Consider the following 99,113-nt stretch of genomic DNA (forward strand, 5'->3'; position numbering starts at 1 on the left):
ACCGATTAAAGAAAAACAGATTACACCGATGATTAGCCAATTTGATAATTTGAAGATGTGATAATTTGAAGATGAAATCATTTTCAAATTTTCAAATTGACTCATTCTCAAATTTGTTTTAGTTTGTTTTTTCATTGGGTTTTTATTATTATGTATTAAAGTTTAAAAAGTTTTTCTATGGATAATAATCTTTCAGATGAAGCAAGAAGCATTCGGGGGCGCTCTATTCTCTTTTGACAAAGAATAAAGAATATGAATGAGCGGTAAAAGGATAGGTACAGGGGTCTATTGTAGTTGCATTTGAATAACTATCATATAACAAGGAATGAGAAACATGCGCGGTTATGCGATGCTGCGAAGAACCGGGCAACCCTTTTCTGAATCGTTTGGCAAGGGAAAGAACTTGCTGATGAATGTTATTATCCTGAGTGTGTAATAAATAGTTATTACAATGAACCGCCTTTTTATATGAAACACCTGAAAGAGAAAGACTCGAAGGGGCAGGCGAATTTGCTGCAGGAACTGCGATACTAACAAATAGAATACCGGTCAATAATAAAAACAATTTCATGAGAGGAAAAGCTTAACATATAACTTTGATGCAATGGTAATAATTTTTTAGTAACCAATGAATGAAATCATATTTTATTTTGCATATTCGCAAGTTTTATTTCAGGCATTACTGAAACAATTAGAAATCAACATTAATAACGTGCGTTTTGTTTAAGCATCAATAGGAATGTTTTAAATTTTCTCTTATTGGTGTATGTTTTTAAAACCTTAGTAGAAAAATAGGATAACCAACACCTCAAACCTTATTATGGGCACCTCTAAAAACTCGGTTCTCATTTGAAGCGGAAGGTTGGAAGGTTGGAAGAATGGATGTTTTCCCAACCTTCCAATCTTCTCCCGAAGGGACTCCTTCGGAGCTTTCTTCCAATCTTCCTGTATTTAGAGATTCCCTTATTTTATCCCTGCTGCCGGACGGCTTGTTTGATAATAAGGTTATTTACATCACAATCATTTTTTTCTACTAAGGTTTAACAGCCCTTAAACGAAACTCACGTTAATAATAAACAACTACTCTTCCTGCACCACCGGCTGCACCAGCATTATTGCCATTTGAACCACCACCTCCACCTCCACCCGGAGTAGTTCCAGCCGTTGAAGCGCCCGCTCCTACTCCTGAACCTGCGCCAAAACCACCGCTACCACCAGCACCACCCGGATTTCCCCCATCAGCGCCTTTTGCATTTGCATTACCTGATCCGCCACCGCCTGCACCACCTGTAATATTAAATGTTGCCGCGCTGGTTCCTCCCGCTCCTCCTGCTCCCCCGTTCACTCCAAAGCCACCACCCGTTGCACTGATAAGCGCACCTAAACTACTTGCAGTTCCAGCAACACCAACAGCCCCACCTGTACCGCAAGTACACAGATAAGTAGCTGCCGGAACTACCGTAAATACCTGAGTTCCGTACCCACCGGCACCACCACCACCGCCACTACTCACAGCGCCATTAGCACCTCCACCGCCACCACCCCAAACTTCAACAGTAATTCTTGTTACACCTGCTGGCACCGTCCATATAGCACCACAAGCAGGAACCACTACTGTAGAAAAAGATCCATTGGCTCCTGTTACGCCCGTTAATCCTGTAGGACCGGTTATGCCGTTTGTTCCGTTAGTTCCATTCGTTCCTGTGGGACCGGTTATGCCATTGGTTCCGTTAGTTCCATTCGTTCCTGTGGGACCGGTTATGCCGTTTGTTCCGTTAGTTCCATTTGTTCCTGTGGGACCGGTTATGCCGTTTGTTCCGTTCGTTCCATTTGTTCCTGTGGGACCGGTTATGCCGTTTGTTCCGTTCGTTCCATTTGTTCCTGTGGGACCGGTTATGCCGTTTGTTCCGTTCGTTCCATTCGTTCCTGTGGGACCGGTTGGTCCTGTTCCTCCTGCTGAAAGCCGCACCCAATTTACACCATCCCAATAATAATATCCCGGTGAAACATCGTTCACTGTGGCGGTATTGTACACTAATAAACTGGTTGTAACACCCGCTCCAATGGGTGCATTTGAAGTGGTAATGGTGAGTGCAACGCGTGGGATGAGCAGCCCTTTGTTGGTGGCATCCACATCGAGCATAGCGGAAGTATTAGGTACTGTGCCTGTGGTGTTGATGGAGACGCCTTGGGCGGAACAAGTCCCAAGTTCCAAGTTCCAAATTCCAAGCGCCAAGAAACAGCCCAAGAAAATGCAATGGCTGTTCTTCTTGTGACTTGATACTTGGGGCTTGGGGCTTGGGGCTTGGGGCTTGATGATTTGTTTTTTCATAGGCAAATGTTTTCTGTTTTATTTTGATGCTTGGGTTGTAATCATAATTTTTATTTTCTCCATATCTGCTTTCAGGTTCTTCACTTCGTTCAGAATGACAGTATTCTCTGCTTTCAAACTGTCATTTTCTGTTTTCAACTCTTTGATGGCTTCAACAAGCACGGGAGTGAGTTTTGCGTAGTCAATGCTTTTATATCCTTTATCATTTGTATTTACAATTTCAGGAAATACTTTTTCCATATCCTGAGCAATGAGACCAATATTTCTTTTGTCATCAAAGTGCGAATCGGGAAATTCATCTTTGCGCCAGTTATATTTTACTCCCACAAGTTTCATCACATCGGGCAATACTTCTTTCATGGGAACAATATCTTTTTTATATCGTATATCAGAACAAACCAACGGGCTCAGCCAAACACCGCACGCTCCGAGATAAATATCAGCAGTAGCCGAAATATTGCCGAACACCTCTAATTTATTGACTGGGTTATTCACTCCCATTCCAAAATTGCCGGCAGGAGTAATCTGAAATTCTTCCTGCCACGATCCTCCATTCCAATAAGCTATTACAAAATTATCGGGCTGGGGATAAGTGTTGCCGCGTTTAACAATATCCCAATACCTGGTTGTGTTTTCGGCTGTCAATCTTATCGCATGAAAATTATTTACCGTTGAGTGTAAATGAAGCGGCATAAGCGGTGCAGGAAATGAGCCGATGGTGCCAATTCCTACATATCCATTGTCAGCAACCACTAAACTATAAATATCCGAACTGTTCCTTACTCCAAAAGCATACGTAGCGTTAGTGCTTCCGCTTCCTTTCACATCTAAACGAGCATAGGCAGTTGGATCCCCCATGCTGACATTGCCTGCAAAATAACTTGGAGCAGTTGCATCAGAAGCATATAAGCTATATTTGTTTGTTGCCTGAATAGCTGAAACAAAAACTCCATATCCGTTAGTAATAGTTCCTGAACTCACATTGGTAACATTTGCCTGCAATCCGATTGCGTTGGTAATAGTTCCTGTTGAAATATTTCTAACATAACTTGTGGAGCCATAGGCATTGGTAATTGTTCCTGTACCGTTATTGTACACATCATTGGTTGATCCATAAGTTCCTGTGATAGTTCCCGTCTGTCCGGAGGTTGTTTCAATTCTGTTTACTGAGCCGTACAAATCACAGTTAAAATTAAATGCTGAACCCGGCTGAATAGTATTCCATGAAGCGTGCAGATTTGCATTTTGGTTGGCTGTAAGCACAGGTGCATACTGATTGTCAGATTCTATCGTCAAAGCAGGATTGGTATTAAATACATGAAGTTTGGATGTAGGAGTTGGAATTCCGATGCCAAGGTTGCCTTCTGAACTAAGCCGCATTTTTTCGGTGCTTCCGGAAGTGCCTGTGTTTATCGTATTGAAGACAAGACTCCAGCCGTGCGCGGCAGGTGTCCATGTTTCTGCCGCAACTGAAGTAATTCCGGGCGAAGCAATAACCACCGAACCGTCATATCCTCCAAAGGCAAGATTGCCTATCATATCTCCAGCAATTAAAGTGGTAGGCGAAGCAATGGTTCCGTTATTTCTATATAAAGTCATGCAGGGATTTGTGCCTGCCTGCCGTATTGCAACACGTCCTCCGAATGTATTCTGGTCGCCTTCAACAATGATACCTGTGCGGTAAGGATGCGGACTGCTTGATGTATTTGGAAAAGTGGAAACAACATGCAAGGTATTTTGAGGCGAGATTGTTCCTATACCAACATTGCCACCTGATGGCTGTATTGAAAGATTGACATTAGTACTTGCGCCTTCAATTACATCAATAACTCCGTAGCGCAATGCTGCGTTAGGATCGGTATATAACCCAAGATGAAGTTTAAGTGCGACAATGTTTCCGTCAAAAGATTTAATTTGAAAAATATTTTGTAACCCGGATGTGGTAAGCGGATTAGTTCCTTTCACATCCAGCATCACGCCTGGTGCAGCAGCAGAGCCATCGGTATTGACACCGATGTTCTGTGAAAATATTTTTTCTCCGAAAAAAAGAAAAGAAAAAATAAATACGGAAGTGTAAAGTTTTTTCATGTGAAAAGAATTAAAATGAATTGGCAATTCAAAGGTAAGATTATAAATTGGTCCCGCACATAGCGGCTATGTGCGGGACTCATAAACACAAAACGAAAATGGAAATTTATTTTTCTCATCGGACTGCCTATCCGTTTGCATAGTAAGTTTCCATCTGTCTGAATTCACTTTCGGGAAAAAAGCATCTCCATCGAAGGCGTGATGGATTTTTGTGTAATATATTTTATCAGCAATATTAATCGTCTGCCTGTAAATATCAGCTCCTCCAATGATAAAAACTTCTGTTTCATTTTTGTTCATTGCTTGTTTCAATGCGTCTTCCAATGAGTTGACAACAATGCATCCATCCGCAATAAAATCGTTCTGAAATGTTACTACAATGTTTGTTCTTCCATCCAGCGGACGGTACTTCAGTGGAATTGAATCATAATTTTTTCTTCCCATGATTACGCAATGCCCCAATGTTGTATCACGGAAGTATTTCATGTCAGCCGGTAAATGCCATGGCAAAGAATTATTTTTCCCAATCACATTATTTTCAGCAACTGCTACAATCAGCGAAATAATCATGAGCGAAGTTAATCGATAATTTATTTCATCGAAGTACGAAAAGGATACGAACTTACGAACTACTAACCAATGTTTTCTTCGTACTTAGTACGTTCGTAAAGTTTTGTTCGTAGTTCGATGAAATGGCTGCTAGACAGCAACCGCGCCCTTAATGTGAGGATGCGGATTATAGTTCTCAATCGTGAAATCCTCGTACTTAAAATCAAAAATACTTTTCACAGCAGGATTTATTTTTAGTTGTGGAAGCGGTCTGAAATCCCTCGAGAGCTGAAGATTCACCTGCTCCATGTGGTTGGAATAAATATGCGCATCGCCAAAGGTGTGTATGAACTCACCCAATTTCAAATCACATACCTGCGCAACCATCATCGTAAGCAAGGCATACGAAGCAATGTTAAAAGGAACACCCAGAAAAATATCTGCACTGCGCTGATAAAGCTGACAAGAAAGTTTTCCATCGAGCACATAAAACTGAAAGAACGCATGACAAGGCGGAAGTTTCATTTTATCAATATCGGCAACATTCCACGCGCTTACAATTAATCTGCGCGAATCTGGATTCTTTTTTATCTGCTCAATCACATTCGTTATCTGGTCAATGTGTTTTCCATCAGGCGTTGGCCAGTTTCTCCACTGCGAACCATACACAGGTCCCAGGTTTCCGTTCGCATCCGCCCATTCATCCCAAATGCCCACACCGTTATCTTTCAGATATTTTATGTTCGTATCACCCTTCAAAAACCAAAGCAGCTCGTGAATGATGGATTTTGTGTGAACCTTTTTTGTAGTGAGAAGCGGAAACCCTTCTGCCAAATCAAACCTCATCTGGTAACCAAAAATGCTGATGGTGCCCGTGCCCGTGCGGTCAGATTTTTTTGTGCCCTGCGCAAGCACCTGCTTTAATAAATCGTGATACTGTTTCACAAAACAAAGTTAAAAATAATTTGGGCGCGCCCTTCGCAAAACCTCAGGTCAGGCTATCCGCTACAATCTTTTTGAATCAAAAAGGATTTCCGCTTCTATCCTTCGCGCAAACAGCCGTGTGTGGTGTGGTGTTTCGTTTTCCCCGCGCTAAAGCACGGGGCTATTAATATATCGCTCCTCTGGAGCGAAGAAAAATCCAACCATGTTGTTCTTTCCCCATAGGGGAAAAATATTAATAGCCCCGACATTCATGTCGGGGTTGAAAACGTACCGCACAATTCCTCCCCTCTCCTTTTTTAAGGAGAGGGGTTGGGGGTGAGGTCTGCGCGAACGATTGAAGTGGAAAGCCCACAGCGCGAAGCGCGAGGACTTGGAACGGAAAGCGTGACAGCGCGTTTCGCGGTGACGCGCCCAAGACATCCCCCGCCACTTCGTGTGCTTCCCCCTTCATCAAGGGGGACTAAAAAATATCTTTACTTTGCAGGTATGAAATTTGTAGCAGAAAGTAATCTATCAATAAATTAATCTATCTATTATGAAAGCTCTCAAAAAAATCCTCAAATGGCTCGGCATTGTGTTGCTGTTGCTCATCATCTTTATTATTGTTGCGCCTTTTATTTTCAAGGATAAGATCATTGCGTTTGTGAAAGAGGAAGCCAACAAACAGCTGAACGCCAAAGTGGATTTCGGGGAGTTTGACCTCACTTTGCTAAGCAGTTTTCCTGCCTTCACGCTGAGCATAAACAATGTGAGCGTTGCCAATGTGGGCGACTTTCAGGGAGACACGCTGATGTCCGTTCAGCATCTTTCTGCTACGGTTGACCTGATGAGCGTTATCAAAGGCGAGCAATATAAAATAAGAGGAATCCTTCTTGAGAATCCGCGCATTCACGCCATCGTTCTCTCCAACGGAAAAGCAAACTGGGATATTACAAAGCCAGATTCTTCCGCGACTGCTTCCACATCTTCTGAGCCCACCAAGTTTAAAATGAATTTGAAAAAGCTGGAGATAAAAGGAGCACACATTATATACGATGACGCTTCGCTCGGAATGTATTCCGCGCTTGAGAATTTTAATTACACCATGAGCGGTGATTTCACGCAGGATAATTTCACAATGGAAAATAACATGAGCATTGACCAACTCACGGTGAAATACGGTGGCATTGCTTATATGAACAAAGTGAAAACAGTTGTGAAAGCCGATATTGATGCCGACATGCCCAACTTCAAATTCACGTTCAAAGAGAATGAAATTTCGTTGAACGAACTTTCGCTCGGCATTGATGGTTCATTCGCCATGCCCCCAGCAGCAACGGGGCAGACCGGTGATGACATGAATATGGACATGAAGTTCAAAGCCAACCAAACTGAATTCAAAAATATTCTCTCACTCGTTCCCGCGGTTTACACAAAAGATTTTTCTACAGTTAAAACTGCAGGAAAATTTGGGCTCGATGGTTTCGTCAAAGGAACCTACAACGAAAAGAAAATGCCTGCCTTTGCCGCGAACATAAAAGTGGATGACGCTATGTTCCAGTATCCATCTTTGCCAAAAGCGGTGAATGATATTTCTATTGATGTGGCAATTAAAAATGCTGACGGAGAACCTGACCACACCATTACCGACATCAAAAAGTTTCACATGGAAATGGCAGGAAATCCTGTTGACATTGCCATGCACATTGAAACTCCCGTAAGTGATCCGAATATCGCTGGAACAATTCTCGGAAAAATAAATCTTGCTTCCATGAAAGATGTGGTATCGATGGAAGGAAGCGATCTGAACGGAACCGTGACGGCTGATGTGAAGATGAAAGGAAGAATGTCGAGCATTGAAAAAGAAAAGTATGATGAGTTTGACGCGGACGGAACCATCATCATCATGGACATGAATTACAAAAGCAAAGATTTTCCGCAGGGCATGACGATAAAATCCATGACAATGAATTTTTCTCCGCAGTATGTTGAACTGAGAGGTTTCGACAGCAAAATCGGCAAGAGCAATATTCAGGCGAACGGAATGATAGAAAACATTATGCAATATGTTTTCAAAGATTCCATGTTGCAGGGAACTTTCTCTGTGAAATCTTCACTGATGGATTTGAACGAATTCATGACTGAAGATGAAAACGCTTCCACCGCAACTGCAGATACTTCTTCCCTATCCATCATTGAAGTTCCGAAGAATATTGATTTCATTTTGAATTCTTCTATCGCGAAACTTATATACGACAAGATTGAGATATCCAACATGGCGGGAAGCATAATTGTACGCGACAGCAAAGTGATGATGAACAATCTCAAGATGAACCTTATGCAGGGAAGCATGCTGATGAGCGGAACTTACAGCACCGTGAATCCGAAAGTGCCTGCTGTGGATTTCAACATGAACATTTCTGATTTTGATATTCCGATGACCTTTAAATATTTCAACACCGTTCAGAAACTTGCGCCAGTTGCAAAATATTCAACCGGAAGATTCTCCACTCAGTTGAAATACACTTCCAACCTTGACGCAACCATGATGCCCGATATGAAAACCATGAACGGTGACGGAAAAATGCAAACAAAAAATGTTGTCGTTGCAGGATTCGAACCGCTCAACAAACTCGCGGAAGCGCTTGGAGGATTAGATAGATTCAAGAAAGCAGAATTCCAGAATCTCGATATAACCTATCATATTAAGGACGGAAAAATCTCCACGGATGAATTCCCTTTCAAGCAAAACAGCGTGAGCGGATTTGCATTCGGCTCCACCGCACTTGACCAGACGATTGATTACACCATGAAAATGGAAATCCCAACTGCCGATATGCCTGCAGGAGCAAAAGCATTCATCACGAAACAATTCTCTGCGCTGAATGCACTCGGAGCAAACGCAAAACTTCCCGAGAAAGTAAAAATCTCTGCGCTCCTTGGCGGAACGGTGATGAAACCAGAAATCAAAACCAGCATGAAAGACATGGCAGGAAGCGTGAAAGACGCTGTGAAAGACCAGGTCACTCAGGTTGTAACTGATAAAGTGAATGAAGTGAAAGAAGATGTAAGCAAGAAAATAGAAGAGCAAAAGAAAAAACTGATTGCTGATGCGGAAGCCAGCGCGCAGAAAGTCCGTGATGAAGCCAAGAAGCAGGCGGATGATATTCGCAAGAACGGAAACGCGCAGGCGGATGCTCTTCAAAACAAAGGAGCCAACATCATTGAAAAGACCGCCAATAAAAAACTTGCTGAGAAAATGAGAAAAGAAACCGAAGACAAAGCAAAAAATATTGAGTCCGAAGGAAATAAAAAAGCGGATGACCTCGTTAAGAATGCGAAAGATCAGGCGGATAAACTCAAATAAGAAGTCCCAAGTATCAAATCCCAAATTCCAAGTCCCAAAAAATATTGTTCTTGGAGTTTGGGACTTTAATAAAAGATGGAATATAAAAGAGATTTAAAAGAACGATTATTTCAATTCGCTGTGGATGTCATTATATATCTGCGAACTGTAAAGAATAATATTGAGACGATGGATATGAAGCGTCAAATAATTAAAGCTTCAACTTCCACAGGAGCAAACTACGAAGAAAGCCAAGGGTCACCTACAAAACCTGATGCTAAAACAAAAATTGGAATTTCTCTAAAGGAAATAAGAGAGGCGAATTACTTTCTTCGTGTATTTCATAAATTGAAACTTGGAGAAAATTCTAAAAGCGAATATCTTGTTAACGAATCATCTGAATTGAAAAAGATACTCGCTTCCATAATAAACAAACTGTGAAATCGAAATTACTTTGGCTGTTGTCTTGGAGCTTGTTACTTGGAACTTGGAACTTGGGACTTTGCCAGAAGGGCAAACCTCCCGCAGACCCTGACCCGGCTGAAGAATGTTCCGGTACTGATGAAGCCAAAAAGCTCTACGAAAAATCCCGCGACAAGAAAAAGTATCAATACGATGAGCGAATAAAATTCATTGAGCAAGCCGTTGAGGAAGACCCGAATTATGCTCCCGCTAATTACGAATTGGGAATGCACTGGCAAAGGCGCGCAGATGAATCAGGAGCGGATTGCGAGAAATGTGAAAAATATTTTCGCGCTGTCATTTTGAATTGCCCGAAGTATCATTCCAATCCGTATTTTTTTCTTGGCTATATGTTTTACCAGCAGGGCAATTTTGATTCTGCCATGAAATACACCAAACTGTTTCTTGACTTCAAAGAAGATAATTTGAAAAAATACGACAAGCTACGCTACGATAGATTTTTAGTGGACGCAAAAGACATTATGAAGTTTTCAAAGTTCAATAAAGAAATATATGGCAATCCGGTTCCGTATGATCCTAAAATCTTACCGGGTATCAGCACTATCAAAGATGAATACCTGCCTTTCATTTCTCCCGATAATGAAATTGCTTTCTTCACCCGAAGAATAAAAGTTCAACCCATGGGAGTTGCCTGGGATATGAGCACGGAAAAAGAATTTTTCTGTTTCAGCGAAAGAAAACCTGACGGAAATTTTCCTGAAGGAGAGCCCATGCCCGCTCCGCCTTTCAACACGCACTTTAATGAAGGAGGCGCTTCCATCACCATTGACAACAAACATCTTTATTACACCGTGGTGGAACAGGATGGCAACTATGATATTTATTACAGTGATTTTATCAGCAACGGTTATGGTGGCGGAGAATGGAAAGAATCAAAAAGCGTGGGCAACATCATCAACAGTGCGGACTATTGGGATTCTCAGCCCTCTATTTCTGCCGATGGAAAAACTTTGTACTTCGCCAGCACGCGACTGGGCGGATATGGCGGAGTTGATCTATGGAAATCTGAAAAAGATGAGAACGGATATTGGACAAAGCCCGTGAATCTCGGACCGAACATCAATACCGAAGGCGATGAAAAATCTCCCTTCCTGCACTGGGACAGCAAAACACTTTACTTTTCTTCAGGCGATAATGAACAGGCAGCCACTTCTCACATGAACATAGGCGGCTTTGATATTTTTTATTCGCGGCAGGACAGCACCGGCAAATGGGGCAAGCCGAAAAACATCGGCTACCCGATTAACACCGCGGGAAACGATGTAGGATTTTTTGTAAGCACGGATGGGAAGTACGGCTACTTTGCTTCAAACGATAATCAGAAAACAAAAGGGAAAAGCGTGGGCGGTTATGATTTATATTATTTCGAACTGCCTAAAAATGTGCGCCCCGATGAAGTAGCCATCATAAAAGGAAAAGTTACTGCGGAGAATGGCAAACAAGTGATAGCCGCAGTGGAGCTGAAAGATGCCGTCACAAAAAAAATTACGAAAGCCGTGGTGGATTCCGCTACAGGAGAATATGCCGTGGCGGCAAATACTCAGAAGAAACACGACCTGCTTCTCGTGGTAAAAAAAGAGGGCAACGCATTCAGCTCGCAATTGATTTCCATGAAGGACAGCCTGTCGGGTAAGGGAGAGGATTCAATTGAAACGAAGCAATCTCCCAAAGAGGAACCATCCTCTCCCTTTGCAAAATCTCCTGTCATGAAAGTTGACATGAAAAGTGATACATTGAAAGAAGGAAGAGCATTTACGCTGAACAATATTTATTTCGGACCTAACCTCGCTGACCTGAAAGAAGAATCAAAATTTGTGCTGGATGAATTTATAAATTACCTGAAAGAGGATTCAACTATTGTAATTGAAATTGACGGGCACACCGATAACATCGGCAACCCGCAGGACAATCAAAATCTTTCTGCCGACCGCGCTTTCACCGTTTTTGAATACCTGAGAAATAATGGCGTGCCGAAAAACCAGATTGTCAATCACAAAGGTTTTGGAGAAATGAAACCTGTTGCTTCAAATGATACCGAAGAAGGGCGTGCGCAAAACCGCAGAACAGAGTTTTTGATTGTTTCGAAATAACTTCAGTTATCTGTAATTACTAATTTGCCGGTAGCAATGATATTTCCTACCCCTGCGCTATCGCGCTGTCCCCCTTCGGATGGGGATAAAGGGGGAGGATCAGTTAAGCGAATGAAATACAGTCCGCTTGCGAGATTGTCTCTTTGCAAAGTAACGGTCTGCCCCGAAATATTATTTATTTGTTTTACTTGTTGCCCGTATGAGTTGTAAACTGTGAGGGTTGCGTTTGTTAAGTAATTGTTTGTCTGCAAAGTTGTTGAGGTGGAAAAGGGATTAGGATAAATAGAAATATTTCCTTGTAATTGGTTTTCAAAAACAGAAATGATTCCTGAACGGTAAATAATTTTCCCATTATTCCCGCAAGCCCAAATATCTGTTAGTCCGATGCCTTGAATTGCGTTTAGGTTTTCTATTGTTCCTGATGTTTCTGATGCCCATGTTAGTCCTCCGTCTGAACTTTTAAGTATTATTCCGTTATCACCGCAAACCCATACGTTTAATGCATCTGCATAATAAACTGCATTTAAGTTTTGTATTGTTCCACTGGTTGGCGAAGTCCAGTTTGTTCCACCATTTATTGTTTTCAAAATTATTCCGCTGTTGCCAACCGCAATTCCTTCGTTTGTATTAATGAACATTATTTTTTTCAAGGTTTGTGTTGTGCCGGATGTTTGCTGTGACCAAAGAGTTCCAAAATTAGTGGTCTTGATTATTAAACCTCCGTCTCCAACTACCCAGCCGATGGTGGTGTTGGCAAAATAAATTCCGTATAAATTTTTATTTGCAGTGAAAGAATACGTTGGATAATTTCCGGTAGCGTAGTCATATAACATTCCATACGTACCTTCAATATCGCCAACCACCCAGCCGGAAGCAGAAGAAACGGTTGGATAAAAAATATCGTTAAGAGTGGTGACTCCACCTGCCAGATTGCTCCAGGTTGTTCCTGAATTTGTGGTTTTGTAATTCTGTTGCCATTGTCCGCAAAACCAACCTGTGGTGGCGGTGAGAAAACGAATCGCATTAATATGATAGGTTGTGCCAGTTGCCATGTTAGCCCAGGTGGTGCCGCCATTAGTTGTTTTGCTGCCTACTCCATTGTCTCCTACGGTGTAAACATTAGTTGTGCTTGTGGTGTAGATTGAATTAAGATTTTGTATTGTTCCAGATGTTTGCGAAACCCATTGCGCAAAACAAGTCATGTAAAATAGTGCAGTGAATAATGCAGAAAGAAAGAAAAGTTTTTTCATTGCATAAAATCTCAATATCTTCCCGTTAAATCACTGCTTTATGAATTTTTTTCTTATGATTTTATTTTCACTCATAAACTCAACGTCATAAATTCCGACAGGAAGAGCGGAGATATCTACCCACTCATAAAGATAACCGTTCGTATCAATTGATTCTTTGTACGCCACCGTGCCTAAAATGCTTCTTATAGTGAAATCAACTTTCCCCTGCAGGTGAGTTTCAATGCTGATGTATATTTCATTATGCGCAGGGTTGGGGAATACGCTGATGTTTTCTTCAGTAGCGATAGTATTTACTCCGGCAACGCAGACCACTGTTCCTGTGCCTGTTGCACTGCCAATAATTGGTATTGTTATAGTTACGGAGTAAGTTCCCGGACATAAACCGGTGGCGGTCATAGTGGTTTGCGCTTGAGGATCGGTCCAAAGATAAGTGCCACCTAAAGCAGACACATCGTTGGTTGTAGCTGAGCCATCGCAGGGTGCTGTACAGTTAGTGGCGTTGGTAACGGTAACTGTTGGGGTTGCCTGAGCAGAAGCTTCACCCATGATGAACAAAGGTGCAATTGAAAAGAGTAAAAGTTTTTTCATGCTGATAGATGTTGGTTGATAGGATGAATTATTTTACTGCAAACTTATAAAAAATAACAGCAAGAACCTTTATTACCTTTACAAACAATGGATTTACTATTAAAAGCCGAGCGGTTTTGCGCTTATCAGGAACGCTGCCGGTTTGAAGTGGAGAAAAAGCTCCGCGAACTCAAAGCAAAGCCCGATGAAATTTCAAAAATCATTGCCTCGCTGGAAGAAGATGAATACCTGAATGACGAACGCTATGCAAAACTTTTCGCTTCAGGAAAATTCAGAATCAAGAGATGGGGGAAAAATAAAATACGCGCGGAACTGCGAATAAAAAAAATGCCTGATGACTTTATACAAAACGCGCTGAATGCGATTGATGATGAAGAATATTTGAAAACCATTCAACATCTTATCAAAAGAAAAGCAAGAGAAGTCAAGACTCAAGACCCCAAAGATAAACTCAGAAAAATCGTAAACAATCTTCTTTCAAAGGGATTCGAGTCAGAGTTAATTTGGAAATGTGTTAATTTGAAAATTTGAAAACGGTTGTATTTGTATTGCATTTTCAAATTGGCTAATCTTCAAATTAGCTCATTTGCTGTTCCGTATCAGCACATCAAACCGATAATGCGCGTGCGGAAGATTTTCCTGCGGCATGATGGAAACGTTCAATCTTTTTCTTTCGCACCATTGCACAATTTCTTTCGGGTCAATCCACCAGCCGAGGTCGCACTCTCCTTCTTTGAACCGGAGCAGGCGTGAAAATTTCTCACGGTAAAACTTTTTAGGCGATTCATAAAAGTTCCACATCCGCGTTTTATCGGGAATATCTCCTATGAAAATCCAGCCCCTGTGCTTTGTTATTTTTGAAAGCTTCTCCAGAATGGCTTCCCGTTTCTTTTTGTTGAAATACTGGAAAGAGAAATAGCAGTACGACTTATCAAAAAAATCTTCAGGGAAAAATTTATCAATGAGCAGGGCATCGGATAAATGCAGGCGTAGGTTGAAAATATTTTCTTTCAGCTCAAATTTCCGGGCGGTATCAATCAGCGCTTCTGAAAAATCAACGCCATGAATCTCTTTGCAGGTGCGCGCAATAAATTTTGTGAGGGCGGCATTGCCGCAGCAGAGGTCAAGCACCATATCGTCTTTTTCAAACTGAACTTTGTCAATGATGTCGTTCGCGATGGCTTCGAATTTGTAATGCTCACCGCGCCTCGCGCTTTGCTCAAGAAGAGAATCATCTATCGGGAATGCCCATTTATTAATCCACTTATCACTCATCTGCGAATACTAATTTGTACGAATGTACGAATCAGGCAAAAGAAAATTAACTGAGAGAATTTCAGATTATACACAGCGAAATCGTGATAACTCCAGTTTGATTGGCTGTTATTCGCAAATTCGGAATGATTCGTATTCGCTGATAGTCATTTTATGACAACCATTTTCCTCCCCTCACTCGCCTGATCAGAAGTTTGCAGCTGGAAAAAATAAGTGCCTGCCGGAATATCGGCCGTAGAAATTAAAAGATGATCAAAAGTTTTATCCACCTTATACCGTTTTATTTCTTTGCCCTGCAGATCATAAAAAATAATTTCACCTTGGCTTACTCCATTGGGAAAAGTATAATCAATGCGGGTGGAGTTGATGGAAGGATTGGGATAAGCATTTGAAATACTGCTTTGAGCTAGCAGTAGGTTATTTCCTTCTTGTATGCCCATACTCAATGTGCCAGGCAAACCATAAACATTAGCATCACCATTATAAGCATTCTGATGACTTAAAATCATTTTTGTTCCTTGAGATGTATTGTAAATCGGATATTGTTGCAATTGGACGTTAACCATTATCCATGCCGCCATACTATCCTCTGTAAAAATACAAGTTCCGTCTTCTTTATAAATTTTTGTAGTGACCGCTCCAGCACAATCATTATACAGATACATAAACTCCAACTGAGAGTCAATATCAAATAATTTTTCTGATAAATAAAGTATGGTAGGTACACCGTTGCAAGTCTGAGGAAAACTTGCGAAAGAAATCGTCTTCACTAATGAATGATTCATGTCATATATATCAATCACTTTTCCCGTTCGGTTTATCTTAACATATTTTTCACCAGATACTTCAAAATTAATAATCATTAATTGAGATGAGCGTGAAGTAGTAGTAGAAGTATTCATAACACCATAAGTCGAAGCACTATCATAAGTATGCTCCAACGTAATCTGCGCCTTTGCATTTATTCCAAATGCAAGGAGAGTGATGAGGATAAATTTTTTCATTTGATTTAGTTTAGTTGGTAAATGTAAGCATTGAGTTTTGTTCGGGCAAGAGTTTTCAACAGAAAGATTTTTCGTGGACAAATCATTTAACTTCGCCATTCCGTATTGTCATTCCGAGTGAAACGAGGAATCTCATCATGAGATTTCTCACTTCGTTCGAAATGACAGCGAGTCCTTATGAGTAATTATTTAAACGAACTCAACGAATCGCAGCGCGAAGCTGTCCTTTGCAAAGACGGACCAGTGATGATTGTGGCAGGTGCTGGCTCGGGCAAAACGCGTGTGCTCACCTACCGCATCGCTCATCTTCTCCATAAAGATATTGACGCGTTCAACATTCTCGCGCTCACATTCACCAACAAAGCCGCGCGTGAAATGAAAGAGCGCATTATGAATCTGGTGGGCGATAATGAAGCGCGCAATTTATGGATGGGAACTTTTCACTCGGTGTTTGCGCGTATTCTGCGCTATGAACACGACAAACTGAATTATCCCGCCAATTTCACTATCTATGATATGGATGACGCAAAAAATCTTATCAAAGATATTGTGAAGCAAAATAATCTGGATGATAAAGTGTACAAAGCATCCATCGTGCTGGGAAGAATTTCCGCTATGAAAACGCAGTTGATTTCTTATGAAGCGTATCAGCATCATTCACAATTCACCGAGCACGATAAAATGTCCGGTCGCCCTGAGTTCGGAGCAATCTTTGAAACATATTGCAAACGCTGTTTCAAAGCTGGCGCCATGGATTTTGACGACATCCTTTACAACACCAGCATTCTCCTGCGCGATTATCCGGATATACTTTATAAATACCAGAACAAGTTCAAATATATTTTAGTAGATGAGTACCAGGACACGAACTTCGTTCAATATGTAATTATCAAACAACTCGCGGCACGTTTTGAAAATATTTGTGTGGTGGGCGATGACGCGCAGAGCATTTACGCTTTCCGCGGTGCGAACATTCAGAACATTCTGAATTTCAAAAGCGATTATCCCGATGTGCGCACATTCAAGCTGGAGCAGAACTACCGCTCCACAAAAAATATTGTGAACGCGGCAAACAGTCTCATTACAAAAAATAAAAACCAGATTCCGAAAATCATCTGGACCGATAATGATGAAGGCGATAAAATAAAAGTAGTGCGCGCGCTCACCGACAACGAAGAAGGAAGAATGGTGACGCAGATGATCTTTGAGAGCATGATGCAACTGCAAATGTATCCGAAAGAGTTCGCGATTTTATACCGCACGAACGCGCAGTCCCGCGCGATGGAGGAAGCGCTTCGCAAAAAAAATATCGCTTACAAAATTTATGGCGGGCTCTCCTTTTACCAGCGAAAAGAAATCAAAGACCTCCTCGCCTACTTCCGCCTCACAATAAACAATCACGATGAGGAAGCGATGAAGCGCGTTATCAATTATCCCACGCGTGGAATCGGAAACACTACCATCGAAAAAATAATCGTCTGCGCGAATGACCACAACATCAGTCTGTTCACAGTAATGGAAAATCTGGGCGACTTCCAATTAGAAATGAATTCAGGAACACGCGAGCGCCTCAGCAATTTTATCACGATGATAAAAAGTTTTTCCGCAATGCTTCCTATCACCAATGCGTACGATCTGGGAAATCATATTGCCGCTTCCACACATATTCTCAAAGAACTTTATAACGATAAATCTCCTGAAGGCGTTTCGCGCTATGAGAATATTGAGGAATTGCTGGGAGCTTTAAAAGAATTTTCTGTTGGAGAGGAGTTCAAAGCGATTGATATGCCGGAATTGACAGCCGAAGAACAGGTAATCGGTGATCAGTCATCGGTGGAAAACCAAAAACCGGCTGTTGGCCGATCTCCGATAACCGATAACCGAACACTAGATGTTTTCATGTCCGACATCGCATTGCTCACCGATTCTGACAAAAAAACAGAACCCGAAAACCGCGACCACGTTTCGCTGATGACGATTCACCAGGCAAAGGGTTTGGAATTTTCTCATGTATTCATTGTCGGCATGGAAGAAAATCTTTTCCCCAACTCATTCAGCATGAATTCACGGGATGATCTGGAAGAAGAGCGAAGATTATTTTATGTTGCACTCACCCGCGCGAAGAAAAAATCCGTTCTCACATTTGCCGCCACGCGCTTTCACCGCGGTTCGCTCAACAACAGCGAGCCCAGCCGTTTCATAGAAGAAATTGACGCGAAGTATATGGAGTTTTCTCATTCATCGCATAGAGAAGATAATTTTGGCGAAGCAAGAGAAAAATGGAATCGCAAAGAAAACGGAGCCGATACAATTTATGAAGAACCTGTTTTCAGGAAAGAAAACAAATCACAAATCACAAATCACAAATCACAAGAGAACAGCCAGAAGCCAGCAGCTAGAAACCAGCCGCCAGCACAAAAGAAATTAATCAACGCAACTATTGCCCGATACAAACCAACTACCGAAAGCCAGCAGCATTTGAAAGATTTGCAGATTGGAATGACGGTTTCTCACGATCGTTTTGGAAATGGAAAAGTGATAAACATTGAAGGGATTTTTCCGAATTCAAAAGCTACCGTTGAATTTGAAAGCGAAGGGCAGAAACAATTGCTACTTAAATTTGCGAAACTGCAGATTGCAGGGTAGAGCACCTCACCCAACCCCTCTCCTTAAGGAGAGGGGGAACAGCACAGTATCCCCTTCCTGCAAAGACTCGGGTGAGGTCTGTTACAATAATTCGCCTACTTTTGCGTATCTGATTAATTCGAAAACCTGAAATCAAAATATGGCAGCCAAACCAAGTTCAAAAGATTCAAAAGATAAATTTGAAACAGCCGAAAAGCACAGCATGCAGTACAATACCCAACTGCCTCACCTGATCATTCCTGAATACGGGCGCAACATTCAGAAACTAATCGAATATGCCTGCACGATAAAAAATAAAGAAGAGCGGAATAATGTTGCCCATTCCATCATTGCCATCATGGGGCGTTTGAACCCGATGCTCCGCGACCTCACGGATTTCCGCCACAAACTCTGGGATCACCTTTTTATTATTTCCGATTTCAAGCTGGATGTTGACTCGCCTTATTCCAAACCTCCAAAAGAAATTCTCACAACAAAACCAGATAAAGTAGCGTATCCAACAAAAAAAATGCGCTTCAAGCATTACGGAAGAGGAGTTGAACGCATGATTGAAAAGGCAACTTCCATGAAAGCAGGAGAAGAAAAAAATGCTTTTGTGGAAGCCATCGCTAACCTGATGAAAAAATCTTATCTCGTGTGGAACAGAGATACCGTGAGCGACAGCGTGATTCTTCAGGAGTTAGAAGACCTTTCAAAAGGGAAATTAAAAGTGTCTGAAAATTTCCGCATGGCCAGCACGAACGATATTCTTGCCCGTACAAAAAATATGAATCCAAAAGTGGATGAATCCAGAGGAGGAGGAAGAGACAGGGACCGCGGACGCGGAGGAAGACACGGACATGGTGGCGGGCATGGAAGAAGCAATAATAGCAGAAACAGAAACAGAGGGCGTTAAATCCTATGAGCAGTTTCGTAGTCACAGGAGGAAAAAAATTAAAAGGGGAAATCATTCCTCAGGGAGCGAAGAACGAAGCATTGCAAATTTTATGTGCTGTTCTTCTGACTCCTGAAAAAATTACCATTTCGAATATTCCGAACATTGTTGATGTAAACAAATTAATTGACCTGCTGAAATCGCTAGGAGTAAAAGTTGAAAAGAAGAGTGAGGACACTTATATTTTTCAAGCCGACAGCGTAAACGTAGATTATCTTCTCACGGACGAATACAAAAAGAAAGCAGCAGCGCTACGTGGTTCCATCATGGTGATGGGTCCTCTCCTCGCCCGCTTCGGAAAAGGATACATACCAAAACCTGGCGGAGATAAAATCGGAAGAAGAAGACTGGACACGCACTTCATCGGATTTCAGAAACTCGGAGCAAGGTTTGATTACGATGAGAAAACAAATTTCTATAAAGTAGATGCATCACAGCTAAAAGGAACGTACATGCTTTTGGATGAAGCATCGGTAACCGGCACTGCAAATATTATTCTCGCTGCCGTTCTCGCAAAAGGAAAGACCACCATTTACCACGCTGCCTGCGAACCCTACATTCAGCAGCTATGCAAGATGATTGTGAGCATGGGCGGAAAGATTTCCGGCATCGGCTCTAATCTTCTCACGATTGAAGGAGTAGATTCTTTAGAAGGATGCATGCACCGAATGCTTCCGGATATGATTGAAGTGGGAAGTTTCATCGGTCTTGCCGCCATGACCCAATCAGAAATCACTATCAAAAATGTCGGCTACGAGCATCTCGGAATTATTCCTGATACATTCAAACGACTTGGAATCCAAATGGAACTAAGAGGAGATGACATTTATATTCCGTCTCAAAAAAATTACGAGATTGACACCTATATTGATGGTTCTATTCTCACTATAGCCGATTCCATCTGGCCCGGACTCACTCCCGATCTGCTCAGCGCAATCCTCGTCACCGCCACTCAGGCAAAAGGAACGGTACTCATCCATCAGAAAATGTTTGAAAGCCGTTTGTTTTTTGTAGATAAACTGATAGATATGGGCGCACAGATTATTTTATGCGACCCCCACCGCGCAACGGTGATTGGCATCAACCGCGAACGTTCGCTGAGGGGAATTGAAATGAGTTCGCCCGATATACGCGCAGGGGTTGCGCTTCTCATAGCGGCAATGTCTGCCGAAGGAAAAAGCACCATTAACAATATTGAACAAATTGACAGAGGATATCAAAACATTGACACGCGCCTGAATAAAATTGGCGCGGAAATTGTAAGAAAGTAAACACAACTAAGAAAACCCCCTATATGAAAAAAATAATCTCTCTCTCTGTTTTGGTTCTTGCATCTGTTTTCCTTTTTTCATTTTTGCAGGACGCAAAAGTGGGACTCAATATCGGAGATAAAGCTCCTGAAATAAAACTGGCAGGCGTTGACGGCAAATTCATCGCGCTATCCTCTCTGAAAGGAAAAGTGGTGCTGATAGATTTCTGGGCATCGTGGTGTGGTCCGTGCAGGATGGAAAACCCGAATGTGGTTGCCGCATACAACAAGTTCAAGGATAAAAAATTCAAGGAAGCGAAAGGGTTTGAAATCTACAGCGTATCGCTCGACAATCAAAAAGAAAAATGGGTGCAGGCAATTCAGAAAGACGGACTCATCTGGACAAATCATGTAAGCGATTTGAAATGGTGGTACAGCGAAGCGGCAAAAACGTATGGCGTAAATTCAATTCCCACCAACGTCCTCATTGATGCAAACGGAATCATTCTCGCAAAAAATCTCAGAGGTCCGGCTCTTGATGAAGAACTTCAGAAGTATGTGAAATAATTGTTAGTGGTCAGTAGCCAGTTGTTATGTTAGTCGTAAACATCAACTGACAACCAACTACTGACAACTGACCTTTCGTCCCAATCTTTTCTTTTCACTTCATCCATTCCGTCACTTTGGCTTTATTATATTTGCCATCCTGAAATGGCAGGATGATTGACACCTGGCTGTGTCATTCCGAACGAAGTGAGGAATCTCCATAATGAGATTCTTCGTTACACCCGGAATGACAAATTCTAAAAATATGAGTAAAAAAAATAACGATAAAAAGAAAGAGGAAAAGCAAACTCCCTCAGAAGAAATAATGAAGGAAGCATCTGTAGATACTGCGGATGAAAAAACTTCTGACCCAGATACTATCGGAGCAGGAGAAAAACTGGCAGAGCTGAATGATAAATACATCCGGCTGTATGCCGATTTTGAGAATTACAGAAAAAGAATGTCGAAGGAGCGAATTGATCTGCTGAGGTACGCAGGCGAAGATATTTTCAAAAAAATTATTCCGGTGCTGGATGATTTTGAAAGAGCATTCAAATCCCTGGCAGAAATCACCGACATCAATATTATCAAACAGGGAGAAGAACTCATTTATAATAAATTCAAAAATATTCTGACGCAAAGCGGTCTGGAAGAAATGAAATCCACAGGAGAAATTTTTGATTCTGAGCTGCACGATGCAGTGACAAACATTCCTGCTCCATCGGAAGATATGAAAGGAAAAGTGGTGGAAGAAATAGAAAAAGGATATTACCTGAATGGAAAAGTGATACGGCATGCGAAAGTAGTGGTAGGTAATTGAAACAAAATTTGAAAATGCGTCAATTTGAAGATTTGAAAATAAATAACCCATTTTCAAATTTTCAAATTAGGAAATCTTCAAATTAAATTTATGGCAAAAAGAGATTTCTACGAAATACTGGGCGTTCCGAAAGGAGCAAACGCGGACGAAATAAAAAAAGCGTACCGCAAGAATGCGTTGGAGTTTCATCCTGACCGAAATCCAAATAACAAACAAGCAGAAGAAAAGTTCAAGGAATCTGCTGAAGCGTATGAAGTATTAGGCGATGCTGAAAAAAGAAAACGCTACGACCAGTTCGGGCACTCGGGAATGGGTAATGCGGGCGGTCACGGAGGCGGTGGATTTCATCACATGGATATGGACGATATCTTCTCCCGCTTCGGTGATATTTTCGGAGGAGAGCATCCCTTTGAAAGTTTTTTCGGAGGCGGAGGTTCGCGCTCACGGGGAGGGAGAAGACTGAACCGCGGCTCCAACCTCCGCATCAAAGTAAAACTTACGCTGGAAGAAATCGCAACGGGCGTTGAGAAAAAAATAAAAGTCCATAAATATATTTCATGCACGCATTGCAGCGGCACGGGTGCGAATAAAGGTTCGGGCTTCAGCACTTGCGGAACCTGCAAAGGTTCAGGGCAGGTAACCCGCACGCAGCAAACCATTCTCGGATACATGCAAACGGCTTCGGTTTGTCCGCAATGCGGAGGTGAGGGGCAAATCATCAAAGACAAATGCCGCTACTGCAACGGTGACGGCATCATGCGAGGAGAAGAAATTATTTCGATAAATATACCGGCAGGCGTGGCGGAAGGAATGCAGTTATCCATGAGCGGAAAAGGAAATGCGGGTCCGCGCAGCGGTGTTGCCGGAGATTTAATTATTGCCATTGAAGAAGCAGAACATCCGCACTTCAAGCGCGAGGGAAATAATATTTTTTACGAACATCATCTCAACTTTGTGGATGCAGCGATAGGAACTTCGGTGGAAGTGCCCACGCTGGAAGGAAAAGCAAAAGTGAAAATTGATGCCGGCACGCAGCCGGGAAAAATTCTCCGCCTGAAAGGAAAAGGAATTCCGGATGTGAACGGCTACGCGAGAGGGGATTTGCTCGTCAGCATCAATGTATGGACTCCGCAGCATTTATCTTCCGAAGAAAAAAAGATGCTGGAAAAACTCCGCGAGTCGGATAACTTCAAACCCCATCCCGACAAAAGAGATAAAAGTTTTTTTGAAAGGATGAAGGAGATGTTTGAGTAAAAGTTACAGATTACAAGTTACAGGTTACAGATTAAATACAGTACAGTGGGAAAAATAAAACGGTTTGAAGATTTAGATATATGGAAATCAGCCATTGAAATTGCTGTTGATATTTATAAATTAAGTGAAGAGGGAAAACTAAAACAGGACTATGGATTAAAAGACCAGATTCGAAGAGCAGCAATGTCAATTTCTGATAATATTGCTGAAGGATTTGAATACGACAACAATAAAGATTTCATTAAGTTTCTGAGATATTCAAAAGGTTCCGCTGGAGAATTAAGAAGCAAGTTGTATGTTCTTCATAAGATTGAATTCATAAATGAAACATTCTATGACGAGATGTATCAGCGATTGATTCTTATATCAAAACAAATTGCAGGATTGATTAAGTATCTAAAAGAATATGAAAAGAAAAACAATAAATAATTCCATCAACCTGTAACCTGTAACTTGCAATCTTCAACATGGATATCATTTCCGCACAAAACATAGTCAAGCGTTTTTCCAACCACACTGCGCTGGATGAGGTGAGCATTTCTGTGCCGGAGAAAAGTATTTTCGGTTTGCTCGGTCCGAACGGAGCGGGAAAGACCACGCTCATCCGCATCATCAATCAAATCACAGCGCCCGATAGCGGAGATGTTTTTTTCGGAGGAGAAAAACTTTCTCCCCGCCATGCGGAACAAATCGGTTATCTGCCCGAAGAGCGCGGGCTGTACAAAAAAATGGAAGTGGGCGAGCAATGCCTTTACCTCGCGCAGTTAAAAGGGCTGAGCAAAAAAGACGCGCAGAAGAAATTAAAAATGTGGTTCGAGAAATTTGAGATGGAGAGCTGGTGGAAAAAGAAAGTGGAAGAACTATCAAAAGGCATGCAGCAGAAAGTTCAGTTTGTGGTTACGGTGCTGCACGAGCCAAGAGTTTTAATATTGGACGAGCCCTTCAGCGGGTTTGACCCTATCAATGCTTCTCTCATCAAAAATGAAATTCTCCGCCTGAAAGAGAACGGCACAACCATTTTACTTTCCACGCACAACATGAGTTCAGTGGAAGAACTGTGCGACTACATTGCGCTTCTCAACAACGCAAAAACAATTCTGCACGGCTCGGTAAAAGAAATCCGGCAGCAATACAAAGCCAATACCTACGAAGTGGAGTTTTCCGGAAACCTCATGACCTTCACCAAAGCGCTCTTCAAAGATTTTGAATTGCTGGAAAAATCGGAAGAAGGTCAGCATTGCAAAGCAAAAGTGAAACTGCTTTACGATAAATCTCCCAACGATTTGCTCAGCACCGTTCTCCCCTATGTGCAGATACTTGGCTTCCGCGAAATACTGCCAAGCATGAATGATATTTTCATTTCAAAAGTTCAGGAAACGGAAGTGCATGCAACCGTTGGTCTTACCGAGTAAATACGAATGAACATAATCATCACAGGCGCCAGCAGAGGAATCGGCTATGAAACCGCAAAGATTCTCTGCAAAGAACACAAGGTAATTGCCATTGCAAGAAGTGTAGAGAAAAGTAAACTGCCGGGAGTAATTCCGATTTCGTTTGATTTTGAAAAGGGAAATATCACAAAAGATTTGCTTCCGAAAATTCTTTCTTCCCTCTCCTCCGGGAGAGGGACCGAGGGTGAGGCAACAGTTGATGTATTGATAAACAACGCAGCCACATTCATCAAAAAACCTTTTGAGCAAATTACACGAAGTGAATTTGAAAAAGTTTTCTGCGTAAATGTTTTTGCAATTGCTGAACTAACACAGGCATTACTGCCTCTAATGTCCTCTCCCCCAATGGGGGAGACAAGAGAGGGGGCTTCGCATGTCCTCAACATCGCCAGCATGGGCGGCATTCAGGGCAGTGTTAAGTTTCCCGGGCTTTCCGCTTACAGTTCAAGCAAAGGAGCGCTGATTACGCTGACTGAATGTTTGGCTGAAGAATATAAGCAGGAAAAACACATGCCTGCCGGCAGGCATGTTTCATTCAACGCCATTGCGTTTGGCGCGGTGCAGACAGAAATGCTTAAAGAAGCATTTCCGAATTTCAAAGCGCCCATCACGGCAGATGAAGCGGCCAAGTTTGTTTCTGATTTCGCAATCAACGGGCAGAAATATTTTAATGGAAAAGTTTTGCAGATGGCACTGAACACACCGTAAAATACAATGGTTAATGATTAATGGATGATGTATAATAGAGTTTATTCCGATTAAGGATTGTATAATGAAATTGGTACAGATAACGGATTGTTACAGATGTACAGAAATACAAATCCATACAGATTCGCATCAATTTGTATTTCTGTACATCTGTATGGTTTCGTTATCTGTACCATAATTTTCTACTGTTTCTTATTCGGAATATTATCTAATGTAAACAGCCAGTCTTTTTTTATTTTTCCATCAACCATTAGCCATTAACCATCAGCCATTATGTCTTCCCCTTTCTCCGCTTTTAAAGAAAAAGAATTCATCTTCTACACGCTCGCGCGGTTCACACTTATTCTTGGCGCGCAGATGCAATACACGGTGGTGGGCTGGCAAGTTAAAGAACTTACCAACGATGCGCTTTCACTCGGACTTATCGGTTTGGCAGAAGCCATTCCGTTCATCTGCATCGCTCCTTTTGCCGGGCATATTGCCGACATCGCTGACCGGAAAAAAATAATTCTTGCAGCAACATTATTCTTTATGATCGCCACTTCATTGCTGTTGTGGTTCACCACCGGTTCTTCTCACGCGATTGAAAACTATGGCGCGCTTCCTATTTATGGCGTCATCTTCATGACCGGAATCGCGCGCGGATTTATCGGTCCCACTTACTTTGCCATTCTTCCGCAGATTGTTTCGCGCGGGCAAATTCCGAATGCAGCCACCTGGAGTTCCACCGTTTTTCACATTGCCGCAGTGGCGGGACCTGCCATGGCGGGATTGATTCTCGGATTCATCGGCATGAAATTTTCATATGCTTCTTCGCTGGCGATGATTTCTCTCTCGCTGATTTTCATCCTGCTGATAAAAAAGAAAGGCGTTCCGAAGAAAACCACCGATGAGTCATTCATAAGGAACTTATCGGCAGGAATCCGGTTCGTTTACAACAACCAGATTGTGTTCAGCGCGCTCTCGCTGGATTTGTTTGCCATACTGTTTGGAGGCGCCACGGCTCTGCTTCCGATTTTCGCTACCGATATTCTTCATGTCGGCAGTCAGGGATTCGGATTTTTACGCGCAGCGCCTGCGTTGGGCGCGGTGGTGATGGCAGGAATTCTGGCTTACTATCCTCAGAAGAAAAACGCGGGAAGAACGCTGCTATGGTGCGTAGCGGGTTTCGGACTCTGCATGATTGCGTTCGCGTTGTCAGAAAATTTTTACCTCTCGCTCTTTATTCTCGCGCTCAGCGGTGCTTTTGACAATGTGAGCGTGGTGGTGCGGCACATCATTTTACAATTATCCACTCCCGATGAAATGCGCGGGCGCGTTGCCGCAGTGAACGGAATGTTCATCGGCTCATCCAACGAAATAGGCGCGTTTGAATCGGGTGTGGCGGCAAAACTTTTAGGATTGGTTCCATCGGTGATATTTGGCGGCTGCATGACGATTGGAATTGTGGGGCTTGTGGCGAAGATTTCTCCCAAGCTGAGGAAATTAGATTTGAAGACGATTCATTAACTCAGGACTTACACACTTAGGACTTTACGCAGAAAGTGGTACAGATAGCGAAATGTTGCGAATTTACGAAAGGTACAGCCAGCTGTTTATTCGAAAATTCGTATTTTTTAGTTATCTTAGGACTTACGCAAAAGAAGAATAGAATGCTGATAACGCTGATTTTTATGATTTCCGCTGATTTGATCCGCGATTATCTGCTTAATCTGTGTCATCTGCGTTCCATTTTTAATTGTTTGCGTAAGCCCTGTATCTGTACCATTCTTGCGAAAGTCCTATATATAAATTATTGAAATTTTGCACGGTAGAATGATTCTCTGGTGAGGGAAAATGATTCTCTGGTGCGGGAGAATGATTCTCTGGTGAGGGAAAATGATTCTCTGGTGAGGGAGAATGATTCTCTGGTGAGGGAGAATGATTCTCTGGTGAGGGAAAATGATTCTCTGGTGAGGGAGAATGATTCTCTGGTGAGGGAAAATGATTCTCTGGTGAGGGAAAATGATTCTCTGGGGCTGAGAAATTATTTTTCCGTGCGGTAGAATGGTCGCCTTCCTTCCTGCACAGACACCTCTTCTCCCACTTAAACATTTTCGGATGGGCGATAACAACAGAGTGTTTAGGGTTTACAGTTTTCGGTTTACGGTTTTTTGTTGGTAAGTACAACTTTTGGTTCTTTGAATAAAGCATTTGCTTTGTTGGTTATATGTCTAAACTATTCTTGGTTCTGCCGATAGATTACGGATAGTTCATCGACAAAAACCCATCACTCGTCTAAATGTTAAGTAATTGTTGCTAAAACGCGGGATTTATGGCGTACACTTGCAAATTAATAATGTAAATTTATAGAGCAGGATTTTAATTTTTCCGCTATATGTAATGATGAATTTTTACAAATCATATTTATTTACTGTTGTTTTCTCCTCATTTATTTTTTGTAATTCGGGTTTTGCCACTGTCATTATTAATTCTGGCGTTGCAACAAACCCTAACGGAAGTTTTGAAAATGCAACCAGCACTCCAGCAGCCAACGGATGGACTGCCGTAAACGATGCAAGGAATAAATGGATAGTAAACACCGCCACCGCTTTTGCAGGAACTAAAAGCATATATATAACTACTAATGCTGGAACTACTAATGATTACGATAATACAGCTACTCGTGTATCACATTTTTACAGAGATGTTACCTTTCCTGCAGGCGAGACCTGCATTACACTAACATTTAACTGGAAAGGAGACGGAGAATCTTGTTGCGACCACCTAAAAGTTTATTTGACAAGCACTGCAACCGCTGTTACAGCGGGAACAGAGCAGGCATCGTTAGATTTAATTGGAGGACCTTATAATGCGCAAACAACTTGGCAAAGCGCTACTATCACAATTCCGGCATCAAATGCAGGAACAACAAAACGTTTGGTTTTCAGTTGGAGAAATGATGCTTCAGTTGGAACAAATCCTCCGGCAGCAGTAGATAATATTTCACTTATTTCATTAGCTCCTGTAGTTCCAACTTATGCATCGCTTGGCTACACACAAGACTTTGAATCATGGACAAGTTCATGCGGTGCTGGAATAAATGATATACCGAGTACCAATTGGGCTGCAAATCCTTCTACCGGAAATAATTCATGGCGCAGAGATGATGAAGGCGCGCTTGCTGCATGGGGTGTACCGGGTTCTTACATTTATTCTCCGGTATTTACCACCACTGCCCATTCAGCACGGTTTCACAGCGGAAACGCGACAAGCGGCTTGCAGGGTATTTTAGATTTATATGTTGACTGCAGCCCTGCCGGCACCAAAACTTTAACTTTCGATTATATAAATACGAGCGGCACCGATGTGCTTGATGTGTTGCAATCTACCAACGGAGGCAGCACCTTTCCCACCACGCTGGGCTCTTATGCCGTTGCCGGAAGCTGGACACAACAATCCATTAGTATTACAACCACTTCAGCCACCACGGTTATACGGTTCAGGGCTACTGCCGATTATGGTTCTACTGATATTGGAATTGATAATTTAAGATGTTTACTTCCCTGCTCCGGCACTCCCGCAGGCGGCACGGCTTCGGCTTCGCCTGCATCAATATGCCTCGGGCAGAGTTCTACCATTTCTGCATCGGGTTATACAGTTGCCGGTGGCATAACTTTTCAGTGGCAATCATCACCCAATCCTATTACTACATGGACAAATATTGCAGGGGCAACTTCATCCACCTACACAGCCACTCCTGGAGCGAGCACCAACTACCGCTGTGTAATTACCTGCTCGAACAGCGCATTATTCGCCTACTCGGCAAGCACCTTAGTAACCATTACCGGAACACCTACTTATGCTACCATCCCTTACTCTCAGAGTTTTGAAGGTCCATGGATAAACCGTTGCGACACCCGCGATATTCCAACAAATGCATGGATAAACACACCTGCCACAGGAAATAATTCATGGCGAAGAGATGATGATGGAGCCGCTGCCGCATGGTCTACTCCGGCAGGAGGTGTCTATGCACCTACCAGCACTCTTGGCACCTATTCTGCCCGTTTCCATTCTGCCTGGGCTTCCAGCGGTTTGCAAGGAAATCTGGACTTATATGTTAACCTCAGCCCTGCCGGAACAAAGTCATTGTGTTTTGATTATAATAATACCAGCGGAAGCGATGTGCTTGATGTGATGCTTTCAACAGATGGAGGCGCAACATTTCCTACTACTCTTTTAACTCTGCCACCCAATTCAGGATGGACAAACCAAACTGTTAATATCACTTCAACCTCTGCTACCTGTGTACTACGATTCAGAGGCACTTCCGATTATGGCAGCACAGATATCGGCATTGATAATCTCTGGCTTGGAGTTCCCGGAGTTCCCGGCTGCGCTACCTATACTTCACCTGCAAATGGCGCATCGGGAATCACCTGCGGGATAAATGCCATATTGAACTGGACTGCACCTGCCGTTACCGCCTGCAACCCTGCAACCAGTTATGATGTGTATTTTGGCACTGCTGCTGCTCCGCCATATCTTACCAATGTTACTTCTTTATTCTATAATCCCGGAACGCTTTTGCCAAGCACTACTTATTACTGGAGAATAGTTCCGCGCAATGGCGGAGGCGCTGGCGCCTGTGCAACGGTTTGGTCATTTGCAACAGGCGCTTCATACACTCCTTCGCAAACCACACCGCCTATCACCGATGGTTTTGAAACCTGCACCGACTGGACAATAGTGAATGGCGCTCAACCCAATGTATGGATAAGAGGCACAAATACTTTTTATACAGGAGCCAATTCAATGTATATTCATAATGGGGGAGGTACAGATAATGATTATGATATTACTGCAACATCAACCGTTCATTTTTATAAAGACATAACTTTTCCTGCGGGAAGCAATGATTATGCGTTGAGATTTTATTGGAAAGGAATGGGAGAAAGCGCTTCGTATGATTATCTGAGAGTATTTTTTGCTCCTACTTCGGTTACTCCGGTTGCCGGAACACAGGTAAGTTCCACTTATGAGTTAACTCCTTATGTATATAATCAATCGGCAACATGGCAGCAGTTTACAAATACATTGCCTGTTGCCTGCGGAGGAAACGAAACATGGCGGCTTATTTTCTCATGGTGGAATGATGGAGGCGGAGGCACACAACCGCCCATTGCCGTTGACGATATTCAGATAACCACCACCCCGCGCACAGGAACCACTTGCGCCAATCCTGTGAACATCACTTTGCCGTATTTAAAAACAGGAGAAACCACCGCCTGCATGGGCGATGATTACACCAATGCAAGTGTTGCTTCCTGCGGCTCAAGTTATGAATCAGACAATGATAAGGTATATAAAGTATTGGTAGGCGCTGCCGGTTGTGTTAATGTTACACTCAGCAATACCAGTTCCACCTCTATCGGTTTTCAGGTTTATAATGGCTGCCCGGATGTGAGCGGAAGCACCTGCATATTTAATTCTACCACCGGCACCATTGGCGGATTTCTTACTGCCGATATTAACATTCCTTCAGCCGGATACTATTATGTTATTGTAGACAGTTGGTCGGTTCCGGGTGATTATGTAAATTATGATATTACCATCAGCGCACCAGGCGGAAATACAGCTAACGACCCTTGCAGCGGAGCCATACCCTTAACGCTTGGCGTGAGCGCAAATGGAGACAACACCTGCACCAACGCTATGGGTGAGCCGGTAGCCCCCGCCTGCTGGACAACCGGAGCGATGAATACAATTTGGTACAGAGTTACTATACCTGCATCCAGAGACCTTGTCATAAAAACCACTGCCGGTTCATTATTGAAAACACAAATTGATGTCTATAGAGGCAATTCCTGTGCTGGACTAACCTATGTTGACTGTAATCAGGATGCGGCATCCTGCGGAACACAATACGACCATTCTTATTTAAATCTTCAGAATATTGGCGCAGGCACTTATGCCTATATAAGAGTAGATGGCGAGGATAATCTCGTTGGTACTTTCTCCATTCTGGTTATTGATGGAAACAATATAGCCCTTCCTGTATTGCCTCCTGTAGTAGGTCAGGATTGCGGACCGGTTCTAACATATACAAATCCTATTTGCGGTCAAACCACCACGGTTGCCAATCCCGGTAATTTTGCATTCGGCAATATCTGTGATTTTACCGGCACCGGAATATGTCTTGCCAGCGGAGAAAAAAGTTCTACATGGTACACCATCAACATCAATGCAAACGGAACTCTTGCATTTGATATTGTTCCCAATGATTATGGCAACCCGAACCCACTGACCGGACAATCCAATCCGGGGTATATCTCGCCTGGCGATGAAACCGACTACGATTGGTCATTATGGAGATGGTCAGCCGCTTGTAATGGCACAGGTGATGGCACATGGTGTTGTACCGAAATTGCTGCTGCAACTGCTCCCTCTACGCCCACTCGATGCAATTATAGTTATCTCGGAGTAACCGGACTGTATACAACAACAGGAACAGCCCCGCCTGCTTATGCGGGATTTGGTGGCGCATATGAAGCAAATTTAGCAGTCACCAATGGAGAAATTTATGTTCTTGCCGTCAGCAACTATGCGAATGATTATGTTTCAGGATACACACTAAAATTCAGCGGCACTTCGCCCATTGCCTATTCTACACCGGGTTCCACCATGACTTGGGGAAGCAGCACAAGCAACGCGTGGGTTCAGGCAGGAAATTGGGGAGGATGCGGTCCGCCTAACTGCGGGATAAATGCCATCATTGCTTCAGGAGGAGCTCAGCCCATAATCAGTTCAAATGTAAACGTTCAGAATATTACTATCAATGCCGGAGCAACTCTGATGATTAACCCAAACTGCACGCTGACTGTTTGCGGTGACTTTATCAATAACGGAACGCTTACGATGGCATCTACCGCAACACTGCTTTTTAATAATGGCGCTGTTGTGCAGAACATCAGCGGCTCATTGACCGGAGCAAATAAAATCGGAAATCTTGTTATTAATAAAACAGGCGGCAGCCTTATACTGGCAGCAGCAACACCTCTTGACATAGGAGGAAATTTTGTAACTCAAAATACGACCAGTGTTTTCAATGGCAATAATAATGTGATAAAAATTGCCGGCAACTTCAGCACGGCATCAAACGTAACCGTTACGAATTTCCCCAATGTTGAATTTAACGGAACCATTCCTCAAACGTATACCAACAGTGCCGGAACTATAACCTGGACCAATGTTACTATGAATAATTCGGGCGGAGGAATGACATTGACAGGAACCGCCACCAGCAACTTAGTGATTGCAGGAATATTAACCTTAACCAATGGAATTATTTATACTGCCAATCCTCCATTATTAATAATGAATGCCGGCTCTTCAGTTCCTTCGCCCTACGGAAGTATTATAAGTTTTGTTGACGGACCGATGCAGAAAATCGGAGCCACCGCTTTTGTATTTCCTGTTGGTGATGCTTTCAACCGTTGGGCAAGAATAGCGATTTCTGCCCCAACAGCTGCTTCCACTTTTCAGGCGCAATATTTTTTCACGCCTTATACAAATATTACTTCTATGTGCGCTGCACCTCTTCCGGTGCTGAATAATGTAAGCGGATTTGAATATTGGCAACTTGACAGACCTGCAGGCACAGGAAACGCAGCGGTTACTTTATATTGGGAAAATGCTGCCAGCAGTGGGATAAACAGTTGCACAGGCACTCCGGGTGATTTAGTAGTTGGGCGTTTCACGGGTGCTTGCTGGGAAAATAAAAATCTAGCAGCCGTTAATCCTTACACAGGTTCTTGCGCTGGTACTGCAGCAGGAACAGTAACTTCTGATGTTGTTACTGCTTTCAGTCCTTTTACTTTTAGTTCAAAATCACCGGGAGTCAACCCGCTTCCTGCTGAACTTTTATCCTTCACAGGAAAAAGTAATGGGGAAGAAAATATTCTTGAATGGGTAACTGCTTCTGAAAGAAACAACGATTATTTTACGCTGGAACGCGGAACGGATGGATTTAACTTTGAAAAACTTGCAGTAGTGGATGGAGCGGGCAACAGCAGTACCACAAAGCATTATCAATCCATAGACAAAGAACCTTTTATCGGCATTAATTATTACCGGCTGAAGCAAACTGATTTTGATGGTTCAGTAAAATACGCTGCAAATATTATTGTGATTGATTTCAAACAAGCGCCTCATTATCTGTTTTACCCTAACCCTGCAAATAATGAAATAATGGTTTACACCACATCCTTGCAGGAAGAAAATATCGCCATTGATATAGCAGATGTTTTTGGAAGAAAAATGATGCAGCAAAAACAACTGACTGTGAAAGGAATCAATCAGGCGGAAAGCATTGACATCAGCAATTTTGCGGAAGGAATTTATTTTGTTATCATCAGCGATATGAATAACAAAACCATTTCTCAGCAAAAGTTTGTGAAGAGGAAGTAACGCCCTCTCTCTCCTTTTTCTTTTTATTCTTTCTTTCCTCTGTTTATTGCTGTGCTGCAACCGCGCTCAGTAAATAGAAAAGTTATATTTTCGCTTATCATCTCAAAAACACCTTATCATGAAAATCGTTAAAGGAATATTAATTGCGCTGGTAGTTCTGGCAGCAATAGTTTCAATTGTCGGATTTCTTTCACCCAAACACGTGCATGTTGAGCGTTCGCTCACTATCAGTGCACCGGCAGAAATCATTCACGAGCAGATTAACAATCTTAAAAACTGGGAAAAGTGGTCGCCCTGGCAAAAGATGGACCCTGCCATGAAAACAGAATATAGCGGGAGCGAAGCAGGTGCGGGCGCCTCTTCAAAATGGACAAGCGAAAATAAAAATGTAGGAAGCGGAGATATGACGATTACTTCCAGCACACCGGATTCTATTACTACTGCAATAAACTTTATGGAAAACGGAACCGCTACGGGAAAATTTATTTTTGCAAAATCAGACAGTGGAATAAAAGTTACATGGAGCATGGAAAGCGATATGGGAATGAATCCTATCGGAAGAATCTTTGGTTTGTTCATGGACAAAATGATGGGACCTGATTTTGAAAAGGGATTAGCGGGCATTAAAGAAGTAGCAGAAGCAATTCCAACAGGACCAAAAAAATACCGCGGCTTTGAAGTAATGGAAATGGATTCGCCCGAAATGGTTTACATCGGAAAAAAAGATTCTTTGGGCTGGGCTCAGATTTCGGAGTTCTACCAGAAAAATCTTCCCGCTATTTTTGAAGCGGTTGGAAAAGCAAAACTTGAACCAGCGGCTTCTCCTTCAGGATTATATTTCAGCTGGGACACGGTGAACAAAATCGCTGTAATGGCTGCCGCCATTCCCGTGAAAGGAGATTCAAAAACAAAAGTGAAAGGGTTTGAAACATTTATTCTTCCCGCAGGAAAAATGCTTCACATCGCCTACATGGGCGGCTACAACGGAATTGGCACAGCGCACATGGCAATGGATGACTACATGCATGAAAAAGGATTCATGCAACTCACGCCCATTGCTGAAGAATATGTTACTGACCCGGGCAAAGAACCCGATTCAACCAAGTGGCTGACGAATGTGTATTACCCTGTGAAGTAATTAAAAGCTAAGAATTTGTAATACTGTGTAACTAATTACAGTTTGAAAACGTCCAAGCAATATTAAAAGAGTATTCTTCTTAAATTTACCTTTAAAACAATAATTACATGAAAAACAAATCAATCATTGTCATGCTTTCGATAGCAGCAATGAGCGTGTTGCTTGTTACAACAAGCTGCCGAAAAAGGAAAGAATTCAAAAATGAAAACGGGCAGTCATCGGAAGACAACCGCAACATTCAGAGCCAAACCGATCAGGGTGTAAGCGATGCCAACACAGCTATCGGCAATTATTCATCCATGTCAGGAAGAAGCACCCAGCTTCCTTCGGTTTTGACAACCATTTGCGGTGCATCCATTGATAGTATAGGTCCAGGTATTGTCAAAATTAATTATGATGGTACCGTGTGCAACAACCGAAAAAGAGAGGGCTCCATCCGCCTCACCATTCTGAATTATTCAAGCGGAGTGCGATGGAAAAATGCGGGTTGTGTTTTACAGGTTGAATATTTAAGTTATAAAGTAACACGCGCCTCTGACGACAAGAGCATTAAATTTGACGGCACTCACCTTGTGACCAACGTAAACGGTGGAACTTGGTTTGATTTGATTTTCTTAGGTCAGCCAAGTTTGATTCATACTGTTACTCCCAGCGGTGCGCTTACCTGCACGTTTGAAGACGGAAAATCTGCTACCTGCAACCTGAACCGAAAATTCACTTACGTATGGGCAAACAGTGTTCTTACCTGCACAGGCGAAGGAACAGGCTCTTACAACAGTTTAAGTAATCTTGAAAACTACGGCACTACCCGCAATGGCGATGCATTCACTAGTCAGGTTACAACCCCTGTTATCTGGAACACTACTTGCGGTGCATGGGCTCCTGTTCAGGGAGAAGTGAGCGTTGTTGTGGAGGGCAAAGAGTTCAACTTAATTTGCACATTTGGTGTGGATGCCAGCGGAAATCCAGTTCCGGTTGTGGCAAATGATTGCCCTTATGGATGGAAACTCTACTGGAAATACAAGAAAAAAGATAAAACAAAAATATTCGGGTATCACTAAAAATTAAAACCTTCAGTAATAATAAAACCCATTCCGCACTGCGCGGGATGGGTTTTTAATTTTTGATCTTTTCGGATAACCAGCTCTACCTTAATCTTTCACCTTTTCAAATACAATCCTGTAATGATCAAAGATGTGCCGGGTGAACACATGCAGGTTGGCTTGTATTTTAAACCTGCGCATCCATTCTCTGAAAGTGGGGTCAAATAAATAATCGGGGATGAAAGATGCGAAAAGCAAATACTTGCGGAAACTGAATTTAGTAAATGCGGCTGTCCACCGGTGAATGGTTTCGATGTAATCGAACCTGCCGCTGTCAACCGATATTAATTTGAAATGTTCTTCGGTGGCGGGGTTAATCAATCCTTCTTTTCCATAGGGAAGCCATGAGCCGGGAAACACACGGCAGATGATATCCATGTATTCTTCGTTTGTAAATTCTTTTTTGCTTAAATCGGTTTTATCAAAGGGGATATCTTCGAACTTCACCATATTAGGACCGAACACCATTGATTGGCAATAAAAACGTCCACCTACTGGAAGCAAACTGGCTACTTGCTTAAAATATTTTTTATAAATTTTTTCCTGCTCGCCTGCTGCATATTCTTCCACAGAACATAAATGTTCGGGGCTTCCCATTGCAGTTATGGCATCAAACTTTCCGAATGTTTCAGGAGTAATATCTTTAGAGTTCATGTGTTTAACTTTCAAACCGTTTTTTATGCAGGCATCCGCCTGTCCTTTGGCTAATACCACACCATACGCATCTACTCCCATCCCGCCTAAATAATCTACAAAGTTGCCCCACCCGCATCCCATATCCAACACTTTTGAGCCGTTTTTGATATTACATCCATCAATAATGAACTGGTATTTTTTGAGTTGCGCTGCTTCCGTGGTCATGGAAAAATCTCCATCAAACCGGGCGCAGCTGTAAGCGCCTTTGTCGCCTAAGCTTAAACGGAATATTTTATCCATCCGTGTATAGTGCGCATCTAAGTGTTTTTGGTCTGCCATGTTTTTTTATTTTTTATTTGTTCTATGGAGTAAATTTCTATCTGTTTATATGGAGAAGTAAAAACCACTTAATGCCCTCGACAAAAGTGCTAAAAATACTACAATCACAATAATTACAAGTATGATTACAATAACTATTTTATTAGTAACAGAGCTATTATTTTCCTGCATTTGCTTGTCGGTTTTCGCTTTTGAATCCCAATTATAGGATGCTACATCTGTTCTTAAGATAGATTGTTCAACTTTGCTCATCGCAGAATCCTGCGAAACGGAAACTTCATTTTTTACATAGTAAATACGCACAGAAGTTTCTCTGATGATTTTGCAATGAATCGTATCACCTCTTTTTGTTATGATAATACCATCGGCAACGCTTTTGTTTTCATTCAAGATTAAAGGTGGTTCGCTGAAAACTACAGGAGGTTTTTTCTTGAAGGAGATAGTTTGAATATCAGAGTTATTGTCAGCGCTTAATACATCTTCATTAAAAACAGTTTCTGTTTCTGCCTGCCCCGACAAAGCCTGGGTGTTTTCTTTTCTTGCTGTTTGTTTTTCTTCCGGATTATTTCTCTTGCTGTTCCACTCAATATGATAACCGGGCATATATTTTCTTTGTTCAATAGTGCACGAAGTAATAAATGAGAGAAGAAATAACAGGAGCAGGAGCTTTGTTTTTATTGTGTTTTATTTTTGTATAATGAATTTTTTTGTTGCTGTTTCTTGTTTAGTTTGAATTTGATCAGTTGTTTCATCTTTAATAACAATCCTTGCTCTTGCACATTTTGAAAAGGAGATAGAATCTTTCTTCTCAACATTATTATGTGTTTTTTGTTTTTTTGTACTGTCATCTGTTTGTACAAACATAGGCACCCAAAGAAACATGGACAAACTTATAAACATATGTATTTTGAATAAGTTACGTATTGCTTTGTTTTTATTTCCATCATCCACCACTTAAAGCCCTGCAGAAGCAAGAGCAATAAAAATTATAAAACCGATTATTCCTTTTGCCACGGATGCGCCACCCGCTGCTTTTTTTGTTCTCATTTTCACCATTTCATTTTCATAACCATTGCGATATAATTTCTCATCCACACCCGAAGGAATTTTTTCAAACGACACTTTAGAATTTATTGCTGCGGATGAAACAAACGGAGAACCGAAAGTCATGCCCGTGCAAAAGCCACCAGCCGCCCAACCACCTTTGTAATTCCGAACAGCATCGCTCACTCCGCGCTGATAACTTTGATAATAATAAGATGACTGCATATTATTCCATTTTTCTTTTTCATCTACTTCTCCCAAAGGGACAGAAACCTGAAGTTTCTTTTTTGCATCATAATAATCATCTGCATTTGTTTGAGCAGGAATCGTTCTTTGTTCGTTTGCCACCAGCCCTAAAGGGTGCTGCGAAGTATCTGGTATTTCTTTCTTCATGTTCTTCCCTGCTTCTTCTCCCTTTAAGGTTGGGGCAGGCGTTTCAGGTTTTTGCTCGGGCCACTGCAAATAAGTTTTTACAGCACTCTTCGTGATGCTTTTCTTCGTATCGCTTCCGGCTGGCAGATATGAAATCACCCATTCATCTTCCTTTAGAATAAAACAGCGAATGGTGTCTCCATAATAGGGAACAATTAAATCATAATTTTTTTTCAGGATTTTTTTCTCTTCATTAAATGTAATGAGATAAGTGGGCGTTTCAATTTTTTTTACATCCGAAGTTTTTACATCCATAAGGTTTCCATTTATAACATATTCCACCTTTGTGGTATCAATTTTCCAGAGGCGAACATGTTTTATTTCCTTTCCTGAAAAAAGTTGAATGCGGCTATTGCCCTGGGGCAGGGTGCTATCTTGCGCCAGCAAGACGTAAGATGTTCCGAAGGGATTGAGACCAAGCAGAAAGCAGATGGAAAGAAAAATTATGCTGATGACCGACAGCCGGTTGCTGATTACTGATATATATAATATTATTTTCATGAAAATTAGTTTAGTAATTCAGATAATGCGTTTCGGGTTTGTTGTTATGAAATTCAAGCTTCAAGGGACCCCATTTGCTTTCAGTAAATTCAATCCTGCTAATAACATCCATCATCTTATCATGTGTGCTTGAATTCTTTTCGTACACAATCCAGTATTCTTTTATTTCCAGAAGATTGATGTTCTTTATTACAGAGTTATCCTTTTCAATAATTTTTCCTATTCCGAGTGCTTTTATGTCTTCCGGTTTGGTAAGGTCAGGCGCTTTGTTTTGCATGGCTGATGAAAAAGAGAACACCAGTGCAAATGAGAGGATAATTAAGTTAGACATGGTTTGTATTTTTTGATTGCACCGATTTTAAAAATGATTACACCGATTCTTTTGCTTTAATCGGTGTAATCATACTGTTTCTCATCGGTGAAATAGGTGAAGGTTTATTGAACTCTTGGTTTTTTATAAATATTAAACCCGAATGAAACGCCAACCGTTGTTCCTGCCTTATCAGGCACTACAAACACATTCACGGGAATATTCAGGTAACCAGATTTAAATGTTCTTCCTACAGCTAAAACCAATCGGGCGGACAGAGCAGAAGAACCGCGGCTGTCTAATCGTTTTTCAGTCGAATAGGGATTGGGTACAGGGCGAGGAATGCCGGCAACTGTATCCATAATATTCCACTCATTCTCTAAGTGCCATGCATCGTTGCCAGCACCTAAAGAATTATTTGTATCATAAAATCCTTTTGCTTTTTGAACAATTCTGAAACTGGGACCGAAAGCAAATTCCCATCCTCCTTTTCCAAATCTGAAGCCATTCATAAAAGTTACGGAAGGAATGAACTTACCCGATTCAAGCCCGCTGATCATAGGGATGAACTCCACCAGTGCCTGAAAATTTCCGGCACTCAGGTATTGCCATTCATGCTGCCATCCGCAATCGAACATTACAGGATACATATCAAAACCGCCTTTGTCAGCTGAAGGCTCCTGAAGAACTTTTGCTCCATCGCCAAACACCATTGAGCCGCCCATTCTTGGACCATTCAATCTCAGTTGCGTCTTCGGGCTTTCAACAGGCGTATCGTAATTGATAAGAAGGTTCACCAAGTTTTGGTCAGGCGTAATACCCATCATCTTCTGCACCGAAATAGCTATCATCTTCTGCAATTCGGGCTGTAGATTCAGATACTCAGTCGCATCTTGTTTCTCAACCACTTCTGTTTTTACATCAATCACTTTAAGTGAGATCACAATCTTTTCTCCGAATCGCTCCACGCTTCCTGTAATCATCTTGTCAACTCCCAGCGATTTTCCAGCCGCCACCACGCATGATTTTCCAAAACAGGTTTTCGCATCAATGTTGTTTTTCTTCACACCTTCTGCCACATCGTATTTGTCCATTACATTGTACACGTTTGCTTTCTCCATTTCGAGCCGAACCATGTAGCCGACTGCTTCAGCATCTGATATAACGCCTTTGCTGTCAATACCCAGCACTGCTGCCACGGGCTTGGCTTGGTTTTGTGCACTTGAACTAATGATTGCCCCGCACATTATAATACCGAGCATCATTGTTTTGATTGTTTGATTTGTTGTTTTCATTGTTGTTGATTTTGATTTTAATTGTTATTGTTATAAAAATATTTCTTAGAAATAAAATCTCACGAGCAAGTTGGTTTCAGTCGTGATAGAAGTGGAGGCATAATCCTCCTCTTGGTAATAAGAACCAGACGGATAATCCGCATTGGATTTTGTGCGCAGTAATCCCACTTCGGTGCCAACGCTGAAATGCCCGCTTAAAAAATATTCTCCGCCCAGCACAAGCCCCACCGCGCTGTTAGTAAAGGTTGCGGTAGTTTTATTATATGTAGTTATAGTATTATAAGGAGGGTTGGGATTATAGGTTGTGGTTTGTTGCACACCCTCATCACTGTTTTTAGATGCTATGTATTTTAATCCCGCATATAAATTGGTTTTTTCTTTTTGCCACATTCCATACATGCCCGCTCCGTAGGCAAAACTTTTGTTGACTAAATCTTCTTTCAAATATTTATTGTAACTTTTCGTTTGAAAATAACCAACTTCAGGTTGTATTCTGAAATTCGGATGGGCGTTAATGGTTACCACTATCCTGTTGCCGGCAGGCATAACATATTCGTATTGGCTTTGTAATAAATCATTCAACAGGTTGGATGATTTCAGCCCTATGCCTATGATTCTATCCTTCTGTTTTTTCTCATCAGCAGGTTTAGTGGGCGCTGTAGGAATTTCCTGTGCTTTTGTAAATGCACTTGCTGCAAGCAACAGTGTAATGATTGTGAGTTTTGTTTTCATTTTAATTGATTTTGGTTTGTGTTTGTTTTCCGTTTGACCCGTTGGATGTTATCCTACGGGTTTTGATGAAACAAAGATGTGCCCTATTGGCGAAGAGAAAAAACGGATTTGAGATAGAGAGAAACTGAACTCTTAGCGATTTCTGCAAAAAGAGCGCGGTACTATGCTTGAAGGCAGGTGTTTTTGCATTTTATGCAAATGGAAAAAGTAAATTATTGAATACTGCAAAAGAATTTTCGCACAATGTTGATTTAAACTAAACTTTCTTTGTATTTAAATGCACTTTTGTATTTGTGTTTTAACCCGAAATAGATAAAAAGCAAGCTAAATAACATTATCATATGCGAAATATCATTATGATTAAACCATGAAGCAAGTGATATTTTTTTTGAATGAATATAAATGGTAGAAAAAGATATAATAAAACCAGAGAATATCATCGCTTTATATTTTCGGGTGCGGATTGATGTTGGAAAATACAATACAACAAGTTGCACTAAGCCAACTAATGAATTGACAGAAACAACCAAAAAGTTTTTAAAATAAAATACGCAAGCGAAAAAAACAAATAGCTGCACCAGAGAAATAGTAAAAAATAATTTATGCTTGTTAACATCAGCTATTTCTTCTTTACATGCCGCTACTTGTGCATAAAACAAAGAAACGCCTGCAATGCACTGCATGATAAGCCAAGTAATTATATAGTAGCCGGAAGTGTGTTCCCAAGGCAAGCCATGAACCACAACACCCAAAAAAGTGGATACACAAAGAAATAAAAAGAATAATCGCCATTGAGTAATGTAAGTATTCCCTATCCGCAGTTTTGACAATGATTTGTAACACCAAAAACAAAAAATTGCCAATAAAAGATCGGTGAAGGCGGTTACCATAACTGAATTATATTTTGCCTGCTAATTTTTCAGTTCTTCCCATAATCTTTAAAAGATTTATATGAGAAGATAATGCCTGAAAAATTGTATTTTCTCTAAACCTGATATTATGTTTTAAAGCAGTTGCCCGTATTATTTGAGTAAGATCAAAATAATGAATATGGCAAACGGAAGAAAAAAGGTGATGAGCGATATGAGTGTTAAGCCCTCCGCTTAACCAAAATAATATCTTGTTATTAACGCCAAAGTTGGTAGTCACTTCTACCTGATGCACTGCCCAGCTATTATCTATTATGCCATTATCTGGTTCAGGAAATGGACTGTCATCTAACGCATGAACAGGAAAAAAGATGATGGCAAGAAACACGCCCAAAACAAAGTGCATTAAAAAAAAGCCGATTAATATTTTCCAGCAGACAAGATTTATAAAAACTAATGGAATGACCAAAGCATACGTAAAGTAAACCAGTTTAGAAACAAATAAAATCAGATATTCTTTTTTGGGATGATTATAAAAATTATTATTTCCGAATTTTTTTGTGGCGAACAGTTGAAAATCTTTTATGAAAATCATGTATAAACTTGTGACCGGATAGAGCAGCGGCACATAGATATGCTGATAGCGATAAAACCATTTTAGTTTAACATGGTTCACCAATCTTGCAATTTTTATTTGTTCAATATCCATATCATAACCAGGAACGTTGGTAAAAGAATGGTGAGAAACGTTATGCTTTATATCCCAAATATACCTGTTCACGCCTATTAAATTGAAAGAATATGAAAATAGTTTATTCAGTTTTGAATTACTAAACAGAGCATTGTGCGAAGCATCATGAGAAATATTAAAGGCAATTAATGCTTGTGAAAGTCCGAATAATAACGCAAGCAGCAGCAGGGTTTGTTCACTAAACCTGTTACTTAATAAAGCGGCATAGGAACCAAAGAATAAAAAAGCAATAATTACCATTTTAAGAATCATGGCTCTATTCGCCTTTTTTCCATATCCTTTTGAAATAAAATAGTTATCAGTTTTTTCTTTAACCTCTTTGTAAAAAGGAGTATGTAATGGTCTGCCAAATTTGATTGTATTATTTTCCATGACTTTTTTTATAAAAACCTTTCCAACCCGGTTTGATGCTGGGCTGGAAAAGTTTAAAAGATGTTTTCAACACGGCTGCGGCTTTAACCCGTTGGATTTTATCCTACGGGTTGGAGATTCACATCCTGAGTGAGGTCGCCTCCTTCGGGAATGTTAAGGGCTTTGGTGTCGGTGACGAATAATGGTTTTGCAAATTCCATATTGCCGGGTCCCACAAAACCGGTTACAAGTTCAAAGTCGCCATTGGCATCGGTTACTGCGCTTTCGTTGGTTTCAACCAGGCGCGCGCTCATTCCTGCAAGGGCGGCTGCGGTAACGGCATGGCGCCCTTTTCCGCGGATGGTTGTTTTCACAGTGCTGACATACACCAATCCCCATTCGCGGGCTTTGTTGCGCTTGCTGGTGATGGGTTCTTCATTAAAAAATGTTTCCACTTCGTCCCAAACTTTCAAAATTATTTTGTCGGCTTCTTCGCGCTGGTCTTCCACATCTTCCTGCGCGCTGTCATAATTATTTTTTGCCGTGCTCTGCGCAATGTTGGCATTCTTGAAGGCGTTGTATTCAAAAGTTACTTCAGCAATAGTGGGCATCGCCATGGGCGCTCCGCCTGCGGCAATGCGCGCGGCATCTCCGTCAATCAATCGCTGCCACCACTGGGTGAGCAGGGGTTCGGTGCTGATGTCAGGGACGCTGTTTGAGTTCACATCCAACTGGTAAAATGCGCGGTGCGATGGGGGAAACATTCCTCTATCCACTCCATTATTAAATGCCTGAATGAAATGCGATACGAACATGCGCGCTCTTGCCTGAGCGGTTTCTTTCACCGTGGTGGAATCGGTTTGCGCCTGAAGTTTGTTTGCCCGCGCCTGCATCAGCGATGAAAACAGCGGCTGCATGGCATCCAACCGTGTGATAGTGTTTGGAGTAATGGCGATGTTAGCCGGTGCGGTGTTGTCTTTTTTGGTTTTTGCTCCGCTCAGGGCGATGTTGCGCTTTTCGTCTGAGTCGGGAAGTTTTCTTGTTATGCTCATTGTGATTGATTATTGGTTATTGTTTAGTGATTATTTATTATTAGTTGTTTTTTTGCCTCTCGCATTTGTGCGATACTATGTTTTAAACTTTTTTACGCCTCTCGCATTTATGCGAACTAATGTTTCAATCTTTTTTATACCTGTCGCATTTGTGCGAACTCATATTTTGAACTTTTTTATGCCCCTCTCATTTATACGAACCCATGTTTCAAACTTTTTTCTCCCTCTCGTATTTGTGCGAACCCATACTTCAAACTTTTTTCTACCCTTCGGATTTGTGAAAACCCATCTTTCAAACTTTGTTTTGCCCTTCGGATTTGCGCGAACCCATGCTTTAAACTTTTTTATGCTCATTGTATTCTTAATTTATATCCATTAATATTCTGAGCGGAACACCCAATGCTTTTGCAATATCACGCACATACAAAAAACCAGGATTTACTACCCCGCGTTCTAACCGCTGTATGCTCGACTTGTCTCTATTCATTTCATAGGCAAGTTTCTCCTGGCTGTAACCCAATTGCCTTCTAATCCATTTAATCCTTGCTATAAGTTTCAGCAAATCGGCATCTATATATATGTGAGAACTTTTTGGCATTGCTAATATCGGTTATAGTTATTAAAGGATGGGCAACACATTTGTTGTCGGGTAGTTTGTATGATGACCTATTTTTATTTTCATACAACAAATGTAAGTCGGCTTATCCGGCAATAAAAACGGATTTGAACTAAAAGAAATTAAAAACCAAATGGAATCTTGCAAAAGCTTGCCCGAAACTGTAAAACGAAATCACTTTTTGCATTTTTCGCCAATGCATAATTGATAAAAATCATATCTTGCAAAACATTTCTAATGAAATAATTACAATTCGATAAACTAAAATGGAAGAAACCACAACAAAAAATCCTATCCAGTTAAAGTTTTTTGAAAAGTTAAAGCATCTTGCGCCTGCAAACATTTCGCTTGCCAATGAAATAGCCGATGTGCTTGAAATAAGTGCCGATGGCGCTTACCGCAGAATGCGCGGTGAAAGCGTGCTGAGCATGGATGAAATGGTGAAACTCTGCCGCCATTATAAAATTCCACCTGATGCCATTGTGGCTTCAGACGAAAATACTTCCGCCACTTTCCAGTTCCGAAAAATGATTCAGGATGAATCGGGGTTTGAAGATTACCTGAAAAATATTTACAATGATTTGCAGCGGATAAACGCCTCTCATCCCAAGCAGATTATTTATGCGGCAAGTGATATTCCCATCTTTCACCAGTTTTACCTTCCTGAATACGCGGCATTCAAAATGTATTGGTGGCAGAAAGCTATTTTGAATTTACCATCCGTTGAAGGAAAAAAATTTGACCCTTCCGAAATCAGGAATGATTTCATTGAAACCTGTAAGCGCATCACCGATACCTATATTCAAATCCCTTCTATAGAAATCTGGCATAACGATACTTTTTCAAGCAACCTCGCCATGCTTGACTTTGCCTGGGAATCGGGCTGGTTTGATTCTAAGGAAAAAGCTTTCTTAGTTTGCGACAGCCTGACAAAAATTCTCAACTCGCTTGAAAAGCAGGCAGAAAAAAGTTCTAAATTCATTAAAGAAGAAAAGTGGGCTGAGAATGAGGGGAACTTTACCTTCTATCACAGCGAAGTGATTCTTACCAACAATCACATTTTTGTTACTGCGGGAAATGCACGGGTGCTTTATCTCACGCACAATACATTTAATTCCATGGCAACCACCAATAAAGTCTTCTGTGATGAAACCGAATCATGGCTGAAAAACCTGATGAAGAAATCTACTCAGATAAGCGGGATGGGAGAAAAGCAGCGCCACAAGTTTTTCAAAAAATGCCATGAAAAAGTTTCTGCTGTTGTTACCCGTATTTCAGAATCCTGACGGATAATCAAAGCAGGCAATACGGAGTTTACTTCTTTTTCTTCTTCGCTGTTGGTTTTTTAGCCGCAGTTTTTTTTGCCACAGGAGCCTTCTTCGCTACAGGTTTGCTAACTTTCTTTGCCGGGCTTTTCTCTTTTTTCTTAGTTGCTTTTGTTTCGGTATGGACTGGTGCTTCTCCGAAGGAGTCCTTATGGACAACCGCAGAGACTGTTTCTGCAACAACCGGTTTAACCACTTCAACTGCAGGAGTAACTACTTCTGCTACTTGCGGTTTAACTGCTTCAACAACCGGCTTTTTCACGATTTGTTCAGCGGCTATTTTCGGCAGGTCTTTCAACACTTTTACCTTACGAACCGGAGCAGCCGGGCGAATACCTTTGCTTTTTTTGCGAGGACGGCTAACTCCTGTAGTGCCTCTCCATATTTTTCCTCTTTTGGTGCGGATATCTCCTTTTCCCATGACTTTATATTTTTTTGTTACTATTTAATTGGGTCGCAAATATATGCAAATATCCCTACGAGGCTTTGGAAGAATTTCGGATAAAATCCTTTTCTAAAATTTCAGATTTCGGAACAGAATTTTTTAGCCACTGGAGGAGAATTTCCTGTTCTTCTTCAGGTGATAACTTCCAGTTCACAGAAGTTTTTTTCAGGCGTGAAGCAAGCGTATAAAGCGTAACAGCAGCCGAAACAGAAATGTTTAAGCTCTCGGTAAATCCCACCATAGGAATTTTTACAAACCCATCTGCTTTTTCAAAGGCAACAGGAGTTGCACCCCGCATTTCTGTGCCAAAGAAAAGAGCAGTTTTATTTGTGATGTCGAGTTCTTCTATGGAGCAATCGTTTTTATGAGGAGAAGTGACAACGATTTTATATCCGTTCTTTTTCAAAAAAGCAATACAATCTTCTGTATTATTTTTTTTTGCGTTGTGTTTGATAAGCGTAATCCATTTTGCTGAACCCAATTCCACATCGGGGTTTGCTTCAAACTTGTTTTGATTTTCAATTACGTGTACATCCTGAATGCCGAAACAATCGCATGAACGGAGCACAGCAGCAGCATTGTGAGGCTGGTAGATGTCTTCAAGTACAACAGTAAGATGGCGAGTGCGGTGCTGAATAAGCGCATCAAACTTTTGCATGCGGCTCTCCGTGATGAAGGAGGAGAGATATTTTATTAGTTCTTGATTCATTGATTACTTTGGCTGTCACGCTGAGCGGAGTCGAAGCGCTTTCACTTTTTTAGAATTCAAATGGCTTGTTTCATTTTTACAAATCGAAAGTTCCTTGAGGTCATCCCACTTATCTTGAATGATAGCCTCTTTCTTTTTTCTTGACCATTTTTTAATCTTCTTTTCTATGGCAATTGCCTGATGTATGTCATTATACATTTGATAAAAGACTATCTCTAAAGGTCGTCTTGAAAAAGTATAACATTCTGAATCAATTCCTTCTTCGTGTTCTATGAAACGCCTTTCCAGATTATTTGTAACGCCAGTATAATATGAATCATCAGAGCATTTGAGTATGTACACATAATAATTTTTCATTTCTCTATTTCTTTTTGACTTACTCTTCAACTCTCCCTCGACTCCGCTCGGGATGACATTGGAATTATTGATTAAATGTTGCTAAACCGTTTGATGCGGCTGCAAGATTGCACATCCTGAAAAGCATTCTTGCACCTACGTTTCCATTCCATTCATTATTTCCCGGAGCTACTTCGTTCAGGTCAAAACCAATGATTTTCTTTCCGGAGCGGGCAAGCATTTCAAACAAGAAAACTGCCTGCTCGAATTCCAAACCTCCGGGAACAGGTGTTCCGCTGTTCGGGCAAAGTTTAGGATCAAGCCCGTCAATATCAAAACTTATATAAACGTGTTTAGGCAGTTCCTGTATAATATCAGAGCAGATGGAAACCCAACTTCTGCTGCGATACAATTGCTCTTTCAGCTGAAAATCAAAAAATGTTTTCACTTTTCCATTCGAAGAATTGATATAATTATTTTCCTCTTCGCACCAGTCGCGGATTCCAACCTGAACGAGTTTTTTTATCTGAGGAATTCTTAATGCATTATACATAATGGAAGCATGGGAATACTTAAATCCTTCATATGCTTTTCTCAAATCACAGTGCGCATCTATTTGTAAAATACCAAACCCAGAATGTTTTTCAGCCAGCGCTTCCATTAATCCAAGCGGAGTACTGTGGTCTCCACCAACCAGTCCGACTAATTTATTTTTCTTCAGATGTTTTTCCGCAGATTTTTTTACCCATGACTTTAATTCTGTACAACCTTTATTTACCACAGTACAGATACTTTTCATAGCAGGAGTATCCGTTGAAATACCTTTTTCAACGTTGCTGATATATTTGGAAGAAATTTTTCTCAGCGCAGTATTCTTTTTGAAAATCTCTTTTGAAATTTCTTCCATTGCCACACCAATCTTCCAGGAATCTTTCACCAGCGGGTCAAACAAATCCACCTGAGCCGAAGCCTCAAAAATCGCCTGCGGACCGCATGATGTTCCTTCAGCATACGAAACAGTTACATCCCAAGGCACGGGAATGAGAATGAGTTCCGCTTCATCGGTTGTGAATGGAAGTCCGAAAATATTTCCATCGCCTGTTGCGGGACTATTCGGGTCGAAGTTTTTAAATTTAGATTCTTTGCTCATGCTATAGAATTATTTTCCATTCATTAAAATTAAAACCTCTTAGAAATTCTTCAATGTTCATTTTTTTTCTTCCTGCTAATTGCAACTCCAAAAGATTAATAAATCCTTCTTTCACGGCAATCTTAACAAACAATTTTCCATCCGTTTGTATTGAGCCCAGTTCATTCTGATGATTGACTATTTCTTTTGAAGCGCTGAATATTTTTAAAGATAAAATTTCATTTTCTTTTTTGACTTCAGTCCATGCTGTAGGGTACGGGCTTAATCCGCGGATAAAATCATAAACATCTTCCGCTTTTTTCTTCCAGTTTATTTTGCAATCCTCTTTAAAAATCTTCGGGGCAAGTTTTGGTTTTTCACTGGGCTTCAGATAAGTTAACTGGTCTTCAGGAGTATAATTTCCTGATTCTATAGCCCGAACAGTTTTGAGCATCAGATCCGCACCGTCTTTCATTAAGCGTTCGTATAAATCTCCCGCGTTGTCTTCTTCCCGGATATTTTCTTTAGCGCGAAGAATTATTTTTCCAGTATCAATTTCGTCATCAAGAAAAAAAGTAGTGACACCGCTTTCTTTTTCCCCATTGATGATTGCCCAGTTGATAGGTGCGGCTCCGCGGTAATGTGGAAGAAGCGAGGCATGAAGATTAAATGTTCCAAGTGAAGGGAATGACCAAACTTTTTTCGGAAGTTTCCGAAACGCGACAACAATGCCAAGATTGGGATTCAGTTCTTTCATCTGACTGAGAAATTCTTCGCTCTTTAAATTTTCTGGCTGGAGCACACTGATGTTTTTACTCATCGCGTACTCTTTCACTGCTGAAAACTTTAACTCAAGCCCTCTTCCCGCAGGTTTATCAGCAGCGGTGACAATTCCAACAACGTCATAATTATTTTTCATCAGCATATCTAAAGAAGCGACTGCAAATTCAGGAGTGCCGAAAAAAACTATGCGTAGTTTTTCATCCATAATTATCAGCGTCCTTGAATATCGGTGAGTTCAACAATTTGCCCTGCCATACAAGTGCTCACGGCATTCTTTTTAGGAATATACTTTATCCAAACAGACAATAAGTCTTTCTTAAATCCCAAAGAAAGATTGGTCGGCTCTAATTTTTTTTCATCCTCCAGTTTGAGAATATATTCACATCCGGAAACTTCATAATAAATCACAGTAGCTTTAGTATATCCTTCTTTTTCAAAATCTCTTTTTTGTTCAATGGAAGTTACTGTATCTGTGGTTGTTTTCTTTTTACAATGACAGGAGGAAAAGAACCAAGAACCACTACTCAACAATACAGAAATAAAAAATATTTTTTTCATGAAAAATGTTTTGCCAAACTTACGAAGAAAGAATGTTCATTCGACAAAAAGCACAAGCCCTTTTAAGTATTCTCCTTCAGGATGGAAAATGTTTACAGCATGGTCGGGGGCTTGAGAAAGATGATGAAGCACGCGAACGTTTCTTCCGGCTATTATCGCTGCGGATAAAATTGTTTTTTCAAAAAGCGGGCGGTCAATCACCTGCGAGCAGGAAAAAGTGAAAAGAATTCCTCCTGCCTTAATCTGTTTCAGCGCTTCAATGTTCAATCGTTTATATCCCATCAACGCATTGTGGCGAACATTAAAATGCTTGGCAAATGCGGGAGGATCAAGCACCATCACATCATACACATCTTTTTTGTTTTTCAGAAAATCACAAACATCCGCAGCAAAGGATTTATGTTTGCCGGAAAAGGAATTCATCTTCACATTTTTTTCAGCGAGTTCAATGGCTCGCTTTGAACTATCCACAGAATGAACTTCGTTTGCTCCTGCATTCAAAGCATAAACCGAAAATGCTCCCGTATAGCAAAAAGCATTGAGAATATTTTTTTCTTGGGAGTAGCGCGCAAGCATCTGGCGGTTCTCACGCTGGTCAAGAAAGAACCCTGTTTTCTGACCGCCTTTCCAATCTGACCAGAAGGATAATCCGTTTTCAAAAATCAAATGTTGTTCATCGGTCCCTTTTCCAAAAAGATATTCGTTCTTTACGCCTTCGGCATATTTTTTAGGAAGGGTTTCCGCACTTTTATCGTAAACAGCTAATAGCTTTTCTCCATAAATTTCTTTCAGCGCTTCCACGATTTCATTTTTTGCAAGATGCATCCCGATAGAATGGCATTGCATTACACAGGTTCCGTTGTAATAATCAATGATGAGTCCGGGCAAACCGTCCCCTTCTGCGAAAACAAGCCGATAGCAATTAGTGGCAGGATTTTCTGCAAGCCCTATTTTTTTTCGAAAGTCGTAAGCGTTTTTAATTTTTGATTTCCAAAAATCAGAATCAGGATTTATCTTTTCAAAAGAAAAAATTCGCACAGCAATACTTGAATCCTGATAATGCCCTATGCCGAGGAATTCGTCTTTATTGTCGAACACTTCAACAATGTCTCCATCCTTAACCTCAACCTTATCCTTCACCTTTTTTATCGCACCTGAAAAAACCCATGGGTGAAACCTGCGAAGCGATTGGTCTTTTCCTGAAGAGAGCGTGATTTTGAGGAATCCCATAAAGTAAATCTACATATAAAAGGGCGCAAAGATAAGTTTTTGGCTTAGTATCCTATTATTTATCAAATTTGTGCAATAATATTTTTACTACATTTGCCATCAACTTAAACAAGACTAATAAATCCAATGAAAAAACTAATTCTACTTGCCAATGCCTTAGTGCTGGCTGGTTTTCTTTCTTCTTGCGGAAATTCTACAGACAAAACGGATAATAATGCAGTGGACTCAACCGCTGTGGATTCCTCCGCTATGAACGCTGTTCCTGAGCAACCTCAGGAATATATTTCTATTCCATCGCCCGATGAGATGTTTTCTTTTATGAAGGATGTTGGCGGTGAAGGAAAAAGTACTACCTACTTGAATAATCCTGACAATTACAAAAATTATGTAGAAACAAAATCCAAAGCACTCAATTTTGGAATTTACGCTACTGATTTTCTTTATTGCTCCACATTTGATTACGGAACAGAAGCTCTCAAGTATTTTGTGAATGTGAAAAAATTAGGCGATGATCTTGGTATTTCAAATGTTATCAGCCAATCCACAGCAGACCGTATTAAAAGCAATATCGGCAAAAATGATTCTTTAACTGATATTTCAAATACACTTTATTTTTCTGCTATTGCTGAATTGGAGAAAAGCGACAAAGCAAGTGTGCTTGCACTCGTTATTGTTGGCGGATGGATTGAAAGTATGAATTTGGTTACTAACATGGTAAAAAAATATAAAGCTGATAACCCGGCTATTGACCGCATCGCAGAACAGAAATATACTTTAGATAATCTTTTGGGATACCTTGATAAATATAAAGAAGATGCAAATGTTGTTTCCGTCACTGGTCAATTGAACGAATTAAAAGGCGTTTATGACCAATTAAAAGAAGAAGCTACAAGTGGCACGGTTTCTGCAAAAGGCGGTAAGAAGGTACTTGGAGGAGGAACAAAAATCACCATCACAGAAGCGCAGTACAAAGCGATTGCAGAAAAAGTAAAAAACATACACGATAGTTTCACAATGCCAAAATAATATCAGACAATAACTCAAAAAAAAATATCATGAAAAAGTTTGCATCCCTCTCTCTCTCTCTCCTATTCAGCATTGCATCATTTGTTGGAATGGCACAGCGATATGGAAATGTTCCAAAGGTTGCTGCTTCAAACCCCTGCACGGATTTTCACAGAAAATCCTGTCTCCGTTCGCCTGACGAAGGATTTGCTTATAACGGGCAATCCCGCAGCGGACTTTTCGCAAAAGGGCAGCAGTCAACCATAAAAGCAGTATTCTACAAAGGAATGGATTATCATATTTCTGTTTGCACGGAAGATGAAACTCAGGCAAACTTCCTGATTAAAGATGCAAAAACAGGCGAAGTGTTATATGATAATACAACTGATAATAATACTCAGGAGATTCAAATAAGTAACGAAAATACCCGAAGCGTAAACATTCAGGTTGTTCTTCCGGGTGGCGATGGAAAAGACGCGAAAAAAGATATGGTGAAAGGACAGGAAGGAATGTGCGCGGGATTGCTCATTGAACACCGAAGAAGCGACAAAACAGGTTTCTAACTATTAACTAAAAATCTATAGGGCAACAAAGCATCAGCCCCTGCATAGTCAACACCTATGCGGGGGCTTTTTGTTATCTGCCTTTTGGAAACAATTACTCCTTTATCTTCAATCCATATTTTATTTCCGAGCAGATTTATTCCTGTGTGAGTTGTATTGATTCCTAACCCCTGTGAAACAGTTCCTGGTCCTGAACAGATATGAACATAGTTTTTTTTCTTTCCTCTCCTTATTAAAATTATTTCGATTCCCTCAAGTGGTTTAATTCCTCTGATCAGTACAGCATGTGGAATATTTTTTTCATTAGTAACCACATTAAATAAGTGATGCATCCCATAACAGAGATACACATAGGCAGTTCCGCCAACAGAATACATTGTTTCTGTCCGATTAGTTCTTCTGCCGCCATATGCATGAGAAGCACGGTCTGTTTCTCCTGCATAAGCTTCCGTTTCAGTGATAATACCAGCAGAAATTTTTTCATCAAACCTGGTATACAAAACTTTACCAAGAAGCTCTTTTGCTATGAGAACAGTATTTTGTCTCGTATAGAATTCGCGCGGGAGTTTCATTTATGCCAAGAAAGTTTGTTGCCCTCGTCATACACTAATTTATTATTATCTATCAGCCATTGAATCACCTTAATGCTTTTATCCTCTGACGAGTTTTTTATAGCATTAACCAATTCTGAAAGTGAAAGCGATCTTTTTGCAAGCAGGATTTTCAACTGTTCAGTCACTTTTTCAAATTCAAGATTACTCAATTCAAGTTTGTTTCTTTCAAGGCAGAAATCACAGATGCCGCATCGGTAAGAATCGGTTTCGCCAAAATAAGAAAGGAGCATTACGTTTCGGCATTTAGTTTTTGATTCAACATAATGAAGCATCCCATCTTTCCGCTCAACTGATTTTTGTTTCCTTTTTTGAAAATTCTCAGATGAGATATGAATGTTCTTTGCGTCAATTCTTTCTCTGAGAAAAATCATTTTTGGCATTTCAGTTTGAGGGAGATAAGAAAGCACCTCCAACTTTTCAAGTTCATTAAGAAGTGCTCTTATATTATCAACTGATTTTCCCATTCTCTTTCCGAGTTCCTGCTCAGCAATCTTTACGTACCCGTCAAAGACACCCGAATAAGATCGTAATAACAATTTTATGAATTCATCAAACCCAGTATGTTCTACCTGAAATTTATACAACTCTTCCTTATTAATGCTAAAATGAATCCGCGAGGGCTGATAAAAAGCATCTGTCATCGAGATGTATCCTTCCTTCTCAAGGAATTTTATGGCGTTAAAAGCAATAAGATGATTCAAACTATAATGCGAACAGAAATCACTTATGTCAAATTCAAACATGCTGCCTTGCCCTGCTCCAATGGGAATCTGAAAATAGTTGGCAAGCGCCTGATATGTTTTTTTTATCTCTTCCATGGCAGGAAAACTCATCTGGAGATTGTGTTCCATTTCAATTTTATCTGAGTCATTATAAAGCAAAACCGCATATGATTTTTTTTCATCGCGCCCTGCCCTTCCCGCTTCCTGAAAATACGCTTCAATACAATCAGGTAAATCCATGTGAACCACAAAACGAACATCAGGCTTATCTATTCCCATACCGAAGGCATTGGTGCAAACAATCACACGTACTTTATTCTGAATCCACGATTCTTGTTTCGCATCGCGAATATGAGCTTCAAGTCCTGCGTGATAAAAATCCGCGCTGATTTTACTACGATGAAGGAAATCTGCAATCTCCTGAGTTTTTTTTCGGTTACGCACATACACAATTCCAGTTCCCTTAATTTTTGCAATGATTTTTAAAAGACGATTCATTTTATCTTCTTCCTTCACCACCACATAAGCAAGATTTTTTCTTTCAAAACTTTTTTTCAGAAGATTTTCCTTTTTAAATAAAAGTTTTTGCTGAATGTCTTTTGCGACTTCAGGAGTAGCAGTAGCAGTAAGAGCCAGAATAGGAATTGCAGGAACAAGTTCCCGCAATTCAGCAATCTTCATATAGCTCGGACGGAAATCATATCCCCACTGAGAAATGCAATGTGCTTCATCCACTGCAATCAGGTTTACTTTCATTTTCTTAATTCTCTCACGCGCAATCTCAGTTTCCAGTCTTTCAGGAGAGAGATAAAGAAATTTATAATTGCCGTGCACGCAATTATCAAACGCAATGTCAATTTCCCTTTTGTTCATGGCGGATGTTATCGCCATTGCCTTAATTCCTTTCGCTTTCAGATTTTCTACCTGATCTTTCATTAAAGCGATGAGGGGAGAAATCACAAGGCAGGTTCCTTCTTTCACTAATGCGGGAACCTGAAAACAAATTGACTTACCTCCACCTGTTGGCATCAGCGCAAGCGTATCATTTTCATCAAGAACAGAATTAATAATTTCTTCCTGTAAGGGACGAAACTGACTGTAACCCCAGTGCTTAAGAAGTATTTGCTGAATAGTCATTGTACAAATAGCTAATCAAGTACGAATATACGAATCGTACTTTTAGAAAAATCACTCTAAGAGTCTGCGGAGTTTATCTATGGATTCACGGTTTTCAGGAAGGTCAATAGAGTTTGCAACTTTTTGTTTTTCGTGATTGGTAAGATGCCATGAAAGAGAAATCTTGTCTGGAACTTCATTCTTCAGGTCAAAATCAACAATATCAATCTGCCCGTTGAACCACGAGCTGATAAATTCAATTTCCTGGCTCTGAGTGAAATCCTGCATATAAAAAAGATTTCCGTAAAAACTTCCTAGAGGGCGGGTGAGAGCACCCATCATAGTGGGCAAAGGATTTTCTTCTATGGGAAACTCTTTGTGCCTGTCACGGATTTGTATGATGACAACTCCACTGGTATTTGTTTCTATCCAATTTTTGAAAACATATAAATATTTCAACGCCACTTCTATTCCGTAATTATCACGCATGCCAGCATCCATTATTTCGATGGCGGGCTCGCTGGGCAGAGAAACTATCGGTGTGATGTAAGGAAAGGTTGAACTCATCCTCAAAACACTTGTAAATAAAATGCTGTCGGCACTTTGTTTTCTGAAGAAGCGGGAAAACTCGATCCCATCATTCAGCTGTGTAACATGGAGATTTGCAGTTTTCGCGTTCTGCGTTAGAAATGAAACAGGAAGTGACGAAACAATAAGCTTTCTTCCGTCATTTACAATCGTTGGAGAAAAAATCATCATCGGCACAATCGCTTCTGATTCTACTAATCGGTAATCAAATAATCGCTTTCCTTCAAAAACATTTCCCAGATTTTCATCCATCCGCTCTTCAAAAACATAACCTCTGTCCTTATTGTACTTATATTTTCCATAGCTTACTTTTTGTAAAGAAAGAAACCAATCGCTGGTGGCAATGCTGAAGGCAACTGAATTCAAAATATCTTTTGAGACATCAGAGAGATAATTTTGGCTATAGAGATTTGCTTTGCCCGATTGACTTTGCCAGTAACGTTCACGCAAATAAGCAGCGCCAATCATTCCGCCAGAGGCACCGGTAATGAGTGCAATATGTTTCATTAATTCACCTTGCAATAAACTATCTGCAAACTGCAAAGATTGAAAAGTCCACAGGGAAGAACGAAGTCCGCCACCGCTTGTGCATACTATTACAAACTTTGGTTTTTCATTTTTTTCTAACGTTGATTTCAGGTTTTTCAATCTCCATTTATTCAGAATCTCAATCATATTTTTGAAATCAGCAGCGGCTGTATCTTTCTGCGAAGCAAATTCATTCAGGCGTTTGTTGTTAAAAATAGCTTTTTCAGTTTCGTAATTTAAACCATATACTTTATTAATGTTATTGAAAAAATCAAATTGATATAAATAATTCAGGACAACCATAAACAGAAGAAGTACTACCGGAGCCCATCCTTTAAAAATAGTATACAAGGGAACAGGAAGCATGATGAGCATAGTGAGCAAAAGAAAAACACTAGCACCTGCGGGGAACATGAGAAAAGGCACTTCACGAAAAAATCCAAATCCGAGCAGCGTGATTATTGCAATGGAAGAATATATTCCAGCATTCCTGTAATTCTGGCTAAAAACCTTTTTAAGCATCTCGCGCTTATAGTGCCGCACAGCACGAACCAGACGGACGCGAAATAAATTACTCAGATACGTTTCTACATACCAGTCGCGGGATTCTTTTATAAGGTAGGGGTTTTTCCACGAATCACTTCTTTTCTGAAAACGCTGAAGCAGTTTCGTATCTTTTTCTTCCTGTGGTTTCACACCAAACATTCTGTGAATGTCTTTATTCGTCCTGAAAAAATATAAAAGAGTTACCACCACAAATAAAGTAAACCCACCAAGAAATCCTCCAACAAAAGTCATAATCTCAGTGACAGAATAAATTTGTTCGCCTCTGAGAAATGAAATAATGTTCCACACATAAACAAAAAGGAAAACACACGGAATAATGTAATTATTGATGCAATATTTTGTAAACGGGTGTGAAAGCGTGGCAAGAAAAGGAAAGCGAAAACTGTTAAGTATATAACTGGCAATATTGAATGCCATGGTGAATCCTCCGCAGGCAAAGCCAACGATAAAATAAGAAAGTGCAGAAACCTCATCAAGATATTCAGGATTCAGGAATAAATAAGGAATTCCATAGCGGGGAGCAAACGACTGGGTAACGATACCAAAAAGCAAACCCCAGATGGAAAGAAGGAGAATATTTTTTTTCAGATGAAGAAAAAGCAACTGGAATGGGAAAAAGAAAATAAACCGTCTAAAACTTGGATGCAGAAATAATTTTTTCATACTCTCTTTTACGGAACAAAACCGAATTAGTTTCAGATTTTCGCTCTGATAATGGCAAGAATTTTTATTTCCATTTTTTTCGCATTATCTTCAATTCTTTTGCCTTTCTGTACAATACTTCGCGCAAAATTCTTGTCCGATAAACCTTTTGCATTGATTTTCACGTTGAGGTAAGCACCCAGCACCGCGCTTCTAACACAGAGTGCTCCCACTCCTGCGTCAGAAATAGAATTAGGATTTCCATATCGCACCATTGCTTCAATGATTTCCATTGACTCATAGCACAACTTCATTACACTGAAAGGAACTTCAGTTGCGTATTTCGTTGCAGATTGAATTTCCTTTTCTCTCGCTTTCTTTTCTTCTGCACTGGCTCTCGGCAAACTGAATGCGCTCATGATTTTATTGAAAGCATTTGTATCTTCATCTACTAGTTTCAAAAGTTCATCTTTTACTTTCTGCCCTTTCTCAGCCCATTTTGAAAATTCTTCCCACTGCTCGTCCCAGCCTTTCTTGTGTGAAGAAAGATTCGCCACCATTGTTCCGAGGGAAATTCCAAGCGCACCGATGTATGCTGAAATGCTTCCACCGCCCGGGGCAGGACTTTCACTTGCCGTTTCATCAGCGAAATCGCTGAGAGACATTCCGATTAAATTCATTTTGTTTTTGTCTGTGAGTTGATATTCGATTATTCGTTCTTCCGGTTTGAAAGGTTTGAGTTCATCTAACCCGAGTGACTTCACAGCAATCTTTATTAATTCTTTTTCTGAAATACCGACAGAACGATTTTGTTTTTTCAGAAAATATTTTCCTGCATCAAGTAATGATTGCAATGGAATTAATCCTACAAGTTCAGAACCAGTCACACGCATTCCCCGATTGTTTGCGCTTTTTACGCATTCATCAAACGCAACGTGAACAGGAGTGATGTTGATGTTGGTGAGATTCATGCTTACCTGAGCGATTCCGTATTCCGCAATGTACCAGCCGATTCCTTTCACAGCTTTACATGTGCCAGGATGAACTACATCATTTACTTTTCTTCCTGCCTCACGAACATCAAATGCAACAGAATTTGCTCTGCGAATAGAAGTCGTATTCAGATTCACATTGTACGCAACTAAAAATTCTCTTGCGCCAATTACAATTGCTCCTCGTTTTGGATCATATTCTGCCGGACCAAAATCAGGTTTCCATTCTGTTTTTTTAATCTTTTTAAAAAATCCTTCGTACTCTCCTTCGCGGATGATAGCAAGATTTTTTCGGGCAGGATTCTTTTGAGCATGTTCATATAAATAAACAGGAATCTTCAATTCTTTTCCTACACGCTCGGCAAGTATCTGCGCGAACTTCGCAGTCTCTTCCATAGAAATTCCGAAAATGGGAATGAACGGGCAAACATCTGTTGCACCCATGCGGGGATGCTCACCTTTGTGCTTGCTCATGTCAATGAGTTCTCCTGCTTTTTTGATGGCGTTGAAACATGCTTCAACGCAGACATCGGGTGCTCCGACAAAAGTCACCACCGTTCTATTCGTTGTTTTGCCCGGATCAACATTCAGAAGTTTTGCACCTTCCACTTTTTTAATCTCGTCAGTGATTTGCTTGATGATGGACAAATCATTTCCTTCGGAAAAATTGGGAACACATTCAATAAGTTGTTTCATAGTGAAAAAATATTATGCAAAACTAACTATAAATTTTCTCAGTGTATTGTAATTGGATTTTTTAAATAAAGAATATAATTTTGCTGCTGAAATAAGTGCTAAAAAAATCAACAACGGTTCAATAAGTAATCGGTGTCTTGTTTCAACATAAAAAAAAGCATGAAAAAGTGACAATGCTACAGGCATGGTCATCAGGATCCATGTTTTTCTAATAAAAAAGCAAGATGTAAATGCAAGAATCAAGATAGTCAAAAAGAAAAATTTATAAAAAGGAATGAACTGCTGAATGAAAAATGGGTATTCATTCCCAATCAGTTTTCTGAACATCCAAAAATTCTTCAACTTAAGCAAATAAAGTTTCAAATAACCAGATGGGTTTTCTTTAACATTTTTAACAAACTTATTAATAAAAAAATCATTTTGACCAGCTGGAGTAAGAGTGCCAATATAGTTCACGTCTTTTGTTGACAGCGCACTGTAATAATTCAAACCTGAGTTCAAATAATTACTGCCTTCTGAATCAGGAATTGATCCTTTCCATAAATCCCTGCCAGATGAAGCAAATCCAACAATATTATCCTTGTGAAAATTTCTTATCAACCAGGGAGCATTGACAAAACCTGTCACTAAGAAAAGAATAAATGTATTTCGAGTCAAGCGCAAAAAACCAAAACGATTTTTACTGAGAATCAGAAAAGGCAGAATAGAAATTGCAAGCGTAGTTCTATCCATTACGGCAAAACCAAATGCAATTGCATACAAAAAAAGATTTTGAAAATTATTTTTTTCTAAAAATCTGAACATCAGAAAATTTAAAAGAGTAAAAAAGAAAAGATTTTCAATGAATGGATGGATTTTTAAAAAAATGTAATAATTAATAATGGGATGTAGGAGAAAAATAAGTACAGATATTTTCACAATAGTGCCTGAATATTTTTTTAAACTTTCATTCAAATTAAAGACACCCAGCCATTTCTGAAATACACATGGCAGCATAAACGCAGTAAGCATGTTAAGAAAAATATGATACAGAATAACACAGAACAGGTTGATATTGCTGATCTTATAAATCATAAATAACATGAATGGGTAAATAGGAAACTGAAAACTGTAATGACGAGCGCCATCACAATCATAAAAAAAATTACCTGTTTTTAAAAGATTAACTGCAATATCATGGTCTTCGTAAAGAAAAATATCCTGCTTAATCAATAAACTAAAAATAATTTTTATCGCTGTTAATAATAAAATGATTAGAGTGAATCTCATGTTTGGATTTTTCCATTAAGGATAACAATGCCAATTAAATCATTCGCAAAAGAATATGGAATGAATGAATAGTCAGGAATTTCTTTGGTAATGAAAATATTCGCCTGCTTTCCTATGGCAATGCTTCCGTGTGTTGCGGATAAATTCATTGCGAAAGCGGAATTTATTGTTGCTGCATTAATCGCTTCTTCAGGCGTGAGTTTATAATGAACGCAGGCATGAGCAACCATAAAGTTCATATTTCCGCTTGGAGATGAGCCAGGATTGTAATCAGAAGCAATAGCAAGAGGCAAACCAGCGTCAATCATTTTGCGTGCAGGCGGATATTGCAGGCAGAGAAAATACTGCGCACCCGGAAGAATGGTTGGCATAGTTTCGGATTTTTTCAGAAGAGAAATATCATTGTCATTCACAAATTCAAGATGATCAACTGAAATACCACCGCATTCAACTCCTGCCTCAACTCCACCGCTGTGGCTCAACTGTTCCGCATGAACTTTTCCTTTCAGTCCGAATTTATTTGCAGCTGTAAGAATTTTTATCGTGTCTTCTTTCATAAAATAATCTTTCTCGCAGAACACATCGCAATAGTCAGCCAGTTTTTCTTCTGCGATCTGCGGAAGCATTTCATTTATAATTGCATCAATATATTTTTCTTTTGTCGTGCCTGATGGAACTGCATGTGCACCTAAAAAAGTTGCTTTAATGGTGAGCGGGGAAAGTGTTTTCAGTTTTTTTATCACGCGCAGCATTTTCAATTCCGATTCAAGAGAAAGTCCGTAACCGCTTTTGATTTCCACTGCACTAGTTCCGGTCATCATGATTTCATTCAGCCGTTTCAAAGCGGATTGAATCAATTCTTCTTCCGAAGCTTCATTAAGTTTTTTTGCGGAGTTCAGAATTCCTCCACCACGTTTTGCAATTTCTTCATAACTCAAACCATTTATCCTGTCCACAAATTCTTTTTCGCGCGAGCCGGCAAAAACAATGTGCGTGTGTGAATCGCACCAGCAGGGAAAAACGAGTTTGTCGGTTGCGTCAATCACCTGCAGACTGCTCCAGTCAGTAATGCCGGGAAAATCTTTCATTTCGCCAAAATCTGCAATCTTATCATCTTTAATTGCCAGCCATGCGTTTTCAAGACAAGGAAGTTTTTTCATCTCAACGCCAGAAACTTTTTTAATTCCGCTTTCGCGAACTTGAACGAGTGATTTTATATTTTTTATTAAAATCTTCATAGCAGATTGAAGGCGAAGTTAATAAATAGAAGGGATTGTGTATTTTTGCTTCCATGTCAAACACCCTCGGCAAAATATTTTCACTTACCACTTTTGGAGAATCGCACGGAGTTGCGTTGGGCGGTGTGATTGATGGCTGTCCTGCCGGGTTAGCAATTGATTTGGATTTTATTCAATCCGAACTTGACCGCAGAAGACCGGGACAATCCAACATTGTTTCGCAGCGGAAAGAAGGCGACAAAGTAGAATTCCTCTCTGGAATTTTTGAGGGCAAGACCACAGGAACTCCTATTGGCTTCATCATCAAAAACGAAAATCAAAAACCTCTAGACTACGATCATCTGATTGATGCGTATCGTCCTTCACACGCAGATTTTACCTACGATAAAAAATACGGCATCCGCGATCACAAAGGCGGAGGAAGAGCATCGGCACGTGCTACTGTTTCAAGTGTTGTTGGAGGAGCGATTGCAAAACTTCTTCTTAATAAGTCAGGAATTAAAATTTCTGCTTACACTTCGCAAGTTGGAGATATAAAACTTTTGAAAGATTATCACACGCTTGATTTATCTAAGACAGATTCCAACGCAGTGCGTTGTCCCGATGAGTTGATTGCCGACACGATGATTAAAAAAATTGAGCAGGTGAGAAAAGATGGCGATACGATTGGTGGAGTAATTTCCTGCATCGCGCAAAATATTCCGGTTGGTTTGGGCGAACCCATCTTTGACAAACTTAACGCAGAGTTAGGAAAAGCAATGCTTGGCATTAACGCAGTGAAAGGTTTTGAAATAGGAAGCGGATTTGAAGGCGTGAAGATGAAAGGAAGCGAGCACAATGACCAATTTCAAATTACGAATGACAAATTACGAATGACGAATATAAGAACCAAAACAAATTTCTCAGGAGGAATTCAAGGAGGAATTTCCAACGGAGAAGATATTTTTTTCACAGTAGCGTTCAAACCTGTTGCAACAATTATGCAAAAGCAAATGACAGTGAATTCAAAAGGAGAAGAAGTGGAGTTGATGGGAAAAGGTCGGCATGACCCTTGCGTTCTTCCCCGTGCGGTGTCGATTGTGGAGGCGATGTGCGCTCTGGTTCTGGCTGACCATTTGCTAAGGCACAGATGCACACAGATGTAAACTGATTCAGAAGGATTTATTTATTAGCCAACTTTTTACAAATTCTTTCGCTTGAGGCAAAAACTGATTGAATTCATTTTCGAATTCGGAATAATACTTTTTCAAATCCTCCGAGGCAAATTCCATATTTGATTTGAAAGTAGTTCTCCTGCTCATTCCATAAAGCGCATCCCCTATTCCCTCAATGCTTGCATACGAAACAAACAAATTGGTCCTGAAAGCGTATTTCAGAAACATCAACGACTTTTCAGGAAAATGAAAAACATTTTTTAACATCAGCGAATGAACTTCGTCTGCGTATTGCTCCAGCGGTTTGCCGGAATAATCCATCCAGTTCTTTGCAAGGAAGTGGTCATAAAAAATATCCACGATAACGCCTGCGTACTTCCTGTAGTTGGGGCGCAGCCGCTCAACACTTTTTAAAAATACAGGATGATTGTCAGAATAATAATCAATAGCTCGATGAAGCAGGATTCCTTTTTTGATTCCATCAGGAAACTTCTGATAAGCACTTCCCTTCACCGAATCAGCAATGAAGTTGCCGATCATCAGTTGCTCATCGTTGCCGGAGAGATATAAATGCGCGAGGAAGTTCATAACTCTACGAATGTACCATTTAACAAATATTAAATCTTAAATATTACATATTACTTTATATTCGCAAAGAATTATGCTTACGCTTTTCAAAAAAGAAATTCGCGCTTTCCTGAGTTCCCTCATCGGCTATATTGCCATCTGCGTTTTTCTTTTACTCATCGGATTGTTTTTGTGGATACTTCCAACGGATTCAAACATTCTCAACAACGGATACGCAGGACTTGACGCACTTTTCTCCCTCGCTCCATGGGTTTTTCTTTTCCTGATTCCTGCCATCACCATGCGTTCATTTGCAGATGAAAAAAAAGCGGGTACGATAGAATTTCTTTTAACAAAACCTCTCACCGACTTGCAAATCATCCTCGCAAAATATTTCGCAAGCGTTACACTGGTACTTGTTTCTTTGCTTCCTACTCTCATTTATTACTACACGATTTACAAACTCGGAAATCCTGTCGGCAATATTGATTCAGGCGGAACATGGGGCTCTTACATCGGGTTGTTTTTTCTGGCTTCTGCTTTCTCTGCTATAGGAATTTTTGCTTCCTCGCTATCCGATAACCAAATCGTTGCATTCATTCTCGCAGTGTTTCTTTGCTTTTTTCTCTACATCGGTTTTGAATACATCAGCATGCTTGATTTGTTCGGAAAGGTGGATGATTTTATTCTCTCGCTAGGTATCAACGACCATTATACATCCATGAGCCGCGGGGTAATTGATACGCGCGATGTGATTTATTATCTAAGCATAATCGGGATTTTTATTTTACTCACGAAAACAACTCTTGAAAGCCGAAAGTGGTAATGAAAAAACGAAAAGACATAATTCAATTGTTCCTGAGCATCGCCATTATAGTGCTCGTGAATTTCATTGCTACATTTTTCTTTTCCCGCTTTGATTTAACTTCCGACAAACGCTACACGCTTTCTCCCGCCACCAAAGCAATGCTCGGAAAACTGGATGACATTATTTATTTTAAAGTTTATTTAGACGGAGATTTGCCCGCAGCATTTGACCGTCTGAAAACTTCTACAAAAGAAATGCTGGACGAAATGCGAGTGTACTCACACGGAAACATCGAGTATCAGTTCATAAACCCTCTCGAAAGCAACGAGAAGAAAAAACAGGATGACATTATCCGCCAGTTGATGCAGAAAGGTCTTGTGCCAACCGATATTCAATTGAATGAAAAGGCGGGAATGACTCAGCAGACAATTTTCCCCGCTGCGCTCGCAACTTATCGCACGCGGGAATTTCCGGTGCAGCTCTTCAAAGAGCAAATAGGCACCCCGAGTGATTTACAGCTTAATAATTCCATCCAATCGCTGGAGTATGAACTCATTTCTGCCATCCGAAAGTTAACCATAAATGTAAAAGAAAAAATAGCTTTTACGGAAGGGCATGGAGAATTAGACTCAACCGATGTGGCAGACATTACTACATCTCTTGCCGATTATTACACCATGAGCAGAATTAAACTTGAAGGAAAAATTAAAAATATAGAAGAAATAAATAAACTGCAGACCATTATCATTGCGAAGCCTGATTCGGTTTTCTCAGAGCAGAACAAATTCATCATTGACCAGTTCATCATGCAAGGCGGAAAAGTACTTTGGCTGGTGGATGGCACCTATGCCAGCATGGATAGTTTGACCCGATCTCCGGAAACGTTCGCGCTTGCCATGCCCCTTAATCTCGAAAGCCAGCTCTTCAAATACGGTGCGCGCATCAATGCAAACCTTGTGATGGACATGCGCTCTGGTGTTATACCGGTTCCTGTGAACAATAAATACCAACTGTTATCCTGGTTTCATTTTCCGTTGCTTGCCCAAAGCAATAATCATCCGATTGTGAATAACATCAATCTTGTGAAAGGAGAATTTACAAGCACTGTTGATACGGTTAGCGTTTCAGGAATTAAGAAAACATTTTTACTATCAACTTCAAAATACACAAATGTTCAGAATGCTCCTGCGAGAATCGACATCCGAACTATTTTCAAGGAACCCGATGTCAGATTTTTTAATCAGGCATATAAAACCGTTGCCGTTCTGCTGGAAGGTGAATTTGAATCGCTATATAAAAATCACCCTCTGCCGGGAATTGATTCCATTCCGGAAATAAAATTCAGGGAAAAAAGTTCTCCCACTAAAATGATTGTAGTGGCAGATGGCGATGTGATAAAAAATGCCGTTCAACATTCCTCTGGCAGGGCTTATCCCTTGGGGTATGATATTTATTCCAAGCAAACGTATGGAAATAAAAATTTCATCCTGAATGCAGTTAATTATCTTTGCGATGATTCAGGATTGCTGGAAGTACGCTCACGCGAAATAAAATTAAGAATGATGGACAGGAAAAAAGTTACAGAAGAAAAATTCAAATGGCAGACGATGAATACCGCAGTGCCTCTTCTTCTTGTGATTGTTTTTGGAATTGTTCAGGCAATTATCCGTAAAAGAAAATTTGCAAATTAAATATGAAATCAAAAAGAAGAATTCGCGTTGCTGCAGTAATGGTGATTATCCTTTCATCTCTGTCTTTCTGGATGATTTCACACAATGGCAAAGGAACCATCCGCAAGGAACTCTTTGATTTCGCAGTAGCCGATACTGCTTCTATCTCTAAAATTTACATGGCAAACACAGGTGGAAAACAAATTACAATTGAGAAAGAAAAACCGGGCGAGTGGAAAGTGAACGGGAAATTTAAAGCGAGAACCGAAGCAGTGAAAAATCTTCTTACCTGCATAAAAGACTTGCAGGTGAGAAACCCGGTGGCTAAAAGCGCTATTGAAAATATTTCCAAACAGATGGCAACCTCCTCAACCAAAATTGAGATTTATAACGGAGAAAATTTAATAAAGACGTATTATGTGGGAAGCGACACGCAGGACGGACTCGGCACATTCATGCTTCTTGTTGACGCGGAGACCGGAGAAAACTCTACCCTGCCTTTTGTAATGTTCATTCCCGGCTTCAACGGATTTCTTTCCGTGAGATACTTTATGGATGAAGATTTGTGGCGTGACAGAAGCATCTTTTCTTTTTACCCGGATCAGATTTCATCCATATCCGTTGAGTATACCCGCTACAGGGATTCATCCTTCACTATTTATTTTTCTGATAAAAATGAAATTTCAATCGCAGACAGCAAGGGTGCCAATCTTCCCAGCTTCGATACCCTCAAAGCAAAACGCTATATTACCTACTACTCAAACATCCAGTATGATGCTTTGAAAAATCAGTTGCGTGATTCTTTTAAAGATTCAGTTATTGCAAAAGGACCGGTGCACATTATCAAACTTAAAGACCGGAAAGGTAAAATTCATGTTGTGAAAACATTTTCAAAACAACCGGATAATCCCGGGCAAATTGATGAAGTTACCGGCAAGCCGATAGTCGAAGACCTTGAGCGCATGTTTGTATTAATCAATGACGATAAAGATTTTGCGCTCATTCAATATTATGTCTTTGGAAAACTTTTTATTGGCATTTCCTACTTCAAAACTCCCGTTTCGTCCGACAAAGCAATTGGTGTTAAGAAATAGTGAAGAAGTTGTGTAAAAGTATGCTCTCAGGAGGTAATTTTTTTATCCTTATTAATTACTTTCGTTCCCCATTCAACCTAACAAATAATTTATAACAAAAATGAAATTCATCGTCTCCAGTTCAGCATTATTAAAACAGCTTTCTGCGCTCAGCGGAGTGCTCAGCACCAGCAACGCGCTTCCCATTCTTGATAATTTTCTTTTTCAGATAAATAAAGGAGAATTAAAAATTTCTGCTTCCGATCTGGAAACAACCATGACTGCCTCGCTTCCTGTTGAATCAAAAGATTCAGGAACGATTGCGGTTCCTGCACGATTGCTTTTGGATACATTAAAAACCTTTCCGGAACAGCCATTGACATTCACTATTGATAAGAAAAAATTCGCCATAGAAATTTCCTCTGACTACGGAAAATACAAACTCACCGGTCATGACGGAGAAGATTTTCCGAAGATTGCGGAAATAGAATCTCCTTCTTCTTTTGAAATGGAAGCCGATACGCTGAACAAAGCCATCAGCAAAACATTATTTGCAGTGGGAAATGACGAACTCCGCCCGGTGATGTGCGGTGTGTTTGTACAATTGGAATCAAACGGAATCACGTTTGTTTCTACAGACGCGCATAAATTGGTACGTTACAAACGCAGTGATGCGAAATCAAAAAAAGCAAGTTCATACATTATTCCCAGAAAGCCGCTCACGCTTCTTAAAAATGTTTTAGCAGGAGATGGAAAAGTGAAAGTGGAATACAACAACACGAATGTTTCTTTCTCTTTCGGAAATTCTCATCTGATTTCCCGCCTCATTGATGGTAAATATCCAAACTATGATGCCGTGATTCCGAAAGAAAATCCAAATAAACTTATAGTGGACCGTGAAGCTTTTTTGAATTCCATTCGCAGAGTTTCCATCTTCGCTAATAAAACAACTCACCAGGTTCGGCTGAAAGTAAAAGGAAGCGAGCTAAATGTTTCAGCGGAAGATTTGGATTTCTCCAACGAAGCCAGCGAGCGCCTCACCTGCAATTATAAAGGAGAGGATATGGAAATAGGCTTTAACTCAAAATTTCTTGCCGAAATGCTCAGCAACATGGACAGCGAAGAAGTGCAATTTGAAATGAGCAGTCCGAACCGCGCGGGAGTGATGATTCCGGCAAAGAACGGAAACAAAGAGGAGGACATCCTCATGCTGGTGATGCCGGTGATGCTCAATAACTAATTTTTGTATTCTGCTTTGCATCGAATTTCCAAGATTGAGTTAAAAAATATTTTGACTTTCTTAATCTATTACTTACGTTTACATATTAATTTCTCTATGGAATGAAAAAACATTTTCTTTTTTTGCTTCTCATTTCTCAATTCTCTTTTTTTCCTCCTGCATTTGCTCAATCTCAAATTTGCTTAGACATCGGTCAGCCCATCGATAACTTGACAGGGCAGATTTATGTGAACTACGGTGTGATAGCAAATACCTGCACGCCAAATGTTCGTTTGAATTTTATTCTCGGTCCGTGGAATTCTCCCGATGACGTTACTCTACACAACGGAAAAACATGGAAACAGACATACGATGAAATTGTAGACAGCCTGATAAACCGCGGAATAACTATTTACGGTTTAATTGGCGCACAGATTTCATACAATGCCATAGGAGATTTTCTTATTAATTACCCGAGTGACACACAAGCTGATTCCGCTCAGGCATCTCAATGGGAGCAGGATTATGTTTACAATTTTGTTAGCGTGGTGGATAAATTTAAAGACCGTATTCGCTCATTTGAATCTTATAACGAGCCAAACAACTGGGACAACGGCTGGACTTCTGTTGTCTGCGCGAAATGGTTTGCATTAATGCTTCAGGATATTTATCTCAACACAAAATATTTCAACGGACATGCAACGGATCCACTATGGCAGGTAAATTTAATTTCCGGTCCGCTTTTCACTTTTGATTTAAATGACGGTTCTTCTTATCTGAATGACACCTACAATTACGGAAAAAATATCTGGGCATGGGACTGGACGCACGCGCAAACAGGAAGTTATCCGCTGGATGGAATCGGAATGCATATTTATTGCGCGCAGGGAACCAATGATTCAGCAACAGTTGTAAATGCAATGTCGGCAAACATCAATGCGATGTACAGTGCCATTACAAACTGGGAAGGAGTCACAAATAAACAAATCTGGATTTCTGAATTTGGCTGGGAATCATTAACAATAACCGAACAAGGACAAGCAGATAATTTGAAAAATGCATTTAATCTTTTGCTGAACGATACACGAATTGGTCTTGCAACATTTTTTACAATCCGCGACTGGCCCGGTTATTACTGGGGAATGTATTATTGGGGAAATTTTTCTGCTGCTGACAGAAAACTTGCCTACTATGAATTTCTGAATATTACGAATTGCAGCCCAACATCTGTTGCTGAAATGGCTAATGAAAAACCAACTCTTTTGTTTGACGCCTCAACAGGGAACTATATGTTGAATTTTTCCGGGAATGAAAAAATAAAAATTGAAATCTGGAATTCACTTGGGGAAAAGATTTCTGAAATAGAAAATAAATCTCCTTCTATATCTATTAGCAAAAATTCTCTTGGAGTAAATTCAGGAATATATTTCCTGCGTGTAGAAAGAGAAAGCTATTCTTCAGTTTTTAAACTTATCTTCTGATTGCCCACTTTCTGGTAAGCCGGAGGGCGCTTGGTTTTTATTTTATATCTTCCATTCTCCGTTATCCTCTTCCTCCTCATTCCACTCAAATTTTTTTGCCTGCGGGCCTTCTTTGCGAAAATAAAATGCGGTGATGATTCCTGCCAGCGAGCCGAGCAAATGTGATTCCCATGAAATCTCGCGATGAATCGGAAAAATTCCCCACACTAAACTTCCATAGAGAAAAACTACCAGAAGCGAAAGCACCATTAATGATCTTTCTTTTCTGAAAATCCCACTGAAGAAAAGAAATGAAGCGAAGCCGTATACCAATCCGCTTGCGCCAATGTGATAGGCTTCTCTTCCAGCCGCCCATAGCCATATACCGCTCATAAGATACACCCAGAAGAAAACTGAAAAAGCAATAGGGCGGTAAAAATAAAAGGTCATTCCTCCGAGAACAAGAAGCGGAATACTGTTGGAAGAAAGATGATTGAATGAACTATGGACTAATGGACATGTTAAAATGCCGATAAGCCCGCTGTATGCGCGTGGATACAATCCAAACAGGATAAAGTCTGTGTTAAAAATAATTTCAGCCAACTTTACTGCCCATAATAGAGCAACGAATAACACAGGATAAAGTATGCTTCGGAATATTTTTTGTTTTTCAGAATTGTCCATAAGTCCGGTTTTAGTCAATGACCGTTCCAATTGCGAAGTTATGACATTGAGTCAGATTGTTTACATTTGACCTATGAAACGAATTGTATCCATAGCACTTCTTTCACTCTTCCTCTTCAGCATAGTGGGATATTATATTCTGTTTCTTGCGATGGATTCACAGAATAGAAATGAAATACAAAGCAGTTTGTTTCAGAATACTTCTCTTGAGACATTGCGGATTCACAAATCAGAACTCAAAAACATACTTTTAAAAGATAACGGCAAAGAAATTTCATTCAATGGAGAAATGTATGATGTGAGCGGTGAATCTTTTGATGGTGATTATATTACCTTTCATTGCAAGCATGACCAGAAAGAAACCACACTCCTCGCAGGACTTGACAAACAAGTGAAGAATAATTCAGATTCAAAATCATCTTCTGAGAAAAAACAAAACGGCAAAAAACCTGTGAAGGATTTATTCTTTCATCAAAACAAAATGACTGTGATTTCATCTGCCGCATTTGAATTTCCATCTGCCATCTGCCATTTTACATCTTACATCTCCTCTACCGTTTCTCTTCCTCCCGAAGTTTCTATTGTTTAGTTCCGGCAAATTCAACCGTTCTCCGAAAATTCGGAAGAACATATTCAACTCGTTAAATTCTTATTATGAAAAAGATTACAATGTTATTCTCATCAGCATTTATTTTCATGAATGTTTTTGCGCAAGACAACGATACCATCAATAAAGTCATTCAGTTGAATGAAATGGTGATTTCGGCAAATAAATCAGAAGAAAAAAAATCTGACATACCGCAAACGATCGAAATCATTAAAAGTAGGGATGTAGAGTTCAATAATCCGCAGACATCAGCTGATATGCTTCAGAGCACGGGAAATGTTTTCGTGCAGAAAAGTCAGGCAGGCGGAGGAAGTCCGGTGCTGAGGGGTTTTGAAGCGAACAGAGTTTTAATTGTAATTGACGGAATACGAATGAACAATGCTATTTACCGCGCTGGGCATTTGCAGGACGTAATCACCGTTGACAACATGATGCTCGATAGAACGGAAGTTCTTTTTGGTCCAGCTTCCGTGATGTACGGGAGCGATGCACTGGGAGGCGTGATGCACTTCTACACAAAAAATCCTGAACTCGTCCGCAAGGACTCCTTCGGAGGAGATACTTCTGGCGTGAATACGAAAATAAATATCGGGCTTCGCTATTCAAGTGCGAACAGGGAAAACACCGCACATATCAATTTGAATCTTGGATACAAAAAAGTTGCTTTCCTCACCGGCATAACTTCGAGTGATTTTTCTGATTTAAGAAGCGGAAGTGTCCGTCCGCCATTTGACAAGCCATTCGGCAAGTGCAATTATTATGTGGTGCAATTGGACAGTCTGGATACGCTCATCAGAAACTCTGACCCGAATGTTCAGCGGTTTTCAGGATACAAACAATTTGACGTGATGCAGAAAATTCTTTTCCGGCAAAACAGCAGTGTTTCTCATCTTGTGAATTTTCAGTATTCCAATTCATCTGACATTCCGCGCTATGATCGCCTTCAGCAGTTTCAGCCCAACGCGGAACCCGTGTATGCAAAATGGCATTACGGTCCGCAGAAAAGAATTCTCGCTTCTCTGAAAACAAAAATTCTTTCGGAAGGAAAATTTTTTAATGACATGAACATCATTCTTGCCTGGCAGAATATTGAGCAAGAACGCGTGAGCAGAAAATATAAAAAGACGAGCGAGAAAGACCAGCTGGAAAATGTGGGCGTTTATTCCGCGAACATTGATTTCAGAAAAGAGATAAATCCCGTAGGAACTTCTTCCAACGGGATAAAAGAAAAACACGAACTGCATTACGGCATTGAAGGAACTTACAACGATGTGCAGTCCTCCGCCACGATGACGGATATTTTTACAAAAGTTGAAACCGCTACCGCACCTCGCTATCCCGATGGAGGAAGCACAATGATGACTTCCGCCATGTATCTTTCTCACAGCTGGGAGATAAATGAAAAATATATTCTCACCGATGGCATTCGGTTTAACTATGTTGATTTGAAATCGCAGTGGAAAGACACCTCACTTTTTCATTTCCCGTTTTCTTCCATTGAACAAAAAAACAATGCTCTTAATGGGAATATTGGTTTCGTTGCCATGCCGGGATTCGGATGGAGATTCACTCTCCTTGGCTCAAGCGGGTTCCGCGCGCCAAATGTGGATGACATGGGAAAAGTGAATGAGTCTGCTCAGGGACAACTCATTGTTCCGAATCCCGTTCTGAAACCCGAGTTCGCTTACAGCAGTGAAGCGGGGATTTCAAAAAACTTCAGCGGGAAAGTAAAAATGGAAGCAGTTTATTTCTACACGCTTCTTCAAAATGCTATCGTGGTGAAAGACGATAAGTTTAACGGAGCCGATTCTGTTTTGTACGATGGCGTGATGAGCAAAGTGCAGTCGGCACAAAACGCAGATGAAGCATACATACAAGGATTTTCTGCAAACTTCATGGCAGACTTTGATGAAAATTTTTCTCTGAAGAGTTCGATAAATTACACATACGGAATGTATAAAGACAAAGCAAACGATACGCTTGTTCCGATGGATCACATTCCGCCTGTGTTCGGGCAGACCACATTAATATATCACTATAAAAGAATTGAAACTGAATTTAACGTTCGATACAACGGATGGAAGCGCCTCGAAGATTACAGTCCGAGCGGAGAAGATAATCTGGCACAAGCAACCGCTTATGGAATGCCGGCATGGTACACACTCAATTTTAAAACTGCGTTCGAAATAAATCCGCACATGAAAATCATCGTTGGAATGGATAATATCCTCGACATGCACTATCGCACTTTTGCTTCAGGCGTGAGCGCTCCCGGAAGAAATTTCATTTTTGCGATAAGAGCCAAACTATAAGAAGCCCCACCCCTTCCCTCCCCATTAGGGAGGGAGAAAGTAATGCAAGTCCTCCCCAATGGGGAGGATTTAGGAGGGGCTTTTTTATTTTACATTTGTATATGTACAACGAACTCATGCTCAACCCAAATTCCCTCAAAGACAAAATCATCATTGTTACTGGAGGAGGAACAGGACTTGGAAAATCAATGGTGAAATGTTTTCTCCAGCTGGGAGCAAAGGTTGCCATCGCCAGCAGAAAAGAAGATGTGCTAAAAAAAACTGCCGAGGAACTTGCAAAAGAAACAGGCGGAGAAATTCTTCCAGTAAAATGCGATGTGCGCAATTACGAAGAAGTGGAAGCGATGATGAAAACTGTAATTGAAAAATTCGGAAGCTTTAATGTGCTTGTGAATAATGCCGCAGGAAATTTCATCAGCCCCACGGAAAGATTATCTCACCGCGCATTTGATACTGTAGTTGATATTGTTCTCAAAGGTTCTTACAACTGCGCGCTCGCTGCCGGAAAATACTGGATAAAAGAAAAAATAAAAGGAAACGTTCTCAGCACACTTGCCGCGTATGCATTCACGGGTTCAGGATATGTAGTGCCTTCCGCCTGCGGAAAAGCAGGAGTGCTTGCGCTCACGCAATCGCTCGCAGTGGAATGGGGAAAATTTGGAATTCGTTTGAATGCAGTTACACCCGGACCATTTCCTTCTGAAGGAGCGTGGTCTCGCTTAATGCCGGGAGAAATGTTTAAAAAGTTTGACCCGGCAAATACCACCGCGCTCGGCAGAATGGGCGAACATCAGGAACTCGCCAACCTATGCTCTTTTCTTGTTTCTGATTTCTCCTCGTACATCACCGGAGAAAATATTGTGATTGATGCGGGGCAATGGCTCAAAGGCGCAGGGCAATTCAACGCGCTCGATATGGTTCCCAAAGAGATGTGGGATACCATTGAACAGCTTACACGCAAAGGAAAATCTTCGTAGAACCGCCCCCTCCAGACCTGTCCCGATCGTAGCATCGGGAGGGGGACAAACACACTCACGGCACAAACCCCGTTGAACAAAAAACTATTTCTACGGGGTAAACTCCCACACCTCATGCAGGCAGAAGAAATAACATTTTCCCTGAAGGACAAACGCAGGAGAAAAATATTTTGATGGCAATTGAGAATCTTTTTTCTCTGTCCATGAGTCAGAAGACGGATTGTATTCAAGCAAATTATTTTTTCCGCGAATAACATATCCTTTCCCACCAACAGAAAACGCACACAACGTGTCGTTTCCGGCAATAGGAAGGTCATTCTTATTTATCCATTCAAGAGTGCGCGGATTAAATTCCCATAGCTGGTTGATGCAAACCCTTTTCTTATAGATGGAAGTAATGATGAATTCCCTTCCTCCCGCAGAAAAATCAATATTGCTCCCGTTAATGTCAGAGTAACCGGGAGCAAGCGCCTTCTTTCCCCATTCGCTCTCAGTCCATGTATCGGTTAAAGGATTATACTTTTTTAAAACCCTGTATTCAGCATTCACACTCCAGGCAGTATCGTTTACCCCGTTGGATGAATCTCCTGCGGGGTGAAGCACAAAACAAATATCGCGGTCGGCTAAATAGTTATCGTTCCTTTTCGACCAGGTGTTTGCCAAAGGGTCAAACTCATACAGGTCCGGCTTGTAATCATTGCCTCCTGCGTTGGCTCCATACGGCATAATGAAATAACCATAGCCAACATATCCTTTGCCGTTCAGGGAAAAACCCTTGGCGCCCAATCGCCCGCCATTCGGGAATTCCGCTTTCTGAGTCCAGGTGTTTTCTTCCGCGTCATACTCCCAAAAGTCATTGTATACTTTGTAAGTAAAAACCTCAATTTGTTTTTGCCCCATTCCGTAATATCCTTTGTTGCCTATTGAAAAGCTCACGGCAAAAAACCGCGAAGAGCCCGGAAAATCTTTTTTCTTTGTCCATTGCGAAAAACAGCTGGCAGCAGGCAAGAGGCAACAGGCAAAAAGGAAAAGAAGAAGTTTTGCTTTCACATAACAAAGATAATTTTTTGAATAAGTCCAGTGAATGGAGATTGCACTTCTCGAAAATGCATTAAAATAAGAATAGGATTGTAAAAGTGGGGGACAAACATCAAAACATTTTTCGGTAACACCGCTTACGCTTGTGCTGAATATGCTCGTAACTCTTCCAGTTGGAAATGGCGTTGAGGTTGGTTTCAAAAATGCCGGTGGTCTCTATGTGCTTCATCCCCTTGCTCACCATTTCTTTCTGTATCTCTGCCATGAGAACCACACCCGCGCCTGTGTACATCACTTCTTTTTTCACGCCTGTGAGCAGTTGGTCCATCACATCCTTGCCTTTGCGTGCCTTGAGGATGTGCAAAAAACCGAACGGGAAAAGTTTTCCGTTTGCTTTTTGCATGGCTTCGGATAAAGAAGGAAGACCTACGATGAATCCAACCAAAGCCCCCCTTAATCCCCCCGAAAGGGGGAAACTTGCGGATGCTTTTCCTGTGCTCCCCCCTTTGGGGGGAGGGGCTATTACCATCTTTACAAATTCAGGATTGAGAAGCTTGATATATTTCTCTTTGTAGAACGCCATCATCTTAGGAGAAAACTCTGAAACGAACGGGAGTTCGCTGAACGCGTCATTAAGTATCTTGAAAATAGTATCGGAATGCGGAAGCAGTTCATTCATTGTTTTAAAATGAAGCACTTCTATGCCGTAGCGTTTCTGAATCAGTGCAGCACCGCGGGTTACTTTATCCACGATTCTCGGGTTGACAGTGAGGCGGAACTCGAGCCAGTCAATTTCTTTTACGTAGCCGAGTTTTTCTAAGTGCCGGTGATAATATTCATGATGATACACCGAACCGATAGATTGCAGATGGTTAAAACCTTCCACCAACATTCCCTGCGTATCTAAATTCGCAAAGCCAAGCGGACCGTGAATGCCGATGGCTCCGTTTTCTTTTGCCCATGCTTCAACAGTGGAAATAAGCTTTGCGATTACTTCTGGAGAACCTGTGGTGAGCGGAGTCGAACCATCAAAGAATTCCAAGCGCGAGAAGCGCGCCATCTTTTCGTCTGTCTTTTTATTGTACTCTTCATTGATGATGGCTCCGATCCTTCCAACGCACTTGCCGTTCTTATAGGCTAACCAGAACTTTGCCTTGCAGAAATCAAACGCAGGATTTGTTTCCGCGAAAAGCGATTTCATTTCTCCTGCCTTCAATGGAGGAACCCAAAATTTATTGCCTTTGTAAATGTCAAACGGAAGATTTACAAACTGCTTTGCGTCACTCTTTGATTTAACTTGCTTTATTTCTATTGACATAATTCTTTCTAACGGACAAATGTAATTCTATTTAATAAAATTCCAACGAAGTACAAATCGTTACGAACTACGAACGAATGTATTATTCGCTCTTCGTATGTTCGTGAATTTTTGTTCGTACTTCGATGGGGTTTTAATTCAATCCCCGCTTCTTCTTAATATTCTCATAGGCTTCCTGCACCTTTTTAAATTTTTCGGTTGCCGAGCGCTGAACTTCTTCGCCTTCCTGTGCCACTTTATCGGGATGAAACTTGAGCGCCATCTTGCGGTATGCCTTTTTTATTTCTTCATCGGTTGCCTTTTCATCCGTTTCAAGAATTTTGTAATCGCTGGTTGCATCGCGGTAATACATCGCCTTGATGGAATGCATGTCGGCAGAATTAATTCCCATGTAATAGGCAATCTGTTCGATGGTAGAAATTTCGGCAGGGTGAATGGTTCCGTCAGCGTTGGAAAGTCCGTAGAGATAATGAATGAGCTGCAGGCGCGAAGCAATGGGCATGAACTGTTTTATCTGTGCGCACACTTCGCGAATATCAATATCGCGCTTGAGAATTTCTTTGAGCAGAAGCATGTCGGCATTTGCTTTTGCTTCTCCGAACTGCCGGACGAAAAACCTTCTAACAAACTCCAACTCTGATTTCATTACAGCGCCATCGCTTTTCATCACTGCGCCTGAAAGCACAAGAAGGGAAGCGGTGAAATCATTCACGGTGGCGGAAGCATAGGATGATGAAGTGGTTGTTCTTCCGCGCGTAACGGTTACTTCGCTTTCATCCAGCAAGGAGCCGAGTCCAAATCCAATGAGCGCTCCTATGGGTCCGCCAAGCGCCCAACCGAGTCCTCCACCTAACCATTTTCCAAAAGCCATTTTCAGTCTGTAAATAAGCTCCAAAGGAGTTCCTTCGGGAGAAAGCGAATGTACGAAACTCCTTTTCTCACTATGGTAAATTAAATTATCTTTGCGTCCCTTTTACCCGTAGGAAAATTTTCAACAGGTTTAACAGTAAATAAAAAATTCAAATGGATACCACACAAGACATCAGCCTCGGCTCGGTGATCCGCTACAACGGAGACCTTTGCCAGATAACCGAATTACAGCACCGCACACCGGGAAATAAACGTGCGTTCGTTCAGGTAAGAATGCGCAACCTCCGCACAGGAAAAACACTTGACCAGCGCTACCGTTCTGGCGAACAACTTGAGATCGCGCGCCTCGAATATAAAATGATGCAATACCTCTATCCCGAAGGTGAAACGCTTGTTTGCATGGATCCGATTACGTTTGAACAGATTTATGTTCCGAAAATGCTTTTCGGTGAAGGCACAAAGTTTCTGAAAGAGAACATGGAAGTGAAAATCGGAATTGAAAGCGATATTGCCATTTATGCCGAACCACCCACTTTTGTTGAAGTGGAAATCACTCACACCGAACCCGGAGTGAAAGGCAACACCGCCACCAACGCAATGAAACCTGCCACGGTTGAAACAGGCGCAACGGTTAACGTTCCTTTGTTCGTGAATCAAGGTGACAAAATCCGCATTGACACACGCACGAGCGAATATGTGGAGAGGGTAAAATAATTTTTGGGCGCGTCCCTTCGGGTCACGCTTTCCGCTTCAATCGTTCGCGCAACAGCCACATGTCACTCCTACGGAGTTTAAATATTTTTTCGGAATGTATTTCTATTAACATATCGCTCCTGCGGAGCGAAGAAAATACAAATGCAAAATTTTATGGCTGTGCTTCCCCGTAGGGGAAAATGTTAATAGCCCCGACCTTTAGGACGGGGGCAATTGCGCCACCACACAAACTCCCCTCTCCTGTTTTAGGAGAGGGTTTGGGGGTGAGGTCTATTTACTTTTATCTTTGCATTGATGACCACTCCTTGGATTATAGTTTTAGTAATGCTAGTCCTCTCTGCATTTTTTTCAGGACTTGAAATCGCTTTTCTCACCGCCAACAAATTACGGATTGAATTAATGAGCAAGCGAAATATTTTTCCTGCACAGATTCTCTCTTACTTCATAAAAAATTCTTCGCATTACATCAGTACCATGTTGGTAGGAAATTGCATTTCACTCGTAGTGTTCAGTATCTTCATGGCTCAGATTCTCCAACCGCATTTGATACAATACATTCAGTCTCCGATATTAATTCTTCTGCTAACAACCGTTCTCTCCACAATTTTTATTCTTGTCACGGCTGAGTTTCTCCCCAAAAACCTTTTCAGAATAAATCCAAACCGAACGCTTTCCGTGTTTGCCGTTCCACTAATGCTCGTTTATCTGGCTTTGTTCCCGATCGTTTTCATCACCAATAAAATCGCTCGTTTCATTCTTACTTTTTTTCTCGGAACAAAATTCCCCGAGAAGAAACTTGCCTTCGGAAGAATTGACCTGCACCATTACATTCAGGAAAGCACTTCGCCAAACGTGGAGAGGAAGGAATTAGAAAACGAAGTGAAGATATTTAAACGCGCCATGGGTTTTTCAAAAGTAAAAGCCCGCGACTGCATGATTCCAAGAACAGAAATCGTTGCAGTGAATGTGGAAGATTCGGTGGAAGAACTTAAAAAAACTTTTATTGAAACCCGCCTCTCAAAAATTCTTGTCTTCCGCGACAGCGTGGATAATATCATCGGCTATACACACTCGTATGAAATCTTCAAGAAGCCGGAAAACATTTTATCGGTGCTTCTTCCTGTGATAATTGTTCCCGAATCCATGTCAGCAAACGAAGTGCTCACGCTTTTCATTCAACAACACAAGAGCGTTGCGCTGGTGGTAGATGAGTTTGGGGGAACATCGGGCATGCTCACGATGGAAGATATCATTGAAGAAATTTTCGGAGAGATCGAGGACGAGCACGACAAAGATGAAATGGTGGAGAAGCAAATATCCGAGAATGAATTTGTTTTTTCAGGCCGGCACGAAATTGATTTCCTGAATGAAAAATACAAGTTGAGTTTACCGCAATCGGATGAATACACTACACTTGCAGGATTAATTCTTCACATCCGTCAGAGCCTTCCGAAAAATAATGAGATTGTGGTGATAAGTCCGTATGTTTTCAAAATCATCAGTACTTCAGATACTATGATTGAACAGGTTCAAGTGAAAATTCTCGACTAAAATATTTTTCCAAAACAATCTTTTCATTCCAAACAGCAGACCTATGTTAAAATTACTTCCTCCTAAAAAGAATCTAAGAATAATTCTCTGCTTTTCTTTCCTGATTACTTGTCTTGTATTTTCTTCCTGTCACACTCACAGAAAATGCAATGGAAAAAAAGCCATCATGACACCGATGGGACCGATGTAAAAATTGTGATTTCGACCAAAGCGAGCAGTCTCCTCAAGTGAAGCAGAAATTATAAGAAGATTCTTCGCTTTGCTCAGACTGACAATTTACCTTCATTCGTATATTCGCAAACCTTAATTCGTTATTCGAAAAATGAAAGTTTTAAAATTCGGTGGGACATCGCTTGGATCGGCAGAACGGATGAAAAATCTTGTTCAGCTTATCGTGAATGATGAGCCAAAGATTGTTGTTCTTTCTGCCATGAGCGGAACCACCAATGCATTGGTTGAAATCGCAAATGCACTTTACGAAAGAGAAAACAACAAAGCAAAGCAGCTCATTGACGCACTGGAAAAAAAATACGAATTAGTTCTGAAAGAACTTTATTCAAAAGAATCTTCGCTTAACAAAGGAAAAGAGCTAGTAAAGAATCATTTTGAGTTTATCCGCTCTTTCACGCTGGATATGTTCACCGCGAATGAGGAAAAAGCCATTCTCGCGCAGGGTGAACTTCTTTCCACCGCTATGGAACATTTTTATCTGGAAGAAATCGGGGTTGATTCTGTTCTGCTTCCTGCACTCAACTTTATGCGTATTGACGAGAACGATGAACCGGATCTGAAATACATTGAAGAGAACTTAAAAGCGGAATTAAAGAAATACCAAGCCCTACCTAAATCCTCCCCATCGGGGAGGACTTCAGAAAATACTCCCTCCCTAACGGGGAGGGTTGGGGAGGGGCTCTTATTTATCACACAGGGATATATCTGCCGAAATGCATTCGGAGAAATTGATAATCTGAAACGTGGCGGAAGCGATTACACTGCAACGCTCATCGGTGCAGCACTTACTGCGGAAGAAATTCAAATCTGGACAGATATTGACGGCATGCACAACAATGACCCACGCATTGTTGACAAAACTTTTCCCGTCACTGATTTGTCATTTGAAGAAGCGGCAGAGCTTGCATATTTTGGAGCGAAGATTCTTCATCCTACCTGCGTAATTCCTGCAAAGAAGAGGAATGTTCCTGTTCGATTGCTGAACACAATGGAACCAAATGCAAAAGGAACGGTCATAACAAAAAAATCCCCGGGCGATAGAATCACGGCAGTTGCAGCCAAAGACGGAATCATCGCCATCAATATTAAATCTGCTCGAATGCTTTTAGCTTATGGGTTCCTGAGAAGCGTATTTGAAATTTTTGAGCGCTACAAAACTCCGATCGATATGATTACTACTTCGGAGGTAGCAGTATCGGTTACAATTGATAACGACAAAAACTTAGAAGCTATTCTGAAAGAGCTGAAAGAATTTTGTTCTGTTGAAACAGATAAAGACCAAACTATTATTTGCATTGTAGGAAGTTTCACTGCAGAAAAACAAGGTGTAGCAGTAAAAATTTTTGCTGCGCTATCAACTATTCCTCTGAGAATGATTTCGTATGGCGGCAGCGAGAACAATGTTTCGGTGCTGGTGGAATCAAAATATAAAAAGGATGCGCTGGTTGCGCTTAATAAAGGATTGTTCAACTTATAATGTATTAACCCCATGCTTCAGCATGGGGGATAAAAACGGAAAACAAAAAGGGCTTTAGCCCTGAATTGAAAACGAGAATGTCATTTGTAAAAATATGGGTGCATGCAGTATGGGGTACTAAAAACCGTACTCCTGTTCTTTCGAAAGAGATTCGAATGAAATTGTTTCAGCACATAAGAGAAAATGCAAAGGAAAAAGAAATCTATATTGATTTTATTAATGGACATCTTGACCATGTTCATTGTTTGCTTGCATTGAATGCCGAAATGAGCATTTCAAAAGCAATTCAATTGCTTAAAGGCGAATCAGCATTCTGGGCAAACAAAAATAAATTAACAGAAGCAAAATTAGAGTGGGCAGACGAATACTTCGCTGTTTCCGTCAGCGAATCTTTGATTGACAAAGTCAGAGATTACATAAAAAATCAGGAACAACATCATGCAAAAATTACATTCATGCAGGAGTATGAAAATTTTATGCAGAAATATGAATTTATAAATCATGGCTAAAGCCCTTTTAATACGATTATGATATACTCCACACTTAAGTGCGGAGTTAAAACAAAATGTTCAGCAAAGAAACCATACAAAAATTCCAGAGCACTCCTACTCCATTTTATTATTATGATTTGGATTTGCTGAATCGTACCATTGAAGCACTGAAAAAAGAATCGGAGAAATATAGCTACCACATTCATTACGCTCTCAAAGCAAATGCGAATGATGAAATACTTTCTGTGATTAAAAAATCAGGATTAGGTGCAGACTGCGTGAGCGGAAATGAGGTGAAGAAAGCCAGCGAACACAAGTTTGAAAAAATATTTTTTGCAGGAGTCGGAAAAAGCGATGAAGAAATAAATACCGCACTGGATTGCAACATTACTTGTTTCAATTGTGAAAGTTTGCAGGAGATTGAAGTAATAAATGAACTTGCGAAGAAAAAAAGCAAAATCGCGCAAATCGCTTTCCGCATAAATCCGAATGTGAACGCGAATACGCATAAATACATTACTACAGGATTGGAAGAAAATAAATTCGGAATTAATATCTGGGAACTGGAAGAAGTGGTGAAGAGAACACAGCAACTGAAGAATATAAAAATTTCAGGAATTCATTTTCACATCGGGTCGCAGATTACGGATTTGAGCGCATTCAAATCACTTTGCTTGCGCGCGAATGAAATTCAGAGTTGGTTTGTGAGTCACAAGGTTTCATTGGAACATATAAATGTCGGAGGCGGTCTAGGTGTGGATTACCACTACCCCGACAAAAATTCAATACCTGATTTTTCTTCTTACTTTGGCTTGTTCAAACAATTTTTAGAACTACGCCCGAAACAAATTCTCCATTTTGAAATCGGCAGAGCCATTGTGGCACAATGCGGAAGCTTGATTTCAAAAGTGCTCTATGTAAAAAAAGGAGTGAGCACAAGTTTTGTAATTCTTGATGCAGGAATGACAGAATTGATTCGTCCTGCACTGTATCAATCGTATCACAAAATACAGAAGTTAGGAGTTGGGGGTTCGGAGTTGGGAGCAACAGCCAACTCCTCCGAACTCCACACTCCACACTCCGCACTAATGAAATATGATGTGGTGGGTCCCATCTGCGAATCATCCGACTGTTTTGGCAAAGCGGTAATGCTTCCTGAAACAAAGCGTGGGGATTTAGTTGCTATCCGTACAACTGGCGCGTACGGTGAAGTAATGGCTTCGCAATATAATTTAAGAGAGAAGGTGAAGGCATTTTATTAGTGTTTCAGCTTTCCTTTGAAAACTTTCTGAAACTTTTCCACTTTGGGTTTTATCACAAACTGGCAGTAAGATTCTTCACCGTTATTATTGTAATAGTTTGAATGATAATCTTCAGCTTTGTAAAAAACAGTGAATGGTGAAATTTCTGTTACTACAGGAGAATTATAAACCTTTTCATCGTTCAGTTTTTTCTTGTAGAGTTCGGCAAGTTTTTTCTGATTTTCGTTGTGATAAAAAATTGCAGAACGGTACTGTGTGCCGATATCGTTACCCTGCCTGTTCAATTGCGTAGGGTCATGCGTTTGCCAAAAAGCGTACAGCATTTCTTCGTAAGAAATTTTTTTCGAATCAAAAACAATATTGCAAACCTCAGCATGTCCGGTATTTCCGTTGCAGACTTCTTTATAAGAAGGATTCTTAATGCTTCCACCAGAAAATCCTGACTCCACTTTCACCACACCGTCAAGCATCTGAAATTGCGCTTCCACACACCAGAAACATCCGGCACCGAATGTTGCGGTGTCAAGATTTGAAGCTTGAGATTTAGCGGTAGTTGTTGAATCAGTTTTTGTTTCCATAGTTGGTACTTCTTTATTTTGATTCTGCACGCAGGAAGTAAGAGAAATGATTCCCATCACTGCGTTAAAAAAATTTGATTTCATAAATTGAATTTTAAAGGTAGAAATGTTTTCAATAGTTATTACTTTCTATTCAGAGAAAAGGTTTCGTTAAATATTGTTAAACAACCGAGATTCAGACGAAAAAAAACACGAATGCAAACGGATAAATCTGTCTAAATCTTTCTTCGTATTATTGCGTTCCGAATCATCTATATGAAAAAACCCTTTTTTGTTGTTGCATTCGTTATTTGTCATTCGTTATTCGCCATTCATTCCTACGCACAATCTAAGACTCGCTCATATATAAATGATCCCCTTCTCGCTCCGCGCGAACACATGGTGGATTTTCAGCATCTGAAGTTGGAAGTTTCCTTTGAGCCGACAAAAAATCTGGTAAAAGGAAAAGTTACGCATACATTTATTCCTCTCCTGCAAAAAACCGATTCTATTGTTCTTGACGGAATCAACATGAATATAAAAGAAGTTTCGCTTAACGGAAAACCGGCAAAATTTCGTTCTGATAGTGAAACTGTTGTCATCTACACACCTTCTCTTGCGTGGGAACAAAAAGATTCCATGACAATTACTTACGAATGCACTCCGCGCCAAGGACTTTATTTCATCGGATGGAATGACAAAACCGGAATTTGCCGCAGACAAATCTGGTCGCAGGGACAAGGCATTGAAAACCGCAACTGGATTCCGATGTACGATGAGATGAACGATAAAATCATAACTGAAATGTTTGTTATTTTCGACACAGCGTACAAAGTTCTGTCTAACGGAAAAATGATCGACAAAAAAACAAACAAGAACGGAACCTACACATGGCATTATAAAATGTCTCACCCCCACGCTTCTTACCTCATCATGCTTGGAATTGGAAAATATGAAATTGACAAACGATTTTCAAAATCGGGTGTGCCCGTCAATCTTTATTACTATCCCGAATGGAAAGACAGAGTTCAGAACACTTACCGATGGAGCGAAAACATGATTGATTTTTATGAAAAAGAAATTGGGGTTCCATATCAATGGGAATCGTATTCGCAAATTCCTGTTCAGGACTTCATGTATGGTGCAATGGAAAATACTACAGCTACTGTGTTCGGAGATTTTTTCTTCTGTGATGAGCGCGGGAGCATGGAGCGGGATTATGTTTCAGTGAACGCGCACGAACTCGCTCATCAGTGGTTCGGAGATTTTATCACCGCCCGAAGCGATGCGCATCACTGGCTACAGGAAAGTTTTGCCACCTATTACAACTGGCTTTTTGAACGAGAAGTGTTTGGCAAAAATCATTACGACTGGGGAAGAAGAATTGCTCAAAATAATTCCATAGAAGAATCAAAAAAAAATTCTTATCCCATCGCGCACAGCGAAGCAGGAACGGTACGCCATTATCCCAAAGGAGCATTCGTGTTAAGTATGTTAAAAAATATTCTCGGCGGGAGAGAAGTTTACAACAAATGCATCAAACATTATCTTGAAACTCATCCATACACCAATGTAGATTCTGAAGATTTTCTCATCGCCTGCGAAGAAGTTACGGGTATTCAGTTGGATTGGTTCTGGGAAGAATGGATTTACAAAGGAGGAGAGCCGAACTACAAAGTTTCTTTTCGTGACATAACGGAGAATGCCGGAGAAAAAAATTCTTCGCACTATTCAGAATTTTTAGTTCAGCAGGTGCAAGAGCAATCAGAAGTAACCGGGCTTCCGCAGTCAGGAGGAAATAAAACTAACGCGGTGAATACTGACCCGTTTGTTCAGGAGACAGATAATCATTTCCCTTCTCCAGCAGGTCTTTGGAAAATGCCGATATGGTTTGAAGTTCATTATACCGATGGAACCGTTGAGAAAAAACAGGTATGGATTGAAAAGCAAACTGAAATTGTTCACCTGCCGATTCCAGCAGGAAAAAAAATTGACTTCGCTTTGTTTGACCCCGATAACGAAGTGCTGAAATCCGTTTCGTTCAATAAAAGTTTTGATATGCTGAAATCACAAGCTATGAAATCCGTCAGCCTGCTGGACAGATATGACGCACTCGTTGCAATGGAGGATATTGACATTGAGCGCAAGCGTGATTTTCTGGTTGCGTATTATAAAACAGAGGACAAAGCAAACTTCCATGCGCTGAAAGCAGAAATCGTAAAACAGCTTTCTCACGATAACAATAAGCAGTCGGAAGAAATTATAAAACTTGCTTTGGAGGACACAGATGCCCCTGTGCGAAAATCAGTGCTCGATAATTTCAAACTTCTTCCCGAAGAATTATTGCCCAGTGTAGAAAAATTATTGAAAGACCCTTCGTACGATATTATTGCAACCGTTCTTGAAAATCTTTCGTTCGCAAATCCTGATAAAATCGGTTTCTATCTTGAGCAGACAAAAGACGTGGAAGGAATGCCCGGAAGAAACGTGAAAATAAAATGGCTGGAGATTTCTTCTCTGATAAATCCAAAATATGTTGACCAGCTCGTGAGTTTGTGCAGCGATGCGTATGAATTCCGCACGCGTACAAACGCGATGAACTCGCTTAAGAAATTAAACTACCTTGATGAAATTGAAATAGAATATTTGACAAACGCAATGCTCAGCTCTAACACCCGCCTGAGCGGACCGGCCTCTGATGCACTCTCATTTTTTTATCTGCAATCTGCGTATAAGCGGATCATCATTAATTACGTTGAATCAAAAGAATGGAAACCATGGGAAAATAAAATCATCAAACAAGTTGTTAAGTAATGAAAATTATTTTTGCCTTGCCTCCAACTCTCGAGAAACCTCCTGTCGATGTGAAAGAAAATAAATTGAGAAATATAAAAAGTAAGATTACGTTTTAGAGAAATGAATTTTGTTTATCCCCAGTTTTTGTTCGCGCTGTTTGCAGTTTCCATTCCCATTATCATTCATCTTTTCAATTTTCGCAGATTCAAGAAAGTTTATTTTTCTGACATACGTTTTCTTAAGGAAGTAAAACAACAAACGCAGAACAGGAATCGTATTAAACATATTCTTATTTTGATTTCACGGATATTTGCTGTTTCATTTCTGGTGTTTGCTTTTGCCCAACCTTATATTCCATCCGATAAAAAAAATGCAGTGGCAGGAATTCAGGCGGTGAGCGTATATGTGGATAATTCCTTCAGCATGGAAAATATCAGCAAGAACGGAATGCTCTTTGACGAAGCAAAAAAAATAGCTCATGAGATCGCCCAAACACACTCGCAGACAGATTTGTTTCAACTCCTCACTAACGATTTTGAAGGCAAACATCAGCGATTAGTCAGCCGTGAAGAATTTTTCACCCTGCTGGACGAAGTAAAAGTAAGTCCTGCCGTGAAAACTGTTTCTGAAATTTCAGCTAGACAAACTGACGTTCTAAGCAAAACAGAAGAAAAAAATAAAAAAGCATTCATTGTTTCTGATTTTCAAAAATCTATTTCTGATTTTGAAAATGTGAAGAACGATACAAGCATCAAAACAATTCTTCTTCCCGTTCCTTCCAACCAGCAAAGTAATCTCTATATTGATTCCTGCTGGTTTGAATCGCCAGTACACCAATTAAACCAAACTGAAAAATTAAATGTCAGAATCAAAAATATTTCTGAAAATAATTCGGAAAACGTTCCCGTAAAACTCTTCCTTAACAACCAGCAAAAAACTCCTGCTTCCTTCTCCATTGCATCAAACGAAAGCAAAGACATTCAACTTTCTTTCGTGATTAAAGAACATGGCATTCAACAGGGAAGGATTGAAATCACAGATTATCCGGTGACATATGATGATAAATTTTATTTCTCTTTTAATGTGGCAAAAAATATTTCTATCACCTGCATTTCGGCTGCTTCTCCCCCTATGGAGAGGGGCAATAGGGAAGACTCTAAGAAATCAATTCAATCATTGTTCGGCAAGGATTCTCTTTTTATTCTGACAAACCAAGACGAAAATAATATTGACTACGCATCTCTCACTTCACAGCAAGTGATCGTTTTATCCGAACTAAAAAATATTTCGTCAGGACTTGCACAGGAACTCGACCGCTTTGTACAGAATGGAGGAAGCTTGATCGTGTTTCCTTCCACAGAAACAGATACCGGATCTTACAAATCATTTCTTTCTTCACTCGGAACAAATTTTTATTTACGACAAGATACCACCAACACAAAAATCGACTGGGTAAATTTTGAAAATGAAATTTTTGCAGATGTATTCGAGAAAAGGGGAGAGAATTTAGATTTGCCCGTTTTACAATCTCATTACACGCAGTCACACTCCAATCATACCAGCGAAGAAGTTCTTCTGAAAATGAGAAACGGAAATCCTTTCTTTTCAAAATACACTTTCAAAAAAGGAAAAGTTTATCTGAGTGCTGTCCCGTTGAACTCCGACTGGAGTAATTTCGCCAAGCACGCAATCTTTGTTCCATTGATGTATAAGATTGCGATAAACAGTCAGCCCTCTTCAGAATTGTTTTATACTGTTGGCGAAGACAACTCCATTCCCGTTACTCCCAAACTCACAGGAGAAAGTGTTTTCAAAATAAAAGGTGAAAATAATTTTGAAATAATTCCGGAAAACAGGATCGTTGACCTGCAGCCTACCATTTTCGTGCATGACCAGATAAAAAATGCAGGCAACTATAATCTCTTTGCAGGAGTAGAAAACATTTCAGGAATTTCTTTCAACTACAACAGAAAAGAATCAGACCTCAGCCGGTATTCTCCTGATGAACTTATTTCACTCTATGAAAAATCAAATCTCAAAAACTTTTCTCTCATTGATGCGGGAGAGAACGACATCAGCAAAGTGTTGGCAGACATCAGGCAAGGCAAAAAGCTTTGGAAGTGGTGTATTCTTCTCGTTCTCATTTTCCTAGCGACAGAAACTGCTCTTCTCAGGTTGTGGAAATAAATTCTATCTTTGCCACTTGAAATGCAATTGCTCATAAAGTCCGCGAAAGTTGTAGACCCTTCCTCGCCTTACACCGGCAAAACAGTCAGCATTTTTATTGAGAACGGAATCATCAGGCAAATCACAAGTGCCAAGTTAGAAGTCACAAGCAATACAAAAGTCATTGACATAGATGGTTTGCATGTAGCGCCAGGTTTTTTTGACATGCAGGTGAACTTCCGCGACCCTGGTCACGAGTACAAAGAAGATCTGCTTAGCGGTTGCGCTTCGGCTTCGGCTGGCGGATTCACGGGTGTTGCGGTGATGCCCGGCACTCACCCTCCCATTGACAATAAATCGCAGATAGAATATGTAAAGAAAAAATCTGCGGGCAATATTGTGGATGTTTTTCCTGTGGGTGCGATAACGCATAACACTGACGGAAAAGAACTTTCAGAAATGTTTGACATGCACACGGCTGGCGCAGTTGCTTTCTCGGATGACAAGAAACCGGTTGCTGACGCTGGACTTTTAATGCGCGCCCTTCTCTATGCAAAAAATTTCAAAGGACTGCTGATGCCTTTCTGCGATGAGAAAACAATTTCTCTGAATGGGCACATGAACGAAGAAAAAATTTCCACTTCTCTTGGGCTGAAAGGGATTCCTGCACTGGCGGAAGAAGTGATGGTGGCACGGAATCTTTTCCTCTGCGAATACACGAACGGGAAAATTCACTTTCCTTCCGTCTCCACAAAAAAATCTGTTGAACTTATCCGCGAAGCGAAGAAAAAAGGACTGAAAGTAACTGCTTCCGTTAATGCATACAATATAGCACTGGATGATTCTGCACTGAAAGATTTTGATACGAACTGCAAAGTAAATCCTCCGCTCCGCACAAAAGAAGATATGGGCGCCCTGAAAAAATGTTTAGCGGATGGAACAATCGATGCGATTACTTCCGATCACTCGCCAGAGGATGTAGAAAATAAAAATGTGGAGTTTGATTACGCTTCGTTCGGAATGATTGGGCTGGAAACCTGTTTCACGCTGGCGAATACCTACAGCAATCTCAGACTTATAGACCTCATTAAAAAATTCTCTGTCGCCCCGCGGCAGATACTTGGCTTGCCTGTTCCGAAAATAAAAGTGAAAGAAAAAGCCAACCTCACGCTCTTCCTTCCAAACAAAGAATGGAAGCTCGATGAGACATCTATTCGCTCCAAATCCAAAAACACGCCTTTCATCGGCAAGAAACTGAAAGGGAAAATTGTGGGTGTTGTCAATAACGGGAAGTTAGAAACATCCCTTTAAGGTTATACCTCTTTTTGTATATTCGTATCCCTTCATTTAAGCAGATGGAAAACTTCATTGTATCAGCACGAAAGTATCGTCCTCAGACGTTTGACACCGTTGTCGGGCAGGCGCATATTACGAGCACTTTAATAAATGCTATTAAAACAAACCACGTTTCCCAGGCGTATTTGTTCTGCGGTCCACGCGGAGTAGGAAAAACTACCTGCGCGCGAATTCTGGCGAAGACAATCAACTGCTTTAACCGAACAACAAATATTGAAGCGTGCGATGAATGTGATTCATGCAAATCATTTAATACAGGTAACTCATTAAATATTTTTGAACTTGATGCAGCATCAAATAATTCGGTGGAAGATATCCGCAATCTGATTAATCAGGTGAGTTTTGCCCCACAAATCGGAACTCACAAAGTATATATTATTGATGAGGTTCATATGCTTTCGTCAAATGCGTTCAATGCTTTTCTGAAAACGCTGGAAGAGCCGCCAAAACACGCAATTTTCATTCTGGCGACTACGGAAAAACATAAAATTATTCCTACGATACTTTCCCGATGCCAGATCTTTGATTTCAACCGGATAAAGATTGATGATATTGTCGGACATCTTTCAACTATTTCAAAAAAAGAAAAAGTAAAATCCGAAGAAGAAGCGCTGCACACCATCGCCCAAAAAGTAGATGGGTCCATGCGCGATGCACTGAGTATTTTCGACCAGATGGTTTCGCTGTCGGGAGATGTGATTACGTATAAATCGGTCATCGACAATCTCAGCATTCTGGATTATGATTATTATTTCAAGGTGACGGATGCATTGCTGGAAAAAAATACTTCTTCATCGCTTCTCATCTTCAACGAAATACTGAACAAAGGTTTTGACGGACATCATTTCATCAACGGATTAGCAGAGCATTTGAGAAATCTCTTGGTATGCCGAGATGAAATTACGCTACAACTTTTAGAAGTAAGTACGAGCATTCGCGGACTCTACAAAACGCAGAGCAAAAAAACAGAACCTGATTTTCTCCTTCGTTGCCTGAGCATTCTCAACAAAGCGGATGTGCAGTACAAAGCCAGCCGAAACCAGCGCTTGTTGGTGGAACTTACACTTCTTCAGTTGTGTTCGCTACAAGGCGCTGAAAAAAAAAATGATATACTGAGCCCCACCCCTGCCCTCCCCGTTAGGGAGGGAGAAAATAAAACCATTTCTTCAAAAATAGTTTCGGAAGTAAAAGAAGAGCAAGCTGTTTACGAAAAATCAACTCCTGTCCAAACTAAATCAACCACTACTGTCCCCACCACAGCTGCAAAGTCACCGATAAAAAGTATGTTATCCATTTCTGGCTTGACGAATGGAAATGCAACAACCACAAAGCAAAACGTTAACGGATTGAAATCTTCTCCTCCTGAGGGGGAAATAAATGAGGGTGCAAATGATTTGCTCTCGGTTTGGACTTCCTTTGCCGAATTCCTTAAGAAAAAAAATAAAATAAATCTTTCCGGCACACTTATGGCGAGAAAGCCCGTGCAAGAAGAAGCGAACACCATTTCCTTTAACGTTTTGAATCAGGTGCAGGAAGACGAAATTGACGCGATAAAGATTGACTTGCTTACTTTTTTAAGAAACGCGCTGAAAAATCCTGCTTTGCAATTGAAAATTATTGTTGACAAGAACGAAACAGAACGCAAACCTTACACAGGCGAGGAAAAATTTCAGCGGCTCTCAGAAAAAAATCCTGCGCTGAATAAACTGCGTCAACAATTTGGGTTGGAAATTGATTTTTGATTAATACATATCTTTGAGAAGCTAATTTAGCTTCTCAAAAAAAATCAGTCTAAGGTTCCAAATTGGAACCTCAAAAGAAAAATGGGATTGACTATAAAACAAAAAAGGATTTTTGAAATACGCGGACATCGCATTATGCTGGATTTTTATTTAGCCGAATTATATAATGTAGAAACTCGTGTATTAAATCAAGCAGTAAAAAGGAATAGGAATCGCTTTCCTCCTGATTTTATGTTTCAACTTTCAAAATCTGAATGGGAGAAGTTGAAATCACAAATTGTGATGAGTTCAAATTCTATATCAGGCAACTCATCACAGATTGTGATGAGTTCTAAAAAACACAGAGGCAGTAAATACATTCCCTACGCTTTTACCGAACACGGTGTGGCAATGCTCTCCTCGGTTTTAAGACTCAAGAACTATAACTAAGTACATCAATGAAATTCTTCTTCTACCTCTTCGGCATAGCATTCACTTGGGGCACGCAACCGCCAATACAAAATATTACAGCGCAAGAGAAAGCGCCTTTTGTTCTTCCACCTCTTGATAAACATTATATCTACGATTCTGTTCCCAACGATCCCATTCATACACGCATTTATACGCTTGATAACGGACTGAAAGTTTACATGAGCGTTTACAAAAACGCACCGCGCGTTTACACGAGCATTGCGGTGGGCACGGGCAGCAAAAAAGACCCGAGCGATGCAACGGGCATGGCGCATTACTTAGAACACATGCTTTTCAAAGGCACGGATAAATACGGCTCGCTTGATTTTTACAAAGAAGAAATGCAGTTGAAAAAAATTGATTCACTCTATGATGTGTACGGCAAGACAACAGATGTTGCTCAACGGAAAAAAATCTATCATGTGATTGACAGCGTGTCGGGCGTTGCGTCAAAGTTTGCTATTGCGAATGAGTATGACAAAATGATGTCGAACATTGGCGCGAAGGGAACGAATGCCTACACATGGCTGGAACAAACGGTTTACATCAATGATATTCCAACCAACCAGATTCACAAATGGCTGATGATTGAAGGAGAAAGATTCAGAAACCCTGTGATGCGTTTGTTTCATACGGAACTGGAAGCGGTGTACGAAGAAAAGAACCGCACGCTGGATGATGACTATGAAAAAATGGATGATGCATTGTACGAAGGGCTTTGGCAAAAACATTCTTACGGAACGCAAACCACTATCGGCACTATTGAGCATTTGAAAAATCCTTCGCTGAAAAAAATAAAAGAATATCTCCACACGTATTATGTTCCGAACAATATCGCACTCTGCATGGCAGGAGACCTGAATCCTGATTCCACTATCAAATGGATTGACCAGACAATGGGAAGATTAATTTCAAAACCCGTTCCTGCGTTCAATCCTCCTGTAGAAAATCCGATTGCATCTCCTATTGTGAAAGAAGTGGTCGGTCCCTTTCCTGAAACGATGACGCTGGGTTTTCGTTTGCCCGGTGCGGGAACAAAAGAAGCGGACCTGCTTGAACTGATGAATGAAATTCTCTACAACGGAAAAGCGGGCTTGATTGACCTAGACATTGTGCAGAAACAAAAAACTCTTTCAGCAAATTGTTATGCGATGACACTGAAAGATTATTCCGCGCATATTTTTTCTGCCGACCCGAAAGAAGGACAAAAGCTGGAAGACCTTACCAAACTTTTGCTATCGGAAATAGACAAAGTGAAGAAAGGGGATTTTCCGGACTGGCTTTTATCCGTTATCATCAGCAACATGAAACTTCAACAAGTTAAACGTTACGAGAATAACGGAGGGAGAACAAATGATTACGTAAGTGCGTTCATTGAAGGTACTCAGTGGTCTGACTACGTGAATCATATTGACAATCTTTCAAAAATTACGAAACAGGCAATCATTGACTTCGCAAATAAATATTATGGTGACAATTATGTGGTGGTGTACAAACGTACGGGAGAAGACAATAACGTTCAGAAAGTTGACAAACCTGAAATTCACCCTGTGGAAACAAACCGCAACGAGCAGAGTCCTTTCCTTAAAAATATTATTAATACTCCTGCTGATACGGTTGAACCGAAATTCCTTGACTACGCGAAAGATATTCAGCAGTTTACCGTAAGGAAAAACGGTTCGACTTCGCTCACCGCAGGCGTTCCTGTATTTTATACGGAGAACAAAGAGAGCAAAACTTTTACCATGTATTACATCCTTGATATGGGAAGCAATCACAACAAAAAACTTCCTGTGGCGATTGAGTATCTGCCTTATCTCGGCACATCCAAATATTCTCCCGAGCAGCTACAGCAGGAGTTTTACAAACTCGCCTGCAGTTTTGGTGTTTTCAATTCAGAAGACCAGTCGTATGTTTATCTGAGCGGATTGTCAGAAAACTTTGAAAAGGGAGTCGCGCTCTTCGAAAGTCTGTTGAGCGATGCAAAACCAAATCCCGAAGCGCTCAGCAATCTTGCTTCCGACATTCTGAAAAAAAGAAGCGATGCCAAGCTTGACAAGAATTCTATTCTTGAAGCGATGTTCAACTATGCGAAGTACGGTCCCGCTTCACCGTTCACAAATATTCTTTCGGAAAAAGAACTGCATTCGCTGAAGCCGGGAGAATTGATTGACATCATTAAATCAATTACATCGTTTCAGCACCGTATTCTTTATTACGGTTCGATGAAGCCCGAAGAGATTTCTGTGATGCTGAACAAGTATCACAAAACACCTGACGCGGTGAAGCTGATTCCTGCCGAAACAAAATTTGAAGAACTGCCCACGCCCATGAATAAAGTTTTCGCCATTGATTATGACATGGCGCAGGTGGAGATTTTGCTCGTGTCTAAATCGGAAATGTATTATAAAGACCTCGCACCGAGCATGCGTTTGTTCAATGAATATTTCGGAGGAGGAATGTCTTCCATCGTTTTTCAGGAGCTGCGCGAGTCAAAAGCGCTCGCCTATTCTGTGTATGCGGATTATATTGAAGCGAACCGCATTGACAAAAATAATTACATAGAAGCGTACATTGGAGCGCAGGCGGATAAATTGCCCGAAGCGATGGATGGACTTTTCGGTTTGATGAAGAGCATGCCTGAATCGGACGTGGTGTTTAACGCTTCCAAGAAAGCAGTGCTGGAAAACATACGCAGTTCAAGAATCACCAAGACGGGAATCCTTTTCGACTATGAGCACGCGAAAAAACTTGGGCTCGACCACGACATACGCAAGGATGTATATGAACAGGTTCAGCTTATGAAGATGGACGTGATAAAAAGGTTTCATTCCGAACATATCAGCAATAAGCAGTACTCCATCGTTGTTCTCGGAAATAAAAAACTAATTGACCAGAAAGTGCTGGAGAAGTACGGAGCGGTGAAGTGGTTGACGCTGGAAGAGGTGTTTGGATATTAAGAGCCCATCCCTGCCCTTCCCCAAGGGAAGGGAGAATGAAAATGAAAAAGACAAACCACAAAGCAAAAAAAAAAATTCCCTCTCCCCTTGGGGGAGAGACGGAGAGGGGCTTTGTTATTGGAATCACTGATTGCAACCGCTGGGCTAACTATGAAAACTGGTTTGTTTCAGATAAGGTTGAAATCATCAAACTTTCTCCCAAAGAAAATAATGTGGCGGATGTTGACCGATGCAATGGCATTGTTTTATCAGGAGGAGAAGATGTGCATCCGAAATATTACGGCAAGCCACAGTACTGGAAAAAGAGAAAAGAATTAAAACTCGATGTGAACGAAGCACGGGATAAATTTGAAATGAAAGTGATTGCCCGCGCGGTGAAAAACAAAAAACCCATTCTCGGAATTTGCAGAGGGCTTCAGATAGCGAATGTATATTTCAAAGGAACGCTCATTCCGGATCTGCAGGGAAAAACGAGAACGCGCCACTCAAAAGCGCAGGGCTACGACCAAACCCATTTGGTAGAGATAGAAAAAAATTCTTGTTTGTCTGCAATTGTATCAAGCCCTCTCCCTAACGGGGGGAGATGGAGGGGGGCTTGGATTGTAAACAGCGCGCATCACCAGTCGGCAGAAAAGATTGGCAAGGGGTTGAAAGCAACCGCCATTGATAAAGAAGGAATAGTTGAAGCCATTGAATGGAAAAATCCTAAAGACAAACCTTTCTTACTTCTCGTACAGTGGCATCCTGAGAGGATGAAAGAACAGGAAAGCGGGCTGGCGAAAAATTTAAAGGAGAAGTTTTTGCAGTCTCTGTCCCTTCGATGAATTAATATTTTTTACTTGTATAATTTTAACCCTGTGAAATGCCTTTTTCATATTTCACAGGGAATATCTGTATTTTTGCTTGTAATCTTCTGTAATTTTTATCTTTGTGTTAGTTAACAAATGAACAAACAACAACATATCGTATATTGGCTGGAAAGCGCAGAGAAAGATTGGGAAGTGATGAATTACCTGATGAAAGGAAGAAAATACGTTCACGCATTGTTCTTCGGGCATTTATATTTAGAAAAGCTTGCCAAAGCATTGTGGGTGAAAAGTCATAAAGAAAATTATCCTCCAAAGATTCATAATCTCGTACGAATACTTGATTTGTCAGAAATAAAATTGGATGATAACGATATGGAGTTTTTAGATGTGCTGAATTGGTTTCAGATTGAAGGCAGGTATCCCGATTATGTAAACAACCTTGTGAAAGAAACAACCAAGCATGTAGCAGAACAATACGTCAAACAAATTAAATCCATCTCAAAATGTCTAAAAGAGAAACTGCAATAGAAACCGTAAAAAAATATATTCGTTATTGCAGCATGCTGAATGTGCATATTGATAAAGCTATAATGTTTGGCTCTTACGCCAGCGGTTCCTTTTCAAAATATTCCGACATTGATGTGGCGCTTGTGTCTGACGACTTTACCGATTTCCCTCTTGCCGACCGCAAAAAAATTGTGAAGGCGAATATTCATTTCTCCATAATAGAACCCCATACCTTTTCAAAAAAATATTTTGCCAAAGGCGACCCTTTTATCAGCGAAATAAAAAAAACAGGCATTGAAATTAAGGTGTAATATTTTTTTGTTGCTTACTACCTACTGCCTACTGTTTTGCCCCCCTCTGTGAGGATTTTTTCTAATTCGTCTGCCATTTGGAATGAAGTTTAAAATAATGATATGTAAAGATAAAGTTTTCCATAATTTTAAAACGTCACCACACCTTTTTTATTTCAAGTATATTTGTCCACTTTATTAATCTCAATACCCACTACTCAATACTCAACACTCAATACTCTTTTTATGTCAAAAATAAAAGTTGCAAATCCGGTAGTAGAATTAGATGGCGATGAAATGACGCGCATCATCTGGAAATATATCAAGGACAAACTCATCCTTCCGTATCTGGAGTTGGATATAAAATATTATGACCTTGGAATTGAACACCGCGACCAAACGGATGACAAAGTGACTGTTGACGCTGCTGAGGCGATAAAAAAATATAAAGTGGGCATCAAATGCGCCACCATCACTCCCGATGAAGCGCGTGTAAAAGAGTTCAACCTGAAACAAATGTGGAAATCTCCGAACGGAACGCTTCGGAACATTATTGACGGAACCGTTTTCCGCGAACCGATTGTTTGCAAAAATATTCCGCGACTGGTGCCGAACTGGACCAAGCCGATTTGCATCGGGCGTCACGCGTTTGGCGACCAATACCGCGCTACGGATTTTGTGACGAAGGGAAAAGGAAAGCTCACGATTACGTTCACTCCGGAAAGCGGAACTGCTCAGTCGTTTGAAGTTTATAATTTCAAAGGAGATGGTGTGGCTCTTGCGATGTACAATACCGATGAATCCATCCGCGGGTTTGCAAAGTCGTGTTTCAATGTGGCGCTTTTGAAAAAATGGCCCTTGTATTTTTCTTCCAAGAATACCATCCTGAAAAAATATGACGGTCGCTTTAAGGATATCTTTCAGGAGATTTATGAAAAAGAATTTAAATCGCTGTACGAAAAAGCCGGCATCACTTACGAGCATCGTTTGATTGACGACATGGTTGCTTCGGCTTTGAAATGGAATGGCGCTTTCGTGTGGGCTTGTAAAAACTATGATGGTGATGTGCAGAGCGACACGGTGGCGCAGGGGTTCGGTTCACTGGGCATGATGTCGTCCGTTCTTGTAACTCCTGATGGAAGCAGCATGGAAGCCGAAGCCGCGCACGGAACAGTTACGCGCCATTACCGCGAACATCAGAAAGGAAAACCCACTTCAACAAATCCTATCGCTTCTATTTTTGCATGGACGCGCGGACTTGCTTTCAGAGGGAAACTTGACAACAATGCCGAACTGATAAAATTCTGCGAAGCGCTTGAGCAGGTTTGCGTTGAAACGGTTGAGTCAGGAAAGATGACGAAAGACCTTGCAATTTGCGTTCACGGAAATAATGTGGAGCACGGGAAACATTATTTGTACACGGAAGAGTTTTTAACTGCGCTTGATAATAATCTGAAGGCGAGATTGAAGTAATGGTCAGTCGGTGATTACAAGTTTGCCTGTTGCAATGACCTCACTGCCCCCTCCCTGTGTCCCTCCCCCGCTGGGAGAGGGAGTTGAAATCCGAACGAAATACAGTCCGCTTGCGAGATTGTCACGATTGAAAGTGATTGTCTGTCCACGGAGATTTTTTATTTGCATAACTCGTATGTTTGCGAAATTAAATAAACTAGTGCAACTAAAAGAAAAAAAGAGTGAGAGCAATATGCGTTACAAAACAACCCTTGAGGTATGTTCGTAGACAGAGAATCCTCACTCTTTTTAAAACTCTTTAAAGTCAGA

Annotated in this window: 84 protein-coding genes and 1 pseudogene; 46 read left to right on the forward strand and 39 right to left on the reverse strand. The window is 40.7% G+C overall.

What is annotated here, in order from left to right:
• Window positions 1-1,066 precede the first annotated feature (1,066 nt).
• The 4 genes from HY841_06565 to HY841_06580 all read right to left on the reverse strand — a co-directional run bounded on the left by HY841_06565 (window position 1,067) and on the right by HY841_06580 (window position 5,914).
• Window positions 1,067-2,332, reverse strand: coding sequence for a hypothetical protein (locus HY841_06565; protein MBI4930406.1), 1,266 nt, complete (start codon window positions 2,330-2,332; stop codon window positions 1,067-1,069).
• Window positions 2,333-2,350: 18 nt separating this feature from the next.
• Complete coding sequence (locus HY841_06570; GenBank protein MBI4930407.1) at window positions 2,351-4,420, reverse strand: tail fiber domain-containing protein; 2,070 nt, start codon at window positions 4,418-4,420, stop codon at window positions 2,351-2,353.
• A 66-nt stretch (window positions 4,421-4,486) separates the two neighbouring features.
• Window positions 4,487-4,990, reverse strand: a complete 504-nt coding sequence (locus tag HY841_06575; GenBank protein MBI4930408.1) for a dihydrofolate reductase — start codon at window positions 4,988-4,990, stop codon at window positions 4,487-4,489.
• Window positions 4,991-5,119: 129 nt separating this feature from the next.
• Window positions 5,120-5,914, reverse strand: coding sequence for a thymidylate synthase (locus HY841_06580; GenBank protein MBI4930409.1), 795 nt, complete (start codon window positions 5,912-5,914; stop codon window positions 5,120-5,122).
• 535 nt (window positions 5,915-6,449) lie between these two features.
• Between HY841_06580 and HY841_06585 the strand changes: the two genes are divergently transcribed.
• The 3 genes from HY841_06585 to HY841_06595 all read left to right on the forward strand — a co-directional run bounded on the left by HY841_06585 (window position 6,450) and on the right by HY841_06595 (window position 11,812).
• The gene (locus HY841_06585) at window positions 6,450-9,260 is read left to right on the forward strand and encodes an AsmA family protein (protein MBI4930410.1); all 2,811 of its coding nucleotides are present in this window, start codon (window positions 6,450-6,452) and stop codon (window positions 9,258-9,260) included.
• A gap of 75 nt (window positions 9,261-9,335) precedes the next feature.
• The gene (locus tag HY841_06590; protein MBI4930411.1) at window positions 9,336-9,680 is read left to right on the forward strand and encodes a four helix bundle protein; all 345 of its coding nucleotides are present in this window, start codon (window positions 9,336-9,338) and stop codon (window positions 9,678-9,680) included.
• Window positions 9,677-11,812, forward strand: a complete 2,136-nt coding sequence (locus tag HY841_06595) for an OmpA family protein (protein ID MBI4930412.1) — start codon at window positions 9,677-9,679, stop codon at window positions 11,810-11,812. Before HY841_06590 ends, HY841_06595 begins: the two co-directional genes overlap by 4 nt.
• A 2-nt stretch (window positions 11,813-11,814) precedes the next feature.
• On the opposite strand, the gene HY841_06600 is transcribed toward HY841_06595, so the two are convergent.
• Together HY841_06600 and HY841_06605 are read right to left on the reverse strand one after the other, a co-directional pair.
• Window positions 11,815-13,062: a T9SS type A sorting domain-containing protein gene (locus HY841_06600; GenBank protein MBI4930413.1), complete on the reverse strand. Its 1,248-nt coding sequence runs from the start codon at window positions 13,060-13,062 to the stop codon at window positions 11,815-11,817.
• 30 nt (window positions 13,063-13,092) lie between these two features.
• The gene (locus tag HY841_06605; GenBank protein MBI4930414.1) at window positions 13,093-13,653 is read right to left on the reverse strand and encodes a T9SS type A sorting domain-containing protein; all 561 of its coding nucleotides are present in this window, start codon (window positions 13,651-13,653) and stop codon (window positions 13,093-13,095) included.
• Window positions 13,654-13,740: 87 nt separating this feature from the next.
• On the opposite strand from HY841_06605, the gene HY841_06610 reads away from it, so the two are divergent.
• Window positions 13,741-14,184 (forward strand): RecX family transcriptional regulator, encoded by a 444-nt coding sequence (locus HY841_06610; protein ID MBI4930415.1) that lies wholly within the window; start codon window positions 13,741-13,743, stop codon window positions 14,182-14,184.
• Between the two features lie 51 nt (window positions 14,185-14,235).
• On the opposite strand, the gene HY841_06615 is transcribed toward HY841_06610, so the two are convergent.
• Both HY841_06615 and HY841_06620 read right to left on the reverse strand, forming a co-directional pair.
• Window positions 14,236-14,928: a class I SAM-dependent methyltransferase gene (locus HY841_06615; GenBank protein ID MBI4930416.1), complete on the reverse strand. Its 693-nt coding sequence runs from the start codon at window positions 14,926-14,928 to the stop codon at window positions 14,236-14,238.
• A 146-nt stretch (window positions 14,929-15,074) separates the two neighbouring features.
• Entirely contained in the window at window positions 15,075-15,932 is an 858-nt protein-coding gene (locus HY841_06620) for a T9SS type A sorting domain-containing protein (protein ID MBI4930417.1), read from the reverse strand.
• 177 nt (window positions 15,933-16,109) lie between these two features.
• Between HY841_06620 and HY841_06625 the strand changes: the two genes are divergently transcribed.
• The 14 genes from HY841_06625 to HY841_06690 all read left to right on the forward strand — a co-directional run bounded on the left by HY841_06625 (window position 16,110) and on the right by HY841_06690 (window position 36,190).
• Window positions 16,110-18,578 carry a UvrD-helicase domain-containing protein gene (locus HY841_06625; GenBank protein MBI4930418.1) on the forward strand — a complete coding sequence of 823 codons (2,469 nt, stop codon included), beginning with the start codon at window positions 16,110-16,112 and terminating at the stop codon, window positions 18,576-18,578.
• A 139-nt stretch (window positions 18,579-18,717) separates the two neighbouring features.
• On the forward strand, window positions 18,718-19,473 hold the full coding sequence (locus tag HY841_06630; protein MBI4930419.1) for a DUF4290 domain-containing protein: 756 nt from the start codon (window positions 18,718-18,720) through the stop codon (window positions 19,471-19,473).
• A 5-nt stretch (window positions 19,474-19,478) separates the two neighbouring features.
• The gene (murA, locus tag HY841_06635) at window positions 19,479-20,783 is read left to right on the forward strand and encodes a UDP-N-acetylglucosamine 1-carboxyvinyltransferase (GenBank protein MBI4930420.1); all 1,305 of its coding nucleotides are present in this window, start codon (window positions 19,479-19,481) and stop codon (window positions 20,781-20,783) included.
• A 23-nt stretch (window positions 20,784-20,806) separates the two neighbouring features.
• The gene (locus HY841_06640) at window positions 20,807-21,328 is read left to right on the forward strand and encodes a TlpA family protein disulfide reductase (protein ID MBI4930421.1); all 522 of its coding nucleotides are present in this window, start codon (window positions 20,807-20,809) and stop codon (window positions 21,326-21,328) included.
• 226 nt (window positions 21,329-21,554) lie between these two features.
• Window positions 21,555-22,127, forward strand: coding sequence for a nucleotide exchange factor GrpE (locus HY841_06645; protein ID MBI4930422.1), 573 nt, complete (start codon window positions 21,555-21,557; stop codon window positions 22,125-22,127).
• Window positions 22,128-22,217: 90 nt separating this feature from the next.
• Window positions 22,218-23,381 (forward strand): molecular chaperone DnaJ, encoded by a 1,164-nt coding sequence (gene dnaJ / locus HY841_06650; GenBank protein ID MBI4930423.1) that lies wholly within the window; start codon window positions 22,218-22,220, stop codon window positions 23,379-23,381.
• 45 nt (window positions 23,382-23,426) lie between these two features.
• Entirely contained in the window at window positions 23,427-23,810 is a 384-nt protein-coding gene (locus HY841_06655) for a four helix bundle protein (protein ID MBI4930424.1), read from the forward strand.
• A 38-nt stretch (window positions 23,811-23,848) separates the two neighbouring features.
• Entirely contained in the window at window positions 23,849-24,793 is a 945-nt protein-coding gene (locus HY841_06660) for an ABC transporter ATP-binding protein (protein MBI4930425.1), read from the forward strand.
• Window positions 24,794-24,799: 6 nt separating this feature from the next.
• A complete protein-coding gene (locus HY841_06665; GenBank protein ID MBI4930426.1) occupies window positions 24,800-25,540 on the forward strand; it encodes an SDR family oxidoreductase in 741 nt (246 codons plus the stop codon).
• Between the two features lie 273 nt (window positions 25,541-25,813).
• Window positions 25,814-27,049, forward strand: coding sequence for an MFS transporter (locus HY841_06670; GenBank protein MBI4930427.1), 1,236 nt, complete (start codon window positions 25,814-25,816; stop codon window positions 27,047-27,049).
• 317 nt (window positions 27,050-27,366) lie between these two features.
• Entirely contained in the window at window positions 27,367-27,585 is a 219-nt protein-coding gene (locus HY841_06675; protein ID MBI4930428.1) for a hypothetical protein, read from the forward strand.
• Window positions 27,586-27,922: 337 nt separating this feature from the next.
• Window positions 27,923-33,991, forward strand: coding sequence for a T9SS type A sorting domain-containing protein (locus HY841_06680; GenBank protein ID MBI4930429.1), 6,069 nt, complete (start codon window positions 27,923-27,925; stop codon window positions 33,989-33,991).
• 118 nt (window positions 33,992-34,109) lie between these two features.
• Window positions 34,110-35,129: an SRPBCC family protein gene (locus tag HY841_06685; GenBank protein MBI4930430.1), complete on the forward strand. Its 1,020-nt coding sequence runs from the start codon at window positions 34,110-34,112 to the stop codon at window positions 35,127-35,129.
• A 107-nt stretch (window positions 35,130-35,236) separates the two neighbouring features.
• Complete coding sequence (locus HY841_06690; GenBank protein ID MBI4930431.1) at window positions 35,237-36,190, forward strand: hypothetical protein; 954 nt, start codon at window positions 35,237-35,239, stop codon at window positions 36,188-36,190.
• Window positions 36,191-36,280: 90 nt separating this feature from the next.
• On the opposite strand, the gene HY841_06695 is transcribed toward HY841_06690, so the two are convergent.
• From HY841_06695 to HY841_06745, 11 genes are all read right to left on the reverse strand, one after another.
• Window positions 36,281-37,207 (reverse strand): class I SAM-dependent methyltransferase, encoded by a 927-nt coding sequence (locus tag HY841_06695; protein MBI4930432.1) that lies wholly within the window; start codon window positions 37,205-37,207, stop codon window positions 36,281-36,283.
• A 45-nt stretch (window positions 37,208-37,252) separates the two neighbouring features.
• Complete coding sequence (locus HY841_06700; protein ID MBI4930433.1) at window positions 37,253-37,810, reverse strand: hypothetical protein; 558 nt, start codon at window positions 37,808-37,810, stop codon at window positions 37,253-37,255.
• Between the two features lie 81 nt (window positions 37,811-37,891).
• Window positions 37,892-38,158, reverse strand: a complete 267-nt coding sequence (locus HY841_06705) for a hypothetical protein (protein MBI4930434.1) — start codon at window positions 38,156-38,158, stop codon at window positions 37,892-37,894.
• Window positions 38,159-38,161: 3 nt separating this feature from the next.
• Entirely contained in the window at window positions 38,162-39,184 is a 1,023-nt protein-coding gene (locus HY841_06710; protein ID MBI4930435.1) for a hypothetical protein, read from the reverse strand.
• 10 nt (window positions 39,185-39,194) lie between these two features.
• Window positions 39,195-39,515: a hypothetical protein gene (locus HY841_06715; GenBank protein ID MBI4930436.1), complete on the reverse strand. Its 321-nt coding sequence runs from the start codon at window positions 39,513-39,515 to the stop codon at window positions 39,195-39,197.
• A gap of 104 nt (window positions 39,516-39,619) precedes the next feature.
• Complete coding sequence (locus HY841_06720) at window positions 39,620-40,789, reverse strand: hypothetical protein (GenBank protein MBI4930437.1); 1,170 nt, start codon at window positions 40,787-40,789, stop codon at window positions 39,620-39,622.
• 45 nt (window positions 40,790-40,834) lie between these two features.
• Complete coding sequence (locus HY841_06725; GenBank protein MBI4930438.1) at window positions 40,835-41,521, reverse strand: outer membrane beta-barrel protein; 687 nt, start codon at window positions 41,519-41,521, stop codon at window positions 40,835-40,837.
• Between the two features lie 251 nt (window positions 41,522-41,772).
• Window positions 41,773-42,411, reverse strand: a complete 639-nt coding sequence (locus HY841_06730; protein MBI4930439.1) for a hypothetical protein — start codon at window positions 42,409-42,411, stop codon at window positions 41,773-41,775.
• 7 nt (window positions 42,412-42,418) lie between these two features.
• Window positions 42,419-43,513 (reverse strand): acyl-CoA desaturase, encoded by a 1,095-nt coding sequence (locus HY841_06735; protein ID MBI4930440.1) that lies wholly within the window; start codon window positions 43,511-43,513, stop codon window positions 42,419-42,421.
• A gap of 98 nt (window positions 43,514-43,611) precedes the next feature.
• The gene (locus HY841_06740) at window positions 43,612-44,544 is read right to left on the reverse strand and encodes a hypothetical protein (protein MBI4930441.1); all 933 of its coding nucleotides are present in this window, start codon (window positions 44,542-44,544) and stop codon (window positions 43,612-43,614) included.
• Window positions 44,545-44,905: 361 nt separating this feature from the next.
• The gene (locus HY841_06745; GenBank protein ID MBI4930442.1) at window positions 44,906-45,142 is read right to left on the reverse strand and encodes a helix-turn-helix transcriptional regulator; all 237 of its coding nucleotides are present in this window, start codon (window positions 45,140-45,142) and stop codon (window positions 44,906-44,908) included.
• 284 nt (window positions 45,143-45,426) lie between these two features.
• On the opposite strand from HY841_06745, the gene HY841_06750 reads away from it, so the two are divergent.
• Window positions 45,427-46,446 carry a hypothetical protein gene (locus HY841_06750; GenBank protein MBI4930443.1) on the forward strand — a complete coding sequence of 340 codons (1,020 nt, stop codon included), beginning with the start codon at window positions 45,427-45,429 and terminating at the stop codon, window positions 46,444-46,446.
• A 382-nt stretch (window positions 46,447-46,828) separates the two neighbouring features.
• Here the strand turns inward: HY841_06750 and HY841_06755 are convergent.
• The 7 genes and pseudogenes from HY841_06755 to HY841_06785 form a co-directional block, all read right to left on the reverse strand.
• Window positions 46,829-46,906 (reverse strand): annotated as a pseudogene (locus tag HY841_06755) (30S ribosomal protein THX).
• 55 nt (window positions 46,907-46,961) lie between these two features.
• Entirely contained in the window at window positions 46,962-47,639 is a 678-nt protein-coding gene (locus HY841_06760) for an RNA methyltransferase (GenBank protein MBI4930444.1), read from the reverse strand.
• Window positions 47,640-47,654: 15 nt separating this feature from the next.
• Window positions 47,655-47,996, reverse strand: coding sequence for a GIY-YIG nuclease family protein (locus HY841_06765; protein ID MBI4930445.1), 342 nt, complete (start codon window positions 47,994-47,996; stop codon window positions 47,655-47,657).
• Window positions 47,997-48,060: 64 nt separating this feature from the next.
• A complete protein-coding gene (locus HY841_06770) occupies window positions 48,061-49,125 on the reverse strand; it encodes an agmatinase family protein (protein ID MBI4930446.1) in 1,065 nt (354 codons plus the stop codon).
• 1 nt (window position 49,126) lies between these two features.
• Window positions 49,127-50,092, reverse strand: a complete 966-nt coding sequence (locus tag HY841_06775; protein MBI4930447.1) for a methionyl-tRNA formyltransferase — start codon at window positions 50,090-50,092, stop codon at window positions 49,127-49,129.
• Window positions 50,093-50,097: 5 nt separating this feature from the next.
• Entirely contained in the window at window positions 50,098-50,445 is a 348-nt protein-coding gene (locus tag HY841_06780; protein MBI4930448.1) for a hypothetical protein, read from the reverse strand.
• A gap of 36 nt (window positions 50,446-50,481) precedes the next feature.
• A complete protein-coding gene (locus tag HY841_06785; GenBank protein MBI4930449.1) occupies window positions 50,482-51,675 on the reverse strand; it encodes a class I SAM-dependent rRNA methyltransferase in 1,194 nt (397 codons plus the stop codon).
• 126 nt (window positions 51,676-51,801) lie between these two features.
• Between HY841_06785 and HY841_06790 the strand changes: the two genes are divergently transcribed.
• The gene (locus HY841_06790) at window positions 51,802-52,701 is read left to right on the forward strand and encodes a hypothetical protein (GenBank protein MBI4930450.1); all 900 of its coding nucleotides are present in this window, start codon (window positions 51,802-51,804) and stop codon (window positions 52,699-52,701) included.
• Between the two features lie 29 nt (window positions 52,702-52,730).
• Window positions 52,731-53,243 (forward strand): hypothetical protein, encoded by a 513-nt coding sequence (locus tag HY841_06795; protein MBI4930451.1) that lies wholly within the window; start codon window positions 52,731-52,733, stop codon window positions 53,241-53,243.
• On the opposite strand, the gene HY841_06800 is transcribed toward HY841_06795, so the two are convergent.
• From HY841_06800 to HY841_06825, 6 genes are read right to left on the reverse strand one after another with little or no spacing between them, the layout of a single operon-like run.
• Entirely contained in the window at window positions 53,240-53,815 is a 576-nt protein-coding gene (locus HY841_06800) for a DNA-3-methyladenine glycosylase (GenBank protein ID MBI4930452.1), read from the reverse strand. The two genes, HY841_06795 and HY841_06800, sit on opposite strands and share 4 nt — an antisense overlap.
• Complete coding sequence (locus HY841_06805) at window positions 53,812-55,716, reverse strand: RecQ family ATP-dependent DNA helicase (GenBank protein ID MBI4930453.1); 1,905 nt, start codon at window positions 55,714-55,716, stop codon at window positions 53,812-53,814. The genes HY841_06800 and HY841_06805 overlap by 4 nt, the downstream gene beginning before the upstream one ends.
• 51 nt (window positions 55,717-55,767) lie before the next feature.
• Complete coding sequence (locus HY841_06810) at window positions 55,768-58,041, reverse strand: patatin-like phospholipase family protein (GenBank protein ID MBI4930454.1); 2,274 nt, start codon at window positions 58,039-58,041, stop codon at window positions 55,768-55,770.
• Between the two features lie 32 nt (window positions 58,042-58,073).
• Window positions 58,074-59,708, reverse strand: a complete 1,635-nt coding sequence (ftcD, locus tag HY841_06815; protein ID MBI4930455.1) for a glutamate formimidoyltransferase — start codon at window positions 59,706-59,708, stop codon at window positions 58,074-58,076.
• 12 nt (window positions 59,709-59,720) lie between these two features.
• Entirely contained in the window at window positions 59,721-60,977 is a 1,257-nt protein-coding gene (locus HY841_06820; GenBank protein ID MBI4930456.1) for a hypothetical protein, read from the reverse strand.
• Window positions 60,974-62,215: an imidazolonepropionase gene (locus tag HY841_06825; GenBank protein MBI4930457.1), complete on the reverse strand. Its 1,242-nt coding sequence runs from the start codon at window positions 62,213-62,215 to the stop codon at window positions 60,974-60,976. The genes HY841_06820 and HY841_06825 overlap by 4 nt, the downstream gene beginning before the upstream one ends.
• Before the next feature lie 53 nt (window positions 62,216-62,268).
• Between HY841_06825 and aroC the strand changes: the two genes are divergently transcribed.
• Window positions 62,269-63,360, forward strand: a complete 1,092-nt coding sequence (gene aroC / locus HY841_06830) for a chorismate synthase (GenBank protein MBI4930458.1) — start codon at window positions 62,269-62,271, stop codon at window positions 63,358-63,360.
• A gap of 6 nt (window positions 63,361-63,366) precedes the next feature.
• Here aroC and HY841_06835 read toward each other — a convergent pair whose 3' ends face one another.
• Window positions 63,367-63,957 carry a DUF479 domain-containing protein gene (locus HY841_06835; GenBank protein MBI4930459.1) on the reverse strand — a complete coding sequence of 197 codons (591 nt, stop codon included), beginning with the start codon at window positions 63,955-63,957 and terminating at the stop codon, window positions 63,367-63,369.
• 73 nt (window positions 63,958-64,030) lie between these two features.
• Here HY841_06835 and gldF point away from each other — a divergent pair, with 73 nt between their 5' ends.
• From gldF to HY841_06860, 5 genes are all read left to right on the forward strand, one after another.
• Window positions 64,031-64,762 carry a gliding motility-associated ABC transporter permease subunit GldF gene (gene gldF, locus HY841_06840; protein MBI4930460.1) on the forward strand — a complete coding sequence of 244 codons (732 nt, stop codon included), beginning with the start codon at window positions 64,031-64,033 and terminating at the stop codon, window positions 64,760-64,762.
• Window positions 64,762-66,435, forward strand: a complete 1,674-nt coding sequence (gene gldG, locus HY841_06845; protein ID MBI4930461.1) for a gliding motility-associated ABC transporter substrate-binding protein GldG — start codon at window positions 64,762-64,764, stop codon at window positions 66,433-66,435. The genes gldF and gldG overlap by 1 nt, the downstream gene beginning before the upstream one ends.
• 2 nt (window positions 66,436-66,437) lie before the next feature.
• Window positions 66,438-67,508: a hypothetical protein gene (locus HY841_06850; protein MBI4930462.1), complete on the forward strand. Its 1,071-nt coding sequence runs from the start codon at window positions 66,438-66,440 to the stop codon at window positions 67,506-67,508.
• A 100-nt stretch (window positions 67,509-67,608) separates the two neighbouring features.
• Entirely contained in the window at window positions 67,609-68,727 is a 1,119-nt protein-coding gene (dnaN, locus tag HY841_06855; protein MBI4930463.1) for a DNA polymerase III subunit beta, read from the forward strand.
• Window positions 68,728-68,828: 101 nt separating this feature from the next.
• On the forward strand, window positions 68,829-70,187 hold the full coding sequence (locus tag HY841_06860) for a T9SS type A sorting domain-containing protein (protein ID MBI4930464.1): 1,359 nt from the start codon (window positions 68,829-68,831) through the stop codon (window positions 70,185-70,187).
• Window positions 70,188-70,229: 42 nt separating this feature from the next.
• Here HY841_06860 and HY841_06865 read toward each other — a convergent pair whose 3' ends face one another.
• The gene (locus tag HY841_06865) at window positions 70,230-70,850 is read right to left on the reverse strand and encodes a rhomboid family intramembrane serine protease (protein MBI4930465.1); all 621 of its coding nucleotides are present in this window, start codon (window positions 70,848-70,850) and stop codon (window positions 70,230-70,232) included.
• Window positions 70,851-70,923: 73 nt separating this feature from the next.
• On the opposite strand from HY841_06865, the gene HY841_06870 reads away from it, so the two are divergent.
• The 3 genes from HY841_06870 (at window position 70,924) to HY841_06880 (ending at window position 74,746) form a co-directional block, all read left to right on the forward strand.
• Complete coding sequence (locus HY841_06870) at window positions 70,924-71,439, forward strand: hypothetical protein (protein MBI4930466.1); 516 nt, start codon at window positions 70,924-70,926, stop codon at window positions 71,437-71,439.
• A gap of 65 nt (window positions 71,440-71,504) precedes the next feature.
• A complete protein-coding gene (locus HY841_06875; GenBank protein MBI4930467.1) occupies window positions 71,505-73,769 on the forward strand; it encodes a TonB-dependent receptor in 2,265 nt (754 codons plus the stop codon).
• 101 nt (window positions 73,770-73,870) lie between these two features.
• Window positions 73,871-74,746 (forward strand): SDR family oxidoreductase, encoded by an 876-nt coding sequence (locus HY841_06880; GenBank protein MBI4930468.1) that lies wholly within the window; start codon window positions 73,871-73,873, stop codon window positions 74,744-74,746.
• 90 nt (window positions 74,747-74,836) lie between these two features.
• On the opposite strand, the gene HY841_06885 is transcribed toward HY841_06880, so the two are convergent.
• The 3 genes from HY841_06885 to HY841_06895 form a co-directional block, all read right to left on the reverse strand.
• Window positions 74,837-75,985 (reverse strand): hypothetical protein, encoded by a 1,149-nt coding sequence (locus tag HY841_06885; GenBank protein MBI4930469.1) that lies wholly within the window; start codon window positions 75,983-75,985, stop codon window positions 74,837-74,839.
• Window positions 75,897-77,102, reverse strand: coding sequence for a hypothetical protein (locus HY841_06890; GenBank protein ID MBI4930470.1), 1,206 nt, complete (start codon window positions 77,100-77,102; stop codon window positions 75,897-75,899). Before HY841_06890 ends, HY841_06885 begins: the two co-directional genes overlap by 89 nt.
• Before the next feature lie 133 nt (window positions 77,103-77,235).
• Window positions 77,236-77,973 (reverse strand): TerB family tellurite resistance protein, encoded by a 738-nt coding sequence (locus HY841_06895; GenBank protein MBI4930471.1) that lies wholly within the window; start codon window positions 77,971-77,973, stop codon window positions 77,236-77,238.
• 152 nt (window positions 77,974-78,125) lie between these two features.
• Here HY841_06895 and efp point away from each other — a divergent pair, with 152 nt between their 5' ends.
• The 6 genes from efp (at window position 78,126) to lysA (ending at window position 83,698) form a co-directional block, all read left to right on the forward strand.
• Entirely contained in the window at window positions 78,126-78,686 is a 561-nt protein-coding gene (efp, locus tag HY841_06900) for an elongation factor P (protein MBI4930472.1), read from the forward strand.
• Between the two features lie 324 nt (window positions 78,687-79,010).
• Window positions 79,011-80,237, forward strand: a complete 1,227-nt coding sequence (locus HY841_06905) for an HlyC/CorC family transporter (GenBank protein ID MBI4930473.1) — start codon at window positions 79,011-79,013, stop codon at window positions 80,235-80,237.
• Between the two features lie 43 nt (window positions 80,238-80,280).
• Window positions 80,281-80,427 carry a hypothetical protein gene (locus HY841_06910; GenBank protein ID MBI4930474.1) on the forward strand — a complete coding sequence of 49 codons (147 nt, stop codon included), beginning with the start codon at window positions 80,281-80,283 and terminating at the stop codon, window positions 80,425-80,427.
• Window positions 80,428-80,559: 132 nt separating this feature from the next.
• The gene (locus tag HY841_06915; protein ID MBI4930475.1) at window positions 80,560-81,945 is read left to right on the forward strand and encodes an aspartate kinase; all 1,386 of its coding nucleotides are present in this window, start codon (window positions 80,560-80,562) and stop codon (window positions 81,943-81,945) included.
• A 77-nt stretch (window positions 81,946-82,022) separates the two neighbouring features.
• Window positions 82,023-82,454, forward strand: coding sequence for an IS200/IS605 family transposase (tnpA, locus tag HY841_06920; GenBank protein ID MBI4930476.1), 432 nt, complete (start codon window positions 82,023-82,025; stop codon window positions 82,452-82,454).
• A 56-nt stretch (window positions 82,455-82,510) separates the two neighbouring features.
• A complete protein-coding gene (gene lysA / locus HY841_06925) occupies window positions 82,511-83,698 on the forward strand; it encodes a diaminopimelate decarboxylase (protein ID MBI4930477.1) in 1,188 nt (395 codons plus the stop codon).
• On the opposite strand, the gene msrA is transcribed toward lysA, so the two are convergent.
• Window positions 83,695-84,360 carry a peptide-methionine (S)-S-oxide reductase MsrA gene (msrA, locus tag HY841_06930; GenBank protein MBI4930478.1) on the reverse strand — a complete coding sequence of 222 codons (666 nt, stop codon included), beginning with the start codon at window positions 84,358-84,360 and terminating at the stop codon, window positions 83,695-83,697. The genes lysA and msrA overlap by 4 nt on opposite strands.
• A gap of 171 nt (window positions 84,361-84,531) precedes the next feature.
• Here msrA and HY841_06935 point away from each other — a divergent pair, with 171 nt between their 5' ends.
• The 10 genes from HY841_06935 (at window position 84,532) to HY841_06980 (ending at window position 98,804) form a co-directional block, all read left to right on the forward strand.
• Window positions 84,532-87,069, forward strand: coding sequence for a M1 family metallopeptidase (locus tag HY841_06935; protein MBI4930479.1), 2,538 nt, complete (start codon window positions 84,532-84,534; stop codon window positions 87,067-87,069).
• 102 nt (window positions 87,070-87,171) lie between these two features.
• Window positions 87,172-89,238 carry a BatA domain-containing protein gene (locus HY841_06940; GenBank protein ID MBI4930480.1) on the forward strand — a complete coding sequence of 689 codons (2,067 nt, stop codon included), beginning with the start codon at window positions 87,172-87,174 and terminating at the stop codon, window positions 89,236-89,238.
• Window positions 89,239-89,259: 21 nt separating this feature from the next.
• Window positions 89,260-90,528, forward strand: a complete 1,269-nt coding sequence (locus HY841_06945) for a dihydroorotase (GenBank protein MBI4930481.1) — start codon at window positions 89,260-89,262, stop codon at window positions 90,526-90,528.
• A gap of 44 nt (window positions 90,529-90,572) precedes the next feature.
• A complete protein-coding gene (locus HY841_06950; protein MBI4930482.1) occupies window positions 90,573-92,315 on the forward strand; it encodes a DNA polymerase III subunit gamma/tau in 1,743 nt (580 codons plus the stop codon).
• Window positions 92,316-92,396: 81 nt separating this feature from the next.
• Complete coding sequence (locus HY841_06955; protein ID MBI4930483.1) at window positions 92,397-92,744, forward strand: ORF6N domain-containing protein; 348 nt, start codon at window positions 92,397-92,399, stop codon at window positions 92,742-92,744.
• Window positions 92,745-92,752: 8 nt separating this feature from the next.
• A complete protein-coding gene (locus tag HY841_06960) occupies window positions 92,753-95,725 on the forward strand; it encodes an insulinase family protein (GenBank protein MBI4930484.1) in 2,973 nt (990 codons plus the stop codon).
• A gap of 41 nt (window positions 95,726-95,766) precedes the next feature.
• Window positions 95,767-96,549, forward strand: coding sequence for a gamma-glutamyl-gamma-aminobutyrate hydrolase family protein (locus tag HY841_06965; protein ID MBI4930485.1), 783 nt, complete (start codon window positions 95,767-95,769; stop codon window positions 96,547-96,549).
• 120 nt (window positions 96,550-96,669) lie between these two features.
• Window positions 96,670-97,062, forward strand: coding sequence for a HEPN domain-containing protein (locus HY841_06970; protein ID MBI4930486.1), 393 nt, complete (start codon window positions 96,670-96,672; stop codon window positions 97,060-97,062).
• Window positions 97,038-97,352 carry a nucleotidyltransferase domain-containing protein gene (locus tag HY841_06975; GenBank protein ID MBI4930487.1) on the forward strand — a complete coding sequence of 105 codons (315 nt, stop codon included), beginning with the start codon at window positions 97,038-97,040 and terminating at the stop codon, window positions 97,350-97,352. The genes HY841_06970 and HY841_06975 overlap by 25 nt, the downstream gene beginning before the upstream one ends.
• Before the next feature lie 225 nt (window positions 97,353-97,577).
• Entirely contained in the window at window positions 97,578-98,804 is a 1,227-nt protein-coding gene (locus HY841_06980; protein MBI4930488.1) for an isocitrate dehydrogenase (NADP(+)), read from the forward strand.
• Between the two features lie 3 nt (window positions 98,805-98,807).
• Here HY841_06980 and HY841_06985 read toward each other — a convergent pair whose 3' ends face one another.
• Window positions 98,808-98,972, reverse strand: a complete 165-nt coding sequence (locus HY841_06985; GenBank protein MBI4930489.1) for a hypothetical protein — start codon at window positions 98,970-98,972, stop codon at window positions 98,808-98,810.
• Window positions 98,973-99,113 lie beyond the last annotated feature (141 nt).

It is taken from the genome of Bacteroidota bacterium, from assembly GCA_016213405.1.
In the GTDB taxonomy this organism is placed as follows: domain Bacteria; phylum Bacteroidota; class Bacteroidia; order Palsa-948; family Palsa-948; genus Palsa-948.

Excerpts from the sequence above, each read along its gene's own strand:
- HY841_06565 (MBI4930406.1), bottom strand. The coding sequence starts at position 2,332 with ATGAAAAAACAAATCATCAAGCCCCAAGCCCCAAGCCCCAAGCCCCAA.
- HY841_06570 (MBI4930407.1), bottom strand. The coding sequence starts at position 4,420 with ATGAAAAAACTTTACACTTCCGTATTTATTTTTTCTTTTCTTTTTTTC.
- HY841_06575 (MBI4930408.1), bottom strand. The coding sequence starts at position 4,990 with ATGATTATTTCGCTGATTGTAGCAGTTGCTGAAAATAATGTGATTGGG.
- HY841_06585 (MBI4930410.1), top strand. The coding sequence starts at position 6,450 with ATGAAAGCTCTCAAAAAAATCCTCAAATGGCTCGGCATTGTGTTGCTG.
- HY841_06590 (MBI4930411.1), top strand. The coding sequence starts at position 9,336 with ATGGAATATAAAAGAGATTTAAAAGAACGATTATTTCAATTCGCTGTG.
- HY841_06600 (MBI4930413.1), bottom strand. The coding sequence starts at position 13,062 with ATGAAAAAACTTTTCTTTCTTTCTGCATTATTCACTGCACTATTTTAC.
- HY841_06605 (MBI4930414.1), bottom strand. The coding sequence starts at position 13,653 with ATGAAAAAACTTTTACTCTTTTCAATTGCACCTTTGTTCATCATGGGT.
- HY841_06610 (MBI4930415.1), top strand. The coding sequence starts at position 13,741 with ATGGATTTACTATTAAAAGCCGAGCGGTTTTGCGCTTATCAGGAACGC.
- HY841_06615 (MBI4930416.1), bottom strand. The coding sequence starts at position 14,928 with ATGAGTGATAAGTGGATTAATAAATGGGCATTCCCGATAGATGATTCT.
- HY841_06620 (MBI4930417.1), bottom strand. The coding sequence starts at position 15,932 with ATGAAAAAATTTATCCTCATCACTCTCCTTGCATTTGGAATAAATGCA.
- HY841_06625 (MBI4930418.1), top strand. The coding sequence starts at position 16,110 with ATGAGTAATTATTTAAACGAACTCAACGAATCGCAGCGCGAAGCTGTC.
- HY841_06630 (MBI4930419.1), top strand. The coding sequence starts at position 18,718 with ATGGCAGCCAAACCAAGTTCAAAAGATTCAAAAGATAAATTTGAAACA.
- murA (MBI4930420.1), top strand. The coding sequence starts at position 19,479 with ATGAGCAGTTTCGTAGTCACAGGAGGAAAAAAATTAAAAGGGGAAATC.
- HY841_06640 (MBI4930421.1), top strand. The coding sequence starts at position 20,807 with ATGAAAAAAATAATCTCTCTCTCTGTTTTGGTTCTTGCATCTGTTTTC.
- HY841_06645 (MBI4930422.1), top strand. The coding sequence starts at position 21,555 with ATGACAAATTCTAAAAATATGAGTAAAAAAAATAACGATAAAAAGAAA.
- dnaJ (MBI4930423.1), top strand. The coding sequence starts at position 22,218 with ATGGCAAAAAGAGATTTCTACGAAATACTGGGCGTTCCGAAAGGAGCA.
- HY841_06660 (MBI4930425.1), top strand. The coding sequence starts at position 23,849 with ATGGATATCATTTCCGCACAAAACATAGTCAAGCGTTTTTCCAACCAC.
- HY841_06665 (MBI4930426.1), top strand. The coding sequence starts at position 24,800 with ATGAACATAATCATCACAGGCGCCAGCAGAGGAATCGGCTATGAAACC.
- HY841_06670 (MBI4930427.1), top strand. The coding sequence starts at position 25,814 with ATGTCTTCCCCTTTCTCCGCTTTTAAAGAAAAAGAATTCATCTTCTAC.
- HY841_06680 (MBI4930429.1), top strand. The coding sequence starts at position 27,923 with ATGATGAATTTTTACAAATCATATTTATTTACTGTTGTTTTCTCCTCA.
- HY841_06685 (MBI4930430.1), top strand. The coding sequence starts at position 34,110 with ATGAAAATCGTTAAAGGAATATTAATTGCGCTGGTAGTTCTGGCAGCA.
- HY841_06690 (MBI4930431.1), top strand. The coding sequence starts at position 35,237 with ATGAAAAACAAATCAATCATTGTCATGCTTTCGATAGCAGCAATGAGC.
- HY841_06695 (MBI4930432.1), bottom strand. The coding sequence starts at position 37,207 with ATGGCAGACCAAAAACACTTAGATGCGCACTATACACGGATGGATAAA.
- HY841_06700 (MBI4930433.1), bottom strand. The coding sequence starts at position 37,810 with ATGCCCGGTTATCATATTGAGTGGAACAGCAAGAGAAATAATCCGGAA.
- HY841_06710 (MBI4930435.1), bottom strand. The coding sequence starts at position 39,184 with ATGAAAATAATATTATATATATCAGTAATCAGCAACCGGCTGTCGGTC.
- HY841_06715 (MBI4930436.1), bottom strand. The coding sequence starts at position 39,515 with ATGTCTAACTTAATTATCCTCTCATTTGCACTGGTGTTCTCTTTTTCA.
- HY841_06720 (MBI4930437.1), bottom strand. The coding sequence starts at position 40,789 with ATGAAAACAACAAATCAAACAATCAAAACAATGATGCTCGGTATTATA.
- HY841_06725 (MBI4930438.1), bottom strand. The coding sequence starts at position 41,521 with ATGAAAACAAAACTCACAATCATTACACTGTTGCTTGCAGCAAGTGCA.
- HY841_06730 (MBI4930439.1), bottom strand. The coding sequence starts at position 42,411 with ATGGTAACCGCCTTCACCGATCTTTTATTGGCAATTTTTTGTTTTTGG.
- HY841_06735 (MBI4930440.1), bottom strand. The coding sequence starts at position 43,513 with ATGGAAAATAATACAATCAAATTTGGCAGACCATTACATACTCCTTTT.
- HY841_06740 (MBI4930441.1), bottom strand. The coding sequence starts at position 44,544 with ATGAGCATAACAAGAAAACTTCCCGACTCAGACGAAAAGCGCAACATC.
- HY841_06745 (MBI4930442.1), bottom strand. The coding sequence starts at position 45,142 with ATGCCAAAAAGTTCTCACATATATATAGATGCCGATTTGCTGAAACTT.
- HY841_06750 (MBI4930443.1), top strand. The coding sequence starts at position 45,427 with ATGGAAGAAACCACAACAAAAAATCCTATCCAGTTAAAGTTTTTTGAA.
- HY841_06760 (MBI4930444.1), bottom strand. The coding sequence starts at position 47,639 with ATGAATCAAGAACTAATAAAATATCTCTCCTCCTTCATCACGGAGAGC.
- HY841_06765 (MBI4930445.1), bottom strand. The coding sequence starts at position 47,996 with ATGAAAAATTATTATGTGTACATACTCAAATGCTCTGATGATTCATAT.
- HY841_06770 (MBI4930446.1), bottom strand. The coding sequence starts at position 49,125 with ATGAGCAAAGAATCTAAATTTAAAAACTTCGACCCGAATAGTCCCGCA.
- HY841_06775 (MBI4930447.1), bottom strand. The coding sequence starts at position 50,092 with ATGGATGAAAAACTACGCATAGTTTTTTTCGGCACTCCTGAATTTGCA.
- HY841_06780 (MBI4930448.1), bottom strand. The coding sequence starts at position 50,445 with ATGAAAAAAATATTTTTTATTTCTGTATTGTTGAGTAGTGGTTCTTGG.
- HY841_06785 (MBI4930449.1), bottom strand. The coding sequence starts at position 51,675 with ATGGGATTCCTCAAAATCACGCTCTCTTCAGGAAAAGACCAATCGCTT.
- HY841_06790 (MBI4930450.1), top strand. The coding sequence starts at position 51,802 with ATGAAAAAACTAATTCTACTTGCCAATGCCTTAGTGCTGGCTGGTTTT.
- HY841_06795 (MBI4930451.1), top strand. The coding sequence starts at position 52,731 with ATGAAAAAGTTTGCATCCCTCTCTCTCTCTCTCCTATTCAGCATTGCA.
- HY841_06800 (MBI4930452.1), bottom strand. The coding sequence starts at position 53,815 with ATGAAACTCCCGCGCGAATTCTATACGAGACAAAATACTGTTCTCATA.
- HY841_06805 (MBI4930453.1), bottom strand. The coding sequence starts at position 55,716 with ATGACTATTCAGCAAATACTTCTTAAGCACTGGGGTTACAGTCAGTTT.
- HY841_06810 (MBI4930454.1), bottom strand. The coding sequence starts at position 58,041 with ATGAAAAAATTATTTCTGCATCCAAGTTTTAGACGGTTTATTTTCTTT.
- ftcD (MBI4930455.1), bottom strand. The coding sequence starts at position 59,708 with ATGAAACAACTTATTGAATGTGTTCCCAATTTTTCCGAAGGAAATGAT.
- HY841_06820 (MBI4930456.1), bottom strand. The coding sequence starts at position 60,977 with ATGAGATTCACTCTAATCATTTTATTATTAACAGCGATAAAAATTATT.
- HY841_06825 (MBI4930457.1), bottom strand. The coding sequence starts at position 62,215 with ATGAAGATTTTAATAAAAAATATAAAATCACTCGTTCAAGTTCGCGAA.
- aroC (MBI4930458.1), top strand. The coding sequence starts at position 62,269 with ATGTCAAACACCCTCGGCAAAATATTTTCACTTACCACTTTTGGAGAA.
- HY841_06835 (MBI4930459.1), bottom strand. The coding sequence starts at position 63,957 with ATGAACTTCCTCGCGCATTTATATCTCTCCGGCAACGATGAGCAACTG.
- gldF (MBI4930460.1), top strand. The coding sequence starts at position 64,031 with ATGCTTACGCTTTTCAAAAAAGAAATTCGCGCTTTCCTGAGTTCCCTC.
- gldG (MBI4930461.1), top strand. The coding sequence starts at position 64,762 with ATGAAAAAACGAAAAGACATAATTCAATTGTTCCTGAGCATCGCCATT.
- HY841_06850 (MBI4930462.1), top strand. The coding sequence starts at position 66,438 with ATGAAATCAAAAAGAAGAATTCGCGTTGCTGCAGTAATGGTGATTATC.
- dnaN (MBI4930463.1), top strand. The coding sequence starts at position 67,609 with ATGAAATTCATCGTCTCCAGTTCAGCATTATTAAAACAGCTTTCTGCG.
- HY841_06860 (MBI4930464.1), top strand. The coding sequence starts at position 68,829 with ATGAAAAAACATTTTCTTTTTTTGCTTCTCATTTCTCAATTCTCTTTT.
- HY841_06865 (MBI4930465.1), bottom strand. The coding sequence starts at position 70,850 with ATGGACAATTCTGAAAAACAAAAAATATTCCGAAGCATACTTTATCCT.
- HY841_06870 (MBI4930466.1), top strand. The coding sequence starts at position 70,924 with ATGAAACGAATTGTATCCATAGCACTTCTTTCACTCTTCCTCTTCAGC.
- HY841_06875 (MBI4930467.1), top strand. The coding sequence starts at position 71,505 with ATGAAAAAGATTACAATGTTATTCTCATCAGCATTTATTTTCATGAAT.
- HY841_06880 (MBI4930468.1), top strand. The coding sequence starts at position 73,871 with ATGTACAACGAACTCATGCTCAACCCAAATTCCCTCAAAGACAAAATC.
- HY841_06890 (MBI4930470.1), bottom strand. The coding sequence starts at position 77,102 with ATGTCAATAGAAATAAAGCAAGTTAAATCAAAGAGTGACGCAAAGCAG.
- HY841_06895 (MBI4930471.1), bottom strand. The coding sequence starts at position 77,973 with ATGGCTTTTGGAAAATGGTTAGGTGGAGGACTCGGTTGGGCGCTTGGC.
- efp (MBI4930472.1), top strand. The coding sequence starts at position 78,126 with ATGGATACCACACAAGACATCAGCCTCGGCTCGGTGATCCGCTACAAC.
- HY841_06905 (MBI4930473.1), top strand. The coding sequence starts at position 79,011 with ATGCTAGTCCTCTCTGCATTTTTTTCAGGACTTGAAATCGCTTTTCTC.
- HY841_06910 (MBI4930474.1), top strand. The coding sequence starts at position 80,281 with ATGTTAAAATTACTTCCTCCTAAAAAGAATCTAAGAATAATTCTCTGC.
- HY841_06915 (MBI4930475.1), top strand. The coding sequence starts at position 80,560 with ATGAAAGTTTTAAAATTCGGTGGGACATCGCTTGGATCGGCAGAACGG.
- tnpA (MBI4930476.1), top strand. The coding sequence starts at position 82,023 with ATGTCATTTGTAAAAATATGGGTGCATGCAGTATGGGGTACTAAAAAC.
- lysA (MBI4930477.1), top strand. The coding sequence starts at position 82,511 with ATGTTCAGCAAAGAAACCATACAAAAATTCCAGAGCACTCCTACTCCA.
- msrA (MBI4930478.1), bottom strand. The coding sequence starts at position 84,360 with ATGAAATCAAATTTTTTTAACGCAGTGATGGGAATCATTTCTCTTACT.
- HY841_06935 (MBI4930479.1), top strand. The coding sequence starts at position 84,532 with ATGAAAAAACCCTTTTTTGTTGTTGCATTCGTTATTTGTCATTCGTTA.
- HY841_06940 (MBI4930480.1), top strand. The coding sequence starts at position 87,172 with ATGAATTTTGTTTATCCCCAGTTTTTGTTCGCGCTGTTTGCAGTTTCC.
- HY841_06945 (MBI4930481.1), top strand. The coding sequence starts at position 89,260 with ATGCAATTGCTCATAAAGTCCGCGAAAGTTGTAGACCCTTCCTCGCCT.
- HY841_06950 (MBI4930482.1), top strand. The coding sequence starts at position 90,573 with ATGGAAAACTTCATTGTATCAGCACGAAAGTATCGTCCTCAGACGTTT.
- HY841_06955 (MBI4930483.1), top strand. The coding sequence starts at position 92,397 with ATGGGATTGACTATAAAACAAAAAAGGATTTTTGAAATACGCGGACAT.
- HY841_06960 (MBI4930484.1), top strand. The coding sequence starts at position 92,753 with ATGAAATTCTTCTTCTACCTCTTCGGCATAGCATTCACTTGGGGCACG.
- HY841_06965 (MBI4930485.1), top strand. The coding sequence starts at position 95,767 with ATGAAAAAGACAAACCACAAAGCAAAAAAAAAAATTCCCTCTCCCCTT.
- HY841_06970 (MBI4930486.1), top strand. The coding sequence starts at position 96,670 with ATGAACAAACAACAACATATCGTATATTGGCTGGAAAGCGCAGAGAAA.
- HY841_06975 (MBI4930487.1), top strand. The coding sequence starts at position 97,038 with ATGTCTAAAAGAGAAACTGCAATAGAAACCGTAAAAAAATATATTCGT.
- HY841_06980 (MBI4930488.1), top strand. The coding sequence starts at position 97,578 with ATGTCAAAAATAAAAGTTGCAAATCCGGTAGTAGAATTAGATGGCGAT.
- HY841_06985 (MBI4930489.1), bottom strand. The coding sequence starts at position 98,972 with ATGCAAATAAAAAATCTCCGTGGACAGACAATCACTTTCAATCGTGAC.